This window comes from Streptomyces sp. NPDC048415 (assembly GCF_040651675.1).
Taxonomy (GTDB): Bacteria; Actinomycetota; Actinomycetes; order Streptomycetales; family Streptomycetaceae; genus Streptomyces.
Map to the genome: position 1 here is coordinate 1 of NZ_JBEZKJ010000015.1, position 115,343 is coordinate 115,343.

Genomic DNA, 115,343 nt, shown 5'->3' on the forward strand with positions numbered 1-115,343 from the left:
AGTATTATCCGGTATTAGACCCCGTTTCCAGGGCTTGTCCCAGAGTGAAGGGCAGATTGCCCACGTGTTACTCACCCGTTCGCCACTAATCCACCCCGAAGGGCTTCATCGTTCGACTTGCATGTGTTAAGCACGCCGCCAGCGTTCGTCCTGAGCCAGGATCAAACTCTCCGTGAATGTTTTCCCGTAATCGGGACGACACCACGAGAGCGGAACCCCCCGAGGAATAATCGGAAGGTTCACAGCGTCCTCGCTGTGCGCCTGCCAGGCAGAACCCGGCAGGACTTTTTCAAAGGAACCTCGCCCCAGCCGATCGGCCGGAGACGGGGTATCAACATATCTGGCGTTGATTTTTGGCACGCTGTTGAGTTCTCAAGGAACGGACGCTTCCTTTGTACTCACCCGAGAGACTCTCTCAGGCTTTCCTCCGGGCGCTTCCCTTCGGTCTTGCGTTTCCGACTCTATCAGACTCTTTCGTGTCCGATTTCCTCGGCGCTTTCCAGGTTTCCGCTTTCGCGTTTCCCTTTCCGGCGGTTCCGACTTTATCAGAAGTTTTCGGCCGGACTAACCGGCGGTCATTTCTGAATCATCGGGAGGGGCTTCTCCGAAATCGATGAATCATCGACCGTTTCAGGAAGCAGACAGACGCTAACCGCTGCCACCGGAGCTTGTCCAGTTCTAGGCAACTGTTCGAATCTACCTCCCCACTCGCTCCGTGTCAACGGCTCCCGTGGGGCGAAGAGGAGACTAGCAGGTCAGCAGACCCGCACGCACATCAGGCAGCAGTCGGAAGAGTGGCGCTGCGCTCCGACTCGTCGACGTCACCCGTGTCGCCGGCCCGTGCCGCGCGTCCGCCGAGGACATAGACGTACGCGAGGAAGGCCAGTTCGGCCGTGATTCCGATGCCTATACGGGTCCAGGTGGGAAGGCCGGACGGCGTGACGAAGCCTTCGATGGCGCCTGAGACGAAGAGGATGATGGCCAGGCCTATCGCCATGCCCAGGGCGGCTCGGCCCTCTTCGGCGAGGGCGGTGCGACGGGAGCGGGGGCCCGGGTCGATGACGGTCCAGCCGAGTCGCAGACCTGTGCCCGCGGCGACGAAGACGGCGGTCAGCTCGAGAAGGCCATGCGGGAGAACGAGTCCCAAGAAGGTGTCGAGACGACCGGCCGAGGACATCAGACCGATGCCGACCCCCAGGTTGAGCATGTTCTGAAAGAGGATCCAGAGGACCGGGATGCCCAGGAAGACACCCAGGACCAGGCACATCGCGGCGGCCTGGGCGTTGTTCGTCCACACCTGGGCCGCGAAAGAGGTGGCGGGGTGACTGGAGTAGTACGTCTCGTACTGGCCGCCCGGGCGGGTCAGGTCGCGCAGTTCGCTGGGGGCCGCGATCGAGGACTGGACCTCGGGATGGGTACCGATCCACCACCCCATGAGGGCCGCTATCGCGGTGGAGAGGAGCGCTGTGGGGACCCACCAGTGGCGCGAGCGGTAGACCGCCGCCGGGAAACCGTGCGTCAGGAAGCGGGTGACATCGCGCCACGAGGCGCGGCGGCTGCCTGTCACCGCACTACGCGCGCGTGCCACGAGCTGGCTGAGGCGACCGGTCAGCTGAGGGTCCGGGGCGCTCGACTGGATCAGCGAGAGGTGGGTGGCCGTGCGTTGATAGAGGGCGACGAGTTCGTCGGCTTCGGCTCCGTTGAGGCGGCGCTGGCGGCGCAGCAGGGCGTCGAGCCTGTCCCACTCTGCGCGGTGGGCGGACACGAAGACATCGAGGTCCATCGGGTCGGCTGCTCCTCGGCTGCTCGTCGTGAGTGTCAGCTTGTCGTACTGCGGCGCGATGTGCGCTCAGCTTGGCAGACTGGCCCTCCTCGGGGCAGGCAGGGGAAGGACAACGAGCGTGAGTGAGCTAGTGACGGGCGAGGCGGTGGCGCTGGAGCTGCGCCCCGCGAAGCTGCCGAGCCGGGCGCTGGCCGTCTTGCTCGACCTGGCCGTGGCCATCGCCGTCTACGTCATCGTGACCATCGTTCTGATCGCTTCGACGGCCGGCCTGGATGACGCGGCACAGCTCGCGGTCTCGATCGCGAGCTTCCTTCTGGTGCTCGTGGGCGGACCGATCGCGGTGGAGACCCTCAGCCACGGCCGTTCGCTGGGGAAACTTGCGTGCGGGCTGCGGGTGGTGCGGGACGACGGGGGACCCATCCGGTTCCGGCATGCGCTGGTGCGCGGAGCCGTGGGTGTGGTCGAGATTCTGATGACGTTCGGGATCATCGCGTGCATCGCCTCGCTGGTGTCGGCGCGGGGGCGACGGCTCGGTGACGTCTTCGCCGGGACTCTCGTCGTTCGGGAACGGATTCCGGTGGGGCGGATGCCGTATGTCCCTCCGCCGCCGCATTGGCTCGCCGGGCGGTTCTCCGAGCTCGATCTGTCGGCGGTTCCGGACGGGTTGTGGCTGGCCGTCCGCCAGTACCTGACGCGGATGCAGCAGCTGGATCCCCAGGTCGGTGGTGCGATGGCGGAGCGGCTCGCCTTGGACCTCGTTGCCAGTACAGGCGCTCCGGCGCCGCAGGGGGTTCCGCCGGCCGCGTATTTGGCGGCCGTGGTGCAGGAACGGCAGGCCCGCGAGGTTCGGCGGGCGGTCGGGAGCGGGGCAGTCGGGAGCGGGCCGGTCGGGAGCGGGACGGTCGGGAGCGGGACGGTCGGGAGCGGGACGGTCGGGATCAATCAGCCGGACCCGGCCGGGTACGGCACGGTCGCGGGGGCGGGAGCGATGGGCCACGCGGAGCAGCCACGTCCCCACTCGCAGCCACACCCGTACGCGTCAGGTTCACCGGCTCCGTCAGCAAATCCGGGAACGGCGTCAGAGCAGCCAGGGCAACCGACCGGTCCGCAGGCTGATCAGGCCGGCCGGGCCGCTCGCCCAGCGACCGGCTTCGTGCCGCCCGCCTGAGAAGCCATCCGGGTCGGGTCAGGCGAACACCGACGGCGGTGATTCGAGGTGTTCCAGCTCGATGCCGGGCGCCGCGAGTACGACGTCGCCGGAGATGTGCACGGCGTGCTGCTCCCCCGTGTCCAGGGCTGTGACCTGGTATTCGTCCACGGTCAGGGGGCCGTTGTCAGTGGCGTGTGTTTCTCTTTGGATCAAGGCCCAGGACTGGTCGAGGGTGCGCGGGGCGAGGACCGGGTCGGTGAAGGCGACGAGGCGTACGCGGGTCGCGGAGGCTGAGGGGGTGAGGCGAAGGAGACGGGCGGTGGCGACGAGAAACGCGGGAGAGGTCCCGGTGAAGGCGTGGGCGGCGACATTGCCTTCGGTGGCCTCTGTGCCGGTGGGGTCGGTGCGGACCCAGGTCACTCCGTCGAGCGCGGCCCCGCGGACCTGCCAGCTGGAGGCGTGCAGTTCGAGACGGATGGGGCGGCCGCGTGCGTCGAGGGCGAGGTCGACGGAGCCGCTGTGGTCACCGGAGGGGGTGGTGAGTTGGGAGACGTAGCGCCAGCCAGAGGGGCCGGGCGCGCAGTGGAAGTGTTCTTCAGCGAGGGGGGTGTGATCGTGCGGATCATGGAGCGAATAACGGCCGCGTGGCATGGGCGTTCAGGTCCTCATCGGGGACAGGCCCCCGCCGGGACGGCGAGGGCCTGCTGACATCCGTACGCCGAGCGGTGGTACCGCTGCTCGGCGGGGGTGCTCAGTAGCGGTAGTGGTCCGACTTGTAGGGGCCTTCGACCTCTACGCCGATGTACGAGGCCTGCTCGGGGCGCAGCGTCGTGAGCTTCACGCCGAGCGCGTCGAGGTGGAGGCGGGCGACCTTCTCATCCAGGTGCTTGGGCAGCACATAGACGTCGATCGGGTACTCCTCCGGCTTGGTGAACAGCTCGATCTGGGCCAGGGTCTGGTCCGCGAAGCTGTTGGACATCACGAACGACGGGTGACCGGTCGCGTTGCCCAGGTTCAGCAGACGGCCCTCGGACAGCACGATGATGACCTTGCCGTCCGGGAAGGTCCACGTGTGCACCTGCGGCTTGACCTCGTCCTTGACGATGCCCGGGGTCTTCGCGAGGCCGGCCATGTCGATCTCGTTGTCGAAGTGACCGATGTTGCCGACGATCGCCTGGTGCTTCATCTTGGCCATGTCCGCGGCCATGATGATGTCCTTGTTGCCCGTCGTCGTGACGAAGATGTCCGCCTTGTCGACGACCTCGTCGAGCGTGGTGACCTGGTAGCCGTCCATCGCCGCCTGCAGCGCGCAGATCGGATCGATCTCGGTGATGATCACCCGGGCGCCCTGTCCGCGAAGGGACTCCGCGCAGCCCTTGCCCACGTCGCCGTAGCCGCAGACGACCACGGTCTTGCCGCCGATCAAGGTGTCGGTGGCGCGGTTGATGCCATCGATCAGCGAGTGGCGGCAGCCGTACTTGTTGTCGAACTTCGACTTGGTCACCGCGTCGTTCACGTTGATCGCCGGGAACAGGAGGGTGCCGTCGCGGTGCATCTCGTACAGCCGGTGGACACCGGTCGTGGTCTCCTCCGTCACGCCGCGGATCTCCGAGGCGAGCTGGGTCCACTTCTGCGAGCCCTCAGTGATGGTGCGGTTGAGGAGCTGCAGGACGACGCGGTGCTCGTCGGACTCGGCGGTGTCGACCGAGGGGACCTTGCCGTCCTTCTCGTACTCGACGCCCTTGTGCACCAGGAGGGTCGCGTCACCACCGTCGTCGAGGATCATGTTCGGGCCGCCGGTGGGGGTGTTCGGCCAGGTCAGCGCCTGCTCCGTGCACCACCAGTACTCCTCCAGGGTCTCGCCCTTCCAGGCGAAGACCGGGACGCCCTGCGGGTTCTCGGGCGTACCGTTCGGGCCGACCGCGATCGCGGCGGCGGCGTGGTCCTGGGTGGAAAAGATGTTGCAGGAGGCCCAGCGGACCTCGGCGCCCAGGGCGACCAGGGTCTCGATCAGCACGGCCGTCTGCACCGTCATGTGCAGCGAACCGGTGACACGGGCGCCCGCCAGCGGCTGCGCCTCGGCGTACTCCTTGCGGATCGACATCAGGCCGGGCATCTCGTGCTCGGCGAGGGTGATCTCCTTACGGCCGAAGGCGGCCAGGGAGAGGTCGGCGACCTTGAAGTCCTGTCGGTTGTCGACAGTCGTCATTGCGAGCTGCTCCTAGGGATTGGGGCGACGTGAATACGGCTGGTCTGCGCGGCGGCGGGCATACGCATGCCCGAACGGGACACGGACGTGCCCGAGCAGGGCACAGGCGTGCCTGGTGCGCGCAGCGCAGTCCGTCGGAGGCCCTCTCTCCCTCGGCCGGTCCGCGGTGGGACCGCCCGACCGCCATCAGCAGCGACGTCTGGCTCAGTCACCAAGCTACACCGGTGGGCCCGGCCCTCCCCAGTCCGCCTCCGGACAGGGAGCTGTCGCGGGCGCGGGCAGCGGGCCCGTGACGTGTCCTCGAGACGTGGGGCCCTCGCCGTGCCTTCACAGGAAACGGCTAGCCTCTGCGCGCGCGGGGGTGCCGTGCGGGAAGGGGACAGGGATGCGTAAGAGGCGAGGGCTGGCGGTCGCGGCGTGGGTGCTGGGGCCGTTGGGGCTGGCCATACTCGTCGGCTCACTGCTGTATGTGCGGTTGGCCTATACGGGGGTCACGGTGGCGGGCGAGGGCATGGCGCCCACCTACACCATCGGCCAGCGGCTGGTCGTGGAGCGGATGGACGGCGACGAGGTCCGTCGGGGGGATGTGGTGCTGTACGACGTGCCCGAGAGGCACATGAGGGGAGCCGTGTTGCAGCGCGTGATCGCAGTGGGCGGCGACCACATCGTGTGCTGTGGAGGCGACGGGGCGGACGAGGTGATCACGGTCAATGGGAGGGCGCTCGACGAGCCGTATGTCAAGGACGGCATCGCCGACGGGGCGCATCGGCCGTACGACGTGAGAGTGCCGGCCGGGCGGCTGTTCCTGATGGGCGACCACCGCGTGAACTCGAACGACTCACGCTTCCACCAGAGCGAGCCCCATCAGGGCACGGTGGCGAACGGGGCCGTGCTCGGCCGGGTGGTCGACGGTTTCGGCGGGGCCGGGGTGTGGATCGCGGTGGCGCTGTTCGGGCTCGTCCTCGCGGTCGCCGGGCTCGGCTTCGGGATCGCCGCCCTGGTCGTACGGCGGCAGAGGCGGCCCGCCATGCCTCCGTGGCCCGTAGGGGTGTGAACGGGCCGCGGGGCCCGCCTGAGGATCAGGCGGGCCCCGCGGCGTACAAGCGAGAAAGATCAGTGTTCGGTCGTCTGGGCAGGGCCGCCGGGGGTCGCCTCGCGGTCCGGGCCCTTCGCCGCTTCGGCCTCGCTGTAGATGTCCGGCTCAAGGTAGATCACGCGGGCGATCGGGACGGCGGTGCGGATGCGGGTTTCGGCGGCGTTGATCGCGGAGGCGACCTCGGCGGCCGTGTCGTCGTGCTGGACGGCGATCTTGGCGGCGATCAGCAGCTCCTCCGGGCCGAGGTGGAGGGTGCGCATGTGGATGATGCCGGTGACGGTGTCGCCGTCGACGATGGCGTCCTCGATCTTCTTGACCTCGTCGGTACCCGCGGCCTCGCCCAGCAGGAGGGACTTGGTCTCGGCGGCGAGGACCAGCGCGATCAGGATGAGCAGGATGCCGATGCAGAGCGTGCCGATGCCGTCCCAGACGCCGTCGTCGGTGAGCAGGGCGAGGCTGACGCCGCCGAGGGCGAGGACCAGACCGATGAGCGCGCCGAAGTCCTCCAGGAGGACGACCGGCAGTTCGGGGGCCTTGGCGCGGCGGATGAACTGCGCCCAGGAGTGCGTGCCTCGCAGCTCGTTGGACTCCTTGATGGCCGTACGGAAGGAGAAGCCCTCGGCGATGATCGCGAACACCAGAACGCCCACCGGCCAGTACCAGTGTTCGATCTGGTGCGGGTGCTTGATCTTCTCGTAGCCCTCGTAGACGGCGAACATGCCGCCGACCGAGAAGAGGACGATCGAGACGAGGAAGGCGTAGATGTAGCGCTCGCGGCCGTAGCCGAAGGGGTGCTGCGGGGTCGCCGCGCGCTGCGCCTTCTTGCCGCCGATCAGGAGCAGGGCCTGGTTGCCGGAGTCGGCGAGCGAGTGGACGCCCTCGGCGAGCATCGAGGACGAGCCGCTGAAGGCGAAGGCCACGAACTTCGATGCCGCGATCGCGAGGTTGGCGCCGAGTGCCGCCACGATCGCCTTGGTGCCGCCTGACGCGCTCATGTGTCCGGGGTGTCCCTTCGCCTTCGCCTCTGTCCGCCGCCCGGCCTTTGCCAGGCCTTTGCGACGGGCCATTGTTGCAGCCCGGTCCGACGACGGCGCGTCAGGCCACCACCGTCAGCACGTCAGGCCACTACTGTCGCACGGAAAACCATGCCATTCCCGGACAGTTCGACCTTTTCGCCTGCCGGTACGAAGGCCGACCGGCCGGGGGTCAGCTCGATGCCGTCCGCGCGGACGGAACCCGCGGTGCAGAGCAGGATCTGCGGGGTCTCGCGCGTGAGGTGCCGCGGGGCGGCGCCCTCGGCCAGGGCATACCGGGAGAGGCGGAACTCGTCGATCGGGGTCTCGTAGACCTCCTCGCCGTCCGGGGAGGCCTCCGGGCGCAGGACGCCGGGGTCGCTCGCCTCGAAGCGGACGACGCGCAGAAGTTCGGGGACGTCGACGTGCTTGGGGGTCAGGCCGCAGCGCAGGACGTTGTCGGAGTTGGCCATGATCTCGACGCCGAGGCCGTTGAGGTAGGCGTGCGGGATGCCCGCGCCGAGGAACAGGGCCTCGCCGGGCTGCAGTTGGACGTAGTTGAGCAGCAGGGCGGCGATCACTCCGGGGTCGCCGGGGTAGTGGTGGGCGAGGTCGGCGTACGGGGCGTAGGCACCGCCGAGGCGGGCGCAGGCGGCCGCGGCCTCGGTGACCGTACGGGCCATGTCGTCGGGGTCGGCGCTCAGTACCGCCGTCAGGACCTCCCGCAGCGCCGCCTCCTCGGGGTGCGCGTGCAGCAGGTCGACGTACGGCTTGAGAGAGTCGACGTCGAGGCCCGCGAGCAGGTCGGCGGCCTCGTCGGGGGCGCGGAAACCGCACAGGCCGTCGAACTCCGTGAGTGCGCAGATCAGTTCGGGCTTGTGGTTGGCGTCCTTGTAGTTGCGGTGCGGGGCGTCGATCGGGACGCCGCGGCGCTCCTCGTCCTCGTACCCCTCCTTCGCCTGCTCCAGGTTCGGGTGCACCTGGAGGGAGAGGGGGGCGCCGGCGGCGAGGATCTTCAGCAGGAACGGCAGGCGGGGGCCGAATTTGGCGACCGTCGCGCGGCCGAGTTCCTTCTCGGGGTCCTCGTCGATGATCTGGTCGAGCGGACCGCGCGCGGTGCGCGAGGGCGCGCCCGGGTGGGCGCCCATCCACATCTCCGCCTGCGGCTGACCGGTCGGCTCCACGCCGAGCAGCCTCGGGATGGCGGTCGTCGAACCCCAGGCGTAGGGGCGGATGGTGTTGTCCAGGCGGTCCATACGAGTCTCTGCGGTCCTTCTGGGTGCGACGCGGCTCTTGCCTCCGCGTACGAAGGTCAGGGTGTGGAATCTCCGCGCATGAGGTCAGGTGTCGGAGTCAAGATCAGGCCCCCGAAGCGAGCGCCAGGTAAACGGCCGCGAAATCCGTGATGGCGATCAGTTCGGAGAGGGACTCCAGCTCGCCGCCCTCCTCGGGTTCGAGCTCGCTGATCGCGGTGTCGTGGCTCAGCGCCAGTTCCCGGGCGGCGGGCGCCGCGCTGATTCCGCCGATCGGGCGGTCACGGAGCAGCACCACGCGCGCGTGCAGCACCTGGGCCTCCTCGACGCGGTCGCGGAAGAAGTCCTCGGGGTCGGCGCCCGCGGCGAGCGCGCCCGCGAGCAGCACGCTGTGGGAGGCGAGCGCCTCGGGGAGTTCGGCGGTGAGCGCGGGGCGGCCCGCCAGCTCGGCGAGCGCGGCCGTGAAGCGGCGGCCCGCGGGGCCTGCGGAGGTGCCCTCCGTCCAGATCACCGGAAGAGCCTCGGCCAGCTCGACGGCGAGGGTCTTGGCGGGGTTGCTGTACGTCGCGATGGCCGGACCGCAGCGCTCGGCGATGTGGTCGAGGCGGTCGGCGACCTTCTGCAGGGCTTCGGGCGGCGCCGTGAGCAGTCCGGTGCGGTCGAGGAGGGCCAGCAGCGGGGTGAGCAGCGCCCAGAGGACTCCGGGGGCGGAGGCCGCCAGCGGTTCGTCCTCCTCGTACGGGGCGGTCGCCATCGGTACGAAGAGGCCGTGCGCGCCGTCCACCGACTCGGTCAGTGGGGAGCGGGCCGGGGCCACGGCGGCGACGGTGCAGCCGCGCCGATATGCCTGCTCGACCAAAAGGTCGAGTCCGGGTTCGGTGCCGTCGGGCGTGGCGATCAGGAGGAGGTCGACGGGCCCCGCCCAGCCGGGCAGCTCCCAGCGCAGGGCGCCCGCCGCGGGGGCGACGCCGGTCGGGGTGAGACGGGTCAGCGGGCAGCTCGCTCCGACGAGGGTGCCGAGCAGTTCGGCGACGCCGGTGGCGGCCATGCCGGGGCCCGCGATCAGGACGGCGCGCGGGCGGCCGTCCGACTTCAGCTCCGGGACACCGGCCTCGTTGGCGTGCCGGACCGCGGTGCGGACCCGGGCGCCGGCTTCCGCCGCGCCGCGGAGCAGGGCGCGCCGGTCGGCGCGAGCGAGCGCGTCTGGGTCGTCGAGCAGCGATTCGTCGAGCATGGGGTCGGGAGCCTCCGATCGCCGGGGGTCGCTTTCGCGGGGGTCGCGGGTCGCCTTGCCGCCGGTGGGTCGCTTGCGGGGGCGGCTGCGTCGCTGTCGCTTGGGCGGGGTTGTTGCTGCCTCGCTGTCGTGTGTGCCGGGCAGCCGCCTCGCTGTCGGTTACGCGGGGCGGCGGGCCTCGTCCACGAGGAGTACCGGGATGCCGTCCCGCACGGGGTAGGCGAGGCCGCAGTCCGCTCCCGTGCAGATCAGCTCGGTCTCCTGCTCCTTGAGCGGGGCGTGGCAGGCCGGGCAGGCGAGGATCTCCAAGAGGCCGGCTTCGAGCGGCATGGGGTGTCCTTTCGAACGGGTGGATGCGGCCTGGTCAGGGTACCGCTGCGGGGGCGGGGGCGCCGGGGCCGTGGGGCGGGATTCATGAGTGAACGGGGGTTGGTGTGGGCGTCGGGGTTTTCGCCCCCTCCGCCCCTGCCCGTCCCCTACCCGGGGGCCGAGCCCCCGGATCCCCTCATCGCGCTTCGCGCTCGTCCTCAAGCGCCGGACGGGCTAAAACATCAGCTTCGGATGATTTCCAGTACCTCGTCCCGCACCTTCCCCATCGTCGCCTCGTCTCGCGCCTCCGCGTTCAGGCGCAGCAGGGGCTCCGTGTTGGAGGGGCGGACGTTGAACCACCAGTTCTCGGCGGTGACGGTGAGGCCGTCGAGTTCGTCGAGGGCGACGCCCTCGCGGGCCTCGTACGCGACCTTGATGGCGGCGAGGCGGGCCGTCTGGTCGTCGACGGTGGAGTTGATCTCGCCGGAGCCGACATAGCGGTCGTACTCGGCGACGAGCTCGGAGAGCGGGCCGTCCTGGCCGCCGAGGGCGGCGAGGACGTGGAGGGCGGCCAGCATGCCCGTGTCCGCGTTCCAGAAGTCGCGGAAGTAGTAGTGCGCGGAGTGCTCTCCGCCGAAGATCGCGCCGGTGCGGGCCATCTCGGCCTTGATGAAGGAGTGGCCGACTCGGGTGCGGACCGGCGTGCCGCCGTTCTCCCGGACGACCTCGGGCACCGACCAGGAGGTGATGAGGTTGTGGATGACCATGCCGCTGCCGTGCTTGGCGAGTTCGCGGGAGGCGACCAGGGCGGTGATCGCGGAAGGGGGGACGGGGTCGCCGTGCTCGTCGACGACGAAGCAGCGGTCGGCGTCGCCGTCGAAGGCGATGCCGAGGTCGGCGGCCTCCTCGCGGACGCGCTTTTGGAGGTCGACGATGTTCGCCGGGTCGAGCGGGTTGGCCTCGTGGTGGGGGAACGTGCCGTCCAGCTCGAAGTACATGGGGACGAGGTCGAGGGGCAGGCCGGAGAAGACGGTCGGGACCGTGTGTCCGCCCATGCCGTTGCCCGCGTCGACGACGACCTTCAGGGGACGGATGGAGGTCAGATCGACGAGGGAGCGGAGGTGCGCCGCGTAATCCTCCAACGTGTCCCGCCGAGTGATCGTCCCCGGCGTCGCGTCCGAGGTCGGGGCGGCGGAGTCCAGCCAGGACTCGACAAGTTGGCGGATCTCGGTCAGGCCGGTGTCCTGGCCGACCGGGGCCGCGCCGGCCCGGCACATCTTGATGCCGTTGTACTGGGCGGGGTTGTGCGAGGCCGTGAACATGGCGCCCGGCAGGTCGAACGCGCCCGACGCGTAGTAGAGCTGGTCGGTCGAGCACAGGCCGATCTCGGTCACGTCGACGCCGCGCGCCGCGGCGCCGCGGGCGAAGGCGCGGGACAGACCGGGCGACGAGGGCCGCATGTCGTGCCCGATCACGAGGGCTTCCGCTCCGGTCACCTGGACGAAGGCCGCCCCGAACAACTCGGCCAGCGACTCGTCCCACTGGTCCGGGACCACCCCGCGTACGTCGTACGCCTTCACGAGCTGCGACAGATCAGCAGTCACGGCCAACCCTCCAGAAGTCCACTTCGGTCACCCCAAACTACCCGTCCGGACTGACAGTCCGTGTGCCGCGGCTGAGCGGACGCGGATCCGTGACCTGCGATCCTGTGTCTGTCACCTGGTGGAAACCCACCCGTCTCAGGGCAGCGCCCAATCCAGTACGGGTGAACTCTGCCCCACCACGATCAGACACGTGACCAGCGGCAGCCCGGCGCTCCACGGCAGCACCTTGCGCAGCAGGTGGCCCTCGCGGCCCGCGAGCCCGACCGCCGCGCGCGCGATGGTCAGGTTCTGCGGCAAGATCGTCTTGCCGAGCACACCGCCCGAGCTGTTGGCGGCGGCCAGCAGCTCGGGAGACAGGCCCGACTCCCTCGCCGCCTGCTCCTGGAGTGCACCGAACAGGGCGTTCGCCGACGTGTCGGAACCGGAGACCGCCACGCCGAACCATCACGCAACGGGTGACAAGAAGGCGGCCCCCGCGCCGGCCGTGGCCACGAAGTGGCCGATCGTGGCGGCCTGTCCGGAGAGGTTCATGATGTGGGCGAGGGCGAGCACGGACGTCACGGTGAGGACGGCGAACCTCAACTCGTGCACGGTCGCTTGCCATTCCGTGACCACCACGCGCGCGTGCACCCCGAGGACGACGGCCGTGCACACCACGCCAGCCTCCTGCGCGCCGGGTTGCCCCGGCACGGCGACCAGGGCTGCGGCGCCGTGAAGGAGGCGACGACGTCGGCGAGTTGTGCGGAGACGTGGTTCGAGGCGGCGAACTGAACCGCGGGGAAGGCGACTCCGCACGCCAGGGTGGGCGCCCGGGTCTCGCTCCCGCCCGTCGCCCGACCACCGCTCCTCAACTACGCGCTTCGCGCAACCCCCACTGATGGCGCCGACCGTCGACCAGGCCGACCAGGCCGACCGGACCGAGGGGCACGACGAGGGCCGACAGCGGGGTCTGACGGCCCACTACGGAGGCGACGGAATCCAGCGGCAGGCCGGTGACTTGGGCGAGCGTCACGACCGGCGTGACCATCGCGCCGGGGGCGACCGGCGCGGTGTTGGCGACGAGCGCGGACGACCGGCGTGACCATCGCGCCGAGGGCGACCGGCGCGGTGTTGGCGACGAGCGCGGACGACCGGCGAGCCCATCGCGCCGAGGGCGACCGGCGCGGTGTTGGCGACGAGCGCGGACGACCGCCGCGCGCACCGGGTCGAAGCGGAGCGCGACCAGCATGACCGAGCAGCTCGCGACAGGCGCGCCGAAGCCCGCGAGGGCTTCCAGGAGCGCGCCGAAGCAGAAGGCGACGGCGAGCGCCTGGACGCGCGGGTCGGGTCGTCGGTCAGTCGACCGAACGAGCGGCGCAGGATGTCGAAGTGCCGGGGGGCGGACGGTCATCCGGTACACCCACAGGGCGTTCACGACGATCCACAGGGTGGGGACGATCCGCGGGATGGGAAAGACGCCGAAGACAGCTCCCTGCGCGGCGCTGGAGAGCGGTTGGCCGACCGGCATGCCGGTAACAACGAGCAGGCGACCAGTGCGGCTGCCAGCAGGCCGGTCAGACCCGCTGAGTGGGCCTTCGTGCATACGCCACCCAGCAGGACGAACACGAGGACGAGGGGCAGGGCCGCGGCGAGGGCGGACAGCCGAGCGAGTGGGCGATGTGTTCCAGTTCCTGGACGTACACGGGCGCCTTCCCGGATGTGATGCGGAAAGCGATTTCTCACGGCGACGGACTGGTCGTGTCCGCGATAACTCCGCGTCAGTGGGCGGGCGTCGCTCAGTGATCGACGTACGCATTGCAGCGGGGGTGTGTGCGGTGCGCTCAGTTGTCCGGCGAACGCAGTACCCGCAGGTGGCCGCGGCGCGCGACCTCCGTCGGGTTGGCCGAACGGGTGCCGCCGCCACCGGCCTCGGCGGCGCGCTGCTGCGGACGGGCCGCCTCCCGCACCGCGTTGGCAAGCGCTTCCAGATCGTCGCCGCTGGGACGGGAGGGAGCGGAGGCATCGGCGAGCCGGACGACCTCCCAGCCGCGCGGCGCGGTGAGGCGCTCGGAGTGCTCGGCGCACAGGTCGTAGCAGTGGGGTTCGGCGTAGGTGGCGAGCGGGCCGAGGACCGCGGTCGAGTCGGCGTAGACGTACGTCAGCGTCGCGACGGCGGGACGGCCGCAAGCGGTGCGCGAACAGCGACGTACAGGGCTCACGATGTTGGACGGTACCGCACTCTTGAGCGGGCCGCGACGACTCTCCCCCAGGTCACCCCACCGTGTCGTGCTGTGACACCGCCCACATGAATCCCCGGGCATTCCGCCCTGACCTGGGGCGACATCGGGTGACGAGATGCCGAACAGACCTGAATCCGGTCACCACTTGGTGCAAACCACGTCAATTGCCATGTGAGCGACGGTCTTGGAGGGATACGGAATCGAGCCCAAGCTTGGCTGGAATGGTCATCGAGCGACATCCGGGAAGGTCGCCCGGCTCCCTGCGGCCGGTCCGTGGGCAGCCGCGTGGGGACCGGGCGGCGCGGCGGCCCGGGGACTACGCTTCGCAGGTGATGGACAACCCCGTACCGCCCCGCGCCGCCGCACCCGGGCCCCGCCGTCGTGACCGCCATGGCAGGGGCATGCGTGGCCCCGTCGCGCCGCCCCAGGTGCCGCTCGCCGCGAGCCGCGCCGAGGTGTTCGCGGACCTGGTGCAGGACTCGGTGGAACGGCTGGAGCGGCGCTGGCCGCAGCTGGCCGACATCGACTTCATGGTCCTCGAAGTCCCTCGCCTGGAAGGCTCGGGCGAGGGCTGGAGCGACGAGGCGGTGCCCCTGGGCGGCACGATCCCGGCGCGCGAGGGCCGTCCCGCGCGCGTGGTCGTCTACCGCCGCCCCGTCGAGATCCGCACCAAGGGCCGCGACGAGCGCGCCGCCCTGGTGCACGAGGTCGTCGTGGAGCAGGTCGCGGAGCTGCTGGGGCTGACACCGGAGACGGTGGATCCGCGGTACGGCGAGGACTGAGGGCCTGCTGGATCACCGGGTCGCTACGAGGGCCCGGTGATCATCCGTAATGGATCACTGCTTCAGCAGCACCGAGAGGTCCTGTGCCGCCTCCGGCACCGCCACCGTTCCGCGGTCGTCCGGGAGGGTCTGGACCGTGAAGCCGGGCACGCCGCCCTCGGCGGCCGCGAGCATCCGAGAGGCGTAGACGGGGCCTCCGGAGACCGGCTCGACCGTCAGGGCGTACGTCCCCTTGAGGCCGCTCGGGACCGGCGCCTCGACGTTCTGGGTCGTACCGCCCTTGATCGTGAACGTCTTCGTCGCCGCCGAACCGCCCTCGCTGCCCGCGGACGCGGTGACCTTGACCTGAGCGGTGCGGCCGGGGGCGGCCAGGGCGAGCGTGGAGCCCTTGGAGCTGTTGTCGGCGACGGTGGCGCGCGCGGCGACCGGGCCGGTGGCCGGGATGAACGCGGTCTCCTGCTTGTCGCCCTTGCCGCGCACGACCCGCAGGGCGGCGACGACCGGCACCGACGTGCCGCTGGGCGTCAGCACCAGCGAGCCCGCCTCGCCCCGCGTCAGGTCACCGAGGTCGATCGCGGTCGTCATGCCTGACTTCACGTGCAGCGTCTCGTTGCCCGCGGGGGTGATCAGCCCTGAGGGCGAGGCGAGGCGCACCTTCAGGTCGGCGTCGGTGTCGCCGGGCACGAAGGCGACGAGCCGCACGGACGTGGCGTCCTTCGGGATGCCCGGCAGGACGAGGCTGCCCGCGGGATCCGTGGACGCGGCCAGCCAGTCGCCGCCGAGCTTGTCGTCCAGGGCCTGTACGGCGGCTCCGACGCGGCCGCTGCGGACCGTCACGTGCGCCGTGAGGTTGGCCTGCGGGTCGTCGGTGAGCGTGTTCAGCAGGATCGGCTCGCTGGCGTGCGGCTGGACCGTGATGCCGTCGCCCACTGTGGACTTGAGGGTGCCGTCCTTGCCGTACAGCTCGATGTCGACGACGGCGGCGGAGTCGTCCGGGTTGGTCAGGTGCACGTAGTCGGTGCGGTCGGCGGCGGTGCTGGCGCCCGGGAACCAGAACTCGGTGTCCGGGGCGGTGCAGTTGGTGCCGAGCATGCCGCGCCCGGTACCCGCGGCGACCACCGTGGTCTCCTGGACGGTCCAGCCCGGCGCGAACTTGCCCTCGGCGGTGCCGACGAGGGCGGGCGCCTCCGCACCCGAGCTGTCGCCGGTGGCCGGCTTGCCGGGCTCCGCGGGTTCGACGACGGGTTTGGCGGCCTTCTTGCCGGTCTTCTTGCCGCCGGTCGCGTCCGCCGACTCCTCGGTGGCGGCCTGGAGTTCGGCCTTGCCGCTGTCGCTCGCGCCCCTCGTGACGGGCGTGAAGGACGTGTACGCGGTCTCGGCGATGTCCGAGACGCTCGGCTGCGGGCAGAGCAGGCTGGTGCGCTCGACGGGCAACTGTGCGGCCGTCTTCGCGGTGTTGTCGCCGGAGGCGGCCGGTGCGGTGAGCGTGGCGAATCCGGTGACGGCGGCGAGCGCGGTCGCGCCGGCGATCAGGGACAGGGTGGTGCGGTTCACTGCTGGCTCCCGTCGGGGCGCTCACTGTCGGTGCCGTGCGGCGGGGGCGTGCCCGGGTCGTAGGACGTGTCATAGCCCTGGCCGGCCGTGTCGTAGCCCTGGCCGCCGTATGTCTGGTCGTACGCCGTCGTACCCCCGTAGGTGTACGGGTCGTACTGGCCGCTCTGGTAGGGGTCCGCCTGGTACGGCTGCTCGTAGGTGCCCGCCGGGTACTGCTGGCCCTGGTACTGCTCGCCGCCGTAGGTGCCGTAATCGGCGCCCGCGTAGCTCGGGGTGTCCCACTCGCCGTATGTCTGCTGCTGAGGGACGGCGGCGGGAGCGGCCGGAACCTCCTCCTCCGGAGGAGGAAGGGCGTCGGAGTCCTGGGCGACCTGCTCGGCCTCGGCCTGGGCGCGCAGGCGGCGGGCGCGGCGGCCCTCGCCCGTGACGTCCTGGGCGGGGACGGCCCGCTCCTCGGGGAGGTCGTCGTCGACGTCCCGGCGCCGGCCGGGCAGGGCGAGCACCACGAGGACGACGGCGAGCGCGCCCTGCGCCCACAGCCAGCCGGTGTGGCTGAGCGGGGCGTCGAAGGTGACGTCCAACTTGCCGCCGTTCGACGGAAGTTCGAAGCCCTGGGCCCAGCCGTCGACCGTGGTGCGGGTGAGCGGCTTTCCGTCCAGGGTTGCCGTCCAGCCCTCGTTGGCCGTGTCGGCGAGGCGCAGGACGCGGCCGTCGGCTCCGGAGGGGATGGTGGTGTGCACCTCGACGGGTCCGGCGGCGATGGACTGCGAGTCGCCGGCCTTGGGGACGATCGCGACGCGCGAGACCTGCTGGTCCACGCGCCACAGGGCGCTGCCGTCCTGCTGACTGAGCCGGGTCAGGCCCGGCGTGGCGTCCAGGACGCGGCTCACGTCGCGCGGCGCGCCCTTGCGGACGAGGACGTACCGCACGGCGAAACCGCCGAGTTCGTCGGCCTGGTCGGCGCCGGAGCCCGCCACGAGGTTGGCGACCACCTTGTCGAGCTTCTTGCTGTCGCCGCCCGCCGAGGCGAGTTCGGCATCGCCGAGGCGGGCGCCGGAGCCGCGCACCAGCGTGTAGCCGACCCTGGCGGCCGACCGGCTGTCGAGGACAAGGGTGCGGGCCTGGTCGCGGGTGCCGCTCTCCTCGGCGACGAACGCGGGCACCTGCACCGGGTCGCGGCGCTCCACGGGCCCGTCGGCGCCGCCGATCACCCATCCCGCCGCGACGAGCAGCGGGCCCGCCACGCAGGCGAAGGCGATGAGCGCCGCCACCGGCTGGCGCCAACCGAAGCTCTGCTCGGCCACGCGCGCGCGTGCCCCGTCGGCGCCGAGGGCGGCGGATGCAAGGAGCGCGAGGCCGTAGACGAGGGTGGCGGGTCCGGCCCATGTGGAGCTGTTGGACAGCACGGCGAAGACGAGTGCCACCAGGGCGACGGCCCAGGCGGTCCAGATCCCGGCCTGGCGCTGCGTGCGCATCAGGGCGGCCAGCGCGGCCAGCACGATGCCGAACAGCATCAGCCCGCTGACGGTCCCGGGGCCGCCGGGGCTGGCGCCGAGCAGGTCGAGCGCGGAGGCCGCGCCGTCGCCGTACTCCAGACCGGCTTCCTTGAAGAAGCCGAACGGGAGCAGCGTCAGCGACCAGGGCGCGAGAATCAGCAGCGGGGTGCCGAACTGGGCCAGGAAACGCGGCCCATAGGCGGTGATTTCCTTGCGACGCACTACGAGGAGCGCGATCGCGAGGACCAGCGCGATGGGCCACACGATCGGCGTGAACGCCATGGTGAACGTCAGCAGTAGGGCGTACGCCCAGGTGGCGCGCCAGCTGCCGCGCGCCCCCGAGGAGTGCGCGAGGCCGCTCGCGGCGATGCCCGCGCGCGCGGTGATCGGCAGCAGGATCGCGAGGACGGCGGTGCCGATGCGGCCGCCCGCGAGCGCGCCGGTGGCGGCGGGCAGGAAGGCGTACGCCACGGACGCCCAGGCGCGCAGCAGACGCGACTCGACGAGGGGCCGGGAAACGAAGTAGGCGGCGAAGCCGGCCAGCGGCACGGACGCCACCAGGAGCACGGTGACCGCGAGTCCGGTGGAGCCGAGCAGCAGCGAGGCCAGCAGTGCGACGAGGGCGAGGTACGGCGGCGCCGGCTGGGTGCCGCCCGCGCCCACCGGATGCCAGCCGTCGAGGTAACGCGCCCACAGCTCGGAGGAGTCGGCGGGCGCGGGCAGCAGCGCGCCGCCCGCGAGCGCCCCGCCGCCGAGCAGCTGGCGGCAGGCGAGCAACGAGACGAACAGCAGTACCAGGAAGAGCATCGGACCGGGATTGCGGGCGACGCGCTTGAGCCGGGCGAACTGCTCGATCTCCAGGAAGTCGGCGTCGTCGCCGCCCGGTCCCGACTCGACCGCGCTGCCGTGCCGTCCGGCACCGGAGGTGATCTCGGGATCGGAGCGGTCCACGAAGTTGCCCGCGACCTGTTCGACGGTGGCCCGGACGGTCGCGCCCGGCGGCGGGAACAGTGCCCGCAACTCACCCTTGTCGACCTGCGGGCGACCGCGTCTGCGGCGGCCCGCGATGATCCGCTCGGGGCGCAGCAGCGTCCCCAGGAGGCCGCGGATCTCGTCGACGGCCTGTCCGGGGACCTTGCCGACGAGGTAGGCGACCGTGCGCAGCAAGGTGCCGAGGACCAGCCGGATCAGGATCCAGGGCAGCTGCGCCGTACGGGCGTTGACGAGGAGCGTGTAGACGGCGCCCGCCTTGTCGACCTTGTGCGGGGACGCGGAGGTGCGGCCCACGCAGTCGACGGTGCGGCGCTCCCGGGAGGCCGCCTCGGCGTGCCGTACGACCGCTTCAGGGGCGACGAGGACGCGGTGGCCCGCGGCCTGGGCGCGCCAGCACAGGTCGACGTCGTCGCGCATCAGGGGCAGCCTGCGGTCGAAGCCGCCCAGCTCCTCGAAGACATCGCGCCGGATCAGCATGCCGGCGGTGGACACGGACAGCACGGGGTGGACGTGGTCGTGCTGGCCCTGGTCCTGTTCGCGGCGGTCCAACCCGGTCCAGCGGCGGCCTGAGTTGGCGATGGTGACGCCGACCTCGAGGAGCTGGCGGCGGTCGTACCAGCCGCGGAGCTTGGGGCCCACGACGGCGACTTCCTTGCCGAGCTCCCGCTCGTTCTCCACGACGCGCAGCAGCTGTGCCAGGGCGTCCGGCTCCGGGGCGCTGTCGTCGTGCAGCAGCCACAGCCACTGCTCGGGCTCGCCGTGCGGGAGCTCCGGCATGTCGTAGGCGTCGTCGCGCCATGTGCGCGTGACGGGGTCCCAGCCGCTGGGGCGCTTCAGGTAGGGCAGGTCGTCCGGAGTGAGCACACTGGCGGTGCGGAAAGCCTCCTCGACGGCCTGGCCGAAGCCGGTGCGGCGGGCGAGGTGCAGCACGCGGTCGGCACCGAGCGCGTCGGTGAGCAGCTGGGCGGAGTCGTCCGCGCTGCCGGTGTCGGCCGCCACCGCGTTCTGCACGGGGCGCTCCTGGCCGAGCAGCCCGGCGAGCGCCTCGGGCAGCCAGCGGGCGCCGTCGTGGGAGACGAGCACCGCGGTCACCACGTGGCGCGGGAACTCAGGAGTGGCAGCGGCGTCGTGATGGGCTGCCGAATGGCTGTGCACGGACATCGAGGTACGGGCCCCGGTTCGATGGACTGCGGTGGACGTCTGTGTCCGGCGGGGACAGCGGGACGTCTCGGACGAGGGCCCACACTAACGGCTGGGCAAGACGGCGGCCCGCCGCCTGTGGATAACCCACCCGCGACGGGCCGTTCGTTACGTAGGGGTGTGTGCCGTTTGGTCAGCGGCACACGGGGCGCGCACTTGAGCGCGTACGACTGTTTTGGGCGGCACGCACCTGCGCGCGTACGACTACTTTGCGCGGCACGCACCTGCGCGCGTACGACTACTTTGCGCGGCACGCACCTGCGCGCGCTACGACCGTTTCTCAGACGGCCGCCTTCTTCAGGCGACGCCTTTCGCGCTCTGACAGACCGCCCCAGATGCCGAACCGCTCGTCGTTGGCGAGCGCGTATTCGAGGCACTCGGAGCGGACCTCGCAGGCGAGGCAGACCTTCTTGGCCTCGCGGGTGGAGCCGCCCTTCTCGGGGAAGAAGGACTCGGGGTCGGTCTGGGCGCACAGCGCGCGCTCCTGCCAGCCGAGTTCCTCGTCCGCGTCGTCGACCAGCAGTTGCTGCACCAGCTCGGTCATGTGCGCCCCTCGTCTGTCTTTCGCGTCCCCGTGATGCTGTCGTTACCGATTTCGGCTGAACGACACGAGTGAAATTACAAGTGTGCCGATCCGGGCCAGTCAAGCCGAGATCTGCTATTGGGCCCCTTATTCACTCTGCGGAACCAAGGCTATGCGGAAAGTGTTCAAATCGGCATAAACCCTGACAGCCCAAGGAGGCCAGGTCAGACGCCCGACCCCGCACAAGGAAGGACGTCCAGGAGTTCGATCTCGTTCCGACACGGACCTCAAAGCGAACCGGATCACATTTCGATCACGGGGTCGCAGCGAGGTTTGTGCGCCCGGTTGTGCGCCATGTGTCCGGGGCGACTCCTGAACAAACCTTTCGCCTGCGAGATGAACCGGATGAGGTGAAACATCTCTCACATAGCGGACATGAAGTTGACAGCGGAAGTGTGAGCCGGTGTTCTTATGGGCATGCTCGCGAACTTGGCGCTCCCCTCGACCCGCACCGCCGGGTCCGACGGTGCTGCCCGCGCTCGCCGTAGCTGTCGTTGCTGTTCCAGCTGTTGAGCCATACCGCGCTCCGGCTGCCGCCCGCTCCATACAGGGGCGACTGCCCGCCCCTACCCGGGCGACACCCCCGTCCGTGATCCGGACGGAACGATCTGCGACACCCCAGCACTCTCCCGCCGAGGAACCACCGCACCCATGAACAGCGACAGCGACCTCCAGATCGCCGGCGACATCCTCGAAGTACCGCACCTTCTCCAGCCGCCGCGCGAGCACCCCACCACCGTGGCCGAGTTCGTCGGACTCGCCCGCTCCATCGCCGCCGACCGCTCCCAGTGGGAGCACCTCGTCCAGTACGACGCGACCTCACGCTGGTACCACCGGCTGCGCACCGGCCCCGGCTACGAGGTGTGGCTGCTCTCCTGGGTGCCCGGGCAGAGCAGCGGGCTGCACGACCACGGCGACTCCTCCGGCGTACTGACGGTCCTGGACGGCGCGTTGACGGAGCGAACAGACCGCGGCACGCGCGCGTTGGGCGCCGGCACACAGCGCGTGTTCGCGCCCGGCTACATCCACGAGGTCGGCAACGACTCCCTCGAACCGGCCGTGAGCCTGCACGTCTATTACCCGGGTCTTACCGAGATGCCGATGCGCCCCCAGTCTCAGCTTCGTTCGACCGCGGGGTCCCCCGTGGCCCACTGCGCGGTCGCCGAGGTCTCGTAACCGCCTGACGCGTTGTCGTACCCGCCTGCCAGACTGAACCCATGCGCATTGTGGTTCTGGCAGGCGGTATCGGTGGTGCCCGATTCCTGCGTGGTCTCCAGCGGGCCGTGCCGGACGCGGACATCACGGTCATCGGCAACACCGGCGACGACATCCACCTCTTCGGGCTCAAGGTCTGCCCGGACCTCGACACGGTGATGTACACGCTCGGCGGCGGCATCAACGAGGGACAGGGCTGGGGTCGGGCCGACGAGACCTTCCACCTGAAGGAGGAGCTCGCGGCGTACGGGGTGGGGCCCGAGTGGTTCGGACTCGGCGACCGTGACTTCGCGACGCATATCGTGCGGACGCAGATGATGGGCGCGGGCTACCCGCTCAGCGCCGTCACCGAGGCCCTGTGCGACCGGTGGAAGCCGGGCGTACGGCTGATCCCCATGTCCGACGACAGGGTGGAGACCCACGTCGCCGTCGAGCTGGAGGGCGAGCGCAAGGTCATCCACTTCCAGGAGTACTGGGTGCGGCTGCGGGCCTCCGTGCCGGCTGAGGCCGTCGTCCCGGTGGGTGCCGAGCAGGCCAAGCCCGCGCCCGGGGTGCTCGAAGCCATCGCCGAGGCGGACGTCGTCCTCTTCCCGCCGTCCAACCCCGTGGTCTCCATCGGCACGATCCTCGCCGTACCCGGCATCCGGGAGGCCATCGCCGACGCGGGCGTGCCCGTCGTCGGCCTGTCCCCCATCGTCGGGGACGCGCCCGTGCGCGGCATGGCCGACAAGGTGCTGGCCGCGGTGGGCGTCGAGTCCACGGCGGCGGCGGTCGCCGAGCACTACGGCTCGGGGCTCCTCGACGGCTGGCTCGTCGACACGGTGGACGCGTCGGCCGTGGAGCGCGTGGGGGCGGCGGGCATCCGGTGCCGGGCCGTGCCGCTGTTGATGTCCGACCTGGACGCGACGGCGCGGATGGCTCGCGAGGCGCTGGCACTGGCGGAGGAGGTGCGGACGCCTTGAGCAGAGGACTGCCTCCGGAGGGCACGCTCGCGAACGGCGGGCCCGGTCCTTCGGCGAGCTATCGCGTCTGGGCACTCGGCGGGCTTCCCGAGGTCCGTCGGGGGGACGATCTCGCGAAGCTGGTCGCAGCGGCCGAGCCGGAGCTCGTGGACGGGGACGTACTCCTCGTCACCTCCAAGATCGTGTCCAAGGCGGAGGGGCGGATCGTCGAGGCCGTCGACCGTGAGGCCGCCATCGACGCCGAGACCGTACGGGTCGTGGCGCGGCGCGGAGCCCTGCGGATCGTCGAGAACCGGCAGGGACTCGTGATGGCCGCCGCCGGCGTCGACGCCTCCAACACCCCCGCCGGGACAGTCCTGTTGCTGCCGGAGGACCCCGACGCGTCCGCGCGGGCCATCCGGGACGGACTGAGGGACACGCTCGGGGTCGAGGTCGGCGTCGTGATCACCGACACGTTCGGGCGGCCCTGGCGCACCGGGCTCACCGATGTCGCCATCGGAGCCGCGGGCGTGCGGGTGCTGGACGATCTGCGCGGCGGCACGGACGCGTACGGCAATCCGCTGAGCGCGACCGTCGTCGCCACGGCCGACGAGCTGGCCGCCGCCGGTGACCTGGTCAAGGGCAAGGCGTCCGGGCTGCCCGTCGCCGTCGTGCGCGGGCTGCCGCACGTGCTGGCCGACGACGACGGCGAGGGGGCGCGCGCGATGGTGCGCGGAGCGCGCGACGACATGTTCCGACTGGGCACCTCGGAGGCCGTACGAGAGGCGGTGACCCAGCGGCGTACCGTACGGGCCTTCACCGACGAGCCCGTCGACCCCGATGCCGTACGGCGTGCCGTCGCCGCCGCGGTGACGGCTCCGGCGCCGCATCACACCACTCCCTGGCGGTTCGTCCTCCTCGAGTCCGAGGAGTCACGGACGCGGCTGCTCGACGCCATGCGGGACGCGTGGATCGGGGATCTGCGCGCGGACGGGAAGAGCGAGGAGTCCATCGCCAAGCGGGTGCGCCGCGGGGATGTGCTGCGCCACGCGCCGTATCTCGTGGTGCCGTGCCTGGTGATGGACGGCTCCCACGCGTACGGCGACATACGGCGCGACGGGGCCGAGCGCGAGATGTTCGTGGTCGCGGCCGGGGCCGGGGTGCAGAACTTCCTGGTCGCGCTGGCCGGGGAGCGGCTCGGATCGGCCTGGGTGTCGTCCACGATGTTCTGCCGGGATGTCGTACGGGAGGTGCTGGGGCTGCCCGAAGAATGGGATCCGATGGGAGCCGTGGCCGTCGGACACGCGGCTGAGGAGCCGAGGGCCCGGCCGGCGCGGGACGCCGCCGCCTTCATCGAGGTGCGCTGAGCCGTCCGGTGCCTCCGCGGCATCCCGAGCGCCTACTCTCGTAAGGCACCCGAGCACCCTAGGACCTCAACCGTGGCCGGACGTTTCACCCCTCGGCCGACGCGTACGACCGTGCGCGGCGGGCATGTCGTGGTGCCTGGTGGCGGGGTGCCCAGGCAGGCGGTCGCGCCGGGGCTCAGTCGTACGTGGACGCCCGCCTGGCCGCTCGATCTCGGGCTCGTCCTCGGGCCGCTGCGGCGTGGGCCGGGCGATCCGACGTTCCGGGCGACGCCCGACGGAGCCGTGTGGCGGGTCTGCCGTACGCCCGCCGGGCCCGGGACGCTGCGGGTCACGCTGCGGGCCGGGGTGGTGCGCGGGGACGCCTGGGGGCCCGGCGCCCAGTGGCTGCTCGAACAACTCCCCGAACTGCTCGGCGCGGCGGACGATCCCGACGCCTTCGCACCGCGGCACCGGCTGGTCGCCCTGACCCGGCATCGCCGGCCGGGGTTGCGGCTGACGCGGACCGGACTCGTACTGGAGTCGCTGATTCCGTCCGTGCTCGAGCAGAAGGTCACCGCGGACGAGGCCTATCGGGCGTGGCGGCTGCTCGTACGCAAGTACGGGGAGCCGGCGCCGGGGCCCGCGCCGGAGCGGATGTGCGTCATGCCCGCGCCGCGGACGTGGGCGTTGATCCCGTCCTGGGAGTGGCATCGGGCCGGGGTCGACAACAAACGGGCTTCCACGATTCTGCGGGCCGTGCGGGTCGCTGCGCGGCTCGAGGAGGCGGCGGGGTTCGATCCCCTGCGGGCTCAGGCTCGGCTCGAGCTGGTGTCCGGGATTGGGCCGTGGACCTCTGCGGAGGTGGTGCAGCGCAGTCACGGGGCGGCGGATTCCGTGACCGTGGGGGATCTTCATCTGCCCGGCATCGTGGGGTATGCCCTGGCGGGCGATCGGGATGCGGATGACTCCGTGATGTTGTCGCTGCTCGAACCGTATGCGGGGCAGCGGCATCGGGCGGCTCGGCTCATTCTGCTGTCCGGGCGTACGCCGCCGCGGCGTACGCCCGGGATGCCCCGGTGGGATATCGGGGTGCTGTAGGCGGGTGGGTGTGCGTCACAGCGGGGTTCGCCCCTCCGCCCGTTCCGCCCCCCGTTCCCGCGCCGTACGCGCCCCTCAGGCCCCCTGTCGCGCTTCGCGCTCGTCCCTCGATCGCCGGACGGGCTGGAACCGGTTACTGGTCCGATGAGAAGCGGAGCGACGCCGCCGGGATTCGGGCATCGCACCACACTCGTACGCCCTCGCGGAGTTCGTTGTCGGGGCCGACTGTCGCGCCGTCGCCGACGACCGTGCCGGTGAGGATGGAGCGTTCCCCGATGCGCGCCCGTGCGCCGATGAGGGAGTCGGTGATGACGGCGCCGGGTTCGATCACGGCGCCGGACAGGATGGCGCTGCCGGTGACGCGGGCGCCCTCGCCGACGTACGCGCCCTCACCGACCACCGTGCCGCCGGTGAGTTTGGCGTCGGGGGCGACCGTGGCCGTGGGCAGGACCAGACGGTCGCCGCAGCGGCCCGGGACGGCCGGGGACGGGGCACGGCCCAGGACGAGGTCCGCGGAGCCGCGCACGAAGGCCTGCGGGGTGCCGAGGTCCAGCCAGTAGGTGGAGTCCACCATGCCCTGGAGGTGGGCTCCGGTGGCCAGGAGGTCGGGGAAGGTCTCGCGTTCCACCGAGACCGGGCGGCCCTCGGGGATCGTGTCGATGACCGAGCGGCGGAAGACGTACGCGCCCGCGTTGATCTGGTCGGTGACGATCTCCTCGGGCGTCTGGGGCTTCTCCAGGAAGGCCGTGACGCGGCCGGTGGCGTCCGTGGGGACCAGGCCGTACGCGCGCGGGTCCTCGACACGGGTGAGGTGGAGGGAGACGTCCGCGCCAGTCGTGCTGTGGGTGGCGACGAGGGCCGGGATGTCCAGGCCGGTGAGGATGTCACCGTTGAAGATCAGGACCGGGTCGTCGGGGGCCGAGTGGAGCCGGGACGCCACGTTGCGGATGGCGCCGCCCGTGCCGAGGGGCTCCTCCTCGGTGACGTATTCGAGGTGGAGGCCCAGCGAGGAGCCGTCGCCGAAGTGCGGCTCGAAGACCTCGGCGAGATAGGAGGTCGCCAGGACGATGTGCTCGACGCCCGCCGCCCTCGCCCGCGCCAGCTGGTGTGTGAGGAAGGGGACCCCGGCCGCCGGAACCATCGGCTTGGGAGTCTGCACCGTGAGGGGACGCAGCCGGGTGCCTCTGCCGCCGACCAGGAGGATCGCTTCTGTCACCTGTCGTCTCTGCTTCCTGCCGGGACCGGCCGAACGTTGTTTCGGCCGGCCAGTGTATGCAGACCGTTCGATGGCGCCTTCGATGGCCGTGCGGTGTCCCTCGATGGCCCTGCGTACGTCAGGTGACTTCCGGTGGCCGGGCTTCAGCGGCCTTGGTAGCGGGCCGCCGCCTTCCTGGCCGAACCGAGCTTGCCGTAAAGGAGCCGTCCTGGGCACTCCGTGGCGAACCCGTCCCGATGGCCGGAGATCACATTCAGTCGTACGTTCTTTCCTTTTCGGTAGAGATTGCCACCACCCGACTTCAGGTATGTCCTGCCACGCGGATTGGCTCCGTAAAGACCGAGCTTCCATGCCGTCAGCCGCGCGATCGCCTTGAGCGCGGCGCCGGACGGCTTCGTGTCACTGAAGCTGCCGAGGACGGCGATCCCCATGCTGTTGGTGTTGAAACCGCGGGTGTGGGCGCCCATGACGGGCTTCGCCACGCCCCCCGCTCGGCCTTCGTAGATGTTCCCGCACTTGTCGACGAGGAAGTTGTAGCCGATGTCGCGCCAGCCACTGCTCACCACGTGGTAGCGATAGATGCTGCGGATGACTGAAGGGACCTGCGAACAGCGGTAGTTGTTGCCCGACGCCGTGTGGTGCACGAAGGCCGCCTTGACCTTCTTCGTGTAGACGAAGCCGCGCTCGCGCAGCCGCTCGTTCGCGCCCCAGCCACGGCGGGTGATGATGCGCGGGCGTGCGCCGATGTACGGCTTCGCGCCCGTGTACGGCTTCACGCGCTGCCCGCTCCGGCGTGCGGCGAGGAACGCGCGCTCCGTCTCACGATGGGAGAGCGCGGGGATCTCCGTGGCGCCCAGGGGCGCGAGGTCGACGTTGGCGGCGGACGCGGCAGACTCGGCAGCCCTCTCGGGGGACCCCGCGGTGGCGCCCGGAGCCCCCGCTGCGGAGCGCTGGGCTTGCGCGGGGGCTCCCGCGGTCACGTCGCCCGCCGGAGTGTGTACGGGCATGCCAGCGCGTACGCCTCTCGCACGCGCCCACCAGTGTGTGCCGCCCGTCTGCGCGCCCGCGCGTGGCGGGTCCGCACCGGGATCGACCAGTTCGAGGTGCAGGCCCCTGGGGAGCGGCGAGCGCCCCGGAACCCTCGCCCGTTCGCCCCCCGCCGCCTGCTGCGCGTCGACGCGAACCTCGACGCCGTCCGAGTCGCCCACCCACAGCGGCGCCGTGGAGCCGTGCACGCGGCGCGACGCGCCTTCGGCGGTGTCCGGGTCGGCGGCGTGTTCGTGGTTGTGCGTCTCGACGTTCTGCCAGCCGGACCAGTGACCGGTCCGGGCCGCGCGGGCGCGGACCTGGACGCGGCCGTGCAGCTCACGGTTCGGGTCGTCCCAGATGACACCGAGCAGCGAGAACGGCCGTACGTCCTGTCGGGTCAGGCCCTGTCCGGATGCGGTGGAGCCGAGGGCGCGTTCGCCGGTCAGCGGGACGAGCGGAAGGGACTGGGTGCTGCCGGGGACGGCGGACTCGGACGTCACCGCCGATGGCCCGGCCTGTGCCGGGGTGGGCAGGGCGAGCGGAAGGGCGAGAGCGGCCGCGCAGCTGACGCCGACGGAGGAAGCAAGGAATCCACGCATGCTCCTGATCCTGGACATAGTCATACATATCTGTCCATCGGGGAATTGACGGACCGTCGGACCCGCTCGCCCGAACCGGTGGCGCACCGGCGGCATGGACGGTCTGCCCCCCGCACCGCCCCCGCGTACGCTTGCGCGCGTGAATGCCACCGATCGCACCCCTGCCGACCTGCTGCGATCCGCGCTCGCCGCGGATCCCGCGCGCCCCTTGGTGACCTTCTACGACGACGCCACGGGCGAACGAGTCGAATTGTCCGTGGCCACCTTCGCCAATTGGGTGGCCAAGACCGCCAATCTGCTCCAGAACGAGCTGTCCGCCGAGCCCGGCGAACGGGTCGCGCTGCTGCTGCCCGCGCACTGGCAGACCGCGGTGTGGCTGCTCGCGTGCTCCTCGGTGGGCGTCGTCGCGGATGTCGGGGGCGACCCGGCCGCGGCGGACCACGTCGTCGCCGGGCCGGGGCAGTTCGACGCAGGGCTCGCCTGCTCCGGCGAGCGCGTCGCGCTCTCGCTCGCACCGCTGGGACGCCGCTTCCCGGTGCCGCCTGCCGGGTACGCCGACTACGCCGTCGAAGTGCCGACGCAGGGCGACCGCTTCCAGCCGTACGCGCCGGTGGATCCGGAGGAGCCCGCGCTGATCGTTGCCGGGGCCGAGTTCACGAGCGCCGAGGTCGTCGAGCGGGCCCGCGGGGACGCGCCCGCGCTGGACCTGACCGGGCCCGGCTCGCGGATTCTGTCCGCGCTTCAGTTCGACACGTGGGAGGGGCTCAGCGCCGGGCTCTACGCGCCGCTCGCCGCCGGCGGGTCCGTGGTGCTGTGCCGCCATCTGGAGCAGCTCGGGGAGGACGCGCTCGCCAAGCGGATCGAGAGTGAGCGGGTGACGGCTACGGCTCGCTAGCCGCCGTGGTGCCCTCCGGGGTGCGGCCCCGGCGTTCGGGGGTGCGCTTACCGGCGCGTACAGATTTCCGCTCTCTTGGGGACGGGCGCCGCCCCTGGCGGCACGCATGCCCGCAGCCAGCCGCGTGTCCCCCGTTCGGCCCATCTGCGTCCACCCCCGGCCCCCGCCCCGGGCCATGGTCGTAAGAGCAGCTCGACACGCTCGTAGGCCATGAGGGGTGAACCCACACGTGAGCGACACCGAAGGCGCGCCCTCCGGAGGCTCGGAGGGGCCGGGGCGGGGAGCGTCGCCCACCGGGGCCGGGCTCATACGCCGGCACCGGCGCTGGCTGCGTTACACCGCGATCGGCGTGGCCGTCGTGGTGGTCGGCGCCGTGGGAGTCGGCTGGGCCGCGTACGAGAAGCTGAACGCGAACATCACGTCGGACGACGACGCCGCCGCCGAGCTGGCCCGGTACGAGAAGGAGCGGCCCACCTCGCTGGTGCGGGACGCGCAGAACATCCTGCTGATCGGGTCGGACTCGCGCTCGGGGGACGGGAACCGGAAGTACGGCCGGGACTCCGGGACCGAGCGGTCCGACACCACGATCCTGCTGCACCTGGCGGCGGACCGGCGCAGCGCGACCGCCGTCTCGCTGCCCCGCGATCTGATGGTGGACGTGCCGAGCTGCCGGCGCCCGGACGGCACCCGCACCGAACAGGTGTTCGCGATGTTCAACTCCGCCTTCGAAGTGGGCGGTTCGGCCTGCACCATCCGCACCGTCGAGAAGCTCACGAACATCCGGGTCGACCACCACATGGTCGTCGACTTCCACGGGTTCAAGGACATGGTCGACGCCGTGGACGGTGTCGAGGTGTGCCTGAAGGAACCCATCGACGACAAGGCCGCCAAGCTGAAGCTGCCCGCGGGCAAGGTCGTGCTCAACGGCGAGCAGGCCCTCGGCTATGTGCGCGTGCGCAAGAGCATCGGCGACGGCAGCGACACCGACCGGATGGACCGCCAGCAGCGGTTCCTGGGCGCGCTGGTCAACAAGGTGCGCAGCAACGACGTCCTGCTCAACCCGACGAAGCTCTATCCCGTGCTGGACGCGGCCACCTCGTCGCTCACCACGGACCCGGGGCTCGCGAGCCTGCGCGGGCTGTACGACCTGGTGCGTGGCATGCGCAACATCGCCACGGAACATGTGCAATTCCTGACGGTGCCCCGGACGCCGTACGTCTACAACGCCAATCGCGACCAGCTCGTGGAACCCGAGGCGGCGAAGCTTTTCGCGCGGCTGCGTTCGGATGAGCCGGTGGCGGTCGCCACCCGTCTCCCAGAGGGGTCCGGGTACGACTCCGCATACGACTACGAAGAGGAGTCGTACGACGACGGGAAGTCCGGGGATAAGCGGTCCGGCACCCCCGAACCCCCACCCACTTTCCGCGGAAACACGGCCGCCCAGGACGCCTGCGGGTAAAGCGCAGCCCAAGGTGGGAACTGCTGCGCTAGAAGTCTCTGAGAAATAGGGCGGATTGCCCGGTTGTAGGGACAAGGAATTTGTCACCGTCGTCGCTCCACGCTGAACTGGGCGGATAGTGTGAGCGATCCGGTGCACCCGGCCACGAGGTCCGTCCTGGAGGTCGCGCACTGGTTGACCGAGACCCGAGCGCCTTTTGAGGGGGGAAGGCGCCGCGTGGCCCCGACGGAGGATTCAGACAACCGTGGACGCGCAAGGCCGTGGGCGGGCGGACGACATCGACCCCGCAGACCAGTGGGTGCTCAACCCGAACACCGGCGAATACGAACTGCGACTGACCCCTTCCGCACCGCAGTCGGGGGTGCCCAGGCCGCGGAGAGGATCCGGTGCTCCCGCGGGAGCGCGTGCGCACACGGCGCCGGGACGGGACCGTGCGGCACCCGGCACCGCCGTGCCCGGGCAGCGCAGACGGCGCGCCGAACCCCCGGAGCCGGTCCCGGGGCGCCGCCGCTCGCGCCCGAAACCCAAGAAGTCGCGGGCGAAGAAGATAGTGCTGTGGACCGGCGGCACCATGGCCTTCGTGCTGGTGGCCGTGTCGGCCGCCGCGTACGCCTACCTCAAGCACCTCGAGGGCAACGTCAATACGACGGACATCGGCAGCGCGGGCGCGAAGGGCTTCAGCAAGGACGAGGCCTTCAACATCCTGATCATCGGCACGGACAAGCGCACCGGCGCCGGCAACGAGGGCTACGGCGACAAGAACAGCGTCGGGCACGCCGACACCAACATCCTGCTGCACGTCTCCAAGGACCGTACGAACGCGACCGCGATGAGCATTCCGCGTGACCTGATCGTCAACGTCCCGGACTGCCCGACCGTACAGCCCGACGGCAGCAAGAAGGTCATCCGCGGCACGCAGAACGTCCGCTTCAACACGAGCCTCGGCCAGGACGGCCGCGACCCGGGCTGCACCATGCGGACGGTCAAGGAAGTCACCGGAATCGCGCCGGACCACTTCATGATGGCCGACTTCAACGCCGTCAAGACGCTGACCAGCGCGGTGGGCGGCGTGGACGTCTGTCTCGCCAAGGACGTCAACGACCCGGACTCGCACCTCAAGCTCTCCGCCGGCAAGCACACGATCGAGGGCGAGCAGGCCCTCGCCTTCGTGCGCACCCGGCACAGCTTCGGCAACCAGGGCGACCTCGACCGCATCAAGGTGCAGCAGCAGTTCCTGGGCTCGCTGATGCGCAAGATGAGCTCCAGCGACACGCTCACCAACCCCGCCAAGCTGGTGAATCTCGCCGAGGCCGCCACCAAGGCGCTGACCGTGGACAGCCAAATCGGCCACGTCAGCACGCTGAAGGACATGGCTCTGGAGCTGAAGAAGGTGCCGACGAAGAACATCACCTTCACCACGGTGCCCGTGATCGACAACCCGGCCGAGAAGGTCCACGCGACGGTCGTGGTGAACCCGACGACGTCCCAGCCCGTCTTCGACGCCATCAAGAACGACGTCTCCTTCACCGCCGTGAAGCAGAAGGAGAAGAAGGAGAAGGCCGCGGTGGCCGCCCGCCTCAAGGGGACCCGTTCCGCCGCCTCCGACATCCGCGTCGACATCTACAACGGCGGCGCCGACGCCGGCTCCGCACAGGAAACTCTTAACTGGCTGCAGAATGATGAGGGCGTGCTCAAGTCCAGCCAGCTCGGAAACGCTGACGAAACACTCAGCAAGACGACCCTCGAGTACTCTCCCGATCAGGCTGATCAGGCGCGCAAGCTGGCCGACCTCATGGGTCTGTCCGGTTCGGCGATGAAGCCCGGCAAGAGCGAGAAGAACTCACAGGGTCTGCCCGCGATCGTGCTGACCCTGGGCAAGGACTTCAAGGGTGCCGGGGTGTCGATGACCACTCCGACGAAGGCGCCGGACGTCGAGAAGTCCACGGCTGACAAGACGGTGTGCGCCAGTTGATGACCTAACGGGTCCGTCGAGCGTCTGACAGGACGTGAGATGTGTCCGGGGGGACACGAGATGTGTCCGGCCGGGCGCGCGACGGACCCGTTTGTCAGGCGCAGGGTGGGGAGGGGCAGGGAGATGGCGCAAAGCAGTGTGCGTGGGGAGGGAGCACGACCACGCGTCCGGCGAGCCGGCGAACTGGGCTGGGACGACAGTCTGTACGACGAGAACGGTGATCTCGTTCAGTCCGCCGGAGAAGGAGTTCGCACGGCCGACGACACGATGCCCCTCAAGCCGCAGGGGCACGGCCGGCACGGCGGCGGCGGTGGACGCCGACGCGGGGGTGAGGGGCGTCCGCGGCGCAGACGTCGCGCGCTGCGCTGGTCGGCGACGGTCCTGTCGGTCCTGATACTCGGCACCGCGGGTGCCGGTTATCTCTACTACCAGCACCTGAACGCCAACCTCAAAAAGGACGACCTGAACATCGGCGACGCGAAGGACCGCGCCGCCCAGTCCAAGCCGAACGCGGCGGGCCAGACCCCGCTGAACATCCTGCTGATCGGCTCGGACGCCCGGGACTCCACGGAGAACCAGAAGCTCGGCGGCGCCAAGGACACCTTCAACACGGCGCCTCGCGCGGATGTCCAGATGCTGCTGCACGTCTCGGCGGACCGCACCAACATGTCGGTGGTCAGCATGCCGCGCGACACGCTGCTGCAGATACCCGAGTGCACGGACCCGGGCACGAAGAAGACCTACGCGGCGAGTACGTCGCCCACCATCACGAACGACTCCCTGGGGCGCGGCGGCCCCGGCTGCACGGTCGCCACCTGGGAGAAGCTGACCGACATCCACATCGACCACTTCATGATGGTCGACTTCTCGGGTGTGGTGTCGATGGCGGACGCCATCGGCGGCGTCCCGGTCTGCGTGGACGCCAACGTCTACTCGCACACCTCCTCCGGGCACGGCTCAGGGCTGAAGCTCAAGGAGGGCACGACGTCCGTCAAGGGCAAGCAGGCCCTGCAGTGGCTGAGGACGCGGTACGGCTTCGAGGACGACACCGACATCGCCCGGACCAAGGCGCAGCACCAGTACATGAACTCGATGGTCCGCCAGCTGCGCGAGAACGCCACGCTGAGCAACCCGAACAAGCTGCGCAAGCTCGCGGACACCGCCACGAACGCGCTGACGGTCGACAACGGCCTCGGGACCGTGGCGAAGCTGTACGACCTGAGCAACGAGCTGAAGAAGGTCCCCACCAAGCGCATCACCATGACGACGATGCCGTGGCAGTACTCCTCCGCCACCAGCGGCCGGGTGGTGCCCAAGCCGGGTGACGCGGCGAAGCTGTTCCGGCTGGTCCGCGAGGACATCGCGCTGGACGGCAAGGACAAGAAGAAGACGACCAAGGAGAGGACCTCCTCGGACCCCGCCGCGGCCGACGACAAGATCGGCGTGATCGTGCAGAACGGCACCCGGACGTCCACGCTCGCCCCGGTCGGCGGGCGCGCCAACACGGTGGCGCAGCTGCTCGTCGGCAAGGGCTTCACGCAGACCAGCGCCGACCGGACGACGGCGACCGCCGAGGCGACGACGGTCATCCGTTACCCCAGCGCCGACCTCGAGGGCGACGCCCTCCGCGTCGCCAAGGCCCTCGGGGTTTCGACCAGCGCGGTGAAGAAGTCGACGGACGTCTCCGGGGTCACGCTGGTCGTCGGCGCCGACTGGCGTTCGGGCACCACGTACAAGGCGGCGGAGGAGGACGACACGACGCCGAAGTCGGCCGACGTGCTCAACGGTTCGGACACCACGGCGTGCATGCACGTCGACCCGGCCTACACCTGGTAGTCCGGGCCGCCGGAACCTATGCCGGGCGGTACTCAGTCGGAGCTGACTACCGCCGGGCGCCGGGACGCGATGACCTTCCTGGCCAGCGCCTTCGGGCTGGTGAGGAAGCCCCAGCCCCACGACATGTGCATCGTGGCGAGGGCGACGGGGATCTGGAGGCGCGCCCGTGGCGCCAGCCCCTTGCCCGCGGGCAGCGAGCCGAGCGCGATGGCCGCGAGGTAGCCGCCGGGGACGAGGAAGCCCCAGGGGGTCAGAGCCGCGCCCACGATCACACCTGCCGCGATCGCGCACACGGCGGTCGGCGGGGCGAGGTAGCGCAGGTTGATGGAGCCCTCGTGGTAGCGGGCGACGACATGCCGCCAGCGCCCGTAGTCCTTGTACTGCTTGGCGAGGGCCCTGATGGACGGACGGGGCCGGTAGGACACCCTCAGCTCGGGCGAGAACCAGATGAGCCCGCCCGCCTCCCGGATCCGGAAGTTCAGCTCCCAGTCCTGGGCGCGAATGAACTCCTCGTTGTAACCGCCCTGCCGCTCCAGCGCCTCGCGCCGGAAGACACCGAGATACACGGTCTCGGCAGAACCCGCCTCGCCGCCGGTGTGGAAGGCGGCGTTCCCGACGCCGATCTTCGAGGTCATCGCGGCGGCGACCGCGTGCTCCCAGTCGTTCTCGCCCTCGGCGTGCATGATGCCGCCGACATTCTGCGCGCCGGTCTCCTCCAGGAGCCGTACGGCGGTCGCGATGTAGTTCGGCGAGAGCATGCCGTGCCCGTCGACGCGTACGACGACGGGGTGCCGGGACGCCTTGATCGCGGCGTTCAGCGCGGCGGGCGTACGTCCGGTCGGGTTCGGCACGGTGTGGACCCGCTTGTTTTCATTGGATGCCGTCTCGCGCACGAGCTCGGCGGCGATCTCGTCCGTACGGTCCGTGGAGGGACCGATGGCGATCACGACCTCCATCTCGCCGTCGTACTCCTGCGCCAGGATCGCTTGGACGGCCCCGCGCAGATGCCGCTCCTCGTTGAGGACGGGCATGATCACAGAAACGGCGGGGGGCCGCACGTCAGACTTCTCGCTCATCGGACGTCACGTTACCGCGAATGGGGGACAGGGACGCGCGCCGCCCGGCCTAAGGCCCGGGCCGCAGATCGTATGGGCCTACGGTGCTCACGGGTCCCCACGTCCGGCCTCGTGGAACGCACCCCCTCCCCGTCCAGCCTCGCGGAGAACACATCCCCGCTCCCCGTCCAGCCTCGCGGAACGCATCCCACGTCCAGCCTCGCGGAGGTGTCCCCCCTTGCCCACCACGCCGCCCCGCTCCCCCGCACGCCCTCAGCGCCAGCCCCAACCATCCCGCTCGGGGCGGCCTCCCGTACGGCCCTCCGGACGGCCCCCCGTACGGCGCAAGAAGCCGCGCTGGGCCATGCGGGTGGTGACGACCATCTCCGTGGTGGTCCTCGCCTCGGCGGGTATCGGGCACGCGGTGGTCACCAGCCTGGACGCGAACATCGCCCGGGTCGACCCCTTCAAGGACATGAAGAACCGCCCGGAGGCGGGCCACGGCATGAACGTGCTGCTGGTCGGCACCGACGGCCGGGACAAGATCACGGAGGCGGAGCGGCGCAAGTTCCGGCTGGGCGGGGAGCCCTGCCACTGCACCGACACGGTCATGATCGTGCACATTTCGGAGGACCGGGAGCGGGCCAGCATCGTCAGCCTGCCGCGCGACTCGTACGCCGAGACGCCCGCGCACATCGACGAGACCACCGGCGAACGGCACGGCCCGCATCCGGTCAAGCTCAACGCGGCGTACGCGGAGGGCGGTCCGAACCTGACCGTGCGCACCGTCGAGAACATGACCCACGTCAAGATCGACCACTATCTGGAGGTCGATTTCATCAGCTTCATGAAGACGGTGGACGTGCTCGGCGGCGTACGGATCTGCACCACACAGCCGCTGAAGGACTCGTACACCGGACTCGATCTGGCGGCGGGTACGCATGACCTGGGCGGCGGTCAGGCCCTGCAGTACGTCCGCTCGCGGCACGTCGACGGGGCCTCCGACCTCGGCCGGATGCAGCGTCAGCAGCGGTTCCTGGCTGCGCTGGTCTCGCAGGCGACCTCGTCCGGGGTCCTGATGAACCCGATGAAGTTCCGCGACGTGACGCGGGCGGTGCTGGGCTCGGTGCGCGCCGACAAGGGCTTCGGCACGGACGAGCTGCTCGACCTCGGGCGGGCCATGCGGAACTTCTCCCCTTCCTCCTCCGAGTTCACGACGGTGCCGATCGAGCAGCTGGATTACGTCGTCAAGGGCCTCGGCTCGACGCTGAAGTGGGACGAGGCGAAGGCGGGACAGCTCTTCCAGAAGCTCCGCGACGACGAGCCGCTCACGGTGCACAAGGCTCGGCCCGCGGCCCTGCGCGTCGATGTCGCCCCGCAGCAGATCCAGGTCCAGGTCGAGAACGGCACCACGACGGCGGGCCTCGGCAAACGCGTCGACAGCGCCCTGGCCGCGACCGGGTTCCGTACGACGCAGCGGCCCACCAGCGCGCGCGACCTGACCACCCGCCGCACCGTGGTCTCCTACGACCCTCGCTGGGACCGCTCGGCCCAGTCCCTCGCGGCAGCACTCCCCGGCGCCGAACTGCGCGCGGTCACCGGCCAGGGGCCGCTGCTGAGGGTGACGGCCGGGACGGACTACAAGCAGGTGAGGCGGGTACGGGCGCAGGACGCGTATCAGGGGGAGGACGGGGTGGTGACGGGGGATCAGGTGGTGTGTCCCTAGGGCGCCCGGCAGGGGGACGGCCCCTCAGTCGTCCAGGCCTTCCGCCGCCCGCTTCTCCCGGAGCTCCATGATCGCCCGCCGCCGCGCCAGCCGGTGCGTGCGGCGGATCTGGGCCTCCTGATACCTCCGCTCGTCCTGCTCGCACTCCGGCAGCACCGCCGGCACCCGCCGCGGCTTCCCGTCGGCGTCGACCGCGGCGAAGACGAGATAGGCCGAGCCGACCTGCTGGGGTGGCGTCGACTCGTTCCAACGCTCGGCGAGGACACGGACGCCGACCTCCATGGAGGTACGTCCGGTCCAGTTCACCTGAGCCTTCACATGGACGAGGTCACCCACGCGGACGGGTTCCAGGAAAGCCATCTCGTCCATGGAGGCGGTGACGGCGGGCCCACCGGAGTGCCGTCCGGCCACCGCGCCCGCCGCGTCGTCGACCAGCTTCATGATCACTCCACCGTGCACCGTGCCCAGAAGGTTGGTGTCGCTGTGGCTCATGATGTGGCTGAGGGTGGTCCGGGACGCGGAGGTCGGCTTGCCCGGAATATCGGATTCCGTGCCGGGGGCCTGGTCTGTCATGGCGTCCACCTTATGCCGGGGGCACACAAGGGCCGCTTTGCATCAGCTCTGCAACAGCCGTGACCCAGATCTCCTGACTCTCTTGTAAGGCACACAGTGCGGCCCTGCACACTGGTCGGCATGAACGAATGGCCTGGGGGCACGTCCCGTCCGAGCGGAGCCGAGGATGGGGGAGGGTGGTCCGGAGACAATCGCAGCAATGGCGGCAACCGCTACGGACGCGGCAGCGCAGGCGCACAGCCTGAGGGCGCCCGCGTCATGCGGCAGGTCCGCCGCGGGCAGGCGAGGCCCGGCCCAGGGCCGGATGCGCCGCCGTACGGCGGGGTACCCCGGCAGCCGTCGTACGTCGATGGGCAGGGGTACGACGACGGATACGACAACGGGTACGACTCCGGCTACAACACGGGCCAGGTGTACGGAGCCCCGGGCGGCCCCGGCGGCCCGCAGGGACCCGGCCCCACCGGCACGCGAGGCCCCCGCCCCGCGCCGAACTGGCGGCGCCGGATCAAGTGGACCGCGATAACCCTGGTCACGGTGCTGGTCGCGGTCTCCGTCGGCACGTACTTCTGGGCGGACTCCAAGCTCCACCGTGACGTGGATCTCTCCAAGGTCATCGACCGGCCCGAGGCGGGCTCGGGCACGAACTATCTGATCGTCGGTTCCGACAGCCGCGCCGGCATGTCCGCCGAGGAGAAGAAGAAGCTGCACACCGGCTCCGCCGAGGGCAAGCGCACGGACTCGATGATGATCCTGCACACCGGGAGCAACGGCTCGACGCTGATCTCGCTGCCGCGCGACTCGAACGTGACGATCCCGACATTCCGCGGCTCGGAGTCCGGCAAGATCAAGGGCCCGCTGGGCACGAACAAGCTGAACGCGGCCTACGCCTTCGACGGCCCCACGCTCCTCGTGCGCACCGTCGAGTACAACACCGGCCTGCACATCGACCACTACGTGGAGATCGGCTTCGCCGGGTTCGCGAACATCGTCGACGCGGTCGGCGGCGTGGAGATGAACCTCGACAAGGGTTTCAAGGACAAGTACTCGGGCGCGGACTTCAAGGCGGGCAAGCAGACCCTCAACGGCGAGCAGGCCCTCGCCTTCGTCCGTACCCGCCACGCCTTCGCGGCCTCCGACCTGGAGCGCACGAAGAACCAGCAGAAGTTCCTGGCCGCCCTGGCCCACCAGGTCGCGACCCCTTCGACGGTCCTGAACCCCTTCAAGCTCTACCCGACGATGGGCGCGGGCCTCGACAGCCTCACCGTCGACAAGGACATGAGCCTGTGGGACCTGGGCGACATGTTCTGGGCGATGAAGGGCGTCACCGGGGGCGACGGCAAGTCCATGAACATGCCGATCTCCGGCTCCTCCGGCGGCAACCTGGTCTGGGACAAGGCAAAGGTGAAGACCCTGGTGAGCGAGCTGAAGAACGACGAGAAGGTCACGGTCTCGGGCAACTGACGACCGGGCCACCCAGGCCCAGCCGCACGCCACCAGCACGATGTGCGGCAGGGTCATACTCCCCACCCGGGTCGAGGGCACCAGGAAGGTGCCCTCGAGACCGGTCAGGCCCAGCTCACATGCTGGCGCCCGCCATCGCACGGCACATCTCGGCGCAGCGGCGACAGGACTCGGCGCAGCGCATCAACTGCTGGTCGTCCGGCATGGACATACACGCCTCGGCACACATGTCGCACGCCTTGGCGCACATGGCGCACATCTCGGCCGACAGGGGCGAGCGGCGCATCATCATGTCGGCGCACATGCGGGTCATCTCGGAGCAGTCCATGAGCGTGCGCATGATCTGCATCTGGGACTGGCCGCCCATCTGCATGCAGGAGCTCATGGTCTCCTCGCACATGCTGTGGCAGGCCATGCACGCCTCGACGCAGTCCTGCATCTCCTTGCTCATCGCGGTCATGGTTCCGGGCTGGGTCATGGCTCCTCCTGGGACGAGAGGGGTCCGGAGCGGACCCCGCGCCCTTCTGTGTTACGCCTGCCCGCCGCCCCGCGCCATCGGGCGGACGTGAACAATCCGCTACGAACACCTCACCGCCAAAGCGACAAAAGCCCCCGGAATCCCTCCAGGGGCTGTGCCGCCGATACGCCGATCGGTTACGCGTCCGCTCTCCCGCCCTACGGCAGGTTGCGGGCCATCACGATCCGCTGGACCTGGTTCGTGCCTTCATAGATCTGGGTGATCTTGGCGTCGCGCATCATGCGCTCGACCGGGTAGTCGCGGGTGTAGCCGTACCCGCCGAGGAGCTGGACCGCGTCCGTGGTGACCTCCATCGCCACGTCCGAGGCGAAGCACTTCGCCGCGGCGCCCTGGAAGGTGAGGTCCCGTTCTCCACCTCCGGCGGCGACGCGCTCCGACTTCGCCGCCGCCGCGTACGTCAGCTGGCGGGCGGCCTCGATCTTCATGGCCATGTCGGCGAGCATGAACTGGATGCCCTGGAAGTCGGCGATGGGCTTGCCGAACTGCTTGCGCTCCTGGACGTAGCCCTTGGCGTAGTCGAGGGCGCCCTGGGCGATCCCGAGGGCCTGGGCGGCGATCGTGATGCGGGTGTGGTCCAGGGTCTTCATGGCGGTCGCGAAGCCGGTGCCCTCTTCGCCGATCATGCGGTCGGCCGGGATGCGGACGTTGTCGAGGTAGACCTCGCGCGTCGGGCTGCCCTTGATGCCGAGCTTCTTCTCCGGGGCGCCGAAGGAGACGCCCTCGTCGGACTTCTCGACCACGAACGCCGAGATGCCCTTCGAGCGCTTCGTGGGGTCGGTGACCGCCATCACCGTGTAGTAGTCGGACACGCCCGCGTTGGTGATCCAGCGCTTCACGCCGTTCAGGACGTAGGAGTCGCCGTCGCGGACCGCCTTCGTCTTCATGCCCGCCGCGTCCGAACCCGCGTCCGGCTCGGAGAGGCAGTACGAGAACATGCCGTCGCCCTTGGCGAGCGGGGCCAGGTACTTCTTCTTGAGGTCCTCGGAGCCCGAGAGGATCACCGGGAGCGAGCCCAGCTTGTTCACGGCCGGGATCAGGGACGAGGACGCGCACACGCGCGCCACCTCCTCGATCACGATCACCGTGGCCAGCGCGTCGGCGCCCGCGCCGCCATACGTCTCCGGTACGTGCACCGCGTGCAACTCGGAGGAGACCAGCGCGTCCAGGGCCTCCTGGGGGAAACGGGCTTCCTCGTCCACCGCTGCGGCGTACGGCGCGATCTTCGCCTCGGCCAGCGAACGGATCGCGTCCCGGAGCATGTCGTGCTCCTCGGACGGACGGTACAGGTCGAAATCAGCCGATCCGGCCAAGGTCTCTCACGCTCCAAGGGATGCTGTGGTGGCGCTAACTACCGTTAAGTAACCCAAATTTTAGGGGCCCGCCCACGGGAGGGATACGTGAGCTTGGCGACAAGGGGAAAACACCGGGAGAACCGTCCGGTCAGGGCGCCCGGCAAACCCCCGACTATGCTCGACCAGCGCACCCACGGCCGTAAACCCCAGGAGCATTCATGGCCCTCAAGATCACCGTGATCGGCACCGGCTATCTCGGCGCCACCCACGCCGCGGCCATGGCCGAGCTCGGTTTCGAGGTCCTCGGGCTCGATGTGGTGCCGGAGAAGATCGAGATGCTCCAGCGGGGCGAGGTCCCGATGTTCGAGCCAGGGCTCGAGGAGCTGCTGCGCAAGCATGTCGCCGGGATCGAGGGGTCCACCGGACGGCTGCGGTTCACCATGGACTGGGCCGAGGTCGGAGAGTTCGGCGACATCCACTTCGTCTGCGTCAACACGCCGCAGAAGCACGGTGAGTACGCCTGTGACATGTCGTACGTCGACGCGGCCTTCAGGGCCCTCGCGCCGCATCTGCGCGCTCCCGCCCTCGTCGTCGGCAAGTCCACCGTGCCAGTCGGCTCGGCGGAGCGGCTGGCCGCCGAACTCGCGCGGCTCGCGCCCGTCGGGGACGACGCCGAGCTGGCCTGGAACCCCGAGTTCCTGCGCGAGGGCTTCGCCGTGAACGACACGCTGCATCCCGACCGGATCGTGGTGGGGGTGCGCAGCGAGCGGGCGGAGAAGCTGCTGCGCGAGGTGTACATGACGCCGGTCGCCGAGGGTTCGCCGTTCGTGGTGACCGACTTCCCGACCGCCGAACTGGTGAAGACCTCCGCGAACTCCTTCCTCGCCACCAAGATCTCCTTCATCAACGCCATGGCCGAGGTCTGCGAGGCGGCCGGCGGCGATGTCGCCAGGCTGGCCGAGGCGCTCGGGCACGACGAGCGGATCGGCAGCAAGTTCCTGCGGGCGGGGATCGGCTTCGGCGGCGGATGTCTGCCGAAGGACATCCGCGCCTTCATGGCCCGTGCCGGTGAGCTCGGTGCCGACCAGGCGCTGACCTTCCTGCGCGAGATCGACTCCATCAACATGCGGCGGCGCGGGCAGATGGTGGAGATGGCCCGGGAGGCGCTCGGGGGCGGTTCCTTCCTCGGCAAGCGGGTCGCCGTACTCGGCGCGACCTTCAAGCCGGACTCGGACGACGTACGGGACTCGCCTGCACTGAACGTCGCCGGGCAGATCCACCTCCAGGGCGGCCAGGTCACCGTGTACGACCCGAAGGGCATGGAGAACGCGCGGCGGCTCTTCCCGACGCTCGGGTACGCCGACTCCGCCGTCGAGGCCGTGCGCGGCGCGGATGTCGTCCTGCATCTGACGGAGTGGCGCGAGTTCCGTGAGCTGGACCCGGCGGTGCTCGGCAAGGCGGCCGCGGCCCGTGTGCTGCTGGACGGGCGCAACGCGCTCGACCCGGAGGTGTGGCGCCGGGCCGGGTGGACGTACCGGGCGATGGGACGCCCGACGGCCTGAGCGACGAGGTGACGCCGGTCCGGCCGAGGCTCAGTCGGCCGGACCGGCGTCCGTTGTATTCTGCACCACCGCCCGCCGCTGGCGTGTGTACTCCTTCCGGGCGGGGCACCCGTTCTGTCTGTGTGCCCGCTGAACGAGGAGGACGTCATGGAGCAGCCCGTCGCGCGTTTGCGTTCCGTCGTACTCGACTGTCCCGACCCCGGCGCGCTCGCCGAGTTCTACGCGCGCGTGGCGGGTGGCACGCCTGAGCCGGACGACGACTGGGTGGTCCTCAACGTCCCGGACGGGCCGCGGCTGTCGTTCCAGCGGGCGACGGGGTACGCGCCGCCGGAGTGGCCGCGGGCCGATCGCAACTCGCAGCAGTTCCATGTCGACTTCGATGCCGGACCCACCTGGGAGGACGTCGACGCCGCCCAGGAGAAGGTGCTGGCGCTGGGTGCCCGGCCGCTGGACCTGGACGACCAGAACGGCAAGAAGGACTTCCGGGTGTACGCGGACCCGGCGGGGCATCCGTTCTGCCTCTGCCGGATCGAGCACCCGTAAGGAGCCCTCAGCCGTCGAGGTCCGCGATCTTCGCCGCGGACGGTTCGCGGCGCTGCTGGGCGGCGCGGGCCGTGAAGTCCGCGCCCCGCAGCATCCGTTGGACATTGCCCCAGGTGAGCAGGGCGAGGTCGGACTCGGACCAGCCTCGGGAGAGGAGTTCCGCGATGAGGTGCGGGTAGCAGGAGGCGTCGGCCAGGTCCTGCGGGTGGGCGGCACCGGAGTCGTACGTGCCCGAGACACCGACGCACTCGGCTCCCGCGAGGGCGCGGACGTGGTCGAGGTGGTCGGCGACGTCCCGTACCGAGGGACCCGTCTGTTCGGCCGTGAGCGGGACGAGGCACAGGCCCTTGGCGGCGCCCAGTTCGCGCAGGACGTCGTCGGGCAGGTTGGCCGGGTGGGGGCGCAGGGCGCGGGCGGCCGAGCGGGTGAAGAGGACGGGGGCCTTGGTGACCGCGAAGACGCGGCTGATGGTGGCGTCGGAGGCGCCGGAGAGGTCGGCGAGGACGCCGATGCGGTTCATCTCGCGCAGCATCTCCTCGCCGAAGCGGGTCAGGCCCGTCCCGCTCGCCCAGGAGGCGCCCGAGAGCGTGAGGACCCGCAGGCCGAGCGTGCGCAGGCTGCGCAGGATGCCCATGGAGTCGCCGACGGCCGCCGCTCCGGCGGGGCCGAGCATGACGGCGACGCGGCCGCAGTTGCGGGCGTCGGTGATCTCGGCGGCGCCGTACGCCATGCGCAGGCCTTCGGGGTGGGCGCGGACCACGGTCTTCACCAGGTCCAGCTGCTCGATGGTCGCACCCACGGCGCGGTCGCCGGCGAGGCCCTCGGGCAGGTGCAGCGACCAGAACAGGGCGCCCACGTGCCCTTCCCGCATCCGGGGGATGTCCGTGTCCACGGCGCTCTCGCCCAGTTCCAGATCGAACCAGGGCAGGTGACGCAGCGCCCAGGGCAGCCCGCTGTAGCCGTCGGCGACGGGGTGGCCGGCGAGGAAGGCGTGGGCCCGCTGAAGCGGGTCGGCGTCGGCGTCGGGCTCCGCGGTCCCGGGGGGCAACTGCTCGGCCTCCGGCCAGGCGGCGCGCCCTTCGAGCTCGCCCACCTCGGTGGTGGCGTGCAGTTCGTCCTGCAGGTCTGCCATGACGTGGCTCCGTGGGGTGGACGGTGATCGCAGTACCGTCACCGTCGCACGGAGGCCGGGGGGCTTCCTGGTGGGTGGGGCGTTTGGGGGTACGTCCCACGTACCACCCACGTACATCCGCGGGCGTCCCACCCACCGGGCAGCCGTCAGCCGTCGAGCTGCTCCAGTGTCGCGTTCGAGGGGCCGCGGCGGGCCTGGAGGTCACGGGCCACGTCCTCGGCCGCGCCCAGCACCCGTACGGCGTTCTGCCAGGTCAGCTTGGCGAGGTCGGCTCTCGACCAGCCGCGGTCGGACAGCTCGGCGATCAGGTTCGGGTAGCCGGAGACGTCGTCCAGGCCGTCCGGGGTGAACGCCGTGCCGTCGTAGTCGCCGCCGATGCCGAGGTGGTCGACGCCGGCGACTTCGCGCATGTGGTCGAGATGGTCGGCGACGGTCGCCACCGTGGCGACGGGGCGCGGGTTCGACTCCTCGAAGACGCGGTGGATCTTCATGCCCTCGGCGGTGGTGTCGAGGTGGTGGAAGCCGTGGGCGCGCATGTTCTCGTCGGCCGCGGCCGTCCAGTCGACCGCCGCCTGGAGGACGAACTTCGGTACGAACGTCACCATCGCCACTCCCCCGTTGGCGGGCAGCCGCTCCAGGACGTCGTCCGGGATGTTGCGCGGGTGGTCGCACACCGCGCGCGAGGAGGAGTGGGAGAAGATGACCGGCGCGGCGGTCGCGTCGAGCGCGTCGCGCATCGTCGTCGCGGCGACGTGCGAGAGGTCGACGAGCATGCCCTCGCGGTTCATCTCCCGTACGACCGCGCGGCCGAACGCCGACAGACCGCCCACGGCGGGGACGTCGGTCGCGGAGTCCGCCCAGGCGATGTTGTCGTTGTGGGTGAGGGTCATGTAGCGGACGCCCAGGGCGTACAACCCCCGAAGGACGGCGAGGGAGTTGTCGATGGAGTGGCCACCCTCCGCGCCCATCAACGAGGCGATACGGCCCTCGCCGCGCGCCGACTCCATGTCGGCGGCGCTCAGCGCGGCACGCAGGTCGGCGGGGTAACGGTCGATCAACTGCCGTACGCAGTCGATCTGTTCGAGCGTCGCGGTGACCGCGCCCGGGAGGTCCGAGCGGACGTACACCGACCAGTACTGGGCCCCGACGCCGCCCGCGCGCAGCCGGGCCAGGTCCGTGTGCAGATGGGCGCTCTGGTCGGTGGCGATGTCACGGGCGTCGAGGTCGTAGCGGACCTGTGCGCGCAGCGCCCAGGGAAGGTCGTTGTGCCCGTCGACGACGGGGAACTCGGCGAGCAGCTCGCGCGCCTGGTCGAAAGACGACATGCGCGTCACTTCCCGAAGCCGAAGCCGTTGTTCGCGCCCTCGACCTTGGCGCGCAGCCGCTTGCCCTTCTCGGTGGCCTGGTCGTTCAGCTCCTGCTGGAACTCCCGCATCCGGCCGAGGAGTTCCTCGTCGTGCGCGGCGAGCATCCGGGCGGCGAGCAGGCCCGCGTTGCGCGCGCCGGCGACCGAGACGGTGGCGACCGGAACACCGGCCGGCATCTGCACGATCGACAGCAGCGAATCCATGCCGTCGAGGTACTTCAGCGGGACGGGCACGCCGATGACGGGCAGCGGGGTCACGGACGCCAGCATGCCGGGCAGATGGGCGGCGCCGCCCGCGCCCGCGATGATCGCCTTGAGCCCGCGCTCCACGGCCTGCTCGCCGTACGCGATCATCTCGCGCGGCATACGGTGCGCGGAGACGACATCGACCTCGTACGGGATCTCGAACTCGTCGAGGGCCTGGGCGGCCGCTTCCATGACGGGCCAGTCGGAGTCCGACCCCATGACGATGCCTACAACTGGACTCATTCGGTGATGGTGCCTCTCAGGTAACCGGCTGCGTGCCGGGCGCGCTCAAGGACGTCGTCCAGGTCGTCGCCGTAGGTGTTGACATGGCCGACCTTACGGCCGGCCTTCACGTCCTTGCCGTACATGTGGATCTTGAGCTGAGGGTCGCGGGCCATGCAGTGCAGGTACGCGGAGTACATGTCCGGGTAGTCGCCGCCGAGGACGTTCGCCATGACCGTCCACCTGGCGCGCGGGCGCGGGTCGCCGAGGGGGAGGTCGAGGACCGCGCGGACGTGGTTGGCGAACTGCGAGGTGATCGCGCCGTCCTGGGTCCAGTGGCCCGAGTTGTGCGGGCGCATGGCCAGTTCGTTGACGAGGATGCGGCCGTCACGGGTCTCGAAGAGCTCCACGGCCAGGTGGCCGACGACGCCGAGTTCCTTGGCGATGCGCAGCGCGAGTTCCTCGGCCTGCAGGGCCAGCTCGTCCGCTATGCCGGGCGCGGGGGCGATCACCGTGTCGCAGACGCCGTCGACCTGCTGGGACTCGACGACGGGGTACGCGACCGCCTGCCCGTGCGGGGAGCGGACGACGTTCGCCGCGAGTTCCCGTACGAAGTCGACCTTCTCCTCGGCGAGGACGGGAACACCGGCGCGGAAGGGGTCTGCCGCTTCCTCGAGGGAGCGTACGAACCAGACCCCCTTGCCGTCGTAGCCGCCGCGGACGGTCTTGAGGATGATCGGGAAGCCGTCCCCCTCCGCCGCGAAGGCCGCCGCGTCCCGAGGGTCGCTCACGATCCGGTGCCGTGGGCACGGCACGCCGATCTCGTCGAGCTTCGCACGCATCACGCCCTTGTCCTGGGCGTGCACGAGGGCGTCAGGCCCTGGGCGTACGCGGATGCCGTCCGCCTCCAGGGCACGCAGATGCTCGGTGGGTACGTGTTCGTGATCGAAGGTGATCACATCGCAGCCCCGCGCGAACTCACGCAGCGTGTCGAGGTCGCGATAGTCGCCGATGACGACATCGCTGACCACTTGCGCCGCGGAATCCTGAGGGGTGTCACTGAGGAGCTTGAACTTGATGCCGAGCGGGATGCCCGCCTCGTGTGTCATACGAGCGAGCTGGCCCCCGCCGACCATGCCGACTACCGGGAACGTCACCCTCCAAGAGTATCGGCCGCGCCACGGTGGCCGATTTCCGCGCCGAAAAGCCCGATTTTCCGGGCGGGTGTCCGCCACATTTCTTACCTGTGGGCCCGTCCACAGGCGCCACGAAGGGCCGCTGGTTAGCATGGCTGGGTCGAATGTGGCTGACCTATTCGACCGACGTATCCGACGAGGTACCCACGGACAGGGGCTGGCGACACCATGGACAGTGCTTCTTCGGGGTCTCATGCGGGGCCTCGCAGCGCGGTTCGCCGCCGATTCGATCTCCTGTTCAGGGAGATCGCCAAGTTCGGTGCGGTCGGCGGGGCGGGGCTGCTCGTCAATCTGCTCGTGTTCAACCTCGTACGCCATGTCACCGGTCTGCAGGTCGTGCGAGCCAGTGTCATCGCCACGGTCGTCGCGATCGTCTTCAACTACATCGGGTTCCGCTACTTCACTTACCGGGACCGCGACAAGGGCGGCCGCACCAAGGAGCTGACGCTCTTCCTGCTGTTCAGCGTGATCGGACTGATCATCGAGAACGGTGTGCTGTACGCGGCGACCTACGGCTTCGGCTGGGACAGCCCGCTGCAGAGCAACATCTTCAAGTTCCTCGGCATCGGCATCGCGACGCTCTTCCGCTTCTGGTCGTACCGGACGTGGGTGTTCCAGGCGCTGCCGGCCCGTGAGACGGTGGCCAGCGCTGAATCGTTCCTGGACGTGGAGCGACGCCCGCGGGCCGACGTACGCCGCTGAGTCTCCTCGCGGCGGGGCGCGGGCACCTCGGTCGGTCGACCTACCTGACCGTCCGCTCCTCGTCCACCGGCATCGGTGGCCTCTTCATCGGGGTGCGGGAGAGGAACAGACCGAACACCGGGGGCTGGGCCTGGAGCATCTCCAGGCGGCCCCCGTCGGCCTCCGCGAGGTCGCGGGCGACGGCGAGGCCGATCCCCGTGGAGTTGCGGCCGCTGATCGTGCGCTCGAAGATGCGGGCTCCCAGGTCGGCGGGGACGCCGGGCCCCTCGTCCGTGACCTCGATGACGGCCTGGTTGCCGGTCACGCGGGTGCGCAGCGCGACGGTGCCGCCGCCGTGCATCAGGGAGTTCTCGATCAGCGCCGCCAGGACCTGCGCGACCGCGCCCGGCGTGCCCACCGCCCGCAGATGCCGCTTGCCCGAGCTGACGATGGCGCGGCCCGCGCTGCGGTAGGCCGGGCGCCACTCCTCCAGCTGCTGCTTGATGACCTCGTCGAGGTCGAAGGAGACGGCGGAGCCGGTGCGCGGGTCGCGCGCGTTGGTGAGCAGCCGCTCGACGACGTCCGTGAGCCGCTCGACCTGCGTCAGCGCGATCGTCGCCTCCTCCTTCACCGTGTCCGGGTCGTCGGTGAGGGTGATCTCCTCCAGGCGCATGGAGAGCGCGGTGAGCGGCGTACGCAGCTGGTGGGAGGCGTCGGCGGCGAGGCGGCGCTCGGCGGTGAGCATGCGCGCGATGCGCTCCGCACTGCCGTCCAGGACGTCGGCGACCCGGTCCAGCTCCGGGACGCCGTACCGCTTGTGGCGCGGGCGGGGGTCGCCGGAGCCGAGCCGTTCCGCGGTCTCGGCGAGGTCGGTGAGTGGGGAGGCGAGGCGGTTGGCCTGCCGTACGGCGAGGAGGACGGCGGCGACGATCGCGAGCAGAGCGACGGCGCCGATGATCAGGAGCGTACGGCCGACTTCCCTCGTCACCGAGGAGCGCGGCTCCTGGACGGTGACCGTCTCGCCCCTCTCGCCGTCGGCGGTGGAGTGGATGACGTCGCCGGTGGGCTCCTTGCCGACCTCGATGGCCGGCCGGCCGGGGATGCGGATCACGGCGTAGCGGTCGTCCGTGACCTGGTTCTTGAAGATCTCCGCGGTGATGTTCTCGTCGCCGAGGATGCGGCTGTCCACGATGCTGGCCAGGCGCAGCGCCTCGGAGTCCACCCGCTCCTGGGCGCTGTTGCTGATCGTGCGGGTCTCGACGATCACGAGGGAGACGCCGAAGACGGCGATCACGACGAGCACGACGGCGAGGGTGGACTGGATGAGACGGCGACGCACGGGGCCCTCCGGGCGGGTTGCTTACGGTGACCAGTGTGCCTGGCGCTGCACCGGGGCGGGGGTTTTCGCCCCCTCCGCCCCCTACCCGTCCCGTACCTGGGGGCTCCGCCCCCGGCCCCCCCCGTAATCGCGCTCCGCGCCCGTCCTCGCACACCGGACGGGCCGGAACCGCTCAGCTCTTCTCGAAGCGGAAGCCCACTCCCCGCACCGTCGCGATGTACCGAGGGTTCGCCGCGTCGTCGCCCAGCTTCTTGCGGAGCCAGGAGATGTGCATGTCCAGCGTCTTCGTCGACGACCACCAGGTGGTGTCCCAGACCTCGCGCATCAGCTGGTCGCGGGTGACGACCCGGCCGGCGTCCCGGACGAGGACCCGTAGAAGGTCGAACTCCTTTGCCGTCAGCTGGAGTTCCTCGTCGCCCATCCAGGCGCGGTGCGACTCGACGTCGATGCGCACGCCGTGCGTGGCGGGCGGCTGCTGCGGCTCGGCAGCGCCGCGCCGCAGCAGGGCCCGGACCCGGGCCAGGAGTTCGGCGAGACGGAACGGCTTGGTCACGTAGTCGTCGGCGCCCGCGTCGAGGCCGACGACGGTGTCCACCTCGTCGGCGCGCGCGGTCAGGATGAGGATGGGGACGGTGTGCCCCTCGGCGCGCAGCCGGCGAGCCACTTCGAGGCCGTCCATACCGGGCAGGCCCAGGTCGAGCACGACCAGGTCGACGCCACCCTGCATTCCGGCGTCGAGTGCGGTGGGTCCGTCCTCGCGCACCTCGACCTCGTAACCTTCCCGGCGCAGTGCGCGGGCCAGCGGCTCCGAGATGGACGCGTCGTCCTCGGCGAGCAGTACACGGGTCATGGGGTGATGGTAGTCCGCCGCGGACGACACCAGTGGGGTGATCGGCCTCCGTGATTCACACCCTCCATCAGGGCGATTCTTACCTGCGGCTGTGGGATGCGATCCTGGTAAGCACCTTCGAATAAGCGTCCGTGGTTCCATTATCACCTGTGATCCATGTCTCAAGTCCTTCCATATGCCGCATTGACATGTCGTATGGTGACCAGACGCCTGTAGCACCACACGGGGACCTTTGGCGAGTATTTGACGCTGAAGGTCTCTTTTGTGTGCGGGCTGGTGTTCGCCAGCCTCGAAAGGAATGACCTGTGGCCGGGCCCGAGCGCGCCGACGCGCGAAGGGCGTGGATCCCGGTGGTCGCCGTTCACCGCTTCGCAATCCGGAGCGGACTCCCCGTGGGCGTGGGGTGAACGGTCGAACCCCGCCGGTGCCGGCCGCCCCCCACCGGGCGCGCGACGCTCAAGCAGCGCGTCCCGACCAGCAAGGAACGACCATGGCGTCCAGCCTGACGAAGGACTCGGTCACCCCGGGCACCCCCGGTTCCGAGAGGACCTTCTTCGGCCACCCCCGCGGACTGGCCACTCTCTTCATGACCGAGATGTGGGAGCGATTCTCCTACTACGGCATGAAGGCACTCCTCCCGCTGTACCTGGTGGCACCGGGCGGCCTGCACCTCAGCGCGGCCACCGCGACCGCGATCTACTCGGTGTACCTGTCGCTGGTGTACCTGCTCGCCCTGCCCGGCGGCTGGTTCGCCGACCGTGTTCTCGGCCCCCGCAAGACGGTCGCCGTCGCGGGCGTCATCATCATGCTGGGCCACCTCACGCTGGCCCTGCCCTCCTCCGGCACGTTCTACGGCGGCCTCGGCCTCGTGGCGATCGGTTCCGGTCTGCTGAAGGCCAACATCTCCACGATGGTGGGCCACCTCTACGACGGCCCGGACGACCCGCGCCGTGACGGTGGCTTCACGCTCTTCTACATCGGCATCAACCTGGGCGCCTTCGCCGCCCCGCTGATCATCGGCACCGTCGGTGAGAACGTGAACTGGCACCTGGGCTTCGCGCTCGCCGCGCTCGGCATGGCCCTGGGTCTCGCCCAGTACCTGCTCGGCGGCCGTCACCTCAACGCCCGCTCCCACGAGATCCCCACGCCGCTGTCGGCCGAGGAGAAGGTCGCGACGCTGCGCAAGTCCGCGATGTGGGCCGCCGTCGCCGTCGTCTTCTACTCGATCGTCGGCTTCTCCGGCCACTACACGCTGAACTGGCTGCTGGTCCCGATCACGCTCGCCGGTCTCATCATCCCGATCGTGGTCATCGGCCGTATCAAGCGGGACAAGGACCTGGACCGCGCCGATCAGTCGAAGATGTCCGCGTACATCTGGTTCTTCGTCGCCGCGGCCGTCTTCTGGATGATCTACGACCAGGGCGGCTCGACGATGTCGATCTTCGCCGACTCGTCCGCCGAGAACACCATCCTCGGCTGGGAGTTCCCCGTCTCCTGGTACCAGTCCGTCAACCCGGTCATGATCATGGCGCTCGCCCCGGTCTTCGCCTGGGCGTGGCTGGCGCTGAACAAGCGCGGCAAGGAGCCCAGCACGGCCACGAAGTTCGCGTCGGGTCTGATCCTGATCGGCGCGTCGTTCTTCCTCTTCCTGGCCCCGCTGACGATCGCCCAGGACGGCCACAAGGCCGCCGCGATGTGGCTGGTCGCGATCTACTTCGTGCAGACCGTCGGTGAGCTGACGCTCTCCCCGGTCGGCCTCTCCGTCACCACGAAGATGGCCCCCGCGAAGTACGCCTCGCAGATGATGGGTGTCTGGTTCCTCGCCGTCACCGCCGGCGACGCCACCACCGGCCTCCTGTCCATCGCCGAGGTCGACCTCAACAAGACGGGCATCGTCGCCCTGGAGGCCACGCTCGCCGTGATCGCCGGCGCCGCGGTGTGGATGTACCGCAAGAAGGTCAAGCAGCTGATGGGCGACGTGCACTGACGCACCTCGGCTTCAGCACGAGGACCCCGCAGCACCTCAGGTGCTGCGGGGTCCTTTTTCTTGCGCTCCTTGCGTCCCGTGTTCAGCCGTGCCGGGAGCGGAGCGGCAGCATCCCCGCCGCTCCGCTCCCGGCACCGGAAGGGTCAGCGCAGGCGCCGGCCCGGCATGAACGTGAAGACCGCTCCGCCGAGCAGGATCACCGTGCCCGCGACCAGACCGAGCGCCTTGAGCGCCCCGTGGCTGTCGGAACCCGTCTCCGCGAGGCCGCCGCCGGTGGATGACGTACCGCCCGAGGAGTCGCCTCCTGAGGCGCCGCTCGCCTGCTGGGTGGTGTCCAGGGTGAGGGAGACCTGCGACTTCGTGGGGGTGCAGGTCGTGGTCGTGCCGAGGGCCTTCACGGTCAGGACGCCCGGGGAGAGGGTCGAGCTGCCGCTCGCGCCCGGCTTGTAGGTGCCGGTGAGGTCGGGGATCTCGATCGGGTCGCCGGACTTGATCTGCTGGGCGTTGGTCGGCCCTTCGACGTGCACCGTGCCCTTGTCTGAGCCGCCCAGGACGACCTCCATGGACGGCTTGACGGAGTCGGCGGGGATGTCGGCCGGGCTGTCCATCACGGACTTCTTGAACTGGACGGTGAGGCCGTAACTCCCGCCGTCCTTCTTCGCGTTGATCTGCACGGGGGAGGTGGCGTTCTTGTCTCCGATGGGCGTCTTGCACGCGTAGGGGATGGAGACTTCCTTGCCCGTGAAGTCCGCCTGACCACCGCTGCCGCCCCCGGACGAGCCGCCCGTGTCGCCACCGCCGCTCGCGCTCACGCTCGTGCTCGGTGAGGGGGTGGACGAACCGGTCGGCAGCTGTGTCGGCAGCGTCGGCAGCCCCGTCGGCAGTGTCGGTGTCACCGTCGGGAGGCCGCCCGTCGTACCGCCCGAAGTCCCGCCGCTCCCCGTCACCTTGATCGTGGCCGCCGGGTTCACCGTCTCCTTCGGCGTGCACTTGGTGTCGGTGGAGATCGGCTTGCTGACGTTGATGTTGTACGCGTCAGGGGTCAGCGTGACGTCACCCGCCGCCGTCAGCTTCAGCTTGCCCGTCATGTCGGACAGCTTCATGTCGCTGTTCTTGGGGATCGCCGGGTTCGACCGGGGCCCCTCCATGGCGATGTCAGCGGTCTGCGCGCCGGCCGCCTTCAGTGTGCCGGTCGGCTTGACCGTGTCCTTCTCGAGGTCGAGGACGTCGGGGTTCTTGGACGCCGCCTGGACGAACTTCCAGGTGATGGTGACCTCGTCGCCCACCTTCGCCTCGGCGGGCGCGGTGATCTCCACCTTCGTGGTGCCCTCGACCGGGGGCAGCCCGGAGATCGAGGGCGGCACGCACTCCGTCTTGTACGACACCTCGGCGGCCTGCGCCGGGGCCGCGGCCACACCCAGCAGGATGCCCGCGCCGCCGAGCATCAGCGCGAGACCGGCCGCGCTCACTCTCCGCCCCGGCGTCGGTACCACTCTCCGTTGCTCGCTCACGTGGGTCCCTTTCTCGTCTGCGTCGTCGGACTGTTGTCTTGCGGTGCGGAGAGCTGACCGTTCGCCGCGGTCCCCGGATCGTTGTCCGGGGCGAACCATGGCAGGGTCGGGTTCGAGGAGGTCTTCGGAGCCACCGGTGCGGGGCTCAACCTCGGCATGCGTACGGTGAGTTCGGGCATCCTGAGGCCCCGGTGGCGCCGGACCCGCCCGTGTGAACCGCGCGGACGCACCCGGTCCACCACGGCCATCCCGACCCGGAACACCGCCGCCGGCACGACCACGCAGAGCAGGATCCAGAAGAGCGTCACGCCCCAGGGGCGGCCCACGCCCCACGGCTGCTCGGCGAGCACCTTCCCGCCGTACTTCAGCGAGACGGTGTAGTCGCCGTGCGCACCGGCCGACAGTTCGACCGGGAGTGTGATCCGCGCCTTCCGGCCGGGCGCGATCGTGCCGCGCCACTGCTGTTCCTCCCACTGTGGGGCGAACACCCCGTGGGAGGTGCCGACTTGGAAGACGGGGTTCTTCACGGCGGCGGTGCCGACGTTGCCGACCGTGAAGACGAGCTTTCGGGACGGCGGCGAGCCGAACCAGGTGAGCAGACCGCTCGACCCGTCGAGCCGGGTGTCCGTCAGCACGGAGAGACGCCCGCCGCTCTCCTCCTTCGGCAGCGGCTCGACCGAGTGCCCGGCGACCATGAAGATGGCGTCCGTCTCCGCCTTCGCGCCGGTGACCGTGGCGACGTGCACCACGCACGGACACGGCTTGGGCGGCTCGGCGACCGGCAGTCTCTTGCTGAAGTTGCCCTTGGCGTCGGTGGTGACGGCCCGACCGTCCGCGTTGGCACAGGAGTTGGTGCCGCCGATCACCCCTCGGGAGGGCACCGACTGGCCGCAGATCAGGATCATCAGCAGCGCCTTCGGCCGCCACCCGCTGCCGGTCACGGTGATGGAACCACCCGTTCCCGCCTGCGACTTGGACAGCTTCACGCCCGGCTTCTCGGCGGCGGACACCGGGGCGATCCCCGCCAGCGGGACCAGAACAAGCGCCAGGAGCGCCACCAGCGCCGGAATCCGCACCTTGCCACCAACGACGCTCACGACACCGCTCCCGTCAACTCGACTTCCCTACGCGGCGCTTCACTCGCCCCGCCGCCCCGCCTACGACGCCTGTGACGCCGTACGGCCCACAGGGCACCCACCGCCGCGAGGCCGCCCCCGACGCCCGCCACGGCGCCCCACGGCACGAACCGCGCCGACGCGGACGCCGTGTCGCGCGCCCCGCCCGCCGCCGTCACCGTCAGCCGCACGTCGGCCGCGTCCAGCGCCGGGGTGTCCCGCCACGGCTCGCTGAGCGCGACGCGGCGGCCCGGCAGGAGCTCGACGGGCAGGGTGCGCGGGGCCCGGTCGAGGAGTGCGCCGAAGACACCGTCGGCGTGCACGGCGAGCCTCGGGGTGAGCACGGTGGTGCCGCGGTTGACCAGTTCGTACGAGATCCGGCCGGCCCGCACGGTGACGTGTTCGACGGTGAGCGCAGACAACGCCGGTCCGGCCACCCGCAGTTGCACCCGCACCGCCGAGGAGCGTCCGCCGCCGCTCGTGACGATCGCGCCGGGATGGTCACCGGGCGCCGCCCCCGCCGGGACACTCACCGTGAACGGCACGTCGGCGCGGGTGTGCGCGGGAACCCGTACGGACAGCGCGCGCACCGCGACGCGCCGCCCCTCCTCCTGGCGTGCGAAGCCGATCCACGCGCCGGCGTCCGTCGACTTCTTCCGCACGGTGAAGGCGCCGCCCGCGGTGTTGTCGGCGTCCGCGCCGCGCAGCCGGACGGTGAGCGCGCGCCCGCCCGGGTTGAGCACGGACACGGAGTCCTGCAGGACCGTGCCGGGCGCGCCCTCCGCGTAGACGTACGGCCGTCCGTCGGATGCGCCGCCGGCGGCCGGCACGACGGACCAGCCGTCAGCGGCCGTGGCCACCGGTGCCGTGCTCAGCAATACCAAGGTCAGGCCCAGCACACGGGCAGGGGAGAGTGCGTACGGCATCGGCGGCTCCCGGAAAGTCCGACGTACGAGGCGTCAGCGGCGTACCGCCTGATGCCTGCGCGTCAGCCACAGCACGCCCGCCGCGCCCGCGAGCAGCACCGTGCCGCCGAGGGTGCCGAGGGCGATCGCCGAGTCCTCGGGGCCGGTCTGCGGGAGCTGGCCCCCGGAGTCCGAGCCCGCCTGACTCGAGCCCGATGAACCCGACGAACCCGAACCGCCGCTCGCCGCTGTCACGTCGAGGGTCAGCGAGGGCTTGGGGTTGTTCGAGGGCGTGCACGTGGTCGTCGTGCCCAGCGCCTTGATGGTGAGCACGCCCGCGGTGAAGGTGACCTTGCCGGTCTTCTTCGGTGTGTACGTGCCGCTCAAGTCGCTGATCTTAATAGGGGTGTTGGCGGGGATCGCGGCGGCGTTGGCCGGGCCGCTCACGGCCACCGTGCCGCTGTCCGCGCCGGCCACCTTGATGACGGCGCTCGGCGACATCGCCCCCTTGCCCAGCTCCACCGGGCTGGAGGAGACGCCCTTCTGCCAGGACATGGTGAGCTTGTAGCCGCCGCCGCTCTGCACGCTCTTGATGTCGATGGGCGAGACGGCGCTCTTGTCGCCGATCGGCGTCTTGCACTGGTAGTTCACGTCCACCACGTCGGCCTGGGCTGCGGGGGCGGCCATCAGCACCGCCGAGCCGGCCAGTGCCGCGGCGAACGCGAGCGCGGCGGTTCGTTTCGGATACGTCCGGTTCGACACGGTCCCCTCATTCCTGACGGCACATCAGATCGGCCGTCAAGGTACGCCCGGGGCCTTGCCGAGGGAAGACAAAGTGCGCGCCGGATCTGTGCTGATCCCGCGCGCACGAATAGGGGTTCGAGTGAAGCTCGAACCCACGGTAACCCCAGACAGACCCTAGGCAGGGGCGCCGAGTTCCGCCCAGACCGTCTTGCCCGCGACCCCCGGGGCGCGTACGACCCCCCAGTCCAGGCACAGCCGCTGCACGATGAACATCCCGTGGCCGCCGGGGCGTCCGGCGCGATGCGGGGTGCGCGGGGCGGGCTGGCCCGCACCCCGGTCGGAGACCTCGATCCGCAACACCTTGCTGTCGCAGGCGATCCAGAGCTCGTCCGGGCCCTCGGCATGCAGACAGGCGTTGGTGACCAGTTCGGAGACGACCAGCAGGACGTCCTCGGCGGCGGCCCGCTGGTCGGCGCTCGCGGCGGGCAGCCAGCCCCACGCGTACAGCGCCTGCCGGGCGAAGTCACGGGCGAGCGGCACGACACCGCTGTGACCGTCGAAGTTCAGCCTGCGGGCCCGACGGCCGACGGAGGGGACGGCCACGCCGTCCGGGGACGCGCCGTCTGCGGACGGCACACCGTCCGTGGACGCCCCGGAAGCGCCGCCGTCGCCCGACTCCGGGCCGCGGTCGCCCGGCGAGTAAGGCCGGGTGGTGCTCATCAGCGCTTCACCTCACCGATTCACCGGTTCACGATTCAAGACTCAGTACGTTTCAAGGCTCAGTACGGGCGGATCAAACTTGCGGGTCGAGCTTGTGGATCAACGGCTTTCACCGCTTTGGCTGCCGACATATGCGCCGTCGGCACATTCAGGATGTCTCCTGCCCGACCGAACCGTCCGAACACCCACTTATTCGGCACGGAACGTGTGACGCGGATAACGTATCGATCACGCAGGGGGACCTGAGGCATAACTTTGACGCGGACAGGCCCGTCGGGCTAGTCGGCCAGGGCCGCTTCGAGCGTCTCGTGGACGGTGAAGACGGCCTCCGCCCCGGTGATCTCGAAGACCCGGGCGACCACCGGCTGCATCGCGACCAGATGAACCCCGCCCCCCGCGGCCTCGGCCTTCAGCCGGGCGCCGAGCAGCACGTTCAGCCCGGTGGAATCGCAGAACTCCAGGCGCGAGCAGTCGACGACCAGCCGGGCGTACCCCTTTTCGAGGCAGCCTTCGAGTGGTTCGCGCAACAAGTCGGCCGTGTGGTGATCCAGCTCACCCGAGGGGGTCACGACGGCGCTTGAGCCCTCTTCCCGCACCTCGACAAGAAGCCGGCCCGACTGTGCGCTGCCGACCGTCCCGCGGTCCATGCCGTCTCTCTCCCGAGCGTCGCGACTAGTGATGTACGCCCTCGAACACTACGCCTTCCCCACGCCTCCCGACACCCGAACAACCGCCCGGAAACGGACATTTCCCCACGTAACGCACTTGCGACAACCTTGGGAAAGCGGGTAGGGCTAGTAGAGACACGTATCCGAACACGGCCGGCTTTGGAGGCGCCGCACACCGCAGTGCACGTATTGGCATCGGCGGCCATATGCCGAGAACGATGGAGGACATCATGTCACCCCGGCTCGACGCATCGCAGACCCAGACGGCGACGTCGACACCCCCTCCGGAGTACCCGGAGCGCTTCGCCGAAACCGCGGGAACCGAAGAAACCCACGGCTTCGACGGACTCGCCGGACTGCCGGAGATCCCCCCGTACGACGAGGTGGGGCCGGTGGACGCACGGGCCCTGTCCAAGACGCTCTTCGAGCGGCTCGAGTCCCTCGAAGAAGGCACGTACGAGTACTCGTACGTCCGCAACACGCTCGTCGAACTCAACCTCGCGCTGGTGAAGTTCGCCGCCTCACGCTTCCGCTCCCGCAGCGAGCCGATGGAGGACATCATCCAGGTCGGCACGATCGGCCTGATCAAGGCGATCGACCGCTTCGAACTCAGCCGCGGAGTCGAGTTCCCCACCTTCGCGATGCCGACGATCGTCGGCGAGATCAAGCGCTTCTTCCGCGACACCTCCTGGTCCGTGCGCGTACCGCGCAGACTGCAGGAACTCCGGCTCGACCTGGCCAAGGCGGGCGACGAACTCGCCCAGCAGCTGGATCGCGCCCCGACGGTGGGAGAGCTGGCGGAGCGCCTGGGCATCACCAACGACGAGGTCGTCGAAGGCATGGCCGCCTCGAACGCCTACACGGCCAGTTCGCTGGACGCCCAGCCCGAGGAGGACGACTCCGAGGGCGCGCTCGCGGACCGCATCGGCTACGAGGACCACGGACTCGAAGGCATCGAGTACGTCGAGTCCTTGAAACCCCTGATAGCCGAACTCCCGCCGCGCGACCGCCAGATCCTCTCGCTGCGCTTCGTCGCGGGCATGACCCAGTCCGAGATCGGCGACGAACTCGGCATCTCCCAGATGCATGTCTCCCGGCTGCTGTCGCGCACGCTGGTGCGGCTGCGCAAGGGGCTGACGCTCGAGGAGTGACACGGCCCGCGAACCGGCAGCGGTTCGCGTCCCCGCCGCCTCCGGTGGAGGCCGAGGGCGGCCCGACGCCATCATCGAGGCCGGGCCGCCCTCGGCCTCCCACGGCGGTGGTGGCGCTGCGTCTTCCGGACCTTCGCCTCGTTTGCCGGAGATCTTCCTCGGTTACCCGGAGAAACCTCTCTCCTCTTTGTTCAAAGGGCTACCTCCATCACCATGGGCACCTCAAACTGGCCGGTACGTCAGGACGGGGGCGAGTGACCGCACGGGGTGCGAGGAGGCCGACACATGGCTCAGGGCGACCGGGCCGACAATGATGCCGGAAGCGAGGTCGCCGGGGGCGGCGGCTTTCACGCGGGCGCGTCCGACGCGCGGCTCACCGAGCTGCTCAGCGCCGCCACCGCCATCGCGTACCCGGCCCTCCTGGAACTCCGCGGCCGGCACCGCCCGTCGGTTCTCGCCTACGCCCGCCTGTGCTCCGCCAGCGAGTCGGCGGCAGGCCAGCTCGCGGCGCAGGCGTTCACCCTCGCGGCCCGGGAGACGGCACGCGGCAGGGGTCCCGGCGTCCCCTGGCGGCACCAACTCCTGCTGCTGACCGGGCGGGTGGCCGCGTCCTGGGCGACGGACGAGCGGGCCGCCGGCCTGGACGCCGGTCTGCTCCTGGTGCTGAACACGGCGGGCTCCGACGGCCCCGTCCCGCCCATGCTCGCGGCGTTCCAGTCGCTCCCCTCCCGCGCCCAGGGCCTCATCTGGTACGGGATCGTGGAGCGGGAGACCGCGGAGCGGACGGCCATATTGCTCGGCCTCACCCGTGCGGACGTGACGTACGGCACCGAGCCCGCGCTTCAGTCCCTGGGCCAGGCCTGTCTGAGGTCACGGCTCGCCGCCTCCGACGATCCGCGCTGCGCCGACTTCCGCCGGCTGATCGAGGAGGCGGTACGGCCCGACACCCCTCGTTCCAGCTCCGACCTGCACGCCCACATGGCGCACTGTCCGCACTGCACGACGGCGTACGAGGAAGTGTCCGCCCTGCGCGACCACCCGCGCACCGCCCTGGCCGAGGGCCTGCTCCCCTGGGCGGGCACGGCGTACGTCCTGCACGGCACAGGCGAGCCGCGAGCCGACCCCCGTACAGGGGCGGCGGGTTGGTCCCGTGCGAAGCCGGGGAACCGGCCGCCGTCCCGGCGCTTCGTCCTGGCCTCGGCGGCCCTCGGCGTGGCGCTCGCGCCGCTGCTGCTCCTGCTGCCGTCGGGCTCTCCGTCCCCGGACGCGGCGGGCTCGGTGAGCACCCCGGCCGGCCCGCCCTCGGTGACGGTGACAGCGACGGTCTCCGCGACCCCGCCGACCCCTTCGCCCTCCGCGACCTCCACCTCCCCGTCGCCGTCACCGTCACCGTCACCGACGAGGAGTACGGCCCCGTCGAAGTCGCCGAGTCCGAAGCCGACCCGCACGCCTTCCCCGACGTACCCGCCGAACGGCACATACGCGCAGGTGGTGAACGTCGCCTCGGGCCGATGCCTGGACATCCGCGACGGCGACCTGGAAAAGGGCACGGACGTCGTCACGGCCGCCTGCGGCTCCTCCCCCACCCAGCGCTGGCGCGTCGACGCCTCCCGCGGTGTCCTCCAGTCGTACGCCGACTCCGACTTCTGCCTGGACAGCCGCGGTTCCGTCGACAACGGCGTCGGGATCTGGGAGTGCGCGTCGGTCGACGGCGACAACGGCGAGAACCTGCGGTTCACCGTGGACGACGACGGCGTGATCCGCCCGGCCGTCGCCATCGAGACGGCACTCACGCCGGACGGCGACGGCGGTCTGTCGCTGCTGCCGCTGGACGGGGGCGCGGGGCAACGATGGCGGCGGGGGGCCTCCTAGCCTCTGCCCTCAGACCTCGCGTACGCCGCGCCGCCAGACGCCGGCGACCAGGGGAACCCCCGGTCGGTAGGCGAGGTGGACGTGGCTGGGCGCGTCCAGCAGCGTCAGGTCCGCGTACGCGCCCGGCGTGAGGCGGCCGATGTCGTCCCGGCGCAGGGCCGCCGCACCGCCCGCCGTGGCCGACCAGAGGGCCTCGTCCGGGGTCATGCGCATGTCCCGTACGGCGAGGGCGACGCAGAACGGGATCGAGGACGTGAAGGACGAACCCGGATTGCAGTCGGTGGAGAGCGCGACGGTCACGCCCGCGTCCAGCAGGCGGCGGGCGTCGGGCCACTCGGCGCGGGTGGAGAACTCGGCGCCGGGCAGCAGGGTCGCGACGGTCCGGCCATTGGCCAGGGCGTCCACGTCGGCGTCCGTGAGGTGTGTGCAGTGGTCGGCGCTGGCGGCGTCGAGTTCGACGGCGAGCTGGACGCCGGGGCCGTAGGAGAGCTGATTGGCGTGGACGCGCGGGTGCAGGCCCTTCCCCTTGCCCGCCGTGAGGATCGCGCGGGCCTGGTCGCCGTCGAAGGCGCCCTTCTCGCAGAACACGTCGACCCAACGGGCGTACGGGGCACAGGCGTCGAGCATCTCGCCGGTCACCAGGGCCACATACGCGGCCGGGTCGTCGGCGTACTCCGGGGAGACGATGTGCGCGCCGAGGTAGGTGACCTCATCGGTGTGGGCTGCGGCGATACGCAGGGCCCGTGCCTCGTCCTCGACGGTCAGGCCGTAGCCCGACTTCGTCTCGAAGGTCGTCGTGCCCTGGCGCAGGGCCTCGCGGAGGTAGTGCGTGAGGTTGCGTTCCAGATCCTCGTCGGTGGCGGCGCGGGTGGCGGCGACGGTGGTGCGGATGCCGCCGGCCGTGTAGCCGCGGCCGGACATGCGGGCGTTGAACTCCTGGGTGCGGTCGCCCGCGAACACGAGGTGCGAGTGGGAGTCCACGAAGCCCGGGATCACCGCCCGGCCACCGGCGTCGACCCGATTGTCAGTGGCGGGTGCTTTGCTTGATTCACCGGTCCATACGACACGGTCGCCGTCGATGACGACGGCCGCGTCCTGGATCAGACCGAGGGGGGACTCGTCACCGAGGGAGGGATCGTTGGTGACCAGACTGGCGATGTTGGTGATGACGGTGCTCATGGCGTCCTTGTCGGCTATGAGGCTGTGGGCGGGCGTCAGGCGCGCAGGGCTTCGACGGCGTCCGCGAGCGCTGTCGGCACATCCGGTACGAGGGTGTGCGCGCCGTCTCGCACGACATGCCGGCCCGCCACGACCGTGTGGCGTACGTCGGCCGCCGTCGCGGCGAATACGGCCGTCTCGGCGCCGAGGCGCGGCAGCGGCCCCGCTGTTCTGACCGAGTCGAGGGCGATCGTGGTGAAGTCGGCGCGCGCGCCCGCTTCGAGGGTGCCCGTGTCACCCCAGCCGAGGGCCGCGTGGCCGTCGGCGGAGGCGGCGCGCAGGAGGGCGGCGGCCGTCCAGTGACCGCGGGTGCGGGTGCGCAGCCGCTCGTTCAGCTCCATCGCGCGGGCCTCTTCGAGCAGGTCGATGACGGCGTGGCTGTCGGAGCCGAGGGAGAGGGGCGAGCCCGCTCGCTGGAGGGCGACGGCGGGTCCAATCCCGTCGGCGAGGTCGCGTTCGGTGGTCGGGCACATGCAGGTGCCGGTCCCGGAGCCGCCGATCAGGGCGATGTCCTCGGCTGTGAGGTGGGTGTTGTGGACGCCGGTCGTGCGCGGCCCGAGCACACCGTGGTCGGCGAGCAGCCGGGTGGGCGTGCAGCCGTGGGCGGCCTGGCAGGCGTCGTTCTCCGCGGTCTGCTCGGACAGGTGCACATGGAGCGGGGCCCGCCGCTCCTCGGCCCAGCGCGCGACCGTCGCCAACTGCCCCGCGGGCACGGCCCTTACGGAGTGAATGGCCGCACCGATCCGTGCGTGATCCCGGTCCTTGAGAAGTGAAGAGCGTTCCGCCCAGGCGTCGGCCGTGCCGTCGGAGAAGCGGAGTTGGCGCGGGTCGGGGGCCCGCCCGAAGCCGGAGGAGAGGTAGGCGGTGTCGAGGAGGGTGATGCGGATCCCGGCGGCGTCGGCGGCGGCGATGAGCGCCTCGCCCATGGCGTTCCGGTCGGCGTAGGGGGTGCCGCCCGGGGCGTGGTGCACGTAGTGGAACTCGCCCACGGCCGTGACGCCCGCGAGCGCCATCTCCGCGTACACCGCGCGGGCCAGCGCGTGGTAGGTCTCGGGAGTGAGCCGTTCCGCCGTCGCGTACATGATCTCGCGCCAGGTCCAGAAGGTGCCGGAGCCGACCTGGACGGTGCCGCGCAGGGCGCGGTGGAAGGCGTGCGAGTGGGCGTTGGCGAGCCCTGGGAGGGTGAGTCCGCGCAGGATCTCGGCGCCAGGGGGCGGGGTCGCGGTGTCGGTGCGGACTTCCGCGATCCGCCCGTCCCTCACGTCCAGGGCGACGCCCGGCTCGACGTTGGGGTCGAGCCAGGCGTGTTCCAGCCAGTACGTCTGCGTCACCTGCAGGCCAGCCCTTCGAGTACGTCGGCGAGTGCGGTCACCCCGGCCACGCAGTCGTCCTCGGCGGCGTACTCCGCCGGGGAGTGCGAGACACCCGTGGGGTTGCGTACGAACAGCATGGCGGTCGGGACGGTGCCGGAGAGGATTCCCGCGTCGTGTCCGGCGCCCGTACCCAGGACGGGGACGGTCAGTCCCGCCTCCTTGCCGAGGATGCGGGCGAGTTCGTCGCGCAGGGCGTGCTCGAACTCCACGACGGGGGTGAACGACTCGCGGACGATGTCGAGTGCGACGCCGTGCGCGTCCGCGTACTCGCGGGCCGCCCTCTCGATGCCGGTGACGACCGTGTCCAGGGTCGGCTGGTCGGCGGCGCGGGAGTCGAGCCAGCCGCGGACGAGGGAGGGGATGGCGTTCACGCCGTTCGGCTCGACGGAGATCTTGCCGAAGGTGGCGACGGCGCCCGCGAGCCGTGCCTCGCGGCGGGCGGCGAGCACGGTCTCGGCGTACGACAGCATCGGGTCCCGGCGGTCCACGAGCCGGGTGGTGCCGGCGTGGTTGGCCTCGCCCCGGAAGTCGAACCGCCAGCGGCCGTGCGGCCAGATGGCGCTGGCGATGCCGACCTGGTCGCCGCTGAGGTCCAGGGCACGGCCCTGCTCGACGTGCAGCTCGACGAAGGCGCCGATCCGGCCGAGCCGCTCGGGGTCCGGCCCGATGGCGGAGGGGTCGTACCCGGCACGCTCCATGGCCTGCGGGAGGGTGATGCCGGCAGCGTCGGTGAGCTTGTGCGCCTGCTCGACGGTGAGCTGCCCCGCGGCGAGCCGTGAGCCGACACACGCCAGCCCGAACCGGGCGCCCTCCTCGTCACCGAAGTTCACGAGGGCGAGCGGCCGGGTGAACTCGACCCGGCGGGCCCGCAGTTCGTCCAGTGCGGCGAACGACGACACGACCCCGAGGGGCCCGTCGAACGCCCCGCCGTCCGGCACGGAGTCCAGATGCGACCCGGTGACGACGGCGTCTCCCGCGGCGGGATCCCCGAGCCAGGCCCACTGATTTCCGTTCCGGTCCACCTCGTACGTCAGCCCACGCGACTCGGCCTGCGTCTTGAACCAGTCCCGGCAGTCGGCATCGGCCCCGGTCCAGGCAAACCGGCGGTATCCACCGGACTCCGGGTGCCGCCCCATGGGCTTCAGCTCACGCCACATGTCGTGGAAGGAGGAGGCACCAGGCTCTGCGGAGCCGCCAGGCGGACCCGCGGACGGCGACGAGGCCGCCGCCCCCACGGGGGAGTTGCCGCCCCGCGCCAACGGCGCGGCTTCACGCTGGGTCACGCGGACTCGCCTTCCCGCATCGGGACGCGGACGCCGCGCTCATCGGCGACGGACTCGGCGATGTCGTACCCGGCGTCCACATGCCGGATGACCCCCATCCCGGGGTCATTCGTCAGCACCCGGCGGATCTTCTCGCCGGCGAGCTTCGTGCCGTCGGCGACGGAGACCTGCCCGGCATGGATGGAGCGCCCCATGCCGACACCGCCACCGTGGTGGATGGACACCCACGACGCGCCGGACGCCACGTTCACCATGGCGTTCAGCAGCGGCCAGTCGGCGATCGCGTCGGAGCCGTCGAGCATGGCCTCGGTCTCCCGGTAGGGGGAGGCGACGGAACCGCAGTCGAGGTGGTCGCGTCCGATGGCCAGGGGGGCGGCCAGCTCACCGGACGCCACCATGTCGTTGAAGCGCTCGCCGGCCTTGTCGCGCTCGCCGTAGCCGAGCCAGCAGATACGCGCGGGCAGGCCCTGGAAGTGGACGCGCTCGCCGGCCATCTTGATCCAGCGGTGCAGGGACTCGTTCTCGGGGAAGAGGTCGAGGATCGCCTTGTCGGTCTTGGCGATGTCCGAGGCCTCACCGGACAGGGCCGCCCAGCGGAAGGGGCCCTTGCCCTCGCAGAAGAGAGGGCGGATGTAGGCGGGGACGAAGCCGGGGAAGGCGAACGCCCGGTCGTACCCGGCGAGCTGGGCCTCGCCGCGGATCGAGTTGCCGTAGTCGAAGACCTCCGCACCGGCGTCCATGAAGCCGACCATGGCCTCGACGTGCCGGGCCATGGACTCGCGGGCGCGGGTGGTGAAGCCGGCCGGGTCCTTGGCGGCGTAGGAGGCCATGTCGTCGAAGTCGAGGCCGAGGGGGAGGTAGGCCAGCGGGTCGTGGGCCGAGGTCTGGTCGGTCACGATGTCGATGGGGGCGCCCTCGGCGAGCATGCGCGGGAGCAGGTCGGCGGCGTTGCCGAGGAGACCGATGGACAGCGGCTTGCGCTGGTCGCGGGCCTCGACGGCGAGCTGGAGCGCGTGCTCGAGCGAATCCGCGCGAACGTCCAGGTAGCGGTGCTCGATGCGGCGCTCGATGGCACGCGGGTCGCAGTCGATACAGATCGCGACGCCGTCGTTCATCGTCACGGCGAGCGGCTGGGCGCCGCCCATGCCACCGAGGCCGGCGGTCAGCGTGATGGTGCCCGCGAGGGTGCCGTTGAACTTCTTCGCGGCGACGGCGGAGAAGGTCTCGTAGGTGCCCTGGAGGATGCCCTGGGTGCCGATGTAGATCCAGGAACCGGCGGTCATCTGGCCGTACATGGTGAGGCCGAGGGCCTCCAGGCGCCGGAACTCCTCCCAGTTCGCCCAGTCGCCGACCAGGTTGGAGTTGGCGATGAGGACGCGCGGGGCCCACTCGTGGGTCTGCATGACGCCGACGGGGCGGCCGGACTGGACGAGCATCGTCTCGTCCTGCTTCAGGGTCTGCAGCGTGCGCACCATGGCGTCGAAGGAGCGCCAGTCGCGGGCGGCCTTGCCGGTGCCGCCGTAGACGACGAGCTTGTCGGGGTGCTCGGCGACCTCGGGGTCCAGGTTGTTCTGCAGCATCCGCAGGGCGGCTTCCTGCTGCCATCCCAGGGCGCTCAGTTCCGTACCGCGCGGCGCTCGGACGGGGCGGGGTCCTGACATGGTCTGCCTCCTATGCGGGATGTTCCGGCTGTGCGGACTGTTCCACCGGACTGTTGCAGTAGCTATTCACATCCTGACTTCTTGAATAGAGCTAGTCAATAGGTGAGTGGGCCAGCGCGGGCGCGCCGTGGGTGTTTGGCTGGGATGTATGGGCGCAGACCGGGACAGGACGGGGAATCCAGTGGGCGACGGGGCGAGTGGGGCTGCGGTGTCTTCAGAGGTTTTCGCGGAAGGGGACGCCGACCGCGTCTCCCGGCGCGACGAAGCCGTCCGGGCCGCCGTGGAGCAACGTCTGCTCGGGCCGGGAACCCCCATCGTCGCGCTCTTGGACGTTCCCGGCATCCGGGCCTCGGCAGCCGCTCTGCGGGCCGCCTTCGACGCGGTGACCGCCCCCGGCACCCCGGTGCTGCACGCCTTCGCGGTCAAGGCGACCCCGCTGGTACCTGTCCTGCGGCTGCTGCACGAGCAGGGCATCGGCGCGGAGGTGGCAAGCCCCGGGGAGCTGGCCCTCGCCCGGGCCGCCGGGGTCCCACCCGCGCAGACGGTCCTCGACTCGCCCGCCAAGACGTCCGCCGAGCTGCGCGAGGCGCTGGCGCTGGGGATCGCGGTCAACGCGGACAATCCGCAGGAGCTGCACCGCATCGACGCGACGGTACGGTCCGTCGGCACCGCCTCCCCCATCGGAATCCGGGTGAACCCGCAGGTCGGCGGCGGTTCGATCGAGGCGCTGTCCACGGCGACGGCGACCTCCAAGTTCGGGATCGCGCTGCGCGACGAGGGGGCCCGTGAGTGGATCGTGCGGGCGTATGCCGACCGCCCCTGGCTGACCCGGCTGCACGCGCACTCGGGGTCGCAGGGCATCCCGCTCTCGCTGATGGCGCGGGGCGTGGCGGAGACGTACGCGCTGGCCGAGGAGATCAACCGGCGCGTCGGGCGGCGGCAGATCGACACGCTCGACATCGGCGGCGGGCTGCCGGTCAACTTCGCCTCGGACGCGACGGCCCCGACATACGCGCAGTACGCGCGGCTGCTCGCCGAGGCGGTGCCGGGGCTGTTCGACGGGCGGTACGGGCTGGTCACCGAGTTCGGGCGGTCGCTGCTGGCCAAGCACGGGACGGTGGTGGCGCGGGTCGAGTACACGAAGTCCGCCGGGGGCCGGGCGGTCGCTGTCACGCACGCCGGAGTGCAGGTGGCGGCCCGTACGGTGTACGCGCCCGCGTTGTGGCCGCTGCGGATCGCCGCGTACGACGCGAAGGGCCGCCCGAAGGCGGGGCCGGACGTGGTCCAGGACATCGCGGGGCCCGCCTGTTTCGCGGGCGACCTGCTCGCCGAGGCGCGCGCGCTGCCGCTGTTCGAACAGGGCGACCACGCGGCCGTACTGGACACGGGCGCGTACTACTTCGCCCATCACTACGCGTACAACTCCCTTGCCCGCCCCGGTATTTACGGCTTCGCGCCGGACGGGGAGGGTGGGGTGCGTTTCGCCGTCGTACGCGAGCCGCAGACGCTCGACGAGATCGTCGCGGAGTCGGGCGGGACGCGTCCGTCGGCGCTCACGGGGCTCTGGTTCTCCTCGGGGGAAGCAGGCCTTCCGGGCGGCTTCAACCGTCCCGGAGATACGGCCGGTTGACCCAACGGGGTCAGCGGCGCCGCGCTCCGCCGGGCGCGGCGTCACCGGCCGCGACGCCGGTGGCCCGGCAGGCCTTCACCGGCTTGCCCGCCGGGGCGCCCGCGCGGCGGCCGAGCCAGTCGACGCGCACCCAGATCAGAGCCTGCTCGGCGCGTTCGCGGCGCCCGAGCCAGCCGGCCTTCAGCCACAGCCCGACGCCCGCTCCGGCGAGCAGCATGCCGCCCGCGGCGGGCACCGCGAACGAGCTGCCGAGCGCTGCCACGAAGGCGAGCACGAGCCACCAGCGATGGCCCCGGCGCCAGTTGCGTACCGTCATGGCGCGATCCTGGAGGACGTCGTGCTTGCCGGCGCGAGCGGCCGAGCGGACCAGGGCGGCATACCGCTTCCGGCGCCAGGACGCCAGTACGGCGGCCGTGACGAGGAACAGCGCGGCCCCGGCCATCACACCGATCCGGCGCCCGGTCAGCCCCGGCACCAGCACCCCGACACCGGCCGCGAACACCCCGCACCACCACAGCGGTGCGGCTCCGGCCCTCACGACGACGGCCACCCGAGCCAGCCCCTGTCCTCCGCGCACCACGTCCCGCCTCCTCACTCCCGGCACAGCCCTTTCGGGCGCGCAGATTAGCGGCGAAAAGTGAGACGAATCTGAGAACCCCGGCCCACCCCACACCACCACGCCCAGCCCGCGCCGACGGCCCGCCCCGCTACTCCACGAACAACCCCCGGGCCGTCGCCCGCGCGTCGAACTCCTCGAGGCGTGCCTGGGCGTCCGGCAGGTCGTCGCACATCGCCTCCAGCAGGACTCGGCCCAGCAGCATGGGGGCGCAGGCCGTGTCGAAGGCGAGGCCGGTGCCGACGGCGGCGGGGAGCAGCAGGTCGGAGACCTTGGCCACCGGCGCGAACGCGGAGTCCGCGACCGTGACGACCGTCAGCCCGGCCTCCTTGGCGTAGGCGAGGGAGTCGACGACCTCGCGCGGGTGGCGGGGCAGCGCGAAACAGAGCAGTGCCGTCGCCCCGGCCCGGACGGCCGCGTCGACGCGGTCGTGGAGCATCGTGCCGCCCTCGTGCAGCAGCCGTACGTCCGGATGGACCTTGGCGGCGAAGTACGCGAAGCCGTACGCCTGGGAGGCGGCGGCGCGCAGCCCGAGGACGGGGAGCGGGCGGGACGCGGCGAGCAGACGGCCCGCGCGCTGGACCGGACGCGGATCGGCGAGCACCTCCGCGAGATGCCTCAGGTTCTCGATCTCGGCCTCGACGGCCTGCTGGTACTCGTTGTACGAGGCGATGTCCGCGGCCGGTTCCGCCGGGGCGACCTCGCGCAGGTGCTTGCGCAGCGCCGGGTAGCCGTCGAAGCCGAGGGCGACCGCGAAGCGGGTGACGGAGGGCTGGCTGACCCCGGCGAGCTCGGCCAGCTCGACGCTGGACAGGAAGGGCACGTCGGCGGCGCGCCGCACCATGCTGTGCGCGATGCGCCGCTGGGTCGGCGTGAGCCGGTGCCCCTCGAAGAGTGTCTGCAGCCGCGCGGCGGGACTGTCGCTCACGCCCGCGCCCATGTCCGTGCTCCTGTCCGTGCCCCTGTCCACGCTCATGACGTGCTCCCCCTCCAGATGTCCGTGAACCGGTCGAGCAGTGCGGCCGCGGCCGTCACGTCGTCCGTGAGCGGCCGGTCGGCCTGCTCCGCCTCGAGCACCGACTCGGCCAGCTCCAGCGCCCGGCCGGCCGGCAGTTCCGGCTCGGGCCGCAGGTCGCGCTGGCGCAGCGCCCGTACGGCGGCCACGAGTTCGCAGCCGACGACGAGACGGTACGCACCGCACGCCCGCAGTGTCTGGCGCGCGGCGAGCGAGGCGAAGCTCGCCTGTTCCTCGACGCCCCGGGAGAGTACAGCGTGGCCGAGCGAGGCGGGCGCGGAGAAGGCCCGCAGATCGCCGAGGGCCGCGCCGGCGGCGTACTCCAGGATCATCACGCCGGACGACGCGGGTTCGTGGTCGGCGAGGAAGGGGCGAAGGCGGGTGTAGGCGGGCTCGTTGAGCGTGGACAGGCGGGAGGTGGACAGCCGCGCCACCTGGGTGACGGCCAGCCTGAAGTGGTCGAGTGCGAGGGCCAGTTGGGCCTGGTAGAAGCCGCCGTGGTGGTACGCGGCCATGTCCTCGGTGCAGATGAGCGGGTTCTCGGCGGCGGCGTTGATCTCCACCGCGAGGACCGCCTCCAGCGCGTCCGCCGCGTCGTGCGCGGGTCCGTGGATCTGCGGGAGACACCGAAAGCCGTACGGGTCCTGGATCCGTCCGAGCGGCGGCGTGGGCCGGTCCGCCGCGCCGATCAACTCCCGCATCCAGCGGGCCACTTCGGTCGATCCCTTGTGCGGCCGGGCGGCGTGCACGGGCGCCGCGTACGCCTCGTGCGACCCGTCGACGGCGTGCAGCGACAGGGCGGCCACCACCTGGGTGGCCCCGATCAGTCCGCGCAGCTCGTGCAGCGCGAGCGCGGCCTGCCCGAGGGTGAGCGCGTTGCTGCTGATCAGCGCGAGGGCGTCGTTGTTGTCGAGGGGCTGGGGTTCGGGAGCCGCCGCTTCCCGCCAGGGATGCTCGCCCGCCAGCGCGAGGCCCACCTGGGCGAGCGCCGCTATGTCGCCCGTGCCCACCGAGCCGAACTCGTTGACCACGGGGTACGCGCCGGTCTCCAGGGCCTCGCACAGGGCCGTGACGACGGTGGGGCGCAGGCCCGCGCCGCCGGCCAGCAGCTGGTTGGCGCGGACGGCGAGCATGGCGCGGACCTGGCGGGCGGGAAGTTCCTCGCCGATGGCTCCGGCGTGGCTGCGCAGCAGGCGCAGGCCGTGGTCCGCGGCGGCCTCGGTGGGCACGTCCTCGTTCCGGTTGGCGCCGACGCCGGTGGAGCGGCCGTACACGCGCCCGGTCGCGGCGATCTGCCGGGCCGCGTCCCAGGACTCCTCGACGCGTTTCATCGCCTCGGTGCCCGGCACCGGCCGCGCGAGCCCGTCGGCGAGGCGTACGACGTCGTCGACACCGGTTCCGCACCCGTCCAGGACGACGAGGCCCACCGCCGCCGAGGATGCCACCGCATGCGGCGTGTCCACGATCTGAGACGACATCACGCCCAAACTCCCCTCAACCCGGACATTGGATCTTGCCTGGTGGTCATAAGTAACCAGCGATTAACACCGGACCGTTGACAACCTATTCAAGTACAGAGAACTCTGCATGACGATATGCAGGCCGGGCAAGGGACACCTCATGATCCAGTTCGACGCGGTCCACAAGCGCTTCCCGAACGGCACGACAGCAGTCCACGACCTCTCCCTGGAGATGCCGGAAGGCGGCGTGACCGTCCTCGTCGGATCTTCCGGTTGCGGTAAGACGACCACCCTCAGGATGGTCAACCGGATGGTCGATCCGACCTCCGGCACCATCCGGGTCGGCGGCAAGGACGTCCTCCAGCAGGACGCCGCCGAGCTGCGCCGCTCCATCGGTTACGTCATCCAGCAGTCGGGGCTCTTCCCGCACCGCTCGGTGCTCGACAACATCGCCACCGTGCCCCTCCTCCTCGGCTGGGGCCGCAAGAAGGCACGGGCCAGGGCGGCCGAGCTGCTCGACACCGTCGGCCTCAGCGCCGACGCCGGCAAGCGGTATCCGCACCAGCTCTCCGGTGGCCAGCAGCAGCGCGTCGGCGTCGCCCGCGCACTCGCCGCCGACCCGCCCGTCCTGCTCATGGACGAACCCTTCGGCGCGGTCGACCCGGTCGTACGCACCCAGCTCCAGGACGAACTGCTGCGCCTGCAGAAGGAGTTGAGCAAGACCATCGTCTTCGTCACGCACGACATCGACGAGGCGGTACGGCTCGGCGACCGGATCGCGGTCTTCCGCACCGGCGGGCATCTCGTGCAGTGCGCCGAGCCCGCGGAGCTGCTTGCCCGCCCGGCGGACGACTTCGTGGCGGACTTCCTGGGCGCGGAGCGCGGGCTGAAGCTGCTCTCCCTGAAGACCCTCGTGGACGTGCCCCGGGGCCCGGCTCCCGAGGGCGGCGCCTGGACCCTCGTCCTCGACGAGGCCCGCCGGCCGCGGCACTGGCGCTCGACGGGCGACGCCGAACTCCCCGTACGCCCCCTGAAGGACACCGACTCCCTGCTGGCCGCGCTCAACGAGTCGATCGCCTCCCCCACCGGACTCATAGCCCGCGTGGACGCGGACGGCGTCCTCACCGGCGTCTCGTCCCGCGACGACATCCACGAGCACGCGGGCCGGGCCCACACCGAAGCGAGCGTCGCCGTATGACCATCGACTGGTCGTGGATAGGCGGCCACACCGACGACCTCACCGCCCTCACCGTCTCCCACCTCGAAGCCGCGCTCTCCGCCGTCTTCTTCGGCCTGGTGATCTCGCTCCCACTGGCGGTCGTCGCGCATCGGGTCCGCCCCCTGCGCGGCGCTCTGCTCGGCCTCTCGAACGTGCTGTTCACGATCCCGTCGATCGCGATCTTCGTCCTGCTGCTGCCGGTGAGCGGCCTCACCCGCACCACCACCGTCATCGGCCTGACGATCTACACCCTGGTCGTCCTGCTGAGGAACACCGTCGAGGGCCTCGACTCGGTCCCGACGAAGACGAAGGAGGCCGCGAAAGCCATGGGCACCCGCCCGCTGCGCACCCTCCTGACCGTCGAACTCCCCCTCGCGCTGCCGGTGATCATGGCGGGCGTGCGGATCGCCACGGTCATGTCGATCTCGCTGGTCTCCGTGGCGACGTACATCGGCGACGGCGGACTCGGCCAGCTCTTCACCGACGGCTTCCAGCGCAACTTCCCGACGCCGGTCATCGTCGGCGTCGTCCTGACGCTCCTGCTGGCCCTGGTCGCGGACGCGCTGCTGGTCGCCGTGCAGTACGTACTCACCCCGTGGACGAGGCGGCGAGCCTGATGTACGAACTCTTCAAGAACCTCGGCAAGTGGCTGGTCAGCGGCGATCAGTGGTCCGGCACGGACGGGGTCGGCCACCGCCTCGCCGAGCACCTCCAGTACTCCCTGCTCGCCACACTCGTCGCCGCCGCGATCGCGCTCCCGCTGGGCCTGCTCATCGGACACACCGGCAAGGGCGCCTTCCTCGCGATCAACCTCTCCTCCTTCGGACGGGCGCTGCCTACCGTCGGCCTGGTCGTCCTAGTCTTCCTGGCGAGCGGTCTGTCGATGTGGCCGGTGTACATCGCGCTGGTCGCCCTCGCGGTCCCGTCGATCGTGACGAACACGTACGCGGGCATGAGCGCCGTCGACCCGGACGTGAAGGACGCAGCACGCGGCCAGGGCATGCGCGGCCACCAGGTCCTCCTCCAGATCGAGTTGCCGCTCGCGCTCCCCCTGATCATGACCGGCCTGCGGCTCGCCCTGATCCAGGTGGTCGCGACGGCCACGATCGCCGCGTACGTCTCCTTCGGCGGCCTCGGCCGCTACGTCTTCGACGGCCTCGCCCAGCGCGACCTCGTGCAGGTCCTCGGCGGCGCGGTGCTCGTGGCCGTGGTCGCCGTCGTCCTCGACCTCGCCCTCTCCGCGCTCCAGCGCATCCTCTTCCGCCACCGCCCCGCCTAGGAGCACCCAGCCATGAACCGTCGTACTCTCCTCGGCGCGCTCGCCGGAGCGGCCGTCTCCGTCCCCGTCCTGTCCGCCTGCGGCAGCGGCATCACCTCGCTCGACGGCGGGGGCTCCGCCGGCGGCGGAAGCGGCTCCAGCAAGGGCGGTGTCACCATCGGCACGGCCAACTTCACCGAGAACCAGGTGCTCGGCTACCTCTACGCGGCCGTCCTGGAGGCCGCGGGCGTCAAGACGAAGGTCCGCCCCAACCTCGGCACCCGCGAGATCCTCATCCCCGCGCTCAAGGGCGGCGACATCGACCTGCTCCCCGAGTACCAGGGCGCCCTGCTGCACTACCTCGACCCCAAGTCGAAGGCCACCGAGGAAGGCGAGATGCAGAACGCCCTCGCCATCGCCCTCCCGGCGGGCCTGCAGATCCTCCCCTACGGCATGGCCGAGGACTCGGACGCCTTCGTCGTCACCCAGGAGACCGCGAGGAAGTACGGCCTCGCCTCCCTCGCCGACCTCAAGAAGCAGAACGGCAAGCTGGTCGTCGGAGCCTCCCCCGAGGTGAAGAAGCGCGAGGTCGGAGTCGTCGGCCTGAAGGACGTGTACGGGGTGGAGTTCAAGGAGTTCAAGTCGCTCGACTCCTCCGGGCCGCTCGTCAAGGGCGCCCTGAAGAAGGGCGACGTCGACGTGGCGAACCTCTTCACCACGGACACGGACATCCAGGCCAACGACTGGGTCGTCCTGTCGGACCCGAAGAACCTCATCCCGGGCCAGCACGTCGTCCCCCTGATCGCCGACCGCAAGGCCGACTCCACGGTCCGGGGCGTCCTGGCCCGGCTCGGCAACATCCTCACCACCGCCCAGCTCACCGAGCTCAACCGCCAGGTGGACAAGGACAAGAAGGACCCGGAGGACGTGGCGAACACGTACGCCAAGCAGCACGGGCTGGCCAAGTAGGGCCCCCCGATCAAGAGCCGGTATCGCGGGGGCGATGATCCGACGACGGAATCACCAAGTGTCGTTAAACGGACACTCAGGGTGACGCAGGCGTGCGTACGGTGGGTGAGCGCTACAAGCACTACTCCCTGAGGGAGCGTCATGCCCTCGAACCGCAGGGCCTTTCTGGCGGCGACCACCACCGGCGCCGTCTTCACCACCGCGTCCGTCCCGGCCTCCGCCGCACCCCATCCGCATCCGACGACCGCCCGCGCCGCCCTTGCCGAACTCCTCGCGGGCAACCGGCGCTACGCCACCGGCCGCTCCCGCCATCCGCACGAGGGGCGCGCCCGGCGGCATGTCCTCGCCGCCGAGCAGCACCCCTTCGCGGTCGTCGTCGGATGCATCGACTCCCGGGTGCCGCCCGAGCTGGTCTTCGACCAGGGGCTCGGGGACCTGCTCTGCATAAGGACCGCCGGTCAGGTGCTGGACGAGGCCGTACTCGGGTCCGTCCAGTACGGCGTCGAGGTGCTGGGCATTCCGCTGGTGCTGGTGCTCGGGCACGAGCGGTGCGGGGCGGTCGCGGCGACGCTTCAGCACCTCCGCACCGGGGCGCCTGTGCCGGGGCATCTCGCCCTGCTCGTGGACGAGATCGTCCCGGCGGCGCGGCGGACTCGGGCGCTGCCCGGGGACTGGGCCGACCACACCGTACGGGCCCATGCCGCGTGGGTGCGGGACGTTATCCGGGCGGACTCGGCCTTCTCCTCCGCCGAGGTGGCTGCCGGGCGGTTCGATCTCGACACCGGACATGTGGGCCTGCTGCCCTGAGCCCTCGTTTGCAACGGCACCCGGCGCTGCCGGCCGTGCCCACCCGTTCCGCCCCGGCGGAACGACTGCCCACAGCAGTACTCACTCACGCGAAGAAGTCGACGCACGCCCATGAAGCACTCCCCCGCCCTCACCCGGGCTCTCTCCGTCCTGCCCTCTCCCGCCGACTTCCGCTCCATGGCCAGCGCCCCGCGGCGCGACCTCCTGTGCGGGCTCACCGTCGCCGTGGTCGCCCTGCCCCTCGCCCTCGGGTTCGGGGTGACGTCCGGGCTCGGAGCCGCGGCCGGGCTCGCCACCGCGATCGTCGCGGGGGCCCTCGCCGCGCTGTTCGGCGGGTCCGCGAGACAGGTCAGCGGCCCCACCGGGGCCATGACCGTGGTGCTCGTGCCGATCGTGCACGAGGACGGGGCCGACGGCGTGCTGACCGTCGGGCTGATCGCCGGAGTGATGCTGCTGGGGCTCGCCTTCGCGCGGGCCGGGGCGGCGATGGCGTACGTGCCCGCGCCGGTGATCGCCGGGTTCACGGTGGGGATCGCGTGTGTGATCGCCCTGCAGCAGGTGCCGTCGGCGCTCGGGGTGCCCGTGCCGGGCGGTGACCAGGTGGCGGTGGTGGCCGCGCGGGCGGCGGAGGAGTTCGGGCGGGGCCCGCAGTGGGCGGCGCTCGCACTGTCGCTCGGGGCGGCGGCGGTGATGCTGGCCGGCGCCCGCTGGAAGCCCGGGGTGCCGTTCTCACTGGTCGCCGTGGCCGCCGCGACCGTCGCCGCGCAGGCGCTGGGCCTGCGCGTGACCCGGATCGGCGCGCTGCCCGCCTCCCTGCCCGCCCCCTCGCTCGCCTTCTTCGACGTGTCCCGCGTGCCCTCCCTGCTCGCGCCCGCCGCCGCGGTCGCCGCCCTCGCCGCCCTGGAGTCCCTCCTGTCGGCCTCGGTGGCGGACGGCATGCGCCCGGGTGAACGCCACGACCCCGGCAAGGAGCTCTTCGGCCAGGGCATCGCCAACCTCGCCGCCCCGCTGTTCGGCGGCGTACCGGCGACGGGCGCGATCGCGCGTACGGCGGTGAACGTCCGTACCGGCGCGGCCTCCCGCCTCGCGGCGCTCACGCACGCGGTGATCCTCGCCGGGATCGTCGCGGCGGCGGCCCCGCTGGTGGCACGTATTCCGCTGGCCGCGCTGGCCGGCGTGCTCCTGGCGACGGCCGTGCGGATGGTGGAGACGGACGCGGTACGGGCCATGGCGCGGGCCACCCGCGGCGATGCCCTCGTGCTGGCGCTCACCGCGTGCGCGACGCTCGCGCTCGACCTGGTGCGGGCGGTACTGATCGGCCTCGCGGTGTCCGTGCTGCTCGCCCTGCGCGCGGCGGTGCGGGGCAGCCGGCTCACCCCGGCGGCGGCCGACGAGCGCCCCGGGTGCGCGGAGGTCACGTACCGCTTCGACGGGCCGCTGCTGTTCGCCGCGGCCCACCGTTTCCGGCGCAGCCTCGCGGACCTGCACGGGGTGTCGGCGGTCGACCTGCGGATGTCAGGTCTGACGGCGGTCGACGCGACGGGCGCGCTGGCGCTGAAGGACGCGATGGGCGATCTGCGCGGCCGGGGCATCGAGGTCCGCATCAGCGCAGTGGAGCACGGCCACCGCAGGGTCCTCGAGACGCTCGGGGTGCTGCCGCCGGGGGTCCAGCCCAGCCCGAACAGGGGGGCTATCCCCAGTGCCTCGGGGGTCTCCGCTCCCTAACGTGAGCACCATGACCGGTATCGAAGCGCGCCACGGCGACGCCGAACTGAAGAAAGAACTCGACGCCACTCTGCACGCCCGCAGGGAACTGGGCGACGAGTACGAGTCGGCGCTGGTCGACTCGTTCCTGGAGAAGGTCGAGCAGCGTCTCGACGGCGCGGTCGACCGCCGGGTGCGGCGCCGGCTCGCCGAACAGCAGATGGTGGTGGCCCGCGGCGCGCGTACGCCCCAGTCGGCCGACTCCTGGGGCGAGCGCTTCGGCTTCGGGATCGTCTCGCTCGTTCTCGCGATCCCGCTGTCCGCGATCGGCGGCGGTGTCGCCCACCTGCCCGGCCTGCTGGTGGCCTGGGGCGGCATCGTCGGCGTCAACGTGGTCCAGGCCGCGCGCATTAACCCCGGCCTCTTCGGCCGCCGCAAGGACAAGCCGGACTCCGACTGGCAGGAGTAGCGCTTCCCGGGGGGTGATTGCCGCCGCGACGGCACTCAGTCGCGATGCCGGATTCCGGCGGTGCCGGACAACGGCGACCCCCGGGCCAAAAGGTGGCGCGGGGACCGCCGCACCCCCCGTTGCCGGGAGGGCGGGACGACGGCGGTCCCCGCGAAGGACGCGGGCCGGGTCAGGACCGGGCTTGCGCGTCCGTGGCGTCCATGGAGGTCCGGGAGCCGCTCCGGAGGTCCTTGGCGCCGTTTTCGGTGTCGGCCGGGGCGGGGAGCCGCTCCCGCCCTGCCGACATCCACTAATGTGCCGGACCCGTGTTAAGCGGGTGCTGCGCGGACGTGACGCGCTCGTACCACTTCCGCGAAGTTCCCCGCCGAAAGCGGCGGAAGATCCCCCTTCGGAAGGGAACTTCGCTCTTCGGAGGGGACTCCGGCGGACTTCTTCCTGGTTGGCGCCTTACTGCTTGGTGCCGCCCTTGGCGAGGAAGGACAGCAGGTCCTGGCGGCTGACGACGCCGGTGGGCTTGCCCTCGACGAGGACGATCGCGGCGTCGGCGGTGCCGAGCACGGACATCAGGTCGCCGACCGGCTCACCGGAGCCGACCTGTGGCAGCGGTGCCGACATGTGCTTCTCCAGCGGGTCCTCCAGGGACGCCCGCTGGGTGAACAGCGCGTCGAGCAGCTCGCGTTCGACGACCGAGCCGACGACCTCGGCGGCCATCACGTCCGGGTGACCGGCGCCCGGCTTGACGATCGGCATCTGCGAGACGCCGTACTCGCGCAGCACCTCGATGGCCTGGCCGACGGTCTCGTCCGGGTGCATGTGGACGAGGGACGGGATGGCGCCGTGCACCTTGTCGTTGAGGACGTCGGCGACGCGGGCGCTGGGGCCCTCGTCCTCGAGGAAGCCGTAGTCGGCCATCCACTCGTCGTTGAAGATCTTGCTGAGGTACCCGCGACCGCTGTCCGGCAGCAGCACCACCACGACGTCGTCGGGGCCGAGCCGCTCGGCGACGCGCAGGGCGGCCACGACGGCCATGCCGCAGGAGCCGCCGACGAGCAACCCCTCCTCCTTCGCGAGCCGCCGGGTCATCTGGAAGGAGTCCTTGTCCGAGACCGCGACGATCTCGTCGGCCACCGTCCGGTCGTAGGCGGTCGGCCAAAAGTCCTCGCCGACGCCCTCGACGAGGTACGGCCGCCCGGACCCGCCGGAGTACACGGACCCCTCCGGGTCGGCGCCGACCACCTGGACGCGCCCTTCGCTGGCGTCCTTCAGATACCGCCCCGTACCGGAGATGGTCCCGCCGGTCCCCACGCCCGCCACGAAGTGGGTGATCCGCCCCTCCGTCTGCTCCCACAGCTCGGGGCCGGTGGAGTGATAGTGCGAAAGGGGGTTGTTGGGGTTGGAGTACTGGTCGGGCTTCCAGGCGCCGGGGGTCTCGCGCACGAGCCGGTCGGAGACGTTGTAGTACGAGTCCGGGTGCTCGGGATCAACGGCGGTGGGGCAGACGACGACCTCGGCCCCGTACGCACGCAGCACGTTGATCTTGTCGGTGGAGACCTTGTCGGGGCAGACGAAGATGCACTTGTAGCCCTTCTGCTGCGCCACGATGGCGAGGCCCACTCCGGTGTTCCCACTGGTCGGCTCGACAATCGTGCCGCCCGGCTTGAGGGCGCCGCTCTCCTCCGCGGCCTCGATCATCCGCAGGGCGATGCGGTCCTTCACGGACCCGCCGGGGTTGAAGTACTCAACCTTCGCCAGGACGGTCGCCTGGATGCCCGCGGTCACGTTGTTGAGCCTCACCAGCGGGGTGTTGCCGACGAGACTGATCATCGAGTCGTGGAATTGCACCGTTGTCTCCGGAGCTGCGTTTAAAAGGAATGGTCCCGTCAGCCTAAGGCCCTGGGGGACCGTTCACGCGCCGTTGAGATTGGCCGACCGCCTCCGCGGGGCAAGCAGTGGTTGTACGGCTATGAGGAGGTGGCGGCGACGGATGTCGAGCTTGTCGAGGGCGAGGGTGGCCCGGCGCATCGCGGCGGGCGCGGCGTACGGCGGTGGTGGGATCGGGTTGGTGGGCGCGGCAACCGTCGGCCTGGTGCTGGCGGAGGTGCAGCTGGCGAAGCGTCATGTGGGCAACGGACATGCGCCGTACGCGCCGCGCGCGGAGGGCCTGTACGGATACGACTACGCCGGTGCCGATCCTGACGAACCGCCCTTGCGCCTGACGATGCTCGGCGACTCCACGGCCGCCGGCCAGGGGGTGCGCCGGGCCCGGCAGACACCGGGGGCGCTGCTGGCCTCCGGGCTCGCGGCGGTGGCCGAGCGGCCGGTGGAGCTGTGCAACGTGGCGCTGCCCGGCGCCCAGTCGGACGACCTCGACCGCCAGGTGGCGCTCGCCCTCGCGGACACCTCCCGGATCCCCGACGTCTGCGTGATCATGATCGGCGCGAATGACGTGACGCACCGGATGCCACCGACGCGTTCGGTGCGCCACCTGTCCTCGGCGGTGCGCCGGCTGCGTACCGCCGGCGCGGAGGTCGTGGTCGGCACGTGTCCCGACCTGGGCACGGTCGAGCAGGTCCAGCAGCCGCTGCGGTGGCTGGCCCGGCGGGCGTCCCGGCAGCTGGCCGCCGCGCAGACGATCGGTACGGTCGAGCAGGGCGGGCGTACGGTGTCGCTGGGCGACCTGCTGGGGCCGGAGTTCGAGGCGAATCCCCGGGAGCTGTTCGGGCCCGACAACTACCACCCCTCGGCGGAGGGGTACGCGACGGCGGCGATGGCCGTCCTTCCCACCGTCTGCGCGGCCCTGGGCCTGTGGCCGGCGGAGGAAGAGCGTCCGGACGTCTCCCGCCGCGAGGGCTTCCTGCCGGTCGCCCGTGCCGCTGCCGAGGCCGCGTCCGAGCCCGGCACCGAGGTCACGGCCGCGATGCCCACGGGCCCGCGCGGCCCCTGGGCCCTCCTGAAACGCCGCCGCCGACACCGCCTCCCGGCCACGGATCCGGCCCCTGCCCCGGCCCCGCCGTCCTCCCCTGGGCCTCCGCCCCAAACCCCGCTCCTCAAACGCCGAAGGGGCTGATTGCAGCCGCTCCGACGTTTGAGGACGTGCCCGAAGGGCTGATTTCCAGGGCTGATTTCAGCCCGTCCGGCGTTTGAGGACGAGCCCGAAGGGCTGATTTCAGCCCGTCCGGCGTTTGAGGACGAGCGCGAAGCGCGACAAGGGGGGCCTGGGGGCGCAGCCCCCAGGGACGGGACGGCGGAGGGGATGAATTTTTCGGGTCGGAGAGGGCAGAACCCGCTCAAGGCGCCCACGCCAGAGAAAAGCAAGCGCTTAGAAAAGTGCGGCCCGAGTCACACACCGAGAGCGGTGACCAGGACGGTACGGACGGGTAACTTCCCAACCAGCCCTGCACGCAACCCCGTATGCCAATGGAGCCGTGATGCCCGAAGCCGTGATCGTCTCAGCCACCCGCTCCCCGATCGGCCGCGCCTTCAAGGGCTCCCTGAAGGACGTGCGCCCCGACGACCTGACCGCCACGATCATCGAGGCCGCCCTCGCCAAGGTCCCGGAGCTGGACCCGAGGGACATCGACGACCTGATGCTCGGCTGCGGCCTCCCCGGCGGCGAGCAGGGCCACAACCTCGGCCGCATAGTCGCCGTACAGATGGGGATGGACCACCTCCCGGGGTGCACCATCACCCGTTACTGTTCCTCGTCGCTCCAGACGAGCCGCATGGCCCTGCACGCCATCAAGGCGGGCGAGGGCGACGTCTTCATCTCGGCGGGCGTCGAGATGGTGTCCCGCAGCATCAAGGGCAACAGCGACAGCCTGCCCGACACCCACAACCCCCTCTTCGCCGAGGCAGAGGCCCGCACCGCCGCCGTCGCGCAGACGGAGGGCTCGACCTGGCACGACCCGCGCGAGGACGGCCTGATCCCGGACGCGTACATCGCGATGGGCCAGACCGCCGAGAACCTGGCCCGCATCAAGGGCGTCACCCGCCAGGACATGGACGAGTTCGGCGTCCGCTCGCAGAACCTCGCCGAGGAAGCCATCAAGAACGGCTTCTGGGAGCGCGAGATCACCCCGGTCACGACTCCGGACGGCACGGTCGTCGCCAAGGACGACGGTCCGCGCGCCGGCGTCACCCTGGAGGGCGTCCAGGGCCTCAAGCCCGTCTTCCGCCCCGACGGCCTCGTCACGGCCGGCAACTGCTGCCCGCTGAACGACGGCGCCGCCGCCCTGGTCATCATGAGCGACACCAAGGCCCGCGAACTGGGCCTGACCCCGCTCGCCCGCATCGTCTCGACCGGCGTCACCGGCCTCTCCCCGGAGATCATGGGCCTCGGCCCGGTGGAGGCGAGCAAGCAGGCGCTGGGGCGCGCCGGTCTGACCGTCGACGACATCGACCTGTTCGAGATCAACGAGGCGTTCGCCGCCCAGGTGATCCCGAGCTACCGCGACCTGAACATCCCGCTGGACAAGCTGAACGTGAACGGCGGCGCCATCGCCGTCGGCCACCCCTTCGGCATGACCGGCGCCCGCATCACCGGCACGCTCATCAACAGCCTCCAGTTCCACGACAAGCAGTTCGGCCTGGAGACGATGTGCGTGGGCGGCGGCCAGGGCATGGCGATGGTCATCGAGCGCCTCAGCTAGTCCCTTATGCGTCACCGCAGTTGAACAGAGCGTGAACGAATCGGCCCGGAACCCCGTAACCACCGGGGCTCTGGGCCGATTTGTGATCCAATCCCGTCCAAGATGTGACCTATCTCCCTCCGGACAGGTATTTCCGCAGGTCAGAGCCGCTACGCGACTAAACTCGGGACCCAAAGTCCTGTCCTATTCGTGACGTTACGCACTGACAGCTGGATAGTCCGCCCTTCAAGCTGATGTAGGAAGTCGGGGGCCGACTTTGAACCGGGAGTACGTCAGTGAGCGCCATGCCGATTGCTTTGCTGCTCACCACCGCCGCCACCGCGGCCGTGGGCGTCGCCGTTCTGCACACCCTGCGGGGGTTGCGCCGGCAGATCGCGGCGCTGCGCAGCGAACTCACCCATAGCCGCGCCACAGCGGCGGCGCGCGGCCTGGTGCCCGCCGCCCGCGCCTCGGCCGACACGGACGAGATACGCGCCGCCGTGGCCGAGGCGCTCGCCGAGGAGCGGGAGCGGGAGCTCGCCGAGGCGCGTGCCTTCTGGGCCGCCCAGGAGACCCGTGACGCCTCCGACGCGCCCTCGCTGCTCGGCCTGCCGGACAGCGAACTGTTCCTGCCGCGCCAGTCGGACTTCGTGGGCCTCGAGCCCCTGGAGTCGGTGACCGAGTCCGGCCTGGACGCCGAGGAGTTCGCGGGCGACTCGCCCGAACTCGCCGCCGCCCGCCGCCGCCACCCCTCGCACCCGGACTTCGTACCGGTGCAGTCACCGGTCGTGAACGACCATGAGCGCACGGTGTCCTGCTTGGAGGAACTCGCCGAGTCCGGCACGGAGCTGGCGGACGTCCGCCCCGGCCCCCTCGGCACCCTCGACGTCTACGTCTTCGCCGACGGTACGACGCTGTGCATGACCCCGGGCCACCGCGAGACCGCGGAGCGCCTGGCCGCGGCCCTGCGCGCGGGCGAGAGCCCCGTCCTGCTGGGCGGCTCCGGTGTCTCGGGCGCGTACGCCCTGACCTTCGCGTGCGGCGAGGAGAACGTCTACATCCTGGCGGACCGCGTCATAGCGTCGCTCTGACGAAAGCCCGCGTCATGGCGTCGCCTCGACGAAGTAGACCGGCGCCGTAGCGTCGCCCCGACGAAGAACACCGGCGCCGTAGCGTCGCCCCGACGAAGAACACCCGCGTCATAGCGTCGCCCCGAGGAAGAAGACCCGCGCCGGAGTCGGTCAGCCGATCAGACCCCGGCGCGTTTCTGTGCCTCGGCCACCAGCACCACGGCCTCCGCGAGGTCCCCCTCGTCTTTCAGTACGACCGCCAAATCATGCACGGCGACGGTGATTTGATCGGCGGCGGCGAACATCCCCGCGTCAGGCATCTCGCGGGGCTCGCTCGAGGGGTCCTCCAGAAGCTGGGCACGCCGTGCCAACTCCCTGGCCAGACCCAGTGCCTCGGCGGCGGCCCCCCGTTGCAGGCGGCTCTGCGGCGCGGCCCGCAACCGGTCGGCGAAGTGATCCACGGCTCGGGTCAGCGGCGTCGTATCAAGCACGCCGCGAGACTACGCGCCGCGGCGGGACTGTTGCCAACAACCGAACCCTCAGGCACGGTGGCGTGAAGGACCGGCTTACATCCCCATTGCGTCCGGAGGCGCCGATGTCCCAAGTCTTCTCCGAGGAGACCCATCGCAATCTGCTCGCCCGCATCCCCCACTGCACCGGTCGTGAAGTCTCCGACTGGCTTCGCACCGTCGACGAAGGCCCCGCTCTCTTCCGCTTCGAGGAGAAGGTCAGCTGGCTCCGCGCCGAGCACAATCTCGCGTACGGCCACGCCAAGGCGATCATTCACGAGTACGACCTGAGGAGGGCCGCGCGCAAGCTGCTCTGAGCGCGCACCACCGAGACGACAGGCATCCAACGACGAAGGGCCCGCGAACCGGAGTTCGCGGGCCCTTCCGAACTACCAGACGCCTGGGACCTAGTCGTCGCCACTGAAGATGGCGACCAGCCGCAGCATCTCGACGTAGATCCACACGAGGGTCATGGTGAGGCCGAACGCGGCCAGCCAGGCCTCCTCGCGGGGCGCGCCGTACGCGATGCCGTCCTCGATCTGCTTGAAGTCGAGGGTCAGGAAGAACGCGCCGATCAGGATCGCCAGGATGCCGACGATCGCGCCGAGCGGGCCCATGCTGCGCAGTCCGCCGTCCCCGGCGACGCCGAAGGCCACCAGCAGCAGGTTGACCGCCATGACGACGACGAAGGCGATGGCGATGGCCATGCCGATGCGCGCGTACCGCGCGGTCACGCGGATCCAGCCCGCCTTGTAGACGAGCAGGGTCGCGCCGGCGACCGCCATGGTGCCGAGCACGGCCTGGAAGGGCGCGCCGGACCACTGGCTGTTGTACATCTCGCTGATGACCCCGAGGAAGACGCCCTCGAAGGCGGCGTAACCAAGGATCAGGGCGGGTGAGGCCGTGCGCTTGAAGGACTGCACCATCGCCAGCACGAAGGCGACGAGGGCGGAGCCGACAGCCAGGCCGTAGCTGGTCGACGACACCGGCAGCAGCGCCCAGGCCAGGATGGCGCCGACGGCGACGGTGCCGAGCGTCATGGCCGAGCGCATGACGACGTCGTCCATCGTCATACGGCCGGTGGTGGGCGGGGCCTGCGGCGGGGTGCCGTACTGAAGGTCCTGCTGGGCGTACGGGTTCTGCGCGTAGGGGTTGCCGCCCTGCTGGGCGTACGGGTCGCCCTGGGCATATGGGTTGCCCTGGGTGCCGACAGCGGGTCCCCCGGCCTGCGGCGCCGCGTTGAAGCCCGCGTAGCCGTTGTCGCGGCTGAACCCCCGTCGCGAGAAGACCGGGTTACTGCTCCTCATTTCACTCCTCCATGGACACCTGCGTGACCTTGGCTCAAGAGTAATAGGTAGGCAAAGGAATGACCCTACTGCTTGGGGAGGATCTTTCCCTTGTGGTGCCACGGTACGCGGGTGTCTCATGCCCTGCCCGCACTGGTACGAAGCCGTGACACCGCCACTGGTCCCGGCTTATTCGAGGGAGAAGCCCGTGTAGCCCTCGGCGAGGTCGGTCTCGGCCGCCCGCGCGCCGGCGATCCGCTCGAGGCGGGCCAGCTGGACGCGGTCCTCGAAAGGGGTCGCGCCGGGGTCGCGGTGCAGCAGGGTCGTCATGTCGCAGGAGAACCGCTCGGCCTGCCAGACGCGGCGCAGGCAGGTCTCGGAGTAGGCGTCGAGCCGCTCGGCCGATCCGGTGTCCCTGAGATGGGTCAGCGCGCGGGCGAAGGTGACGACGTCACCGACGGCGAGGTTGAGCCCCTTGGCCCCGGTCGGCGGCACGATGTGCGCGGCGTCCCCGGCGAGGAAGAGCCGCCCGTGCCGCATGGGCTCATGGACGTAACTGCGCATGGGTGTCACGGACTTGGAGGCGATGGGCCCCCTCTGGAGTCGCCAGCCGTCCTCGGTCTCGAACCGCCGCTCCAGCTCGTCCCAGATCTCCTTCTCGCTCCACGCCTCGGCGTCCGTACCCCGCGGCACCTGGAGGTAGAGCCGGGAGACGGCCGGCGAGCGCATGCTGAGCAGGGCGAAGCCGCGGTCGTGACGGGCGTAGACGAGCTCGTCGTGCGAGGGCGGCACATCGGCGAGGATGCCGAGCCAGCCGAAGGGGTACGTCCGCTCGAAGACGCGGGAGAGCGCGGCGGGCACCGCCTTCCGGGCGACCCCCCAGAACCCGTCGCACCCGACGACGTAGTCGCACTCGAGCACGTCCTCGAGCCCTTCATATGTGAACCGCACGCGGGGCCGCTCGCTCTCGGCGTCCTCCACGGCGAGCGCCTCGGCCCCGAAGAGCAGCGGCCCGCCCTCCTTGAGCTGGAGCGCGATGAGGTCCTTGCTCACCTCGGTCTGCGCGTACACGGTCACGGAACGCCCGCCGGTGAGAGCGGGAAAGTCGACACGGTGCCGTCGCCCCTGGAACCGCAGCTCGATCCCGTCGTGTCGCAGCCCTTCCCGATCCATCCGCTCGCCGGCCCCGGCGGCCCGCAGCACATCGACGGTCCCCTGCTCGAGAATCCCGGCCCGCTGCCGCTGCTCCACATACGCCCGGTTCCGGCTCTCAAGGACCACGGACTCGATCCCGGCGCCATGCAGCAACCGCGCCAGCAGCAACCCGGCCGGCCCGGCCCCGATGATCCCGACGGTGGTACGCATCGGCACGCCCCTTCGCGTCCTTTGTTCGTGTAGTGAAATTTCCTTCACCAATTGACTCCCGCTGAGTTTCCGACGGCATACGTCCGCTGTCAACGGTCGGAATCGCCCCGGCGGCCGCGGGGCGCGGGAGCGCGTCATCCGCGCATGAGGGTCGGAGGTGCCCGGAACCGGACTTGAACCGGTACGCCCGCGAGGGGCAGCGAGGTTTAAGCTCGCCGTGTCTGCATTCCACCATCCGGGCAGGCCATGGGCTCCGCGTCGAGGTTCCGAGCCTATCGGGACGCATCCCCCGAACAGCGGACGGGCGGCCCGATGTTGTCTTATTTTATTGACGTCTGAGGGTGCATCAGCCCTCGGTACGGGCCATCCGCACTTGCCAGTAGCCTTTCGGACGCCCCGGGGCGGCGTATACGGAATGACGGAATTTCACCGTCCGAACGGAGTCCGAACAGACTTCCAACGGGCCCCGGGTGAAGCGCTCTCCACGATGTCGTACCCGCAGACCGCTCAGGGGAGCCCTGTCATCCCCAGGTATGACACGACCGCTCCCGGTCCGCCCGGAGTCTGCCCCCGGAACCGGAACAGCGGCTGACTCCATGGCGCGGATCGGCCCGGACGATGGGACACGTCCCCAAAAACGTCGTCGTCCCGACAGGAGCACCCTCCCGTGACCACCACTCCCCTCGCCGGCCCCATCACCGCGGTGGCAGCCCGCGCCACGGAACTGTCGAAGGTCTACGGACAGGGCGAGACCCAGGTGGTCGCCCTCGACCGGGTCACCGTCGACTTCCGGCAGGCCGAGTTCACCGCGATCATGGGCCCCTCCGGGTCCGGCAAGTCCACGCTGATGCACTGCGTGGCCGGACTGGACACGTTCTCCTCCGGCTCCGTGCGCATCGGCGAGACCGAGTTGGGCTCACTCAAGGACAAGCAGCTCACCAAGTTGCGCCGGGACAAGATCGGCTTCATCTTCCAGGCGTTCAATCTGCTGCCCACCCTGACGGCCCTGGAGAACATCACCCTCCCGATGGACATCGCGGGCCGCAAGCCCGACAGGGCGTGGCTGGACAACGTCATCAAGATGATCGGCCTCGCCGACCGCCTCGGCCACCGTCCCTCGCAGCTCTCCGGCGGCCAGCAGCAGCGCGTCGCCGTCGCCCGCGCCCTCGCCTCCCGGCCGGACATCATCTTCGGCGACGAGCCGACCGGAAACCTCGACTCCCGCTCGGGCGCGGAGGTGCTGGGCTTCCTGCGCAACTCCGTACGGGAGTTGGGGCAGACCGTGGTGATGGTCACCCACGACCCGGTGGCCGCCGCGTACGCGGACCGTGTCGTCTTCCTCGCGGACGGCCGGATCGTCGACGAGGTGTACGGGCCGACCGCGGACTCCGTCCTGGACCGCATGAAGCAATTCGACGGCAAGGGTCGCACGAGCTGAGGGCCCTACAGACCGGCGCCCGCCGGACCACTCGACTTCCCGCGCCCTCCCGCGACTTCCTGGACTGAGAAACCCATGTTCCGTACCGCCTTGCGCAATGTGCTCGCGCACAAGGCCAGGCTCCTGATGACCGTGCTCGCCGTGATGCTCGGCGTGGCCTTCGTGTCGGGGACCCTGGTCTTCACCAACACCATCTCGGACGCCTATCAGAAGAGTTCCGCCAAGGGCTTCGGCCAGGTCGACGTCGCCATCCGGCCGGAAAGCCCGGCGGACAAGGGCGACACCGTCGCCAAGGAGCAGAAGCTCACGCAGCCGCTGCTCGACAAGGCCGCCAAGGTTCCGGGCGCCGCCTCCGCCATCGGGGTCGTCAACGGCTTCACCGCCATCGCCGACAAGGACGGCAAGCTGATCGGCGGCGGCTTCCAGTCGCAGGGCGGGAATTACTGGGGCGCGAAGGGCGCGAAGGGCGCGAAGGACCCCCGGTATCCGCTGACGAGCGGTCACGCGCCCCAGGGGAAGGGCGAGGTCGCGATCGACTCGGAGACCGCGAAGCGGGCGGGCTACAAGGTCGGCGACACCGTACGGCTGTCCATCGACGGGCCCGTCCTCAAGCCCACGATCACCGGCATCTTCACCACCGACGACGGCAACGTCGCCGCGGGCGGCAGCCTCGCCCTCTTCGACACCACGACCGCGCAGAAACTCTTCCACTCGGTCGGCTCGTACGACGAAATCGACGTGAAGGCGGCGCCGGGTACGAGTCAGACCGCCTTGCGCGGCGCCCTCGACTCCGTCATGCCGAAGGACGTCGCCTCCACGACCACCGGTCAGCAGCTCGCCGACGACCAGGCCGAGCAGATCTCCTCGGCGATGAGCGGCATGAAGACGGGCCTGCTGGTCTTCGCGGGCATCGCGCTGTTCGTCGGCACGTTCATCATCGCCAACACCTTCACCATGCTGGTCGCCCAGCGCACCAAGGAACTGGCCCTGCTGCGCGCCGTCGGCGCCTCCCGCAGGCAGGTCACCCGTTCCGTCCTCGTCGAGGCCTTCGTCGTCGGCGCGGTCGCGGCCGTCGCGGGTCTGGCCGCGGGTATCGGCATCGGCGCCGCAATGCGCTCCCTGATGGGCTCGCTCGGCGCCACCGTGCCGGACGGGCCGCTGGTGATCTCGCCGGGCACGATCGCCACGGCGCTGCTCGTCGGCGTCCTCATCACCATGCTGGCCGCGTGGCTGCCGGGCCGCCGCGCCGCGAAGATCCCGCCGGTCGCCGCGATGAGCAGCGTGCACGCGCAGGCGACGACGAAGTCCCTGGTGGTACGGAACACGATCGGCGCCCTCTTCGCCGCGGCCGGCGTGGCCGTGGTCCTCTACGCGACCACCATGGACGGATCCGACGGTCAGGCCCCGATGGGCCTCGGCGCGGTCCTGCTCATCATCGGCGTCTTCGTCCTGACCCCGCTGCTGTCCCGCCCGCTGATCGCGGCGGCGGCCCCCGTGCTCCGTGTCTTCGGGGTCTCCGGCAAGCTGGCCCGGCAGAACTCGGTGCGCAACCCGCGCCGTACGGCCGCCACGGCCTCCGCCCTGATGATCGGCCTCACCCTGATCACCGGAATGACGGTGATGGCGGGCAGCCTGCAGAAGTCGATCGACAAGATGGCCAGTTCGGCGATCAAGGCGGACTACGTCGTCTCGATGGCGAACGGCAACTCGCTCTCCCCGGACGTCGAGAAGAAACTCACCGGCGTCGACGGAGTCAGCGACACCAGCTCCCTGCGCGACGCGCCCTCCCGCATCGACCAGCAGACCGAGTACCTGACCGGCGTCAACGGCGCCTCCATCGCCGAGCTCACCGACCTCACGGTCACCGACGGCGCCTTCGAGGTCGGCGGCACTCGGGTCGTCGTCGACAAGGACACCGCCACCTCGCATGGCTGGACGGCCGGTTCGCACTTCAAGGTCTCGTACGAGGACGGGAAGAGGCAGAACCTGACCGTCGCCGGTGTGTACGAGGGCAACGAGATGATCCACGGCATCATCCTCGACAACGCCACGCTCGCGCCCCACCAGAGCGACGCCTCCGACCTGCAGGTCATGGTGAAGACGGTCGACGGCACGTCCGCCGCGACCAAGGACAAGCTGGAGAAGGCCCTCGGCGACAACCCGGCCATCAAGGTCCAGGACAAGAAGGATCTCTCCGACAGCATCGCGCAGATGTTCACGCTGATGCTGAACATGCTCTACGGCCTGCTCGCGATGGCGGTCATCGTCGCCGTCCTCGGTGTCATCAACACCCTCGCGATGTCGGTCTTCGAGCGCTCGCAGGAGATCGGGATGCTCCGCGCGATCGGCCTCGACCGCAAGGGCATCAAGCGCATGGTCCGCCTGGAGTCCCTGGTCATCTCGCTCTTCGGCGGCGTCCTCGGCATCGGCCTGGGCGTGTTCTTCGGCTGGGCGGCCGGCGAGCTGCTGGGCAGCAAGATGCCGACGTACGAACTGGTCCTGCCCTGGGCCCGGATGGGGATCTTCCTCCTCCTCGCGGCGACGGTCGGCGTACTGGCCGCACTGTGGCCGGCGCGACGGGCGGCCCGGCTGAACATGCTGTCGGCGATCAAGTCGGAGTGATCCTCGACGGCGGTACATGAGTGGGGCCCCGTTCCAGGCGGAACGGGGCCCCTTCCACGGACGGGTCAGTTCCAGGTGCGCGCCCGCAGCGGCATCCCGGAGGCACCGGAGGGCTCCGGGGTCCTGACCGCCAGGACCTGGTTGACGCCGATGTGGTTGCGCTCGAAGGCGACGGCGCTGGCCGCCATGTACAGGCGCCAGACGCGGGCCCGGCCGGGGCTGGTGAGCTTGACGGCCCGCGCCCACTGCGCCTCCAGGTTGGTGACCCAGCGGCGAAGGGTGAGCCCGTAGTGCTCGCGGATGGACTCGACGTCTCGCACCTCGAACCCGGCCCGCTCCAGCTGCATCACGGTCGTACCGAGGGGTGCGAGTTCGCCGTCCGGGAAGACGTACGCGTCGATGAACTCATCCACGGAGTACGCCGATTCGTCGCGCTGGGGCCGCCGGGCGATCTGATGGTTGAGCAGCCGGCCACCGGGCTTGAGCAGTTGGTACAGCACCTCGGCGTACTCCAAGTAGCGGTCGGCACCCACGTGTTCGGCCATGCCCACGGAGGAGATGGCGTCGTACGGCCCGTCGGTGACGTCCCGGTAGTCCTGCACCCGGATCTCCACCTTGTCGGTCAGCCCCTCGTCGGCGACCCGTTTACGGGCGTACGCGGCCTGTTCCTGCGACAGCGTGACGCCGACGACGCTCGCGCCGTGCTCGCGGGCCGCGTGGATGGCCATGGAGCCCCAGCCGCAGCCGACGTCCAGGAGCCGCTGACCGGGCTTCAGGCCGAGCTTGCCGGCGATGAGTTCGAGCTTGTCGCGCTGGGCGTCCTCGAGTGTGCCGCCGTCCTCCCAGTAGGCGCACGAGTAGACCATGGAGGGGCCGAGGACGATCTCGTAGAAGTCGTTGCCCACGTCGTAGTGGTGGCTGATGGCTCGTTTGTCGCTGCGCTTGGTGTGCAGGTGGCGGCGTCTGCGCACCTCCTCACGGGGCGGGGCGGGCGGCAGCGGGGGCCCGGCCATCTTCAGCAGGCCGCGCACGGCCGCGCGTACCTCGGGATCCCGCAGCGCCTCGGCGACTCCCCGCGCGTCCTCTCCCCGCTGCCACACGAGCCCGGACATCAGGTCCAGGGCGGTGTACAGGTCGCCCTCCACGCCGAGATCACCGGCGACCCAGGCCCGGGCCAGGCCCAGTTCGCCCGGCTTCCACAGCAGGCGGCGCAGGGCCTTCCGGTTGCGCACGATGAGCGCGGGGGCGCCGGGTGGACCTGCTTCCGAGCCGTCCCAGGCGCGGATGCGCACCGGGAGCGGAACCCCCAGCAACTGTTCGACAAGGCTGTTCAGCCGCAGCGCGGCGTCCTGCATGGCGCACACCTCCGTGACGACATTCCCGAACGCTCCAAACAACACGTAAACACCAACCGGTCTCTCGCGCAGTCCCCCTTCCGCGTTACAGCTGAGCAAAATAGCTGTAGCCGCCACGCTTTTCGCGCGGCGGCGGGCCTCGTCGGGAACGCCGAAGGGGCCGCCCGCACCACGGATGGCGGGCGGCCCCGTCGGGGCCGTCAGAGTCCCGGGGGGAGGAGGCCTTGGCCTTCTCCTCGGTCTTGGCGACGGGCGCGGGTGCGGCCGCCGCGGCCGGCGCCGGCTTGGCGGCCTCGTAGAACTCCTCGCGAGGAGACTCGATGGCACCGAGCGAGACGACCTCACGCTTGAGGAACATCGCGAGCGTCCAGTCGGCGAAGACGCGGATCTTACGGTTCCACGTCGGCATGGCCAGCCCGTGGTAGCCACGGTGCATGTACCACGCGAGACGGCCCTTGAGCTTGATCTTCACCTTGCCCATGACGATCATCGCGACGCCCTTGTGGAGCCCGAGACCCGCGACAGCACCCTTGTTGGCGTGGCTGTACTCCTTCTGCGGGAAGCCCCGCAGACCGGAGATCACGTTGTCGCCGAGAACCCGCGCCTGACGCAGCGCGTGCTGCGCGTTCGGCGGGCACCAGGCGTTCTCGACACCGGCCTTGCGGGCGGCGACGTCGGGCACCTGGGCGTTGTCGCCCGCGGCCCAGATGTAGTCCGTGCCCTGCACCTGGAGCGTGGTCCGGGTGTCCACGTGACCGCGCGGGCCGAGCGGCAGACCGAAGCGGGAGAGAACGGGGTTCGGCTTCACGCCGGCCGTCCACACGATGGTGTTGGAGTCGACCTCGAGGCCGTTCTTGAGAACCACGTGGCCGTCGACGCAGGAGTCCATGGAGGTGGAGAGGTAGATCTCCACACCGCGGCTCTCCAGGTGCTCCTTGCCGTACTGGCCGAGCTTGGGACCGACCTCGGGGAGGATCTTGTCCGCGGCGTCGACGAGGATAAAGCGCATGTCCTCACGGGACACGTTGGTGTAGTACTTCGACGCGTCACGGGCCATGTCCTCGACCTCACCGATGGTCTCCGCACCCGCGAAGCCACCGCCGACGAAGACGAACGTCAGCGCCTTGCGCCGGACGTCCTCGTCGGTCGTGGAGTCAGCCTTGTCGAGCTGCTCGAGGACGTGGTTGCGCAGGCCGATGGACTCCTCGATGCCCTTCATGCCGATGCCCTGCTCGGCGAGGCCGGGGATCGGGAAGGTGCGGGAGACCGCGCCCATCGCGATGACGAGGTAGTCGAAAGGCAGCTCGTACGCCTCACCCACGAGGGGGGCGATCGTGGCGACCTTGCGGTCCTGGTCGATGGTGGTGACCCGGCCGGTGAGGACCTCCGCCTTGGGGAGCACGCGTCGCAGCGGGACGACGACATGCCGCGGGGAGATGCTGCCGGCGGCGGCTTCGGGGAGGAAGGGCTGGTAGGTCATGTACGACCGGGGGTCGACGACCGTGACGGTCGCCTCTCCGTAGCGCATCTTCTTCAGAATGCGCCGAGCTGCGTACAGGCCTACGTACCCACCGCCTACTACGAGGATCCTGGGACGCTCCGTGGTGCTCATGCCATCGAGTATCCACCCGGTCTTGGGGGGTCGCTCGTGCGCCCCTTCACAAGCTTGGTCAGGGTCTCTGCTACACTGCGCCGCCCACGTGACCCAGGTCATGGCGCGACGGGGGGACCACCGTGTAGTGCGGACCGTTGTCAACACCGCGTGAGCTGCCGCTCCGGCCCTTCCGACCGACCGGACCAGCCCCCGGGTTCACCCTCCCGCAACGCCCCCGAAACGCGCCGCCGAGCACGCTTCCGGACCGCCCGAGCCCCCCGGGAGGGCCCCTGCGGCCCATTCCTCGCCCGGCAGCGGGCTTTTCCTTGTGAAGAACTTCACGAACTTTCCTGACGACACTTCCCGGAGGGCCTTTCCGGGCCCCTCAGGACGCGCTCATACGTTATCCGACCTGCTCAGCCGAGGCTACTGACAGGTAGCAAAGGAGAGCTAAGCCACGGACCAGGCGATGCCGTCGAGGATGTCGTGCTCGCTGACGACGACCTCGTCCGCCCCGATCCGCTCCATGATCGAAAGCAGTACCAGAGCTCCCGCGGCGATGACATCGACCCGCCCCGGGTGCATCGAGGGAATCGCGGCGCGCTCGGCGTGCGTGGACGCCAGCAGCCACTCGGTGATCTCGCGGACCTTGTCGTAGGAGACCCGGGAGTGGTGGATCGCCGCGGAGTCGTACTCGGGCAGGTTCTGGGCGATCGCCGAGACCGTGGTGACCGAGCCGGCGAGCCCGACGAGCGTCCGTGCCTCGCGCAGCGGCACGGTCTGCTCCGCGAGGTCCAGCGCCGCCTCGATGTCCGCGCGGATCGCGTCGATCTGCCCGGGCGTCGGCGGATCACTGACGACTCCCTCCTGCACGAGGTGCCGCTCGGTCATCCGTACGCACCCGATGTCGACGGACCGCGCGGCGCGCACGTGCTCCTCGCCCACGACCAGCTCGGTCGAACCGCCACCAATGTCCACGACCAGGTAGGGCTTGGCCAGGTCGTCCCGGCCCGTCAGCTCCTTGGTCGCGCCGATGAAGGAGAACTCCGCCTCCTGGTCGCCGGTGATGACCTCCGGCTCCACGCCGAGGATGTCCTGCACTCCGCGCACGAAGTCCTCCCGGTTCTCCGCGTCGCGGGAGGCGGACGTCGCGACGAAGCGCAGCTTCTGGGCGCCGTGCTCCTTGATGACCGCCGCGTACTCCCGGCACGCCGCGAACGTCCGCTCCAGCGCGTCGGGCGCGAGCCGCCCCGTCCGGTCGACTCCCTGCCCGAGCCGCACGATCGTCATCCTGCGGTCCAGCTCGACGAGTTCCCCCGTGGCGGGATCCGCGTCTGCGACGAGCAGCCGGATGGAGTTGGTGCCACAGTCGATGGCAGCGACCCTGGTCATGGTGTCTGGTCTCCTGGCTGAAGGGTTCTGGCCCGTCCGGCGTTTGAGGACGAGCGCGAAGCGCGACAAGGGGGTCTGGGGGCGGAGCCCCCCAGGTACGGTGGGGGTCCCCCCGCTCGAGCGAAGCCGAGAGTGGGGGAGGGTAGGGGCGGCGGGGGCGAAACTCCCCTCGCCGCACCCCAGCGGCGCGTCAGTCGCCCTCGGCCGGGACCACACACGGCCCCTTGCTCCACCACTCCGGCAGCATCGCGATCGCCTCGTCCCCGAGCGGATTGACCCCCGGGCCCGCGGCCAGGGAGTGCGCGACGAGCACGTGAAGGCACTTCACCCGGTCCGGCATACCCCCCGCACTGGGGAATCCCTCCAGCACCTCGATGGAGTCACGCCGAGCGATGTAGTCCTCGTGCGCGGCACGGTAGGCGGCGGCCAGTTCGGGATCGGTCGCCAGACGGTCCGTCATCTCCTTCATGACGCCGTTGGCCTCCAGCGTCCCGATCGCGGAAGCCGCACGCGGGCACGTCAGGTAGTACGTCGTCGGGAACGGCGTCCCGTCAGGCAGCCGCGGCGCCGTCTCGACGACGTCCGGCTGCCCGCACGGACACCGGTGCACGATCGCGCGCAACCCGCGCGGCGGCCGCCCGAGCTGCTGCTTGAAGGCCTCGACGTCCGCGTCGGTCGGCTCGGTGCGCGGAGTGGGCGGCGGTGGCGTTTCCATGCCGTGATTCACATGTCTTTCTGGTCAGTTCATGGGTCGTCGTCACTGATCGGATCGTGTCACTGATCCGGTCGTCGTCACTGATCCGGTCGTCGTCACTGGTCCGGGCCGTCGTCACTGGTCGGGCCGTCGTCACTGATCCGGTCGTCGTCACTGGTCCGGGCCGTCGTCACTGGTCGGGCCGTCGTCACTGATCCGGTCGTCGTCACTGGTCGGCGGCGTCGGACTTGTCCACGCCGTCCCAGACGTTGGCGTACCAGGGACGGCCGGCCGCCCCCTGTTCGGCGCGGGACTGCTTCGCCGCGTCCGGATCGATCACGACATAGCCGGTCTCACCCGGCATCACATAGTGCAGCCGCTGCCGGATCTGCTGCTGGGCGTACGCGTCGTCCTGCCAGCGCGCCTTGAGGTCGCGCAGCTGCTCGACCCGCTGGCGGGCCTGCTCCCGCTGCCGCTCCAGATTGGCGACCTGGGTGCGCTGGGACACGTACTGCCTCATCGGGTACGCGAGGGCGACGATCAGGGAGCACAGGACGAGGGCCAGCAGCGCGGCCCGGCCGGTCAGCCGCGAGCGGCGGGCCTGCCGCTTGGTCTGGGAGCGATAGACCCGGGCCGCCGTCTGCTCGCCGAGCAGCTTCAGCCTGGTCGCGGTGGAGAACCGGTCCCGGTCCTTCACGGCCATGTCCCGCCTCCCCTTCACACATGCGGACGTCCCCGCACACGGTACGGGACCGGGTACGGGGACGTACGTACGACGCTTCCTACGGCCTCGAGGCTCAGCCTTGCTGTGCCCATCGTCCGCAAAGCGGAACGGCGGGAACGCTCAGCCCTTGCTGTGCCCATCGTCCGCCAAGCGGAACAGCGGGAACGCTCAGCCCTTGAAGCGCGGGAAGGCGCTGCGACCGGCGTACACCGCCGCGTCGTCGAGGATCTCCTCGATGCGCAGCAGCTGGTTGTACTTGGCGACGCGGTCCGAGCGGGCCGGGGCGCCGGTCTTGATCTGGCCGCAGTTCACCGCGACGGCGAGGTCGGCGATGGTGACGTCCTCGGTCTCGCCGGAGCGGTGGGACATCATGCACTTGAAGCCGTTGCGCTGGGCCATCTCGACGGCGTCCAGGGTCTCGGTCAGCGAGCCGATCTGGTTGACCTTGACGAGCAGGGCGTTCGCGGAGCCCTCCTCGATGCCGCGGGCGAGGCGCTCGGGGTTGGTGACGAAGAGGTCGTCGCCGACGATCTGGACCTTGTCGCCCAGCTTCTCGGTGATGACGTTCCAGCCGGCCCAGTCGTCCTCGTACAGCGGGTCCTCGATGGAGACGAGCGGGTACGCGGAGACGAGCTCCTCGTAGTACTCCGTCATCTCGGCGGCCGAGCGGGACTTGCCCTCGAACTCGTAGCTGCCGTCCTTGTAGAACTCCGACGCGGCGACGTCGAGCGCGAGCGCGATCTGCTCGCCGGGGACGTAACCGGCCTGCTTGATGGCCTCGAGGATTAGGTCGAGCGCGGCGCGGTTGGACTCCAGGTTCGGGGCGAAGCCGCCCTCGTCACCGAGACCGGTGGACAGGCCCTTGGTCTTCAGCACCTTCTTGAGGGTGTGGTAGACCTCGGCGCCCCAGCGCAGCGCCTCGGAGAAGGACTCCGCGCCGATCGGGGCGATCATGAACTCCTGGATGTCCACGTTCGAGTCGGCGTGCGACCCGCCGTTCAGGATGTTCATCATCGGAACGGGCAGCAGGTGCGCGTTCGGGCCGCCCAGGTAGCGGAAGAGCGGGAGGTCGCTGGCCTCGGAGGCGGCGTGCGCGACGGCGAGCGAGACGCCGAGGATGGCGTTGGCGCCGAGCGAGCCCTTGTTGTCGGTGGCGTCCAGGTCGAACATCGCCTGGTCGATCAGGCGCTGCTCGGTGGCGTCGTAGCCGACGAGCTCCGGGCCGATCTGCTCAATGACGGCGAGGACGGCCTTCTCGACACCCTTGCCCTGGTAGCGGTTGGGGTCCCCGTCGCGGAGCTCGATGGCCTCGAAGGCGCCGGTGGAAGCGCCGGACGGGACGGCGGCACGACCCGTGCTGCCGTCGTCGAGGCCGACCTCGACCTCGACCGTGGGGTTGCCTCGGGAGTCCAGGATTTCCCGGGCTACGACGACGTCGATGGACGGCACGAGCATCTCCTTCTGGGATGTGACGCGGGTACGCAGAGCTTTTCGCGGGCTCTGCGAGATGAGCCTAACCGCCTCGGAGGGATCGGCCAGCCGGTCGACCACCCCTTGGGCAGAACCGAGAGTAAATTGTTTCCGAACGGAACAAAAACCTGCCCCGTACATGAAACCCGCCCCGCGCCGGCCCGACAGGAAAAAGCCCCGCTCCGGTGCGTACGGGGGAACACGCACCGGAGCGGGGAGCCCGTGGGGACGGGGGCCCTCACCGGGGTCTCCACCATGGAGACCCCTTCTACGAGAGGGCTGTCATTCAGCTGAGGTGCAGCTGCTGACCGGGGTAGATGAAGTCGGCGTCGTCGACGATGTCCTTGTTCAGCTTGAACAGCTTCTGCCAGCCGCCCTTGACGTTCTTCTTCTCGGCGATCGAGCTGAGGGTGTCACCCTTGACGACCTTGTACTCGCCGTCACCCTTCTTGACCTTCTTGCCGGTCGGGGTGGTGACGGTCTTCTTGGCGACCGGGCGCTCGGTGGAACGGGAGGCGGGCTGCTCCGTCGTCCGGGTGGTGGTGCTCTGCGAGCCGCTCGACGAGGAGGAGCTGGAGGGCGTGGACGTGCCACCGCTGTACGCGGCGCTCGACAGGCCCGTGCCGCAGGTCGGCCAGGCACCCTTGCCCTGCGCGGCGAGGACCTTCTCGCCGATGGTGATCTGCTCCGACTTGGAGGCCTGGTTGGCGGTGGAGGCGTAGGCGGTGCCGCCGTACGCGGCCCAGGTGGAGGACGAGAACTGCAGGCCGCCGTAGTAGCCGTTGCCAGTGTTGATGGACCAGTTGCCACCGGACTCGCACTGGGCGACCGCGTCCCACTCGGAGGAGGTGGCGGCGGAGGCGTTGCCGGCCGCCATCAGCGGGGCGGCGATGGCGACACCGGTGACACCGGCGAGCGTGGCGACACGGGTGGCCTTGGAAGGACGGCGGTGCTTGCCCTTGCTGGAAAACAGCATGGAGAGATCCCCTCACCGACGCCTGCGAGGTGAGCTGTCGGGTTCGGGCGGGTGAGTGCCCGGCCGCGCGCCTCGGCCCTTCGGCCTCTGGCGCACGTCTTCACCCCAAGCCGCTCCCGGTCAACTCCCGGGCGCGGCGCTTACCTTGGGTCCCCCGCTCCTGCCTACGGCGCTTGACGCGACGACTGTTCCCGTACGGCCGCTGGCAGGATTCGGCGTTGCGACCGTCGGGGCCCGCGGTGGCGAGCGATCACGACCGTAGACATGCGATCGGCGGAATTCCAAAGACGATCAGGGCTTCTGAGACCCATCTCTCACTCGCGCCAAACCGGACATTACACGGCGAACCAGGACGCGAACTCCCGCTACTTTTCGTCCGTTTCAGCACCAACTGCAAGACTCTGACCGGGGATGATGAGGTCGGGATCGGCACCGACCGTCTCCTTGTTCCCGGCGTACAGCTCGGCCCATCCACCCTTGAGGTCAAGGTCGTCGGCGATCGTCCAGAGACTGTCACCGGTGCGCACGGTGTACGAGCCGTCGGCGGCGTCACGCGAGGCGCTCGAGCCGCGCGAGGCGTGCCGCCCGGAAGCGCTGTCCGTACGACCGTCGGTCACACCCTCCGCCGTGCCCTCGTCGGCGCTGCCGCCACGGTGACGGCCCGCGCCGGTCGTCCCGGACTCGGACGCACCCGAAGAGTCGCCGTTCTGCGTGGAGTTGTCCGATTCGCCATTCGTGGCGGTTTTCGCGTCCGAGCTGTCGGAACCCTGTGAGGTACCGGAAGACGTGTCGGACTTCGTCGAGTTCCCGGTCGCGTCCGAGGAGGAGCCGGACGAGGAAGAGGAGTCGGACGACGAGTCGGACGAACCGGATGAAAGAGACGAACTCGGCGAGTCGGAGGAACTTGACGAGCCCGAGGAGTCCGACGAGCCGGACGTGCTCGACGAGTCGTTCGCCACCCCCGTGTCGACCTCGACCTCGCCCGAGTTCTTGCTGAGCCCGGAGAGCGGCCCACAGGTGGGCCAGGCGGCGAGACCCTTGGCATCGAGGAGCTTCTCGGCGACGGCTATCTGCTGCGAGCGGCTGGCCTGATCGGGCCTCGAGGCGTACGCGAGACCGCCGTGCGCCTCCCAGTCGTCCTGGGTCAACTGCAGGCCGCCGAAGTACCCGTTGCCGTCATTGGTGCTCCACGCGCCGCCGCTCTCGCACTCCGCGACCCGGTCCCACGTGGTGCCGTCGGCCGCGCTCGCACTGGTGGCGCCGAGCAACGGGATCGCGATGGCCGATCCGGTCACTCCTGCGGCGACGATGAGGGCCGGGGCCTGACGGGGGCGACGATGACGGCCGTTCCCGGAGCGCATGCGGAAGCCTTTCGCGTGACAGCAGGTGACTACAGCGGCAGATGGGCCGCGTTGATGGGTGAACGTATCCGCACTCGAACGCTTGTCACAAGTCGATGCAGCGCAGATCACGTGAAGATCACAGAGTTGAGGGACCGTCACTTTTTCCCTGGTGAGAGGCGGTTTCCCGCCCTGCCTACCGCCCGGGTGCGAACTCCACGGGAAGCGTGCGCAACCCCCGCATAATGAGCCCGCCACGCCAGCGCAAATCGGCAGAATCTCCCGCGAGTTGGAGATCGGGGAGGCGGGTGAGGAGGGTGGCGAGGGCGGTCTGCCCCTCCAGGCGGGCGAGCGGCGCGCCGAGGCAGTAATGGATGCCGTGACCGTACCCGAGGTGCTGATTGTCACGCCGCGAGAGGTCGAGCGTGTCCGGCTGCTCGAACCGCTCGGGGTCACGGTCCGCAGCCGCCAGTACGACGAGGACGGGGTCGCCGGGCGCGATGTCCTGCCCGCCGATCCGCACGGCCTCGGTCGCGAACCGCCACGTGGCGAGTTCGACCGGCCCGTCGTAGCGCAGGAGTTCCTCCACCCCGGTTTCCAGGAGCCCGGTCTCCTTGGCGGCGAGGGAGGCCTGGAGGCGTGCGCGCTGTTCAGGGTGGGTGAGAAGCGCGTACGTGCCGTTGCCGATCAAGTTCACCGTGGTCTCGAAGCCGGCGAACAGAAGGATGAAGGCCATCGCCGCCGCCTCGTTCTCGGTGAGGTGTTCGCCGTGATCGGAGGCGCGGATGAGGCCGGAGATGAGGTCTTCGCCGGGGCCGGGCCGCTCGGGGAGGAGTTGGCGCTTGCGGTGGATCAGCTCGGCGAGATACCCGCGCATCTTCTTGACGGACCGCGCCACACCGCCCCTCGGCCCTCCGCCGTGCCGGATCATCATCCCCGCCCAGTCCCGGAAGTCGTCCTGGTCCTCGCGGGGGACGCCGAGCAGGTCGCAAATGGCGTAAATCGGCAGCGGAAACGCGAATTCGTGGATGAGGTCGGCGGAGCCCTTGGCCGCGAACTGGTCGATGAGGTGGTCGGTGAGCTGCTGCACCCGCGGCGCGAACTCGGCCACGCGGCGGGGGGTGAAGGCCTTGGAGACGAGCCGCCGCAGTCGCGTGTGGTCCGGCGGATCGATGTTGAGCAGATGCGTCATCAACTCGGCCTTGCGCTCCCCCGGGATGCCGGTCTTCCCCTTGGCGTGCGGGGGTTCGTCGTGATGGGCCGGGTTCTTGCTCAGCCGCGCCTCGGCCAGGGCCTGCTTGGCGTCCACGTACCGGGTGACCAGCCAGGCTTCCACCCCACTGGGCAGGCGCGTCCTGTGCACGGGCGCGTGCTCCCTGAGCCAGGCGTACGCCGGGTAGGGGTTGGTGGCGAACTCCCAGGTGAAGAGTTCGGGCGTGGGGCCGGTGGGAGTGGGGTGCTCGGTCACCGTCCCACGCTATCCGGAGGGGACAGGCACAGCCTCCGCCATCAGCGAGCCCTGCGTTCGGTCGTCCCGGCCGCCTCACCGGGTCGACGCTGACCTGGAGCAACCGTACTCAGGGGGACCCCCGCCCCACCCCCACCCGCTTCACCCCAGGCTGTCCGTAAATCGCCTGCGGTTTGACTGCGCGGCTCGAGAACTCCCTACATTCGCGAAGTGGACCCCGAAATACTCAGATCCAGCTTCGCGGTCGTCGAGAGACGGGCCGAGTTCGCGGTCAAGTACTTCTACTCGCATCTGTTCCGGCACCATCCGGATGTCCGCGGGCTGTTTCCGCTGGACTTCCCGGAGGACATGCAGCGGCAGCGGGACAGACTATTCGCGGCGCTCACCTATGTGATGCAGCGGCTGGAGGATCCGGGACTGCCAGGGTACTTACGGGAGCTCGGGCGGGACCACCGGAAGTATCTGGCGGAGCCGGAGCATTACGCGGCCGTGGGGGCGAGTCTGATCGCCGCGTTCGCCGTCGTCGCGGGGCCGGCGTGGAACGTGGAGGTCGAGAAGGCCTGGGGCGAGGCGTACGGGGCGATCACGAACGTGATGCTGCAGGGCGCGTGGGAGGCACAGCACCACGGCGAACCGCCCTGGTGGGACGCCGAGGTCACCGCCCGGACCCGGCACGGCGACGACCTCGTCGTACTGACCCTGCGTCCGCACCAGCCCCTGGTCTACCTCCCCGGCCAGTACGTCAGCGTCAACCTCCCCCACTTACCGGGCATTTGGCGGCCCTACTCGCTCGCCAACGCACCCCGCCCCGACCACACCCTCGACCTGCACATCAGCCGCGTCGAGGACGGCGTCCTGTCCACCGCCCTCGTCCGGCAGACCCGCAAGGGCGACGTCCTGCGGCTGGGCGCGCCCGGCGGCACGCTGACCCTGCGCACCCCCGTGGACCGGCCGCTCACTCTCATCGCGGCCGGCACCGGATGGGCACCCGTGAAGGCCCTGCTGGAACAGCTCGACGACGCCCATGAGGCCCGCCTCTTCCTCGTCGCCCGCGACACCTCGTACCTGTACGACCGTGCCGCCCTCGAGCGCCTGCGGGACCGGCTCACCCGACTCGCCGTCACCTTCATCACCCCCGCTCCCGGCCGCCCCAAGGCCCAGGCGACCGAACGGCTCCTCACCGCGCTGGGCAACCGCGCCGGCTGGACCCGGCACGACGTCTATCTCGCCGGTCCGCCCGAGCTCGTCGAAGAGATCGGCGAGGGGCTGCCCACCCTCGGCACGCCGTCCGACCGCATCTTCCACGACGTCCTGGCCCCGACCGGCCGGGGACGCCCTCGCCCAATGGGCGCGGCGGAATGGCTGCTCGACCGTCCCCAACCGAGCTGGCACAACCCGTCGAGCCGCGCCCCGCAGGCGTAGCTCCGGTGCCCGGCTATCGAGCCGCGCTCCACAGGCGCGACAGCCACAACTCCGGGCCTGGATCGTCGTCGTCGACCCTCGCCGCGAAAGGCGTCACTCCGGTGCCCGGCCGTCGAGCCGCGCCCCGCAGGCGCGACAGCCACAACTCCGGGCCTGGATCGTCGTCGTCGACCCTCGCCGCGAAAGGCGTAACTCCGGTGCCCGGCCGTCGAGCCGCGCCCCGCAGGCGCGACTCCACCCTCTGGTCGTCTCATTCCTCCCCCGTCTCCACCCCTTCCGCCGCGCGGATCGCGTCCCGGTACGCCCGGCCCGCCGCTCGCAGCGCCGCCTCCGGGTCCACACCCTCGGCCTCGGCGCGCGCGGCTGTCGCCAGCAGCTCGTAGCCGACGCCCTTCCCCGCGGGAAGAGGCACCTCGAGTCCCGCCGTTCGGACCCGGGACGCCAGCTTCGCCGCCAGGGCCAGGCCCGGCTGACCGAGCGGTATCCCCTCCGTGACGGACGTGCGCTGCTTCTCCTCGGCCTTGGTGCGCAGCCAGTGCTCCTTGACCTCCTCGGGTGTCGTCGCCGTCTCGTCGCCGAAGACATGGGGATGGCGGTGGATCAGCTTGGTGACGATGCCGCCCGCCACGTCGTCGATGGAGAAGGGGGCGGAGCCATCCTCCGGGCGCCCTTCCTCGGCGATACGGGCGTGGAAGACGACCTGGAGCAGGACGTCGCCGAGCTCCTCGCGCAGTTCGTCGCGGTCGCCCTCCTCGATCGCCTCGACGAGTTCGTACGCCTCCTCGATGCCGTACTTCGCCAGGCCTTCGTGGGTCTGCTGGGACGACCAGGGGCACTCGGTGCGGATGCGGTCCATGACCTGGACGAGGTCGAGGAGGCGGGCGCCCGGCAGGTCGTAGGAGGCGGGCAGCAGCTCGAGGTCCGGCATCTGTATGCGGCCGGAGCCGGCCAGCTGGGCCAGACCGTCGGTCAGCCGCGGCTCGCCCTCGCCAGTGGCGACGACGACCAGTGTGCGGCCGCCCGCGCAGGCGTCGACCAGCTCCTGAGCGGTCGGCGAGGCCTCGTCGACGACGATGCCGGCCTCGCGCAGATACGGCAGCTGCGGATGCATTCCGTCCGCGCACACGACCTGGTCGGCGGTGCGCAGCGCCTGCCAGGCGGGCCAGGACAGCAGTCCGGGTGCCACGCGGTGGCTGGTGGTGAGCAGGACGATGCGGCCCGGGTCGGCGGCGGTCGCGTCGCCTGTGGGTCCGGTCGCGGTCGCGTCGCCAAAGGGTCCGGTCGCCGTCGCGGACGGATCGCCAACGGGTCCGCTCGCAGACGGGTCGCCAACGGGTCCGCTCGCAGACGGGTCGCCAACGGGTCCGCTCGCGGTCGCGTCGCCAAAGGGTCCGGTCGCGGTCGCGGACGGGTTGCCAACGGGTCCGGTCGCGGTCGGGTCGCCGTCGAAGCTGCTGGTTGCGTTCACCCCTCGAACGTAACCCACGTCGCCGACAGCCCCAGCAGTTGTCCACAGGCCGCGTTATCCACAGGCCCACCCGGTGCACGGTCCGGCCGGAGGAAGCGGCGGGACAGCCGACCGTCGCCCCGCCGAACCCGCCGAACCTGCCGCGCCCGCCAAGCCGCCGACCCGCCGCGCAGCCATCCACACGACTTTATCCGCGAGGCCCCCAGCCGAACCGTTTATCCACAGCCCCCGCGCCCCGCGCCCGACCGCTACGTCGTCTGCTGTGCCCCGGCAGCCACCGTGACCTCCCGCAGCCACGGCGTCTTCGCGTCGACGCGGCTGCTCTTCTGGACGTCCCAGGCGCCGTAGCGCGGGTTCAGGTCGACGTGGAGTTCCTTGGACGCGGCGGACAGCGCCTTCCAGAACGTGGTCTTGCCCTGGGTGGTGTTCATGTCCGCGCCCAGCGTGGCGGCCAGTTTCCGGGCCTCGATCTCGGTGCGGAGGCTGTCGTCGAGACGCCTGGGTGCCACCCCGTACTGCTGCAGCCAGGTCGTTTCCAGCGCCTTCGAACCGCCCGCCTGCTGTTCGAGAGCGGTCCGCATCTGCTGGGTGTCCTTGCGGGTCACGGTGACGCCCGCGTTCTTCGCGGCGCGGTCCAGGACCTTGTCGAGGACCATGCCGTGCAGGGTGTCGCGGGTGAGGCTGCCGGTCTTGGCGATGGCCTGCTCGTACTGCGCCTCGTCCTGGGTGGCGGCCTGCTGCGCCGCGCGCACCTCCATCACCCGGCTCTCCAGCTGCGCGACCGTGATCCGCTGGCCGCCGACGACGGCCGCGGCGCCTGGATGCGCGTCGCTGCCGCACCCGGTGAGGAGGGGGGCCGCGGCGACGATCGCGGCGGAGAGGACGAGCGCGGTGCGACGGCGGCGGTGCAAGGAAGCCTCCCGAGGAGATTGTGCGACGGTGCACAAAGTCTTGCGGTGATCGATGGTAAGCAGTGGCCCTGCTCTCGGCCACCCTTTCGACCAACGATTCGCCCAGCCTTCAGGCACCGTCGCACCATCACATCGGCATCACGCTGCCCGCGGGTGTCAGCCCGTGATCGCCACCGGAGCGTCCCAGGCGTCCCGGTCCACGGTGATCGTGTAACCGCCGCGCGACTCCTTGCTGTTCACCAGGTACTGGTGGGCACGGCTGTGGTTGGTCCACTGAGTGGCGCCGAACGGCCAGTCCGCGGTCGTGGTGTTCTGCTTGTCCCACAGGGCGTACCAGAGGTTGCCCGGCAGGTCGGTCTTGTCGGTCGCGTTCGCGATGGCCTTGGCGCTGGAGCTGGTGAAGCCGTAGAAGCCGGTGCGGTACGTCTTGGCGTGCAGGGCCTTGTCGAAGGCGCGTACGTAGGTCAGCACGGCGTTGTTGCAGGCCGTGTTCGTCGTGTCGTACGCCTCCATGTCGAGGTAGATCGGGCTGCCGGCCTTCATGCCGAGGGCGGCGGCCTTGGCGACCGCGTCGGCGCCGTCGGTGGTGCCGAGCGAGGCGGCGGTGGTGGCGGTGAGCTTCTCGGGGCTGGTCCCGGTCTGGCAGGACGGCTGCGCGCCTACGTACAGGGGGATGAGCTTCCAGCCGGCCGCGCTGACCGACTTCACCCAGGAGGCGGTGAGGTTGGGCTGGGCGCAGCCGCGGTTCTTGCCGCCTACGTAGACGGCGGCGGCTCCGTAGAAGCCGGTGTTCCAGGCCTTCATCGCGGACAGTGAGGGCGCGGCGCAGGCGTCGAAGGCGCGCCCGGTGAAGGTCCGCTGCGCGGGCCATGTGGTGGCGGCCATCGAGGTCTGCGCGGCGATCCCGGCGCCGGCGACCACGGCCGCGCCGGCCGCGGCCCATGTCACGTATCTGCGCTTCTTGGAATGCCGATGGCTGGACATGAGTGACCCCACCCCTGGTTGTGCACAGCTGTTCGTGCGCTGACTGTGCGTCTCTTACGACGCGGAAACGGATCGCAAAGTAACCCACGTCGCACCCGAGTTCGGGAAACACCCGATCTTGGGGAACACAAGATTCCGCCAAGGTGGCGCAAAGCTTGCGGTCAGCCCCGCACCTGTCCCAGCCACTGGAGCGTCCGCCGGATCTCCCCGGCCATCGGATGGCCGGGGCCGCGCAGCCGTTCCACGTCGTGCAGGAGCCGGGCCAGCGTGTCGTGGGCGGCGCCGCGGTCGCCGAGGGCGAGCAGCAAGTGGCCCATGCGCTGGCGGACTTCGAGGGCGGTCTCCGGGTCCCCGGCGACGTACTGGTTCTCGTAGTACGGCAGCAGCGCGCGGTACTCCGCCAGCGCGGCGGCGGGTTCGCCGAGCTGCTCCAGGCACTGGGCGGCCTCGTAGCGGAAGCGCAGGGACTGCGGGTCGGCCTGGCCGGCCTCGGCGGCGCGTTCGTCGGCGAGACGGCGCAGTTCGGGCAGCGCGCGCCGGTACTGGCCGTCGTCCATGAGCGTGGCCGCGTACTGCTTGCGCAGGGTGCGCACGACGGGCGAGTGCTCGCCGTGCTCGGTGGCGGCTGCTGGGAGGATCGAGCCGAGGATGTCGACGGCCTGCGTGATGCGCCCCTCGCCCAGCAGCCGCTTGACCTCGTCGACGGCGCCCGCGACATCGGGTTTCTCCACGGCGGGCGCGGCCTGCGGCTGCGGCGCCGGCGTGCGCGCCCTGTCGGGCCACGGCGCGTGCGGGCGCAGGAAGGGGCGCGTGGGGTCCAGGGGGGCGCCCGTGGGCATGCCGCGCGCCGGCAGCAGCGGGAGCAGCTGCTCGTACGTCTCCTGCGCGGACGCCGGCCGGTGCTGCGGGTCCTTGGAGAGCAGGCGCAGGACGAGGCTCTCCAGCGCGGGCGGCACCTCGGGGCGCAGCCGGCGCACCGGGAGCGGCGGCTCGTAGAGGTGGCGGTGCAGCACGCCGAGCGCGGTCGAGCCGGAGAACGGCACGTCTCCGCTGAGCAGTTCGTGCAGCAGTACGCCGAGTGCGTACAGGTCGGTGTACGGGCCGACCGCGCCGCCCATGGCCTGCTCGGGGGCCATGTAGGCGGGTGAGCCGATGGGGGAACCGGTGTGGGTCAGCCGCGTGGTGTCCGTGTCCATCACCGACGCCACGCCGAGGTCGAGGACCGTGACGGTGCCGTCCTGCTTGACCATCACGTTCCGCGGCTTCAGGTCGCGGTGCACGATCGGGACGGCGTGCACGGCGCTGAGCACGGCGCACAGTTGGGCGGCGACAGCGACCGCCCACTGCCACGGGTAGGGGTCGTGTTCGGCGAGGTGATCGGAGAGGTCCGCCCCGTCGACGTACTGCATGACGAGGAACAGCTCCTCGCCCACGCTGCCCGCGTCGTGAACCGTGACGAGTCCCGGGTGGTCGACCTGCGCCGTGACCCGGCACTCGCGCACGAAGCGGCGGCGCAGCTCGTCGGCCTCCTGGCCCGCGACCTTGTCGGGGCGCAGGAGCTTGACCGCGACACGTCGGTCGAGGCGCTGGTCGTAGGCCGTCCAGACCTGACCCATGCCGCCCTGCCCGATCAGCGTGGACAGTTCATAGCGGTCCGCGACCATCCGCCCCGTCGCCACGCTCATCTGCCGTCCTCGGGGTGGCCCTCGTGCTTGCGGAGGTAGTCACTGAGTTCATCGAGCTCCGCGCGTACCTGGTCGATGCGCGCGGGCGCGGGGCGCTGGGGCTGAGGCTGGGGCTGGGGGACGGGTATGGGGGTGTGTGGGGCCGGGGGCTGCGCGATCTGGGTGGCCGGGTACGGCTGGGGCTGCGGATAGCCGTATGCGACCGGGGGCGGCTGAGCCGGTATGTATCCCGGGAAGGGGGGCGGCTGCCGGTGGTGCCGGATGTCCACGACCAGGAAGTACGCGGCGCTCAGCGCGCCCAGCAGGAGCACACCGGCCAGCGCGAAGTCCGTGCGGTGATCCGACTCCGGCAGCGAGCCCACCACGGCGAGCCCGCCGAACGCCAGGGGCAGGCTCAGCCAGGCCACCGTCCAGTCGAACCACTTGCCGCGCAGCACGGCGACCCGGAACAGCGGGACGCAGGCCAGCAGACCGCAGGTGAGGAAACCGGCGGCGGCGAACAGCACGCGGAGGCTGATGACCGTAGCCGCGCTGCGGGGAGGCGGCGCCGCTCCGTGGCCGTACATGACTGCTCCCGAGGACCTGATGACGATGGACTGACGAGTTCGGAGTCCGAGCGTATAGGCCGACAAGGACAACCGGTCCCGGGTTGTACCGAACCGTTGTCGTGCTGATCACTTCGCCCGTCCCGCCGGGACTCGGCGGGCGCCCCGCCGGGCCTCCGCGGGCGTTCCGCCGGTACTCCGCAGCCGTTCCCACTGGTGCTCAGCCGGCCGTTCCCACTGGTCCTCAGCCGGGCATTCCCACCGGCGCTCAACCGGGCATTCCCACCGGTGCTCAGCCCGGCGCGACCGTCCCGTCCGTCAGACCGTCGTACATGCCGCGCACGAGCTGTTCTCCGAGCCGGCCCGCGCGCCGGAGCGCGTCCTCGAACTCGGCGAGCGCGCGGAAGCGTTCGCCGTAGCGGCGCTGCTCGTCGAGTGGCAGCCGGGGCAGTTGGAGGCGGCGCACGTCGAGCCGGGTGGCGGTCGACGCGTAACTGCTGGCCTGCCGGTTGTTGGCGGTGCCGCGCAGGAAGCCGGCCAGGAACCACGGGTCGAGGGCGGCCGGATCGGGGCGCAGCAGGGTGAGGTTGCGCCCCAGGGCGGCGCCCGCCGTCTTCTCGTCGACCACGCGCGCGATGGAGCCGCCGCCGAGCACGGGGACGACGACATCGCCCGTTTCCACCAGCGCGGCTTCCTCCTCCCCCTCGGGGAGGCTCCCGGAGGGCGCGGTACCGGCGAGCACGTCGTGGTCGGTGAGCACCGGCACGCGCGCGGGGGCGCCGATTCCGCCCGTGCGCAGCATCAGCGCGCCTCCTCGCGCCAGTTCACCGACCGTGATGAGCGGCCAGCGCGTGGGCTGCGCCCGCCGGGCCTCGGGGGGCATGAGGTCCGCGGCGAGGCGCAAGGTCTCGGCGAACCGCTCGCGCGCGCCCGCGAGTTGCTCGGTGCCACCCCCGGCGGGCGGCGGCGGCAGATGGCGGGCCGGGGCCAGGTCGACGTCGTCGTCGAGGAGTTCGATGACCGGCACCGCACGGCTGAACCCCGGCTCCTCCCGCGCGCTGCCGGTCCGGTCGTAGGGCCGCCAGGCGTCGAGCACCGCGGTGCGAACGGCCTGCCAGTCGAGGCCGCCCCGCCCTTCGGCCGCCAGCGTGCCGGTGTCGACGAGCAGCACCTCGGGCTGCGCGGGCGCCTTCTCGGGGCGGCGCAGCACCCATACATGGAGCGGGATGTTGTACGGGGGCGCGGCGCCGATCGGCAGGGCGATCACGGCGCGCAGGGCGCCGCGGCGCAGCAGGTCGGCGCGGATTCGGCGGCCCGAGCGGCGGGAGGCGGCGGCCGGGGGCATGAGGAGCACGGCGCTGCCGCCGTCCTTGAGATGGGCCAGCGCGTGCTGCACCCAGGCCAGTTCGGACTCCGTACGGGCCGGGAAGCCGTACTCCCAGCGGGCGTCGTAGGCGAGTTCGTCGTGGCCCCAGTTGCGTTCGTTGAACGGCGGGTGGCACAGGACGGCGTCGGCCTTGAGCGCGGGATGCGCGTCCGCGCGCAGGCTGTCCCCGGTGGCAGTGCGGACAGCGGCCTTTCCCTGGAGAGCGAGCCGCAGCGCGGACAGCGCCGCCAGTTCGGGGGCGCTGTCCTGGCCGTACAGCGCCTGGTCCGGCTTGGGCGGCACGGCGCGCAGGAGCGCGCCGGTGCCGCACGCCGGATCGAGCGCCGTACGCGCCGGTCCCGCGAGCTCGGCCATCAGCGCGGCGAGGTCACCCGGAGTGAGCGTGTACTGGCGCGGGTTGGCGTCCAGATGCCGCCCGAGCAGGAACTCGTACGTCTGCCGGGCGCCCAGCTCGGCGGCGAGTTCGGCGGCGCCGCGCAGCAGCGGGGCGGACGGGAGGAGCTCGGGGCCGGTCGGGGTGTTCACAGCGCGCTCGCGGGGGGCGCCGAAGCGGGGGGTGATCACCTGGTCGAGCGCGGCGGGCAGCAGGGCGGCGAGGCGTTCGTCCGAGCCCGCGCTCAGCTCCAGCCAGTCGGTGGGGCGGTCATGGATGAGCAGGAGCGCGCAGCCGGCGTGCACCAGGGCGGCAACGGGGCCCTCGGGATGCCCGGCGAGCTGCTGCCAGACGCGTTCGCGCAGCGGCACCTCGGCGAGTTTGCCCTGGTCGCGCAGCCATGCCTCGACTTCGGCGAGCGCGAAGGAGGGGCTGGTCTCGGTGCCGCCGACCGGCTTGGGGAAGTCGGCGTGGCGGCGGCGCCAGTTGCTGACGGCGGCGCGGCCGACCCCGGCGAGCCGCGCGATCCCGGCAGCGGTCACCTCTGTCGCGTTGTCCTGCACCGCCCGGCTCCCCTCGTTCTGGTCCTGACTGGCCCTGGCCCTGAGTGGTTCAGGCCGGTCCTGACTCTCTGACCCTGATTGCCCCTGACAACCGCACTGGCCTGCGGCGTTATGTCCGGCGCCGGCCTGTGGGGCCGTTTAGGGCTCACCTCAGGCGGCGTCTGTGATCCCGAGCATACCGACGCATGCAAGATCTACCTCTTCACAGGCGTGTACACGACCCTCCCTGTGAATCGTGTTGACTCGGTTCACAAGCTCTGCTGTTATTGACCCATCGAACGGGCAACCGCCACGAAGGGGCTGTTGTCGCCGCTGGGGAGGGGACCTCATGGGTACGAAGGGCAAGATCGCGCTGGGGGCTGTCGTGGGCGTGGTCGTCATCGGTGTCGTCTCGGCGAACGCCGACGGCAACAGCGGCAGCGGTTCCGGCGACAAGGGCAAGGACACCTCCGCCTCGGCCGAAGGCGAGCCCGGCAAGAAGGCCGACGCCACATCGCACGGCAAGAGCGGCGACAAGGCGGAGAAGACCGGGAAGAAGGCCCAGAAGAAGGTCGCGTTCAAGGGGGACGGCGACTTCCAGGTCGGCACGGACATCAAGCCCGGCACCTACCGGACCACGGGCAACACCGACGGCATGTGCTACTGGGAGCGTGCCAAGGACGCCTCGGGCGAGCTGGGCTCCCTGCTCGCGAACGACAATGTCAGCGGCACCAGTTACGTGACCGTCAAGGCGAGCGACAAGCTCTTCAAGACCAGCGGCTGCGAGGACTGGGAGGCCGTCGGCGCGAAGGCGCCCGGCACACCGGCCTCGCGCATCAAGGGCGACGGCGGCATGTACAGAGTCGGCGCCGACATCGCTCCCGGCACCTACAAGTCCACCGGCAACGCCGACGACTCCTGCTACTGGGAGCGCGACAAGGACGCCACGCACTCCCTCAACTCGATCGCGGCCAACAACAACGTGACCGGCACGGCCGTCGTCACCATCAGCGCCGGCGACGGCTACTTCAAGACCACCGGCTGCGGCGACTGGAAGAAGACCGGCTGACGCGGCGCCTCGACCAACCGGGCGTCAACCGCGGCGCCTCAGTTCAACGGCGTCTCAACCAACGGGGCCTGGACCAACCGCATGTCAGCCCACCACACTTCAGCCCACCGAGCCGGGCCGCCCTCTTCCTCTTCCCCGGCCCCCCAACAGACACCTCGTCACCACCACACATCACCTCAAGGAACTCTCATGCGTCGCACCGCACTTGCCGCCCTCTGCCTCGCCGCCGCGGCCACCGCGGGCCTCACCGGCTGTCTCTCCGGCGAGAACAAGGCGGACAGCAAGCCGAAGGGCCCGTTCGCCGGGCTGACCGGGGGCGAGATCGCCGACCGGGCCGTGAAGGCCACCACGGGCGCCACCTCGCTCCGTATGAAGGGCGACATGCCCGACGACGAGGACGGCGGCACGATCCGGATCGACATGGCGCTCGACAAGAAGGGCGAGTGCGCCGGAACGATGAGCATGAACGGCCAGGGCAAGGCCGATCTCATCAAGACCGGCGACACCGTCTACATGAAGTACGACGAGGCGTTCCTGCGCGCCCAGAGCAAGGGCGACTCCAAGTCCGAGACCGACGGGGTGGTGGAGATGCTGGCCGGCAAGTGGACGAAGATGGCCGCGACCGGCTCCGACGCCAAGGACATCGCGAGCTTCTGCGATCTCGACACCGTGCTCGCCGGCGCGGAGGACGTGAACTCCGACGCCACCCGCGGAAAGACCAGCAGCGTGGACGGCACCCCGGCGATCGTCCTTCACGAGAAGGACGGCAAGGACCGCTACACCCTGTACGTCGCCACCGAGGGCAAGCCCTACCTGCTGCGGGTCGACAGCACCTCCGCCAAGGACCCGGGCACGCTCACCTTCAGCGAGTACGACAAGCCGGTCCCCGCCGAGAAGCCCGCCGGCAAGGTCCTGGACCTGGACAAGCTGGGCGGCTGAGGTCCCCGCACCTCGCGCCACCCCTCCAGTCCGACACCTCCAGCTCCACGCGGCGCAGCGTGGGCGGCGGCCGGCCGCAAGGGGCTCAGCCCGCGTGGAAGCGCGCCGGCGCGCTCGTCGGGTTGCCGCCCGCGGGGAGCTTCTGGCCGGGGCAGCTGGAGAGCACCTTCTTCATGGCGGCCTTCTCGGCGGCGGTGACCCACAGCCCGTACTTCTTCTTCACAGCCACCTGGGCGGCGACATACGTGCAGCGGTACGCCTTGTTGGGCGGGAGCCAGGTCGCGGTGTCGCCGTCACCCTTGCTGCGGTTGGCGCTCGCGCCTACGGCACGCAGGTTGAGCGGGTCGTTGGCCAAAGCTATCCGCTTGCTCGCGTCCCAGTACTTGGCGCCCTTCTGCCAGGCGTCCGACAGTGCGACGAGGTGGTCTATGTCCACCAGGCTGCGACCACGCGCGTACGTCACCTCCTTGCCGCCGTACGGCTCGGGGTCGAGGAGCCCGGAGGACACCTTGCAGGTGCCGTCGCTGAACTTCACGTCCTTCAGGTCCCGTTTGAGGATGTCGTCGCGGGTGTCGCAGCGGTTGGAGTCCGTGTCGGCCCAGGCCGTGCCGAACCGCTCGCGGCTGTAGCCCGTCTTGGGGGCGCGTCCCTTGACGGTCAGCGAGTCCACGGCGGTGAGGGCGGCGCCGCCGGCCGCCGTCTCCTCAGGCCCCGCGGAACCCGTGGTCTCCTTCTTGCAGCCGCTGACACCGGCACCGACGACGAGCACCACCAGCGCGGCCGTGGCCGCCCCACCCCTCAGACGCAGCACGACGCCCCTCCCCTTCGCCTCCCCGGGTCCGCCCTGTTCGGGCGGGTTTCCCTGCTCCCACGGTATCGGCCGGGGCCCCTCGGCCGTACCCGTCCTCAACGGGCAATCGGCGCACGCCGGGCGTATCGTCGGTGGTGAGTCACCTCCGGAAGGAGCTCTGGATGGGCATCTTCGACAGATTCAGGAGCCAGGCGCAGAACAAGGGCAAGGACATGTCCGACACTGCGGAGAAGGACGTCAACGAGAAGACGGGCGGGAAGTACGAGAGCCAGGTCGATCAGGCCCAGCAGAAGATCGAGGGCCGGATGGGCATGGACCGCGACCGGCCCGAAGAGCCATAACCGGAGACGCACGGAGGCCAGTGCCGACTGAATCACCCGACACGCTTGCGGCGGAGGCCGTCCGCGGAGACCTGACTCCCGCGGGCGGCTTCCCTTGCTTCCCCTTGCCTTGCTCTCCCCTGCTTGCTCTCCCCTGCCTTGCTTTCCCTCGCTTGCCTTGCTTTCCCTTGCTGAAGAGCGACGTTCTTACACCTTCCCGATTCCCAGCGTCGTCTCCGACGGCAGCAGCCCCGAACCCAGCACCGTGACCCAGAACTCGCCGAGCAGGTCGGCGAGGCGTGCGGTGGCGTGGGAACCGAGCAGCTGCCAAGGGGCACAGGCCAGTTCGTCCGTGTGCTGCTCGACCCGGCGGCGCAGCTCGACGCCCGCGTCGGTCGCCGTACCGTCCTCGGTCACCAGGCCGCGTACGACAAGGCGCGCACGCGCGGCGGCCCATTCCGCGGCGCTCCAGCCGCGGCTCTCCAAGCGTTCGACGGAGGCCGCGCCGATCGCGGCGAAGGAGACGAGCGTCTCGACGGGGTCGAGCCCGGCGACGAGCAGTGCCGCGAGATGGCCGTCGCCCCGGTGCTCGCGCAGGATCGTCGCCGCGTGCCACAGCTGGAGGTGGGGCCCTTCGGGCCAGGGCAACTCGGCGTTGGCGGCGGCGAGTGGGCGGCCCGCGGTGTTCGCGGACTCGGCGGCGCGGCGGGCGAGCACGGCCGCCTCGGCGAGTTCGGGGCTGTCGACCCGGTCGCCGAGTATCGCGCGGTAGGCCCGGTCGACGGCCCGCTCCCGCGCCGTGAGCACCTGCTCCGGACCGGCCGTCCGCCACGCGGACTTGACGTGTTCGTCGACCATGCGCGGGCTGAAGCTGTAGAAGGCGGAGGTCACGCGCTCGCCACCGACCGGCCCCAACGGCGCGGCGCGGTACGGGAAGTAGCTCGGCCAGCGTTCCTCGGTCCGGTAGCCGAGCGCGGCCGCCTCCTCGAAGGCCTCCGGCGCGTAGTAGAGCACGGCGTGCAGCGGCTCCAGCAGATGCCACAACTGGCGCACCCGGCCGAGCTCGACACCGCCACCGGTCTCGTTCGCCTCACTCACGTGCCTCGACATGGCTGCCCTCCCCCTCGCCGTGTAACGACCCGAGAACCCTCGCCGTGTCACGATCCGAAAAACCCACGCGGTGTCCGACCCGAAAACCCTCGCGTATCACGACCCGAAAACCCTCGCCGTATCACGACCCGAAAATCGACGCCAGGAACTCCCCTGTCCAGCCCAGCAACTCCCGTCCCACCAACGGCTTCCCGCCGACCTTCGCCGTCTTCGGGCGGGGCACCAGGATCTGGTGGGCGGCCGGCTTGATCACCGTACCGGGGTACAGCCGCTTCAGGCGCAGTTCCTGCGACTCCCTCAACTCCACCGGCGCGAAGCGGATGTTGTTGCCCTGGAGGACGACCTCGCCGACCTCGCAGGCGCGCGCGAGCATGCGCAGGCCCGCCACGAGGAGCAGGTTCTCCACCGGCTCGGGCAACTTGCCGTAGCGGTCGACGAGTTCTTCGCGGACGGCCTTGACGTCCTCCTCCGTGTTGGCGGAGGCGATGGAACGGTACGCCTGCAGGCGCAGCCGCTCGCCCGGCGCGTAGTCGTGCGGGACGTGTGCGTCGACCGGGAGCTCGATCTTGACCTCCAGGGGCGGCTCCTCCTGGACGCCGCCTTCCAGGGAGGCGCGGTAGTCGGC

The 115,343-nt window shown here is 70.6% G+C and carries 97 protein-coding genes, 1 tRNA gene, 1 rRNA gene, 1 pseudogene and 1 riboswitch (1 of these 101 running past the window's edge); of the genes and pseudogenes, 38 read left to right on the forward strand and 62 right to left on the reverse strand.

Features of this window, described 5'->3' with window-relative positions:
• Positions 1–177 (reverse strand): 16S ribosomal RNA (locus tag AB0D27_RS13130); the annotation flags it as partial.
• Positions 178–775: 598 nt separating this feature from the next.
• Positions 776–1,783: a stage II sporulation protein M gene (locus tag AB0D27_RS13135; RefSeq protein ID WP_362506451.1), complete on the reverse strand. Its 1,008-nt coding sequence runs from the start codon at positions 1,781–1,783 to the stop codon at positions 776–778.
• A 118-nt stretch (positions 1,784–1,901) separates the two neighbouring features.
• Here AB0D27_RS13135 and AB0D27_RS13140 point away from each other — a divergent pair, with 118 nt between their 5' ends.
• Entirely contained in the window at positions 1,902–2,951 is a 1,050-nt protein-coding gene (locus tag AB0D27_RS13140; RefSeq protein ID WP_362506454.1) for an RDD family protein, read from the forward strand.
• A gap of 18 nt (positions 2,952–2,969) precedes the next feature.
• Here AB0D27_RS13140 and AB0D27_RS13145 read toward each other — a convergent pair whose 3' ends face one another.
• Together AB0D27_RS13145 and ahcY are read right to left on the reverse strand one after the other, a co-directional pair.
• The gene (locus AB0D27_RS13145) at positions 2,970–3,584 is read right to left on the reverse strand and encodes a hypothetical protein (protein WP_362506457.1); all 615 of its coding nucleotides are present in this window, start codon (positions 3,582–3,584) and stop codon (positions 2,970–2,972) included.
• Between the two features lie 100 nt (positions 3,585–3,684).
• Positions 3,685–5,142, reverse strand: coding sequence for an adenosylhomocysteinase (gene ahcY, locus AB0D27_RS13150; protein ID WP_362506460.1), 1,458 nt, complete (start codon positions 5,140–5,142; stop codon positions 3,685–3,687).
• 385 nt (positions 5,143–5,527) lie between these two features.
• Here ahcY and lepB point away from each other — a divergent pair, with 385 nt between their 5' ends.
• Entirely contained in the window at positions 5,528–6,196 is a 669-nt protein-coding gene (gene lepB / locus AB0D27_RS13155; protein WP_362506463.1) for a signal peptidase I, read from the forward strand.
• Positions 6,197–6,255: 59 nt separating this feature from the next.
• On the opposite strand, the gene AB0D27_RS13160 is transcribed toward lepB, so the two are convergent.
• The 6 genes and pseudogenes from AB0D27_RS13160 to AB0D27_RS13185 all read right to left on the reverse strand — a co-directional run bounded on the left by AB0D27_RS13160 (position 6,256) and on the right by AB0D27_RS13185 (position 13,233).
• Complete coding sequence (locus AB0D27_RS13160; RefSeq protein ID WP_362506466.1) at positions 6,256–7,233, reverse strand: cation diffusion facilitator family transporter; 978 nt, start codon at positions 7,231–7,233, stop codon at positions 6,256–6,258.
• A gap of 122 nt (positions 7,234–7,355) precedes the next feature.
• Entirely contained in the window at positions 7,356–8,507 is a 1,152-nt protein-coding gene (manA, locus tag AB0D27_RS13165) for a mannose-6-phosphate isomerase, class I (protein WP_362506468.1), read from the reverse strand.
• Positions 8,508–8,610: 103 nt separating this feature from the next.
• Complete coding sequence (locus AB0D27_RS13170) at positions 8,611–9,738, reverse strand: SIS domain-containing protein (RefSeq protein WP_362506471.1); 1,128 nt, start codon at positions 9,736–9,738, stop codon at positions 8,611–8,613.
• Positions 9,739–9,897: 159 nt separating this feature from the next.
• Entirely contained in the window at positions 9,898–10,068 is a 171-nt protein-coding gene (locus AB0D27_RS13175) for a Trm112 family protein (RefSeq protein ID WP_078943765.1), read from the reverse strand.
• Positions 10,069–10,289: 221 nt separating this feature from the next.
• On the reverse strand, positions 10,290–11,651 hold the full coding sequence (locus AB0D27_RS13180; RefSeq protein ID WP_362506474.1) for a phosphomannomutase/phosphoglucomutase: 1,362 nt from the start codon (positions 11,649–11,651) through the stop codon (positions 10,290–10,292).
• Positions 11,652–11,786: 135 nt separating this feature from the next.
• Positions 11,787–13,233 (reverse strand): annotated as a pseudogene (locus tag AB0D27_RS13185) (L-lactate permease).
• Between AB0D27_RS13185 and AB0D27_RS13190 the strand changes: the two are divergent.
• Positions 13,218–13,433: a hypothetical protein gene (locus AB0D27_RS13190; RefSeq protein ID WP_362506477.1), complete on the forward strand. Its 216-nt coding sequence runs from the start codon at positions 13,218–13,220 to the stop codon at positions 13,431–13,433. The pseudogene AB0D27_RS13185 and the gene AB0D27_RS13190 sit on opposite strands and share 16 nt — an antisense overlap.
• Positions 13,434–13,471: 38 nt before the next feature.
• Here AB0D27_RS13190 and AB0D27_RS13195 read toward each other — a convergent pair whose 3' ends face one another.
• A complete protein-coding gene (locus tag AB0D27_RS13195) occupies positions 13,472–13,951 on the reverse strand; it encodes a DUF3499 domain-containing protein (protein ID WP_362506480.1) in 480 nt (159 codons plus the stop codon).
• Positions 13,952–14,202: 251 nt separating this feature from the next.
• Between AB0D27_RS13195 and AB0D27_RS13200 the strand changes: the two genes are divergently transcribed.
• The gene (locus AB0D27_RS13200) at positions 14,203–14,652 is read left to right on the forward strand and encodes a metallopeptidase family protein (RefSeq protein WP_362506715.1); all 450 of its coding nucleotides are present in this window, start codon (positions 14,203–14,205) and stop codon (positions 14,650–14,652) included.
• A 54-nt stretch (positions 14,653–14,706) separates the two neighbouring features.
• On the opposite strand, the gene AB0D27_RS13205 is transcribed toward AB0D27_RS13200, so the two are convergent.
• The 3 genes from AB0D27_RS13205 to AB0D27_RS13215 form a co-directional block, all read right to left on the reverse strand.
• Positions 14,707–16,206: a DUF5719 family protein gene (locus AB0D27_RS13205; RefSeq protein ID WP_362506483.1), complete on the reverse strand. Its 1,500-nt coding sequence runs from the start codon at positions 16,204–16,206 to the stop codon at positions 14,707–14,709.
• Positions 16,203–19,856 carry a glycosyltransferase gene (locus tag AB0D27_RS13210; protein ID WP_362506485.1) on the reverse strand — a complete coding sequence of 1,218 codons (3,654 nt, stop codon included), beginning with the start codon at positions 19,854–19,856 and terminating at the stop codon, positions 16,203–16,205. The genes AB0D27_RS13205 and AB0D27_RS13210 overlap by 4 nt, the downstream gene beginning before the upstream one ends.
• A 319-nt stretch (positions 19,857–20,175) precedes the next feature.
• Entirely contained in the window at positions 20,176–20,439 is a 264-nt protein-coding gene (locus AB0D27_RS13215; protein WP_003975777.1) for a WhiB family transcriptional regulator, read from the reverse strand.
• Between the two features lie 690 nt (positions 20,440–21,129).
• On the opposite strand from AB0D27_RS13215, the gene AB0D27_RS13220 reads away from it, so the two are divergent.
• From AB0D27_RS13220 to AB0D27_RS13235, 4 genes are all read left to right on the forward strand, one after another.
• On the forward strand, positions 21,130–21,654 hold the full coding sequence (locus AB0D27_RS13220) for a cysteine dioxygenase family protein (RefSeq protein WP_362506488.1): 525 nt from the start codon (positions 21,130–21,132) through the stop codon (positions 21,652–21,654).
• 41 nt (positions 21,655–21,695) lie between these two features.
• Complete coding sequence (gene cofD / locus AB0D27_RS13225; protein ID WP_362506491.1) at positions 21,696–22,655, forward strand: 2-phospho-L-lactate transferase; 960 nt, start codon at positions 21,696–21,698, stop codon at positions 22,653–22,655.
• Positions 22,656–22,663: 8 nt separating this feature from the next.
• On the forward strand, positions 22,664–24,001 hold the full coding sequence (locus AB0D27_RS13230) for a coenzyme F420-0:L-glutamate ligase (RefSeq protein ID WP_362506718.1): 1,338 nt from the start codon (positions 22,664–22,666) through the stop codon (positions 23,999–24,001).
• Positions 24,002–24,073: 72 nt separating this feature from the next.
• Positions 24,074–25,078: a DNA-3-methyladenine glycosylase 2 family protein gene (locus AB0D27_RS13235; protein WP_362506494.1), complete on the forward strand. Its 1,005-nt coding sequence runs from the start codon at positions 24,074–24,076 to the stop codon at positions 25,076–25,078.
• A 133-nt stretch (positions 25,079–25,211) separates the two neighbouring features.
• On the opposite strand, the gene AB0D27_RS13240 is transcribed toward AB0D27_RS13235, so the two are convergent.
• The gene (locus AB0D27_RS13240) at positions 25,212–26,294 is read right to left on the reverse strand and encodes an NDP-sugar synthase (protein ID WP_362506497.1); all 1,083 of its coding nucleotides are present in this window, start codon (positions 26,292–26,294) and stop codon (positions 25,212–25,214) included.
• A gap of 143 nt (positions 26,295–26,437) precedes the next feature.
• Positions 26,438–27,922: a peptidoglycan recognition protein gene (locus AB0D27_RS13245; RefSeq protein WP_362506500.1), complete on the reverse strand. Its 1,485-nt coding sequence runs from the start codon at positions 27,920–27,922 to the stop codon at positions 26,438–26,440.
• Positions 27,923–28,061: 139 nt separating this feature from the next.
• On the opposite strand from AB0D27_RS13245, the gene AB0D27_RS13250 reads away from it, so the two are divergent.
• The 4 genes from AB0D27_RS13250 to AB0D27_RS13265 all read left to right on the forward strand — a co-directional run bounded on the left by AB0D27_RS13250 (position 28,062) and on the right by AB0D27_RS13265 (position 34,084).
• Entirely contained in the window at positions 28,062–28,817 is a 756-nt protein-coding gene (locus AB0D27_RS13250; RefSeq protein ID WP_362506503.1) for a TIGR03089 family protein, read from the forward strand.
• Positions 28,818–29,046: 229 nt separating this feature from the next.
• Positions 29,047–30,276, forward strand: a complete 1,230-nt coding sequence (locus AB0D27_RS13255) for an LCP family protein (RefSeq protein ID WP_362506506.1) — start codon at positions 29,047–29,049, stop codon at positions 30,274–30,276.
• Positions 30,277–30,520: 244 nt separating this feature from the next.
• Entirely contained in the window at positions 30,521–32,248 is a 1,728-nt protein-coding gene (locus tag AB0D27_RS13260) for an LCP family protein (protein ID WP_362506509.1), read from the forward strand.
• Between the two features lie 123 nt (positions 32,249–32,371).
• A complete protein-coding gene (locus tag AB0D27_RS13265; protein WP_362506512.1) occupies positions 32,372–34,084 on the forward strand; it encodes an LCP family protein in 1,713 nt (570 codons plus the stop codon).
• Between the two features lie 32 nt (positions 34,085–34,116).
• Here AB0D27_RS13265 and AB0D27_RS13270 read toward each other — a convergent pair whose 3' ends face one another.
• Positions 34,117–35,160 carry a glycosyltransferase family 2 protein gene (locus AB0D27_RS13270; RefSeq protein WP_362506515.1) on the reverse strand — a complete coding sequence of 348 codons (1,044 nt, stop codon included), beginning with the start codon at positions 35,158–35,160 and terminating at the stop codon, positions 34,117–34,119.
• A gap of 184 nt (positions 35,161–35,344) precedes the next feature.
• Here AB0D27_RS13270 and AB0D27_RS13275 point away from each other — a divergent pair, with 184 nt between their 5' ends.
• A complete protein-coding gene (locus tag AB0D27_RS13275) occupies positions 35,345–36,865 on the forward strand; it encodes an LCP family protein (RefSeq protein WP_362506721.1) in 1,521 nt (506 codons plus the stop codon).
• 24 nt (positions 36,866–36,889) lie between these two features.
• Here AB0D27_RS13275 and AB0D27_RS13280 read toward each other — a convergent pair whose 3' ends face one another.
• The gene (locus AB0D27_RS13280; RefSeq protein ID WP_362506518.1) at positions 36,890–37,438 is read right to left on the reverse strand and encodes an acyl-CoA thioesterase; all 549 of its coding nucleotides are present in this window, start codon (positions 37,436–37,438) and stop codon (positions 36,890–36,892) included.
• 258 nt (positions 37,439–37,696) lie between these two features.
• Here AB0D27_RS13280 and AB0D27_RS13285 point away from each other — a divergent pair, with 258 nt between their 5' ends.
• Positions 37,697–38,899: an LCP family protein gene (locus AB0D27_RS13285; RefSeq protein ID WP_362506521.1), complete on the forward strand. Its 1,203-nt coding sequence runs from the start codon at positions 37,697–37,699 to the stop codon at positions 38,897–38,899.
• 115 nt (positions 38,900–39,014) lie between these two features.
• On the opposite strand, the gene AB0D27_RS13290 is transcribed toward AB0D27_RS13285, so the two are convergent.
• Both AB0D27_RS13290 and AB0D27_RS13295 read right to left on the reverse strand, forming a co-directional pair.
• Positions 39,015–39,377, reverse strand: a complete 363-nt coding sequence (locus tag AB0D27_RS13290; RefSeq protein WP_362506524.1) for a four-helix bundle copper-binding protein — start codon at positions 39,375–39,377, stop codon at positions 39,015–39,017.
• 197 nt (positions 39,378–39,574) lie between these two features.
• On the reverse strand, positions 39,575–40,747 hold the full coding sequence (locus AB0D27_RS13295) for an acyl-CoA dehydrogenase family protein (protein ID WP_362506527.1): 1,173 nt from the start codon (positions 40,745–40,747) through the stop codon (positions 39,575–39,577).
• 200 nt (positions 40,748–40,947) lie between these two features.
• Between AB0D27_RS13295 and AB0D27_RS13300 the strand changes: the two genes are divergently transcribed.
• A complete protein-coding gene (locus AB0D27_RS13300) occupies positions 40,948–42,291 on the forward strand; it encodes a UDP-glucose/GDP-mannose dehydrogenase family protein (RefSeq protein WP_362506530.1) in 1,344 nt (447 codons plus the stop codon).
• 147 nt (positions 42,292–42,438) lie between these two features.
• Positions 42,439–42,834, forward strand: a complete 396-nt coding sequence (locus AB0D27_RS13305; RefSeq protein WP_362506533.1) for a VOC family protein — start codon at positions 42,439–42,441, stop codon at positions 42,832–42,834.
• Between the two features lie 7 nt (positions 42,835–42,841).
• On the opposite strand, the gene AB0D27_RS13310 is transcribed toward AB0D27_RS13305, so the two are convergent.
• The 4 genes from AB0D27_RS13310 to AB0D27_RS13325 form a co-directional block, all read right to left on the reverse strand.
• Positions 42,842–43,966 carry a dipeptidase gene (locus AB0D27_RS13310; RefSeq protein WP_362506536.1) on the reverse strand — a complete coding sequence of 375 codons (1,125 nt, stop codon included), beginning with the start codon at positions 43,964–43,966 and terminating at the stop codon, positions 42,842–42,844.
• 146 nt (positions 43,967–44,112) lie between these two features.
• On the reverse strand, positions 44,113–45,291 hold the full coding sequence (locus AB0D27_RS13315; RefSeq protein WP_362506539.1) for a dipeptidase: 1,179 nt from the start codon (positions 45,289–45,291) through the stop codon (positions 44,113–44,115).
• 5 nt (positions 45,292–45,296) lie between these two features.
• Positions 45,297–45,821 (reverse strand): 5-(carboxyamino)imidazole ribonucleotide mutase, encoded by a 525-nt coding sequence (gene purE / locus AB0D27_RS13320; RefSeq protein WP_362506542.1) that lies wholly within the window; start codon positions 45,819–45,821, stop codon positions 45,297–45,299.
• Positions 45,818–46,957 carry a 5-(carboxyamino)imidazole ribonucleotide synthase gene (locus AB0D27_RS13325; protein ID WP_362506544.1) on the reverse strand — a complete coding sequence of 380 codons (1,140 nt, stop codon included), beginning with the start codon at positions 46,955–46,957 and terminating at the stop codon, positions 45,818–45,820. Before AB0D27_RS13325 ends, purE begins: the two co-directional genes overlap by 4 nt.
• 207 nt (positions 46,958–47,164) lie before the next feature.
• Here AB0D27_RS13325 and AB0D27_RS13330 point away from each other — a divergent pair, with 207 nt between their 5' ends.
• Positions 47,165–47,698, forward strand: a complete 534-nt coding sequence (locus tag AB0D27_RS13330; protein ID WP_362506547.1) for a GtrA family protein — start codon at positions 47,165–47,167, stop codon at positions 47,696–47,698.
• Positions 47,699–47,738: 40 nt separating this feature from the next.
• On the opposite strand, the gene AB0D27_RS13335 is transcribed toward AB0D27_RS13330, so the two are convergent.
• Both AB0D27_RS13335 and AB0D27_RS13340 read right to left on the reverse strand, forming a co-directional pair.
• Complete coding sequence (locus AB0D27_RS13335) at positions 47,739–49,016, reverse strand: ATP-binding protein (RefSeq protein ID WP_362506550.1); 1,278 nt, start codon at positions 49,014–49,016, stop codon at positions 47,739–47,741.
• 172 nt (positions 49,017–49,188) lie between these two features.
• Positions 49,189–49,866, reverse strand: a complete 678-nt coding sequence (locus tag AB0D27_RS13340; protein ID WP_018566970.1) for a response regulator transcription factor — start codon at positions 49,864–49,866, stop codon at positions 49,189–49,191.
• Between the two features lie 490 nt (positions 49,867–50,356).
• On the opposite strand from AB0D27_RS13340, the gene AB0D27_RS13345 reads away from it, so the two are divergent.
• Complete coding sequence (locus tag AB0D27_RS13345; protein WP_362506553.1) at positions 50,357–51,853, forward strand: oligopeptide:H+ symporter; 1,497 nt, start codon at positions 50,357–50,359, stop codon at positions 51,851–51,853.
• Between the two features lie 143 nt (positions 51,854–51,996).
• Here AB0D27_RS13345 and AB0D27_RS13350 read toward each other — a convergent pair whose 3' ends face one another.
• From AB0D27_RS13350 to AB0D27_RS13375, 6 genes are all read right to left on the reverse strand, one after another.
• Positions 51,997–53,298, reverse strand: coding sequence for a hypothetical protein (locus tag AB0D27_RS13350; protein ID WP_362506724.1), 1,302 nt, complete (start codon positions 53,296–53,298; stop codon positions 51,997–51,999).
• A gap of 62 nt (positions 53,299–53,360) precedes the next feature.
• The gene (locus tag AB0D27_RS13355) at positions 53,361–54,461 is read right to left on the reverse strand and encodes a hypothetical protein (protein WP_362506556.1); all 1,101 of its coding nucleotides are present in this window, start codon (positions 54,459–54,461) and stop codon (positions 53,361–53,363) included.
• Positions 54,458–55,405, reverse strand: a complete 948-nt coding sequence (locus AB0D27_RS13360) for a hypothetical protein (protein ID WP_362506559.1) — start codon at positions 55,403–55,405, stop codon at positions 54,458–54,460. The genes AB0D27_RS13355 and AB0D27_RS13360 overlap by 4 nt, the downstream gene beginning before the upstream one ends.
• Before the next feature lie 33 nt (positions 55,406–55,438).
• Positions 55,439–56,146: an LPXTG cell wall anchor domain-containing protein gene (locus AB0D27_RS13365; protein WP_362506562.1), complete on the reverse strand. Its 708-nt coding sequence runs from the start codon at positions 56,144–56,146 to the stop codon at positions 55,439–55,441.
• Between the two features lie 156 nt (positions 56,147–56,302).
• Positions 56,303–56,848 (reverse strand): ATP-binding protein, encoded by a 546-nt coding sequence (locus AB0D27_RS13370; protein ID WP_362506565.1) that lies wholly within the window; start codon positions 56,846–56,848, stop codon positions 56,303–56,305.
• Positions 56,849–57,126: 278 nt separating this feature from the next.
• A complete protein-coding gene (locus AB0D27_RS13375) occupies positions 57,127–57,495 on the reverse strand; it encodes an STAS domain-containing protein (protein ID WP_362506568.1) in 369 nt (122 codons plus the stop codon).
• A 251-nt stretch (positions 57,496–57,746) separates the two neighbouring features.
• Here AB0D27_RS13375 and AB0D27_RS13380 point away from each other — a divergent pair, with 251 nt between their 5' ends.
• Positions 57,747–58,667: an RNA polymerase sigma factor SigF gene (locus AB0D27_RS13380; protein ID WP_362506727.1), complete on the forward strand. Its 921-nt coding sequence runs from the start codon at positions 57,747–57,749 to the stop codon at positions 58,665–58,667.
• Positions 58,668–58,952: 285 nt separating this feature from the next.
• Entirely contained in the window at positions 58,953–60,539 is a 1,587-nt protein-coding gene (locus tag AB0D27_RS13385) for an RICIN domain-containing protein (protein ID WP_362506571.1), read from the forward strand.
• A gap of 9 nt (positions 60,540–60,548) precedes the next feature.
• Here the strand turns inward: AB0D27_RS13385 and hutI are convergent, their stop codons facing one another.
• From hutI to hutU, 4 genes are all read right to left on the reverse strand, one after another.
• Entirely contained in the window at positions 60,549–61,718 is a 1,170-nt protein-coding gene (gene hutI, locus AB0D27_RS13390; protein WP_362506574.1) for an imidazolonepropionase, read from the reverse strand.
• Positions 61,719–61,753: 35 nt separating this feature from the next.
• Positions 61,754–63,088: a formimidoylglutamate deiminase gene (locus tag AB0D27_RS13395; RefSeq protein WP_362506576.1), complete on the reverse strand. Its 1,335-nt coding sequence runs from the start codon at positions 63,086–63,088 to the stop codon at positions 61,754–61,756.
• The gene (locus AB0D27_RS13400) at positions 63,085–64,287 is read right to left on the reverse strand and encodes an allantoate amidohydrolase (RefSeq protein ID WP_362506730.1); all 1,203 of its coding nucleotides are present in this window, start codon (positions 64,285–64,287) and stop codon (positions 63,085–63,087) included. Before AB0D27_RS13400 ends, AB0D27_RS13395 begins: the two co-directional genes overlap by 4 nt.
• A gap of 122 nt (positions 64,288–64,409) precedes the next feature.
• Positions 64,410–66,074, reverse strand: a complete 1,665-nt coding sequence (gene hutU, locus AB0D27_RS13405) for a urocanate hydratase (RefSeq protein WP_362506579.1) — start codon at positions 66,072–66,074, stop codon at positions 64,410–64,412.
• A 148-nt stretch (positions 66,075–66,222) separates the two neighbouring features.
• Here hutU and AB0D27_RS13410 point away from each other — a divergent pair, with 148 nt between their 5' ends.
• A complete protein-coding gene (locus AB0D27_RS13410; RefSeq protein ID WP_362506582.1) occupies positions 66,223–67,704 on the forward strand; it encodes a diaminopimelate decarboxylase in 1,482 nt (493 codons plus the stop codon).
• 10 nt (positions 67,705–67,714) lie between these two features.
• Here AB0D27_RS13410 and AB0D27_RS13415 read toward each other — a convergent pair whose 3' ends face one another.
• The 3 genes from AB0D27_RS13415 to AB0D27_RS13425 form a co-directional block, all read right to left on the reverse strand.
• A complete protein-coding gene (locus tag AB0D27_RS13415; protein ID WP_362506585.1) occupies positions 67,715–68,284 on the reverse strand; it encodes a hypothetical protein in 570 nt (189 codons plus the stop codon).
• Between the two features lie 127 nt (positions 68,285–68,411).
• Positions 68,412–69,260 carry a MurR/RpiR family transcriptional regulator gene (locus tag AB0D27_RS13420; RefSeq protein WP_362506733.1) on the reverse strand — a complete coding sequence of 283 codons (849 nt, stop codon included), beginning with the start codon at positions 69,258–69,260 and terminating at the stop codon, positions 68,412–68,414.
• Between the two features lie 32 nt (positions 69,261–69,292).
• Positions 69,293–70,813, reverse strand: coding sequence for an aromatic amino acid ammonia-lyase (locus tag AB0D27_RS13425; protein WP_362506588.1), 1,521 nt, complete (start codon positions 70,811–70,813; stop codon positions 69,293–69,295).
• 142 nt (positions 70,814–70,955) lie between these two features.
• On the opposite strand from AB0D27_RS13425, the gene AB0D27_RS13430 reads away from it, so the two are divergent.
• The 7 genes from AB0D27_RS13430 to AB0D27_RS13460 all read left to right on the forward strand — a co-directional run bounded on the left by AB0D27_RS13430 (position 70,956) and on the right by AB0D27_RS13460 (position 77,221).
• The gene (locus tag AB0D27_RS13430; protein ID WP_362506591.1) at positions 70,956–71,993 is read left to right on the forward strand and encodes an ABC transporter ATP-binding protein; all 1,038 of its coding nucleotides are present in this window, start codon (positions 70,956–70,958) and stop codon (positions 71,991–71,993) included.
• On the forward strand, positions 71,990–72,631 hold the full coding sequence (locus AB0D27_RS13435; RefSeq protein ID WP_362506594.1) for an ABC transporter permease: 642 nt from the start codon (positions 71,990–71,992) through the stop codon (positions 72,629–72,631). The genes AB0D27_RS13430 and AB0D27_RS13435 overlap by 4 nt, the downstream gene beginning before the upstream one ends.
• Positions 72,631–73,293, forward strand: a complete 663-nt coding sequence (locus AB0D27_RS13440; RefSeq protein WP_362506736.1) for an ABC transporter permease — start codon at positions 72,631–72,633, stop codon at positions 73,291–73,293. The genes AB0D27_RS13435 and AB0D27_RS13440 overlap by 1 nt, the downstream gene beginning before the upstream one ends.
• Positions 73,294–73,305: 12 nt before the next feature.
• Positions 73,306–74,241, forward strand: a complete 936-nt coding sequence (locus AB0D27_RS13445; RefSeq protein WP_362506597.1) for an ABC transporter substrate-binding protein — start codon at positions 73,306–73,308, stop codon at positions 74,239–74,241.
• Positions 74,242–74,382: 141 nt separating this feature from the next.
• Positions 74,383–75,048 carry a carbonic anhydrase gene (locus tag AB0D27_RS13450; RefSeq protein WP_362506600.1) on the forward strand — a complete coding sequence of 222 codons (666 nt, stop codon included), beginning with the start codon at positions 74,383–74,385 and terminating at the stop codon, positions 75,046–75,048.
• A 177-nt stretch (positions 75,049–75,225) separates the two neighbouring features.
• Entirely contained in the window at positions 75,226–76,773 is a 1,548-nt protein-coding gene (locus tag AB0D27_RS13455) for a SulP family inorganic anion transporter (RefSeq protein WP_362506739.1), read from the forward strand.
• Positions 76,774–76,783: 10 nt separating this feature from the next.
• Positions 76,784–77,221: a hypothetical protein gene (locus tag AB0D27_RS13460; RefSeq protein ID WP_362506603.1), complete on the forward strand. Its 438-nt coding sequence runs from the start codon at positions 76,784–76,786 to the stop codon at positions 77,219–77,221.
• A gap of 447 nt (positions 77,222–77,668) precedes the next feature.
• Here the strand turns inward: AB0D27_RS13460 and AB0D27_RS13465 are convergent, their stop codons facing one another.
• Positions 77,669–79,063 carry a cystathionine beta-synthase gene (locus AB0D27_RS13465; protein WP_362506606.1) on the reverse strand — a complete coding sequence of 465 codons (1,395 nt, stop codon included), beginning with the start codon at positions 79,061–79,063 and terminating at the stop codon, positions 77,669–77,671.
• 142 nt (positions 79,064–79,205) lie between these two features.
• Between AB0D27_RS13465 and AB0D27_RS13470 the strand changes: the two genes are divergently transcribed.
• The 3 genes from AB0D27_RS13470 (at position 79,206) to AB0D27_RS13480 (ending at position 82,940) form a co-directional block, all read left to right on the forward strand.
• Complete coding sequence (locus AB0D27_RS13470) at positions 79,206–80,288, forward strand: SGNH/GDSL hydrolase family protein (protein WP_362506608.1); 1,083 nt, start codon at positions 79,206–79,208, stop codon at positions 80,286–80,288.
• Between the two features lie 361 nt (positions 80,289–80,649).
• Positions 80,650–81,870 carry an acetyl-CoA C-acetyltransferase gene (locus AB0D27_RS13475; protein ID WP_362506611.1) on the forward strand — a complete coding sequence of 407 codons (1,221 nt, stop codon included), beginning with the start codon at positions 80,650–80,652 and terminating at the stop codon, positions 81,868–81,870.
• Between the two features lie 284 nt (positions 81,871–82,154).
• Positions 82,155–82,940 (forward strand): hypothetical protein, encoded by a 786-nt coding sequence (locus AB0D27_RS13480; RefSeq protein WP_362506614.1) that lies wholly within the window; start codon positions 82,155–82,157, stop codon positions 82,938–82,940.
• Positions 82,941–83,098: 158 nt separating this feature from the next.
• On the opposite strand, the gene AB0D27_RS13485 is transcribed toward AB0D27_RS13480, so the two are convergent.
• On the reverse strand, positions 83,099–83,410 hold the full coding sequence (locus AB0D27_RS13485) for a hypothetical protein (RefSeq protein WP_362506616.1): 312 nt from the start codon (positions 83,408–83,410) through the stop codon (positions 83,099–83,101).
• Between the two features lie 104 nt (positions 83,411–83,514).
• On the opposite strand from AB0D27_RS13485, the gene AB0D27_RS13490 reads away from it, so the two are divergent.
• Positions 83,515–83,745, forward strand: coding sequence for a DUF4287 domain-containing protein (locus AB0D27_RS13490; protein WP_362506619.1), 231 nt, complete (start codon positions 83,515–83,517; stop codon positions 83,743–83,745).
• A 90-nt stretch (positions 83,746–83,835) separates the two neighbouring features.
• Here AB0D27_RS13490 and AB0D27_RS13495 read toward each other — a convergent pair whose 3' ends face one another.
• The 3 genes from AB0D27_RS13495 to AB0D27_RS13505 all read right to left on the reverse strand — a co-directional run bounded on the left by AB0D27_RS13495 (position 83,836) and on the right by AB0D27_RS13505 (position 86,320).
• Entirely contained in the window at positions 83,836–84,735 is a 900-nt protein-coding gene (locus AB0D27_RS13495) for a Bax inhibitor-1/YccA family protein (RefSeq protein ID WP_362506621.1), read from the reverse strand.
• A gap of 168 nt (positions 84,736–84,903) precedes the next feature.
• On the reverse strand, positions 84,904–86,079 hold the full coding sequence (locus tag AB0D27_RS13500; RefSeq protein WP_362506623.1) for a 4-hydroxybenzoate 3-monooxygenase: 1,176 nt from the start codon (positions 86,077–86,079) through the stop codon (positions 84,904–84,906).
• Positions 86,080–86,237: 158 nt separating this feature from the next.
• A tRNA-Leu gene (locus tag AB0D27_RS13505) sits at positions 86,238–86,320 on the reverse strand.
• A gap of 426 nt (positions 86,321–86,746) precedes the next feature.
• On the opposite strand from AB0D27_RS13505, the gene AB0D27_RS13510 reads away from it, so the two are divergent.
• Together AB0D27_RS13510 and AB0D27_RS13515 are read left to right on the forward strand one after the other, a co-directional pair.
• Positions 86,747–87,517, forward strand: a complete 771-nt coding sequence (locus AB0D27_RS13510) for an ABC transporter ATP-binding protein (protein ID WP_362506625.1) — start codon at positions 86,747–86,749, stop codon at positions 87,515–87,517.
• A 75-nt stretch (positions 87,518–87,592) separates the two neighbouring features.
• Complete coding sequence (locus AB0D27_RS13515; protein WP_362506628.1) at positions 87,593–90,139, forward strand: ABC transporter permease; 2,547 nt, start codon at positions 87,593–87,595, stop codon at positions 90,137–90,139.
• A 65-nt stretch (positions 90,140–90,204) separates the two neighbouring features.
• Here AB0D27_RS13515 and AB0D27_RS13520 read toward each other — a convergent pair whose 3' ends face one another.
• The 9 genes from AB0D27_RS13520 to AB0D27_RS13560 form a co-directional block, all read right to left on the reverse strand.
• Entirely contained in the window at positions 90,205–91,494 is a 1,290-nt protein-coding gene (locus AB0D27_RS13520; RefSeq protein WP_362506631.1) for a cyclopropane-fatty-acyl-phospholipid synthase family protein, read from the reverse strand.
• Between the two features lie 85 nt (positions 91,495–91,579).
• The gene (locus tag AB0D27_RS13525; protein ID WP_362506634.1) at positions 91,580–93,106 is read right to left on the reverse strand and encodes an NAD(P)/FAD-dependent oxidoreductase; all 1,527 of its coding nucleotides are present in this window, start codon (positions 93,104–93,106) and stop codon (positions 91,580–91,582) included.
• Positions 93,107–93,538: 432 nt separating this feature from the next.
• Positions 93,539–94,480, reverse strand: a complete 942-nt coding sequence (locus AB0D27_RS13530; protein WP_362506637.1) for a Ppx/GppA phosphatase family protein — start codon at positions 94,478–94,480, stop codon at positions 93,539–93,541.
• Between the two features lie 190 nt (positions 94,481–94,670).
• Positions 94,671–95,195: a DUF501 domain-containing protein gene (locus tag AB0D27_RS13535; RefSeq protein ID WP_362506640.1), complete on the reverse strand. Its 525-nt coding sequence runs from the start codon at positions 95,193–95,195 to the stop codon at positions 94,671–94,673.
• A 205-nt stretch (positions 95,196–95,400) separates the two neighbouring features.
• Entirely contained in the window at positions 95,401–95,877 is a 477-nt protein-coding gene (locus AB0D27_RS13540; RefSeq protein ID WP_362506643.1) for a septum formation initiator family protein, read from the reverse strand.
• Between the two features lie 189 nt (positions 95,878–96,066).
• Positions 96,067–97,353, reverse strand: coding sequence for a phosphopyruvate hydratase (gene eno / locus AB0D27_RS13545; protein WP_362506646.1), 1,287 nt, complete (start codon positions 97,351–97,353; stop codon positions 96,067–96,069).
• A 301-nt stretch (positions 97,354–97,654) separates the two neighbouring features.
• Entirely contained in the window at positions 97,655–98,344 is a 690-nt protein-coding gene (locus AB0D27_RS13550; protein ID WP_362506649.1) for a transglycosylase family protein, read from the reverse strand.
• Positions 98,345–98,348: 4 nt separating this feature from the next.
• Positions 98,349–98,526, reverse strand: a riboswitch (cyclic di-AMP (ydaO/yuaA leader).
• A gap of 183 nt (positions 98,527–98,709) precedes the next feature.
• Positions 98,710–99,705, reverse strand: a complete 996-nt coding sequence (locus AB0D27_RS13555; protein WP_362506652.1) for a transglycosylase family protein — start codon at positions 99,703–99,705, stop codon at positions 98,710–98,712.
• A gap of 175 nt (positions 99,706–99,880) precedes the next feature.
• Positions 99,881–101,152, reverse strand: coding sequence for a cytochrome P450 (locus AB0D27_RS13560; RefSeq protein ID WP_362506655.1), 1,272 nt, complete (start codon positions 101,150–101,152; stop codon positions 99,881–99,883).
• Between the two features lie 210 nt (positions 101,153–101,362).
• Between AB0D27_RS13560 and AB0D27_RS13565 the strand changes: the two genes are divergently transcribed.
• The gene (locus AB0D27_RS13565; RefSeq protein WP_362506658.1) at positions 101,363–102,574 is read left to right on the forward strand and encodes a globin domain-containing protein; all 1,212 of its coding nucleotides are present in this window, start codon (positions 101,363–101,365) and stop codon (positions 102,572–102,574) included.
• A 250-nt stretch (positions 102,575–102,824) separates the two neighbouring features.
• On the opposite strand, the gene AB0D27_RS13570 is transcribed toward AB0D27_RS13565, so the two are convergent.
• The 6 genes from AB0D27_RS13570 to AB0D27_RS13595 all read right to left on the reverse strand — a co-directional run bounded on the left by AB0D27_RS13570 (position 102,825) and on the right by AB0D27_RS13595 (position 110,490).
• Positions 102,825–104,042, reverse strand: coding sequence for a nucleoside triphosphate pyrophosphohydrolase (locus AB0D27_RS13570; RefSeq protein ID WP_362506661.1), 1,218 nt, complete (start codon positions 104,040–104,042; stop codon positions 102,825–102,827).
• A 248-nt stretch (positions 104,043–104,290) separates the two neighbouring features.
• Entirely contained in the window at positions 104,291–104,953 is a 663-nt protein-coding gene (locus tag AB0D27_RS13575; protein ID WP_362506664.1) for a SurA N-terminal domain-containing protein, read from the reverse strand.
• Between the two features lie 156 nt (positions 104,954–105,109).
• Positions 105,110–105,937, reverse strand: coding sequence for a glycoside hydrolase domain-containing protein (locus AB0D27_RS13580; protein ID WP_362506667.1), 828 nt, complete (start codon positions 105,935–105,937; stop codon positions 105,110–105,112).
• Between the two features lie 161 nt (positions 105,938–106,098).
• Positions 106,099–107,601, reverse strand: a complete 1,503-nt coding sequence (locus AB0D27_RS13585) for a protein kinase (RefSeq protein ID WP_362506742.1) — start codon at positions 107,599–107,601, stop codon at positions 106,099–106,101.
• A 17-nt stretch (positions 107,602–107,618) separates the two neighbouring features.
• On the reverse strand, positions 107,619–108,188 hold the full coding sequence (locus tag AB0D27_RS13590) for a hypothetical protein (RefSeq protein WP_362506670.1): 570 nt from the start codon (positions 108,186–108,188) through the stop codon (positions 107,619–107,621).
• A 271-nt stretch (positions 108,189–108,459) separates the two neighbouring features.
• A complete protein-coding gene (locus tag AB0D27_RS13595; protein WP_362506673.1) occupies positions 108,460–110,490 on the reverse strand; it encodes an N-6 DNA methylase in 2,031 nt (676 codons plus the stop codon).
• Positions 110,491–110,818: 328 nt separating this feature from the next.
• On the opposite strand from AB0D27_RS13595, the gene AB0D27_RS13600 reads away from it, so the two are divergent.
• Positions 110,819–111,538: a hypothetical protein gene (locus AB0D27_RS13600; RefSeq protein WP_362506676.1), complete on the forward strand. Its 720-nt coding sequence runs from the start codon at positions 110,819–110,821 to the stop codon at positions 111,536–111,538.
• A 189-nt stretch (positions 111,539–111,727) separates the two neighbouring features.
• A complete protein-coding gene (locus AB0D27_RS13605) occupies positions 111,728–112,477 on the forward strand; it encodes a hypothetical protein (RefSeq protein WP_362506679.1) in 750 nt (249 codons plus the stop codon).
• Between the two features lie 85 nt (positions 112,478–112,562).
• On the opposite strand, the gene AB0D27_RS13610 is transcribed toward AB0D27_RS13605, so the two are convergent.
• Positions 112,563–113,288, reverse strand: a complete 726-nt coding sequence (locus AB0D27_RS13610; protein WP_362506682.1) for an HNH endonuclease family protein — start codon at positions 113,286–113,288, stop codon at positions 112,563–112,565.
• A gap of 161 nt (positions 113,289–113,449) precedes the next feature.
• Here AB0D27_RS13610 and AB0D27_RS13615 point away from each other — a divergent pair, with 161 nt between their 5' ends.
• Positions 113,450–113,629 carry an antitoxin gene (locus AB0D27_RS13615; RefSeq protein ID WP_362506685.1) on the forward strand — a complete coding sequence of 60 codons (180 nt, stop codon included), beginning with the start codon at positions 113,450–113,452 and terminating at the stop codon, positions 113,627–113,629.
• 186 nt (positions 113,630–113,815) lie between these two features.
• Here the strand turns inward: AB0D27_RS13615 and AB0D27_RS13620 are convergent, their stop codons facing one another.
• Together AB0D27_RS13620 and mfd are read right to left on the reverse strand one after the other, a co-directional pair.
• On the reverse strand, positions 113,816–114,718 hold the full coding sequence (locus AB0D27_RS13620) for a hypothetical protein (RefSeq protein WP_362506688.1): 903 nt from the start codon (positions 114,716–114,718) through the stop codon (positions 113,816–113,818).
• A 121-nt stretch (positions 114,719–114,839) separates the two neighbouring features.
• Positions 114,840–115,343: the final stretch of a transcription-repair coupling factor gene (gene mfd / locus AB0D27_RS13625; protein ID WP_362506691.1), read on the reverse strand. The gene runs 3,027 nt beyond the window's last position; the window shows 504 of its 3,531 coding nt (coding positions 3,028–3,531); its start codon lies off the right edge, out of view; the stop codon is at positions 114,840–114,842.

Coding starts and splice junctions, on each gene's coding strand:
- AB0D27_RS13135 (WP_362506451.1), bottom strand. CDS start 1,783: ATGGACCTCGATGTCTTCGTGTCCGCCCACCGCGCAGAGTGGGACAGG.
- AB0D27_RS13145 (WP_362506457.1), bottom strand. CDS start 3,584: ATGCCACGCGGCCGTTATTCGCTCCATGATCCGCACGATCACACCCCC.
- ahcY (WP_362506460.1), bottom strand. CDS start 5,142: ATGACGACTGTCGACAACCGACAGGACTTCAAGGTCGCCGACCTCTCC.
- lepB (WP_362506463.1), top strand. CDS start 5,528: ATGCGTAAGAGGCGAGGGCTGGCGGTCGCGGCGTGGGTGCTGGGGCCG.
- AB0D27_RS13160 (WP_362506466.1), bottom strand. CDS start 7,233: ATGAGCGCGTCAGGCGGCACCAAGGCGATCGTGGCGGCACTCGGCGCC.
- manA (WP_362506468.1), bottom strand. CDS start 8,507: ATGGACCGCCTGGACAACACCATCCGCCCCTACGCCTGGGGTTCGACG.
- AB0D27_RS13170 (WP_362506471.1), bottom strand. CDS start 9,738: ATGCTCGACGAATCGCTGCTCGACGACCCAGACGCGCTCGCTCGCGCC.
- AB0D27_RS13175 (WP_078943765.1), bottom strand. CDS start 10,068: ATGCCGCTCGAAGCCGGCCTCTTGGAGATCCTCGCCTGCCCGGCCTGC.
- AB0D27_RS13195 (WP_362506480.1), bottom strand. CDS start 13,951: ATGCCCGGGGATTCATGTGGGCGGTGTCACAGCACGACACGGTGGGGT.
- AB0D27_RS13200 (WP_362506715.1), top strand. CDS start 14,203: ATGGACAACCCCGTACCGCCCCGCGCCGCCGCACCCGGGCCCCGCCGT.
- AB0D27_RS13210 (WP_362506485.1), bottom strand. CDS start 19,856: ATGTCCGTGCACAGCCATTCGGCAGCCCATCACGACGCCGCTGCCACT.
- AB0D27_RS13215 (WP_003975777.1), bottom strand. CDS start 20,439: ATGACCGAGCTGGTGCAGCAACTGCTGGTCGACGACGCGGACGAGGAA.
- AB0D27_RS13220 (WP_362506488.1), top strand. CDS start 21,130: ATGAACAGCGACAGCGACCTCCAGATCGCCGGCGACATCCTCGAAGTA.
- cofD (WP_362506491.1), top strand. CDS start 21,696: ATGCGCATTGTGGTTCTGGCAGGCGGTATCGGTGGTGCCCGATTCCTG.
- AB0D27_RS13245 (WP_362506500.1), bottom strand. CDS start 27,922: ATGCGTGGATTCCTTGCTTCCTCCGTCGGCGTCAGCTGCGCGGCCGCT.
- AB0D27_RS13265 (WP_362506512.1), top strand. CDS start 32,372: ATGGCGCAAAGCAGTGTGCGTGGGGAGGGAGCACGACCACGCGTCCGG.
- AB0D27_RS13270 (WP_362506515.1), bottom strand. CDS start 35,160: ATGAGCGAGAAGTCTGACGTGCGGCCCCCCGCCGTTTCTGTGATCATG.
- AB0D27_RS13280 (WP_362506518.1), bottom strand. CDS start 37,438: ATGACAGACCAGGCCCCCGGCACGGAATCCGATATTCCGGGCAAGCCG.
- AB0D27_RS13285 (WP_362506521.1), top strand. CDS start 37,697: ATGCGGCAGGTCCGCCGCGGGCAGGCGAGGCCCGGCCCAGGGCCGGAT.
- AB0D27_RS13290 (WP_362506524.1), bottom strand. CDS start 39,377: ATGACCCAGCCCGGAACCATGACCGCGATGAGCAAGGAGATGCAGGAC.
- AB0D27_RS13300 (WP_362506530.1), top strand. CDS start 40,948: ATGGCCCTCAAGATCACCGTGATCGGCACCGGCTATCTCGGCGCCACC.
- AB0D27_RS13305 (WP_362506533.1), top strand. CDS start 42,439: ATGGAGCAGCCCGTCGCGCGTTTGCGTTCCGTCGTACTCGACTGTCCC.
- AB0D27_RS13310 (WP_362506536.1), bottom strand. CDS start 43,966: ATGGCAGACCTGCAGGACGAACTGCACGCCACCACCGAGGTGGGCGAG.
- AB0D27_RS13315 (WP_362506539.1), bottom strand. CDS start 45,291: ATGTCGTCTTTCGACCAGGCGCGCGAGCTGCTCGCCGAGTTCCCCGTC.
- purE (WP_362506542.1), bottom strand. CDS start 45,821: ATGAGTCCAGTTGTAGGCATCGTCATGGGGTCGGACTCCGACTGGCCC.
- AB0D27_RS13330 (WP_362506547.1), top strand. CDS start 47,165: ATGGACAGTGCTTCTTCGGGGTCTCATGCGGGGCCTCGCAGCGCGGTT.
- AB0D27_RS13340 (WP_018566970.1), bottom strand. CDS start 49,866: ATGACCCGTGTACTGCTCGCCGAGGACGACGCGTCCATCTCGGAGCCG.
- AB0D27_RS13345 (WP_362506553.1), top strand. CDS start 50,357: ATGGCGTCCAGCCTGACGAAGGACTCGGTCACCCCGGGCACCCCCGGT.
- AB0D27_RS13350 (WP_362506724.1), bottom strand. CDS start 53,298: ATGCTCGGCGGCGCGGGCATCCTGCTGGGTGTGGCCGCGGCCCCGGCG.
- AB0D27_RS13360 (WP_362506559.1), bottom strand. CDS start 55,405: ATGCCGTACGCACTCTCCCCTGCCCGTGTGCTGGGCCTGACCTTGGTA.
- AB0D27_RS13370 (WP_362506565.1), bottom strand. CDS start 56,848: ATGAGCACCACCCGGCCTTACTCGCCGGGCGACCGCGGCCCGGAGTCG.
- AB0D27_RS13375 (WP_362506568.1), bottom strand. CDS start 57,495: ATGGACCGCGGGACGGTCGGCAGCGCACAGTCGGGCCGGCTTCTTGTC.
- AB0D27_RS13380 (WP_362506727.1), top strand. CDS start 57,747: ATGTCACCCCGGCTCGACGCATCGCAGACCCAGACGGCGACGTCGACA.
- AB0D27_RS13385 (WP_362506571.1), top strand. CDS start 58,953: ATGGCTCAGGGCGACCGGGCCGACAATGATGCCGGAAGCGAGGTCGCC.
- hutI (WP_362506574.1), bottom strand. CDS start 61,718: ATGAGCACCGTCATCACCAACATCGCCAGTCTGGTCACCAACGATCCC.
- AB0D27_RS13400 (WP_362506730.1), bottom strand. CDS start 64,287: ATGTGGCGTGAGCTGAAGCCCATGGGGCGGCACCCGGAGTCCGGTGGA.
- hutU (WP_362506579.1), bottom strand. CDS start 66,074: ATGTCAGGACCCCGCCCCGTCCGAGCGCCGCGCGGTACGGAACTGAGC.
- AB0D27_RS13410 (WP_362506582.1), top strand. CDS start 66,223: ATGGGCGCAGACCGGGACAGGACGGGGAATCCAGTGGGCGACGGGGCG.
- AB0D27_RS13420 (WP_362506733.1), bottom strand. CDS start 69,260: ATGGGCGCGGGCGTGAGCGACAGTCCCGCCGCGCGGCTGCAGACACTC.
- AB0D27_RS13425 (WP_362506588.1), bottom strand. CDS start 70,813: ATGTCGTCTCAGATCGTGGACACGCCGCATGCGGTGGCATCCTCGGCG.
- AB0D27_RS13430 (WP_362506591.1), top strand. CDS start 70,956: ATGATCCAGTTCGACGCGGTCCACAAGCGCTTCCCGAACGGCACGACA.
- AB0D27_RS13435 (WP_362506594.1), top strand. CDS start 71,990: ATGACCATCGACTGGTCGTGGATAGGCGGCCACACCGACGACCTCACC.
- AB0D27_RS13440 (WP_362506736.1), top strand. CDS start 72,631: ATGTACGAACTCTTCAAGAACCTCGGCAAGTGGCTGGTCAGCGGCGAT.
- AB0D27_RS13445 (WP_362506597.1), top strand. CDS start 73,306: ATGAACCGTCGTACTCTCCTCGGCGCGCTCGCCGGAGCGGCCGTCTCC.
- AB0D27_RS13450 (WP_362506600.1), top strand. CDS start 74,383: ATGCCCTCGAACCGCAGGGCCTTTCTGGCGGCGACCACCACCGGCGCC.
- AB0D27_RS13455 (WP_362506739.1), top strand. CDS start 75,226: ATGGCCAGCGCCCCGCGGCGCGACCTCCTGTGCGGGCTCACCGTCGCC.
- AB0D27_RS13460 (WP_362506603.1), top strand. CDS start 76,784: ATGACCGGTATCGAAGCGCGCCACGGCGACGCCGAACTGAAGAAAGAA.
- AB0D27_RS13470 (WP_362506608.1), top strand. CDS start 79,206: ATGTCGAGCTTGTCGAGGGCGAGGGTGGCCCGGCGCATCGCGGCGGGC.
- AB0D27_RS13475 (WP_362506611.1), top strand. CDS start 80,650: ATGCCCGAAGCCGTGATCGTCTCAGCCACCCGCTCCCCGATCGGCCGC.
- AB0D27_RS13480 (WP_362506614.1), top strand. CDS start 82,155: ATGCCGATTGCTTTGCTGCTCACCACCGCCGCCACCGCGGCCGTGGGC.
- AB0D27_RS13490 (WP_362506619.1), top strand. CDS start 83,515: ATGTCCCAAGTCTTCTCCGAGGAGACCCATCGCAATCTGCTCGCCCGC.
- AB0D27_RS13495 (WP_362506621.1), bottom strand. CDS start 84,735: ATGAGGAGCAGTAACCCGGTCTTCTCGCGACGGGGGTTCAGCCGCGAC.
- AB0D27_RS13500 (WP_362506623.1), bottom strand. CDS start 86,079: ATGCGTACCACCGTCGGGATCATCGGGGCCGGGCCGGCCGGGTTGCTG.
- AB0D27_RS13515 (WP_362506628.1), top strand. CDS start 87,593: ATGTTCCGTACCGCCTTGCGCAATGTGCTCGCGCACAAGGCCAGGCTC.
- AB0D27_RS13520 (WP_362506631.1), bottom strand. CDS start 91,494: ATGCAGGACGCCGCGCTGCGGCTGAACAGCCTTGTCGAACAGTTGCTG.
- AB0D27_RS13525 (WP_362506634.1), bottom strand. CDS start 93,106: ATGAGCACCACGGAGCGTCCCAGGATCCTCGTAGTAGGCGGTGGGTAC.
- AB0D27_RS13530 (WP_362506637.1), bottom strand. CDS start 94,480: ATGACCAGGGTCGCTGCCATCGACTGTGGCACCAACTCCATCCGGCTG.
- AB0D27_RS13535 (WP_362506640.1), bottom strand. CDS start 95,195: ATGGAAACGCCACCGCCGCCCACTCCGCGCACCGAGCCGACCGACGCG.
- AB0D27_RS13540 (WP_362506643.1), bottom strand. CDS start 95,877: ATGGCCGTGAAGGACCGGGACCGGTTCTCCACCGCGACCAGGCTGAAG.
- eno (WP_362506646.1), bottom strand. CDS start 97,353: ATGCTCGTGCCGTCCATCGACGTCGTCGTAGCCCGGGAAATCCTGGAC.
- AB0D27_RS13550 (WP_362506649.1), bottom strand. CDS start 98,344: ATGCTGTTTTCCAGCAAGGGCAAGCACCGCCGTCCTTCCAAGGCCACC.
- AB0D27_RS13555 (WP_362506652.1), bottom strand. CDS start 99,705: ATGCGCTCCGGGAACGGCCGTCATCGTCGCCCCCGTCAGGCCCCGGCC.
- AB0D27_RS13580 (WP_362506667.1), bottom strand. CDS start 105,937: ATGTCCAGCCATCGGCATTCCAAGAAGCGCAGATACGTGACATGGGCC.
- AB0D27_RS13585 (WP_362506742.1), bottom strand. CDS start 107,601: ATGGTCGCGGACCGCTATGAACTGTCCACGCTGATCGGGCAGGGCGGC.
- AB0D27_RS13590 (WP_362506670.1), bottom strand. CDS start 108,188: ATGTACGGCCACGGAGCGGCGCCGCCTCCCCGCAGCGCGGCTACGGTC.
- AB0D27_RS13600 (WP_362506676.1), top strand. CDS start 110,819: ATGGGTACGAAGGGCAAGATCGCGCTGGGGGCTGTCGTGGGCGTGGTC.
- AB0D27_RS13605 (WP_362506679.1), top strand. CDS start 111,728: ATGCGTCGCACCGCACTTGCCGCCCTCTGCCTCGCCGCCGCGGCCACC.
- AB0D27_RS13615 (WP_362506685.1), top strand. CDS start 113,450: ATGGGCATCTTCGACAGATTCAGGAGCCAGGCGCAGAACAAGGGCAAG.
- AB0D27_RS13620 (WP_362506688.1), bottom strand. CDS start 114,718: ATGTCGAGGCACGTGAGTGAGGCGAACGAGACCGGTGGCGGTGTCGAG.